This is a genomic window from Rossellomorea vietnamensis (assembly GCF_025398035.1).
Taxonomy (GTDB): Bacteria; Bacillota; Bacilli; order Bacillales; family Bacillaceae_B; genus Rossellomorea; species Rossellomorea vietnamensis_B.
The window spans coordinates 2,747,501-2,830,000 of sequence record NZ_CP104558.1 but is presented as its reverse complement, the minus strand read 5'-3'; the positions used below and the strand labels follow the sequence as shown (position 1 = coordinate 2,830,000).

Below are 82,500 nucleotides of genomic sequence, written 5' to 3'. Positions count from 1 at the left end.
AAACGGGATATAGCCCAAACCAAGAGGCTTGCCTCTTGGGGTTGTAGGACACTCTATACGGAGTTACAAAGGAATGAAGTAGACGAAGAAGTCTGGAAAGGCTCGTCAAAGAAGGTAACAACCCTGTAGTTGAAACTTCATTCCCTCTTGAGTGGATCCTGAGTACGGCGGGACACGTGAAATCCCGTCGGAAGCTGGGAGGACCATCTCCCAAGGCTAAATACTCCCTAGTGACCGATAGTGAACCAGTACCGTGAGGGAAAGGTGAAAAGCACCCCGGAAGGGGAGTGAAATAGAACCTGAAACCGTGTGCCTACAAGTAGTCAGAGCCCGTTAACGGGTGATGGCGTGCCTTTTGTAGAATGAACCGGCGAGTTACGATCCCATGCAAGGTTAAGTTGATAAGACGGAGCCGCAGCGAAAGCGAGTCTGAATAGGGCGATTTGAGTATGTGGTCGTAGACCCGAAACCAGGTGATCTACCCATGTCCAGGATGAAGTTCAGGTAACACTGAATGGAGGTCCGAACCCACGCACGTTGAAAAGTGCGGGGATGAGGTGTGGGTAGCGGAGAAATTCCAATCGAACTTGGAGATAGCTGGTTCTCTCCGAAATAGCTTTAGGGCTAGCCTCATGTGTAAGAGTCTTGGAGGTAGAGCACTGTTTGGACTAGGGGCCCTCATCGGGTTACCGAATTCAGACAAACTCCGAATGCCAAAGACTTATCCATGGGAGTCAGACTGCGAGTGATAAGATCCGTAGTCGAAAGGGAAACAGCCCAGACCACCAGCTAAGGTCCCAAAGTATACGTTAAGTGGAAAAGGATGTGGAGTTGCTTAGACAACCAGGATGTTGGCTTAGAAGCAGCCACCATTTAAAGAGTGCGTAATAGCTCACTGGTCGAGTGACTCTGCGCCGAAAATGTACCGGGGCTAAACGTATCACCGAAGCTGTGGATTGACACCTCTAGGTGTCAGTGGTAGGAGAGCGTTCTAAGGACTGCGAAGCTAGACCGTAAGGACTGGTGGAGTGCTTAGAAGTGAGAATGCCGGTATGAGTAGCGAAAGATGGGTGAGAATCCCATCCACCGAATGCCTAAGGTTTCCTGAGGAAGGCTCGTCCGCTCAGGGTTAGTCGGGACCTAAGTCGAGGCCGATAGGCGTAGACGATGGACAACAGGTTGATATTCCTGTACCACCTCTTTTCCGTTTGAGCAATGGGGGGACGCAGGAGGATAGGGTAAGCGCACTGCTGGATATGTGCGTCTAAGCAGTTAGGCTGATGATGAGGCAAATCCCGTCATCGCGAAGGCTGAGCTGTGACAGCGAGCGAATTATAGTAGCGAAGTTCCTGATTCCACACTGCCGAGAAAAGCCTCTAGCGAGGAAAAAGGTGCCCGTACCGCAAACCGACACAGGTAGGCGAGGAGAGAATCCTAAGGTGAGCGAGAGAACTCTCGTTAAGGAACTCGGCAAAATGACCCCGTAACTTCGGGAGAAGGGGTGCTCTGGTAGGGTGCAAGCCCGAGAGAGCCGCAGTGAATAGGCCCAGGCGACTGTTTAGCAAAAACACAGGTCTCTGCGAAGCCGTAAGGCGAAGTATAGGGGCTGACGCCTGCCCGGTGCTGGAAGGTTAAGAGGAGTGCTTAGCGCAAGCGAAGGTGCGAATCGAAGCCCCAGTAAACGGCGGCCGTAACTATAACGGTCCTAAGGTAGCGAAATTCCTTGTCGGGTAAGTTCCGACCCGCACGAAAGGCGTAACGATCTGGGCACTGTCTCAACGAGAGACTCGGTGAAATTATAGTACCTGTGAAGATGCAGGTTACCCGCGACAGGACGGAAAGACCCCGTGGAGCTTTACTGTAGCCTGATATTGAATTTTGGTACAGCTTGTACAGGATAGGTAGGAGCCTTGGAAACCGGAGCGCCAGCTTCGGTGGAGGCATCGGTGGGATACTACCCTGGCTGTATTGAAATTCTAACCCGCGCCCCTTATCGGGGTGGGAGACAGTGTCAGGTGGGCAGTTTGACTGGGGCGGTCGCCTCCTAAAGAGTAACGGAGGCGCCCAAAGGTTCCCTCAGAATGGTTGGAAATCATTCGCAGAGTGTAAAGGCACAAGGGAGCTTGACTGCGAGACCTACAAGTCGAGCAGGGACGAAAGTCGGGCTTAGTGATCCGGTGGTTCCGCATGGAAGGGCCATCGCTCAACGGATAAAAGCTACCCCGGGGATAACAGGCTTATCTCCCCCAAGAGTCCACATCGACGGGGAGGTTTGGCACCTCGATGTCGGCTCATCGCATCCTGGGGCTGTAGTCGGTCCCAAGGGTTGGGCTGTTCGCCCATTAAAGCGGTACGCGAGCTGGGTTCAGAACGTCGTGAGACAGTTCGGTCCCTATCCGTCGTGGGCGCAGGAAATTTGAGAGGAGCTGTCCTTAGTACGAGAGGACCGGGATGGACGCACCGCTGGTGTACCAGTTGTCTTGCCAAAGGCATCGCTGGGTAGCTATGTGCGGAAGGGATAAGTGCTGAAAGCATCTAAGCATGAAGCCCCCCTCGAGATGAGATTTCCCATCACGTATGTGAGTAAGATCCCTAGAAGATGACTAGGTAGATAGGTCAGAGATGGAAGCATGGCGACATGTGGAGTTGACTGATACTAATCGATCGAGGACTTAACCACAAAGAGTCATTATTTTAATGAACAACAATTGGTCGATATTCGGCTTTCTTGACATCAATTCTTTATCTAGTTTTGAAGGAATAATCCTTCAATTGAATATTCGTCTGGTGATAATGGCGAAGAGGTCACACCCGTTCCCATGCCGAACACGGAAGTTAAGCTCTTCAGCGCCGATGGTAGTTGGGGGATCTCCCCCTGTGAGAGTAGGACGTCGCCAGGCAAATGTGAAGAAAGAGTAGCTCTTAGGGGTTACTCTTTTTTTGTATTAGTTTGAAGTTCGAAGAACATTGTGAGAGAGACGCTGTTTTAGGGACAGAGTGTCTGCCTGTTGACGAAGAAGGGAATGGGATGATGCATGAGTGAACTGGTAAGGACTCCATAAAGAAAATTCGACAAGCTGGCACGATTATTTGAAATGCCGCATGATAAATCACAACGTCGCATGAAAAACTCATACCCCGCACGATTATTATCGCTCCGGCATGAATCCCCTCAAAACCCGCATGATTCCTTCTTAATTATTGGAATAAAAAGGAAAAATACGCATAAAAGAAAAAAATGACGCAATCCCTTTCAAAAATGACGCAATTAACTTACCTTCCCTTTCTCGTCGTAACGAGATCCCTGAAGAAAGGCTAGTAATCTCCCAATTTTAAGCTTTTAATTAATCGAGGACACATTTTTAGGTTCTTTTTGCTCTAAATCATAGTGTTTTTCAAGATACTAAGGAATAATAAAACTTCCTCACTACTGACCACCCAATTTATATAGAAATATGAGATCGGATATCAGTCATCTGACAACCCGCCAATCACCCCCCCATTCAACCCACTTACCCAACCCACACAACCACCTATTCAATCCACATATCTCATCCATCAACACCACCCACTCAAAATTGCTATCCCCCAACCTCCTAACGTATTATTTAAGTAAGAGTATACACAAGGAGAGAAAAAAATGACGACAATTTATGATTTCACTGTTAAGAGAGCGAATGGATCTGTGACGTCGCTGGACGAGTACCGGGGGAAGGTCATGCTGATTGTGAACACAGCAAGTAAGTGTGGCTTTACGCCCCAATTTGAGGAGCTACAGGGCCTGTATGAAGAGTATAAAGAAGAAGGGCTTGTCGTACTGGGTTTTCCGTGTGATCAATTCATGAACCAGGAGTTCGATAATCAGGATGATATCATGGAGTTCTGTCAGGTGAATTACGGAGTATCATTTCCGATGTTTGCGAAGGTGGACGTAAAGGGGAAGGAAGCTCACCCATTGTTCACATTCTTAACCCGGGAGAAAAAAGGTGTCCTTCTTTCCAATATTAAGTGGAACTTCACTAAGTTTCTGGTTGGAAAAAATGGTGAAGTATTCGACCGGTATTCGCCACAAACCAATCCTCGTAAAATTGAGGATGATATTAAGAAGTTGCTCCATGCTGAATAGGGAAAGAGGAAAGGCTCGACCTTTCTCTTTCTCCTATGTTTTATCCTTAAGGATCTTGAGTAATAGATAGGGCGACTTTTCTGTCGTAACGTTAAGAAAAGTCGTAATGATTGGATAATCTTCATTCGTCCGGTTTTTTAATAATTCCACCCACCATTCGGTTTCGTACCGGGCAATCATGCTTAAGTTATACAGAATGGCATAGTGGATGAGCACTTCAGGTATGCCTGATGCCTCGTTTCGAATTCCTGGCAGTGCCAACCGGTTTTTGTTTAAATGCCATCTGACAGGTAGTAGTTCTTCAGCGCTGGTTGCGTGCAGCGTGTCCTCTGTAATAGAGAGTGAATTCCCCGTCATTTTTTCGTTCAAGTATTGTTTAAATAAAGACCCGGACATATGAAAGTGGGAGAGTAAAGACTCGTCGATCGTCAGTTTGTTCTGATTGGTGAACCAGAACATGGTTTTCTTTTTGAGCAGAATGAGAAATGCTTCTTCGAGTTCAGGTATTTGGACGAGAAGATCTTCCATTTTGTATTTTTCTCCGATGATATGTTTCACGTGGAACACGAGGTCTGAGAAATGTGAGAAGAGCCCGTTTTTCTGAACCTTTACCTCATCCTGTAGAAACCTGTATTGCTGCTTCTTTCTTTTTCTTGAGGTAATCCCATGAGCAAGAACGGTAGTCGTTTCAGGGTATTCCGGATCTTCTGTCAGGACAATCGCTTTAATGAAATGAATGTATCCATAAAAAAGCAATATGGGCTTTAGTGAAAATGGAGACTTCATGGCTTGTTTATAATAAAGTTCTCCTTGTTCCAGATAATACATGAATGGATAACAGTTGTCATAACTCTTTACTTCAGCTTGAATGGAACCCAGTTTTTCGTAACATTTTTTTAGAAACTTCTGGGAGTATTCGGCTGATTGAAAATAGTGAATGAAGTCCCAGTGCTGACGTATTTCGTTCAAGAGATCACCTTCTAATTATTCTGAAAAGTTAAATTAATCCTATTCTTCTTGACAGTATTTTAACCAATTGATAACCTACTAATAATATTTTGGGACTAGGGAGGCCGAAAACATGTGGGATTCTAAATTTGCTAAAGAAGGTTTAACGTTTGACGATGTGTTATTATTACCAGCTAAATCAGAGGTGCTACCAAAGGATGTCAACATCTCTGTTGAATTAACGGAATCAATTAAGCTGAATGTTCCGATCATCAGTGCAGGGATGGATACCGTAACCGAAGCTGAAATGGCGATTGCAATGGCTCGAACAGGTGGACTCGGTATCATCCACAAGAATATGAGTATTGAACAGCAAGCTGAACAGGTCGATAAAGTAAAACGTTCCGAAAGTGGAGTTATCTCTGATCCATTCTTTTTAACTCCGGATCATCAAGTCTTTTCTGCAGAGCACTTGATGGGCAAATATAGAATTTCCGGTGTTCCGATTGTGAACAACGAGCAAGAACAGAAGCTTGTCGGGATTTTAACGAATCGCGACCTTCGTTTCATCCAGGATTACTCGATCCAGATTTCGGATGTCATGACGAAGGAGAATCTTGTAACGGCTCCAGTCGGCACTACCCTAGAAGAAGCGGAAAAAATTCTTCAGCAATATAAAATTGAAAAGCTGCCTTTGATCGATCAAGAAGGAACACTTAAAGGATTGATCACGATCAAGGATATTGAGAAAGTCATCGAGTTCCCGAATTCGGCTAAAGACGCTCAAGGGCGTTTATTAGTAGGAGCAGCCGTTGGCATTTCCAAGGACACATTAACCCGTGTAGAGCATTTGGTTAAAGCCCATGTGGATGTCATCGTGATCGATACGGCTCATGGTCATTCCGCTGGAGTCCTTTCTATTGTTCGTGAAATACGTGAAGCTTATCCAACGTTAAATATCGTTGCAGGTAATGTAGCCACGGCTGAAGCGACTAGAGAATTGATTGAAGCAGGTGCAGATGTGGTCAAAGTGGGAATCGGACCTGGTTCGATCTGTACAACCCGCGTGGTTGCAGGTGTGGGTGTTCCACAAATTACCGCTGTGTATGATTGTGCAACGGAAGCAAGAAAGCATGGGAAGAGCATCATCGCCGATGGAGGCATCAAATACTCCGGTGATATCGTAAAAGCCCTGGCAGCCGGAGGACATGCCGTCATGCTAGGAAGCTTATTGGCAGGTACATCTGAAAGCCCTGGTGAAACGGAAATCTTCCAAGGTCGCCGCTTTAAAGTATACAGAGGGATGGGTTCTGTCAGCTCCATGGAAAAAGGATCAAAGGACCGCTATTTCCAAGAAGAAGCGAAAAAGTTTGTTCCAGAAGGCATCGAAGGGCGCATTCCTTATAAAGGACCTCTTGCCGATACATTGTATCAGCTGGTCGGAGGATTGCGTTCGGGTATGGGGTATTGTGGAACAAAAGACTTATTCGACTTAAGAGAAAAGGCGCAATTCATTAAAATGACGGGTGCCGGCCTTCGTGAAAGTCATCCCCATGATGTTCAGATTACGAAAGAAGCACCAAATTACTCTTTATAAGAAAATAATGAAAAAAGCTGATCAGAATTTCCTGGTCAGCTTTTTTTAATGTGAAAGAAAGGTTATTCTCCGCCTTTTTTTAGAGGCCGCAAGTCCCTTGACCTATGCCAAAACTAGTCATATTCTCTGTCTATTCTTACCTTTGGAACTATGTTAAAATAACGAAGGTGTACATAAAATCTTGGAGGGCTAACAGTGAAAAGAAGTTGGATTCAAAAATCTTTTGTTTGTATGATGGTTTTTATGATGGCAATGAGTATGGTGCAGAAACCTGCCAATGCTCAAGGTGACTTGGACGTAAACGCAAAAGCTGCGATTTTAGTAGAAGCAAGTACAGGTAAGATTCTGTATGAGAAGAATTCCGATACTGCTCAAGGAATTGCAAGTATGACGAAGATGATGACTGAGTACGTGTTACTTGAAGCGGTTAAAGAAGGTAAAGTGAAATGGGATCAGACATACACAGTTCCGACAAAAATTTCGAATATGTCCCATAATGATAATCTGAGTAATGTTCCATTAAGAGAAGAGGGTACATACAAAATCAAAGATTTGTATGAGGCAATGGCAATTGAATCTGCAAATGCTGCAGCGATGGCCATCGCTGAAACTGTAGCCGGTTCTCAAGAAAAGTTTGTTCAAATGATGAATGATAAAGCCAAAGAACTGGGCTTGGAAAACTATAAATTTGTCAATGTGACTGGATTAAATAATAAAGATTTAGCTCCCTATGTTGATCAAGTGGTAGGCGGAGCGGATGAAGAAAATGTAATGTCTGCGAAAGATACCGCAACACTTGCTTATCGATTGATGAAAGATTTCCCTGAAATCCTTGATACATCAAAAATCGCGAAGAAAACATTCGCAGAAGGCACTGAAGATGCTTTCCCTATGAAAAACTGGAACTGGATGCTGCCTGGATTGATTCGTGAATACGAGGGCATGGACGGTTTGAAAACCGGTACGACTGATTTTGCGGGTGGATGTTTTACAGGAACAGCTGAAAGAGATGGAATGCGTTATATTACAGTGGTGATGAACGTGGATATCAGCTCTGGTGAAAATTCTTATGACGCACGTTTTAATGAAACAAGAAAAATGTTAGATTACGCCTTTACTAATTTCACAATGGAAGAAGTCCTTCCTGCCGACTACAAAGTAAAAGGACATAAAACACTTCCAGTTCAAAAAGGAAAAGAAAAAGAAGTTCAAATCAAAACCGATTCTCCATTAAGCATGGTGGTTAAGAACGGTGAAGAAGATCAATACAAGCCTAAGTTTGTATTGGATAAGAAAAAGTTGAATGAAGATGGCGAACTGACGGCTCCTATTAAAGAAGGAGAGAAGGTCGGGTATGTCATGCTGGAAGCTAAAGGTAAAAAAGATTTAGGTTATCTTACGGATAAAGGGACAAACGCTTCAAAAGCATCTGTTGTAACAGTGGATGGTGTCGAGAAAGCGAACTGGTTCGTCCTTTCCATGAGAGCCGTCGGTGGTTTCTTCGGAGATATCTGGGATTCCATTACTTCTACGGTTAAAGGCTGGTTCTAATTTATAATAAACACCAAGGCTCAAGTTGATGAGTCCTGGTGTTTTTTTATACTTGAAATATTGGAGGGGTCTCTATATGGAAGGTATATCTTATTTCCATGAAATGCTTGTCGCCCCAGAACGAGCCCCTTCCGCTTTTCGTCTTGACATAAGCCCATTTTTATTGTTTATTTAGCAGTAGGGTTACATAATCATTCCGATTGTTTTAGTCACGTTTTCTTCCTTTTTTGGGAAGTTGTGGGGCAGGCAAGGGATAAATATAAGGGGGATATAGATATGAAGACTGGTACAGATCGTGTAAAAAGAGGAATGGCTGAAATGCAAAAAGGCGGCGTCATCATGGACGTTGTCAATGCAGAGCAGGCAAAAGTTGCCGAAGCTGCAGGTGCAGTGGCGGTAATGGCTTTAGAACGTGTTCCAGCAGACATCCGTGCTGCAGGTGGAGTGGCAAGAATGGCAGATCCTCGTATTATTGAAGAAGTGATGGGTGCCGTGTCGATTCCGGTAATGGCGAAGGCTCGTATCGGCCATATCGTTGAGGCTAGGGTCCTTGAATCAATGGGTGTTGATTATCTTGATGAAAGTGAAGTATTGACGCCGGCTGATGAAGAGTACCATTTAAATAAAAGAGATTTCACGGTTCCTTTCGTATGCGGATGCCGTGATTTAGGTGAAGCTGCCCGCCGTATCGGTGAAGGGGCATCTATGCTTCGTACAAAGGGTGAGCCTGGAACAGGTAACATCGTTGAAGCGGTTCGTCATATGCGTAAAGTGAATGCTCAAGTACGTAAGCTAGTGAGCATGAATGAAGATGAGATCATGACAGAAGCGAAGTTACTGGGAGCTCCATACGAATTATTGTTAGAAATTAAAGAAAACGGTCGTTTACCTGTTGTAAACTTTGCTGCAGGCGGAATTGCTACACCAGCTGATGCGGCTCTTATGATGGAATTAGGGGCTGACGGAGTATTCGTAGGCTCAGGTATCTTCAAGTCAGAGAACCCTGAGAAATTCGCAAGAGCGATTGTAGAAGCGACTACTCACTACCAGGATTACAAGTTGATTGCAGAGCTTTCAAAAGAGCTTGGTGTAGCGATGAAGGGTGTAGAAATTGCTTCTATCCTTCCTGAAAACCGTATGCAAGACCGTGGATGGTAAGGTGTGATTTTATGTTGAACATCGGTGTATTAGGACTTCAAGGTGCCGTCAGGGAGCATGTACGTTCCATTGAAGCCTCAGGTGCCAACGCGATTGTCATTAAGCGTGTAGAGCAACTGGAAGAGATTCAGGGGCTCATCATGCCAGGCGGGGAAAGTACGACGATGAGAAGGCTGATTGACCGCTATGGCTTCATGGAGCCGTTAAGGCAATTCGCAGAAGCAGGAAAGCCGATCTTTGGAACATGTGCCGGTTTGATTCTGTTAGCTAAGCATGTTGTCGGTTACGAAGAACCTCATCTTGGAGTGATGGATGTGACGGTGGAGCGTAATTCATTCGGCCGTCAGAAGGAAAGCTTCGAAGCGGACCTTTCCATTGCCCATGTAGGAGAAGGATTCAATGCCGTCTTTATCCGTGCGCCTCATATCGTGGAAGCGGGAGAAGATGTTGAAATCCTGGCGAAGCATAACGAGCGTATCGTGCTTGCCCGCCACGGACAGTTCCTCGGCTGTTCTTTCCATCCCGAATTGACGGATGATCATCGTTTGACCGCTTTCTTCGTTGAAATGGTGAAGGAAAGCATGGAGAAAACAATCGCATAATTCTATTGCAAAATGGAAAACATTGTAGTAGATTATGAAATAACCAATAAAAATTTAAATCGTTGATAGGAAATAGTAGTAAAGAAAGCTTGCTAAAGAGAGTCGGTGGCCGGTGAGAATCGATGCAGGAGCTTTACGAATCCATCCTTGAGTGAAGTACTGAATGAAGTAGGTATTTTCGGTGATTCCGTTACCATCTCTTAAGAGGAAGATGCGAGAGCGTCTTCAATTAGGGTGGCAACGCGGAAACCTCCGTCCCTTTTACCAGGGATGGGGGTTTTTTATTTTTTTATAAAAAGGAGAGAAACTGCATGTTAGACATTAAGTATTTACGTAACAATCTGGAAGATGTAAAAGCCCGACTTCAGCACCGCGGTGAGAACCTGGAGGACTTCGGTAAGTTTGAAGAGCTTGATAAGAGAAGAAGAGAGCTCCTTGTGGAAAGTGAAGATTTAAAGAGCAAGCGTAATGAAGTATCTCAACAAATTGCCGAGCTGAAAAAAGAGAAAAAAGATGCTCAGAATATGATTTTGGAGATGCGTGAAGTAGGGGCCATGGTGAAAAAATTGGATGATGAATTAAGAGGCATCGAAGAAGAGCTTGAGCGCATCCTTCTTTCTATTCCAAATATCCCTCATGACACGGTACCTGTCGGGGAAACAGAAGATGATAATATCGAAGCGCGTAAATGGGGAGAGGTCCGGGAATTTGATTTCGAAGCACAGCCTCACTGGGATGTAGCAACAAATCTTGGGATCCTTGATTTCGAACGGGCCGGGAAAGTGACGGGAAGCCGTTTCGTTTTCTATAAAGGCCTTGGGGCAAGACTTGAAAGAGCCCTTATCAACTTCATGATGGACCTTCATATGGATGAGCATGGCTATACGGAAATGATTCCTCCATTCCTAGTGAATCGTGCGAGCATGACAGGGACAGGTCAACTTCCGAAGTTTGAAGAGGATGCTTTCAGAATCGAGAGCGAGGACTACTTCCTAGTTCCGACGGCAGAAGTGCCTGTGACGAATTATCATCGCGATGAAATCCTGAAGGCTGACGAGCTGCCTGTAAGCTATGTGGCATATAGTGCTAACTTCCGCTCTGAAGCTGGATCTGCAGGACGTGATACAAGAGGCTTAATCCGTCAGCATCAGTTCAACAAAGTAGAGCTTGTCCGCTTTGTGAAGCCGGAAGATTCTTATGCTGCACTAGAGGAATTAACGGGTCATGCCGAAAAAGTCCTTCAATTACTTGGCCTTCCATACCGCGTATTATCTATGTGTACCGCGGACCTTGGCTTCACTGCAGCCAAGAAGTACGACATTGAAGTCTGGATTCCGAGTTACGGTACGTACCGTGAGATTTCTTCTTGCAGTAACTTTGAGAGCTTCCAGGCGAGACGTGCGAACATCCGCTTCAGAAGAGAGCCGAACGCGAAGCCTGAACATGTGCATACGTTAAATGGTTCTGGATTAGCGATCGGACGCACAGTAGCCGCCATCCTGGAAAACTACCAGCAGGAGGATGGCAGTGTCATCGTACCAGAAGCCCTTCGTCCATATATGGGTGGAGTGGAAGTCATTAAATAATACGTTTTTGTCAGCAAAAAGAAGTCTCGCATTGATCCGTGAGACTTCTTTTAAAATTTTTATGAAATATCCTTGACTCCATATATCCAACATGTTATTATAATTCTTGTCGATACGGAGGAATACCCAAGTCCGGCTGAAGGGATCGGTCTTGAAAACCGACAGGGGTGTAACAGCCCGCGGGGGTTCGAATCCCCCTTCCTCCTCCATTGATTTTTTTATAACCATCGCGCATAAACTTTGGAGATAGAATTCGTTACATTTCATGTAACGAATTTTTTTATTTTATCCCCATGTCGAAGGACCTGGTACCTCTTACTTAAGGTTCTCTATATCTTCTCTTACATGGTGATCGGACGTGTTTTCGAGTACACCGATCGCTGTGATATGACTGCGTGCTTCTTCATCCCCGAGCAGATAGATCTTCGCATAAATATCCCTCATGGATTGATCATAATGATTATCTTCTGGTGAATTATGATACTGGCGGAAAGGAACCTGGGCGCGCCTCATGGTCGACATGTCATCATCATAGTTATCGTTAAAGAGCATTTTAAGCTCGTTCACCTCTGTAGGGGTTGCGAATATCCGAAAGCTTGGACTGGCGTTTTGATTCGGATCCTGCAGAATATCCCCGCTGCTGATATCAACAAAATAAGTTTGTTTCGATTCCATCATCTCTACATCTCCTTCATCGATTGTTTGTTACTACCTATACCTCTATTCGAATGGAAATAAACGGATGGGTGCTTCCTAGTTTCGTTGTTCGGCATTTTGTGGAGAGTATAAAAAAAGACTACATCTGCCGTTTACGACAGAGTAGTCTTTTTTTTAGCTTTTTAACATTCTCGTCTGTTCTATGAAGTAACCGATTCTTTCAACGATTGGTTCGATGGAGTTTTGGTCGTTGACGAGATCGTATTCGCTGATGTCGAGTCTTAAGACGGGACAGGCGTTAAAGGAATTGATCCAGTTTTCGTAGCGTTCGTGCATTTCCTCCCAGTAGGCAACAGGCGTTTGCTGTTCCATCGGGCGACCCCGCTCACGGATACGGTCCACAATATGATCAATGGATCCTTCAAGGTAAATCAACAGATCAGGGTGAGGGAAGTATGGCGTCATGACCATGGCATCGAATAGGCTTGTATAGGTTTCATAGTCGATTTCACTCATATTCCCTTTTTCATAATGCATGCGTGCGAATATGCCTGTATCCTCGTAGATCGAGCGGTCTTGAATGAAACCGCCGCCGTATTCAAAGATTTTCTTCTGTTCTTTAAAGCGTTCAGCCAGGAAGTAGACTTGAAGGTGGAAGCTCCAGCTTTTAAAGTCCTGATAAAATTTATCAAGATATGGATTGGTATCCACTTTTTCAAATGACGTCCGGAAGCCCAAAGCGTTGGCTAATCCGTTTGTCATCGTGGATTTCCCGACACCGACCGTTCCGGCAATGGTAATCACCGCATTGTTCGGGATCCCGTATTTAGTGCGAAGGTTCATGATAGTGAACTCCTTTTTTTAGTGTAGTTTCTAATTGAGTAAGAATATGATCCAGATCCTCTTTGTTTTGAACAAAGTCTACGTGGTCGCCATTAAAGCGAAGAACAGGGATATCCGGGTGTGTTTCCTCGAATGTATTCATATATTCCTCATAATCAAGGGATAGCTGCTTTAAATACAGAGGGCTGATTTTCTTTTCAAAATCCCTTCCTCTTTTTTCGATTCGCTTAAGTAGCGTATCCAAGCTTGCGTTCAAGTAAATGACCACATTGGGTCTCGGCATGTCTGAAGTCAGAATGTCATAGATGTTGAGGTATTTCTTGAATTGTTGTTCATCCTTCAATGTGCGTTTTGCGAAGATGATGTTTTTAAGAATATGATAATCTGCAACGACAGATTTGTTCTGAGATAAGTAGTGTTTCTCGATATCTTCTAATTGTTTATATCGATTGCATAAGAAAAACATCTCTGTTTGAAAGCTCCACTCTTCAATGTCATCATAAAACTTATCTAAGAATGGGTTTTCATCTACGATTTCTTTAAGCAGGTGAAATTGAAAATGATCGGAAATCGCTTTTGCAAGAGAGGTTTTTCCTATTCCAATCGGGCCTTCAACGGTAATGAAAGGAATGCGCCCCATTAATTGTCCTCCTCATATTACTCTCGAATATAGTGTGAAAAATTACGACAGGAATTATTGTAACACAATATATGGATGGTTTGTTCAGGATATTTCCTGTATAGAGAAAACATATCACCTTCATTATATCGGCTTCCTGTAAGGGAATTTTATGAAGACGCACATAAAAAGCTGATGAATAGGTGTTTATAGATTTACCCATCCATCAGCTTCTATTAATTATCTTTTTACAACGTTGAAATTGTCGGAAATTAACAGCCAGTTTTGAGGGAAAGAGAGGCCGAGCTTCCAATAGCTCATCCCCCTCAATTTCAATTCTTTCATAAGGTCGAATTTGGCCTGGATGCTTCGTGCATCTTCAAACCAAACTTCATGATCTTTTCCGGTGCCTGCATCACGGTACTTGAAGAATGGTGCCTGCGCTTTTTGATCATACTCGATTTTGACATTGTTATCAGCCGCTATCTGGATTGCCTGTTGAGGACTGATGGCTTTCGCTGTACTTCCCTGAACGAAGGGGAGTGTCCAGTCATAACCATATAAATTCTGCCCCATAAGAATCTTGGATGGAGGCATTTCGGAAACAGCATACTCAAGAACATCCCTCACCGGTCCGATAGGGGATACGGCCATGGCGGGGCCGCCGCTGTAACCCCACTCATACGTCATGATCACTACGAAGTCGACAATTTCACCATGGGCTTTATAATCATGTGCTTCATACCATTTCCCTTTTTGATCCGCGCTGGTCTTTGGAGCAAGGGCGGTTGAGAGCAGCCACCCTTCCTGATTGAAGCGTGCCTTCGCCTTTCGTAGAAATTGGTTGTAGGCTTCTTTGTCCTGTGGACGTAAGTACTCAAAGTCGAAGTGAATATCCCTGAACCCATATTTCTTAGCGGTTTGGACAACATTATCGAGGAACTTATTCTGGATGTTCTGGTCGGTTAATAGAATTCTGCCCAGTTCATCACTGAATGTCCCTTCCTCCTGGTTGGTGATGGCCATCATCATGACATTATTATTGTCTTTCCCGGTTTGAATGAGGTTTCCGAGGGGAGGTTCTTTCAAAGTGCCATCCCGCTTCGCCTGAAAACTGAATGGAGCGAGATACGTGAGGTAGGGGGCAGCTTCCTTGGCGCTTTGTTCAAGATTCGGGGCCACTTCCTTACCGTATGGCTCAACATAGCCATTAAACTCCGCTTTCACCTTGGGCTTCTGTGGGATGTATAAACGAGTCCCCACCTGTAGAGGCTGATTAGGAGAAATCCCGTTCACCCTTGCAAGTTCCTGGTAAGGGACGCCCGTCTTTTGACTGATGCCCCAAAGGCTATCCCCGGGTTGAACAAAATAAAAACTTCCTATTATCGGGATGACCAGTGATTGGCCGATCACTAAATTATTGGGGTTCGGCAATTGATTGGCGTCCACTATATCATTAACTGTTGATCCATACGCTTGAGCGATACCAAATAAAGATTGGTTCGGCTGGACAACATGTATCTGCATAAACAAACCCTCCTCTAATTCATTCACTATAATCAGCGTATGAGAAGGGAGGTTTGAATATGTTTTCTGCCGGAAATTTTATAAAATCCCGCCGGTAGGATCAATCTTTGCTTTTAAGACATTTTTCATCATCGTCAAAGCGTAGTGATTATCTTCTTCACTTACAGAAGCGATGGCGTCGCCGGGCACCATCAGGTTAAACTCTCTCATATAGGCATCATTGGCTGTGAAGAGTACACATATATTACCGGCAATCCCTGTGATGATCAGGTTCTTGACAGATAAGTGGTGAAGAAGCGTGTTTAATGCCGTACCATAAAAGGCAGAATGCTTCGGCTTAATAAGAAAGTAATCGTCTTCCATCGGTTGGAGAGGAGTCATGATCGGGTCGCTCGTCTTATTATGACATTTCTTATAGATCTCTTTGTAATCTGCTTTCCAAAGCTCGTAATGGTCGTTAATATAGATGGTAGGAAGCTGATGTTTCATGCAATAGCGACGCAGGGAGTTAATGGGATCGACAATCTTTGAGGTGTGTTGCGCCAACGTTTCCCCGTGTTTGAAGTCAAATGGATTCATAATATCGATGACCAGAAGAGCAGTATCGTTAGGTATCATGTGAAAGCCCCTTTCCACTATAGTTTGGTGTGAATCGGGATATTTTATAAAGGATTGAGAAATAAATTTACAGGAGTACACAATGGGTATAAGAGAAGAACAGTTTATGAAAGAAGCACTGATAGAAGCAGAGAAAGCCGGCGCCATCCAGGAAGTTCCGATTGGCGCCGTGATTGTGATGGATGACGAGATCATCGCCCGGGCCCATAATCTGAGGGAAACCAGCCAAAACGCCATCACCCATGCCGAAACATTGGCGATCCAAGAGGCGTGTGAGAAGCTTGGCACTTGGCGTCTTGAAGGAGCGGAGCTTTATGTCACCCTTGAACCATGTCCCATGTGCAGCGGTGCCATCATCCTATCACGAATCGAGAAAGTCGTTTATGGGGCAAAGGATCCGAAAGCGGGTTGTGCCGGGACGCTGATGAATCTACTTGAGGATGATCGGTTTAATCACCAGTGTGAAGTATTGCCTGGAGTGTTGTCAGAAGAGTGTGGTGGAATCCTTTCCCGATTTTTTAAAGGGTTAAGGGATCGGAAGAAAAGTGAGAAGAAAAAGAGGATGGATAGTCTGTAAATAACTTACAGCATTCCATCATTGCTTTTTACCGTAAATCCTAGTATACTTAATTTTGCGTCGCACTAATGACGCAACTAAATATGGTATCAATTTTGCCGTGCTAGGTGGGGAGGTAGCGGTGCCCTGTACTCGCAATCCGCTCTAGCGAGACCGAATTCCTTTCCGAGGCTCGCACTCTGTAGGGCCTGCCTCAAGTAAGTGGTGTTGACGCCTGGGTCCTGCGCAATGGGAATCCATGAACCATGTCAGGTCCGGAAGGAAGCAGCATTAAGTGGAAGCTCCCATGTGCCGCAGGGTTGCCTGGGCCGAGCTAACTGCTTGAGTAACGCCTATGGATGCTTGTCGACGAAAGGTGCACGGCAGTTTAACTTATATACAACAACTCATCCATTTCCGGGTGAGTTTTTTGTTTGTGCAAAGGTTTAAAATGATCTCCGGTTTTCTTTGTAAAAGGGATTTACATTACGTTATAATAGAGACACTATAGTACATAAAAAGAGGGGGGAGTATTTTGGCATATCAAGCTTTATATCGTGTGTGGCGTCCTCAGTCATTTATTGATGTAGTGGGACAGCAGCATGTAACGAAAACGTTGCAAAATGCCCTCCTTCATCAAAAGATTTCCCATGCCTATTTATTCTCGGGACCAAGAGGGACAGGGAAGACGAGTGCAGCGAAGATCCTGGCAAAAGCCGTTAACTGTGAGCGTTCACCTGTAGTGGAACCTTGTAATGAGTGCGATGCATGTATAGGGATCACGGACGGTTCGATCCCTGATGTCATTGAAATCGATGCCGCCTCCAATAACGGGGTGGAGGAGATCCGGGACATCCGGGATAAAGTCAAATATTCTCCAAACGTTGTCGAGTATAAAGTCTACATCATCGATGAAGTTCATATGCTGTCCATCGGGGCATTCAATGCGCTTCTGAAAACATTGGAGGAGCCGCCTAAGCATGTCATATTCATCCTGGCGACGACCGAACCCCATAAGATTCCCCTGACCATCATTTCGCGCTGTCAGCGATTTGACTTCAAACGGATCACCGCCATGGATATCGTGGGAAGAATGAGTCATATTGCCACAGAATCCGGCGTGAATTTTGAAGAAAATGCCTTGACGATCATCGCAAGGGCTGCCGAGGGCGGGATGCGGGATGCTCTCAGCCTTCTCGATCAGGCGATCTCCTTCAGTCAGGACCGGGTCACGGTCGACGATGCCCTGACGGTAACGGGAGCCGTGTCTCAAGGTTACTTGAATACCCTGGCAAAGGCCATTCTGGAACGAGATGTTACAACTGGTTTAGGGGCATTGGAAGAGCTCTTGTTTCAAGGGAAGGATCCGGCGAGGTTCGCAGAGGACTTCATCCTTTATTTCCGGGACATGCTGTTATACCAGACCGCACCGAACCTGGAGGAATCACTGGAACGGGTCATGCTCGACGATGATTTTAAAGAATTGGCAGAGCGTACCCAGCCTGGACAGATCTATCAGTACATTGACGTACTGAATCAGGCCGGTCAGGAAATGAAATTTACGAACCATGCCCGGATTTATCTGGAGGTTTCCATTGTGAAGCTTTGTCAGATGGAAGCGCCCGTATCGGCTTCTTCACCGGAAGTAAATGACTTGATGAAAAAGATCAACCTTCTTGAAAAAGAGGTCGAACAGCTGAAGGCAAATGGAGTCAAGGTCCAAGCGGAGCCCGCTGCACAAGCTGCGAAAAAACCGATCAGGGCGAAGAAAGGATTCCGTGCCCCTACCGGTAAGATTCAGGAAGTGCTCCGAACGGCCACGAAAGAAGATCTGAATCTGATCAAGAGCCGTTGGGGAGACATGGTGGAAACCCTTAATCAGCGTCAGATGCGTTCGCAGTCTGCATTATTAAATGATGCTGAACCTGTAGCAGCAACAAACGGCTCATTTGTGTTAAAATTCAAATATGACATCCATTGTCAGATGGCAATGGAGAATCAAGCTTTTACTTCCGCGATTGCTTCCATCTTGGAAGAATTAACGGGAAATAGCTATGCGGCTATTGGAATTCCCGAGGATCAGTGGATGTCCATAAGGGAAGACTTCATCCGGAATTCGAAAACAGAGGACGGGGATTCATCCAGCGGGGATCAAGAGGAAGATTCTCTCTTAACGGAAGCTGAAAAGCTGGTCGGTATGGATTTAATAGAACTTAACGATTAATATTTTCAATAATAAACTGGAGGTAATGATGATGATGCGTGGAAATGGAAATATGCAAAACATGATGAAACAGATGCAAAAAATGCAAAAGAAGATGGCGGAAGCTCAGGAAGAACTGGGTGAAAAGCAAATCGAAGGAACAGCAGGCGGCGGTATGGTAACAGTTATTGTGTCCGGCCACAAACAAGTCATTGACGTGAAAATCAACGAAGAAGCGGTTGATCCGGATGATGTAGAAATGTTACAAGACTTAGTTCTTGCAGCAACGAACGATGCACTGAAGAAAGCGGACGAACTAACGAACTCAACCATGGGTCAGTTCACTAAAGGAATGAATCTACCGGGAATGTTCTAGGAGGCAAACATATGCATTATCCTGAGCCTATATCAAAGCTGATCGACAGCTTTATGAAACTGCCGGGAATCGGGCCGAAAACTGCGGCCCGCCTGGCTTTTTTTGTTCTTAGTATGAAAGAGGATACCGTATTGGACTTTGCGAAAGCGCTGGTCAATGCAAAACGTAACTTGAGTTACTGCTCCGTCTGCGGCCACATAACGGATCAAGATCCCTGTTATATCTGTGAGGATCAAAGGCGTGATCGCAGCATCATCTGTGTCGTACAGGATCCCAAGGATGTCATCGCTATGGAGAAGATGAAAGAATATAACGGACAATATCATGTGCTTCATGGAGCGATCTCCCCAATGGATGGGATCGGACCTGAAGACATTAATGTACCTGACCTCATCAAACGTCTTCAAAGTGATGAAGTCCAGGAAGTCATCCTGGCAACCAACCCCAATATCGAAGGGGAAGCGACAGCCATGTACATCTCCCGACTCGTCAAACCATCGGGTATTAGGATCACAAGGATCGCCCACGGACTTCCTGTAGGCGGAGACTTGGAGTACGCAGACGAAGTAACGTTATCGAAGGCCCTGGAAGGAAGAAGAGACGTTTAACGAAGGAGAGGATACCTATGTTTTTCAGGAAAAAAGGAAAGCTGAAAAAAGAGTATGACCAATCCTTACTTCACGTTTTAGACGAAACAAAGGATCAGTGGAATCAGCAGCGTTCCATAGAAGAGATGAGTGTGGATTATAATCTGAACATCCACTGTCATTCGAAAATTGCAGAAGCCAAATATTTTTTTCTTTTTAGGGAAGCGAAACATAGAAAGATCGTCATAAAAAGGTAGACAACCATCATATCCTTTCAATAAGAGACTATATATGTTCTTTGTTGAGAGGAGAGAAGGGTATGAGCCCAGTTATCGTCATAGCGGTGATCAGCGGACTGATTGTACTGCTGTTAGCGACGGGGACGCCCATCAAGCCACTTCGGTTTGTTGGACAAGTCGCCATGAAGGTCATGATCGGAGCACTATTTTTATTTTTCCTGAACGCTTTTGGTAGTCAGTACGGAATTCATGTTCCGATTAACGTCGCCACCTCATCTATTTCAGGGATATTGGGTATTCCGGGGGTAGTGGGACTTACGGTGATTCAAATGTGGATATTATAATCATCAGTAATAGCCGATTGGTAAAGCAGTCAAGATCCAGGTGAAGGTTACCCGGGTCTTGACTGCTTTTTATTTGACGAATGTTTTTGGCATCACTACCGCTACTACTTCTCCCCGTGCACATAGACTCCCCTCTGCAAACACTTCTGTTTCCACTCTGAACTTCTTAGGATGAACCTCGTGAACCGTTCCTACTGCTTTTAATGGAATATTGTGTGGAGTCGGTTTCATGAAATCAACTTGTAAGGAAGCCGTCACGAAGCGGGGAGGTTCCTGACCGTCCCCGATCTCCCCCCCATTTTTCCGGTGAAGGGCGATTGCCGCTGAACCGGTGCCGTGACAATCGATTAAAGATGCAATCAATCCGCCATACACAAAGCCCGGTAAAGCAGTGTGTTCCAGCTTTGGAGTATAAATGGTGACGGTTTGATCCCCTTCAACTCCCGTGCGGAAATGATGCCCCTCTTTATTTAGTCGGCCACACCCGTAACACCACGAAAAATCATCGGGGTAGTCATCCTGTATTGCACGAACAACTTCTTTCACATCTCATTCTCCTCTCAACCATTCAACTTTCTCTATCATACTCTTCTATAATCCCCCTCCGATCCCCTTTAAATTGGAAGCGATTCATTCTTACCTTTACGAATTGGCTGTATTCTATTAAAATTGAATTATAAATGATAATGAATATCAGTATCGATTTAAATATATGAGGTGATACACCATGAACCTAAGTCAGATCCAAAGGAATGAATCGTTTCAAATAGTAGACTTAACAGAGCTTCACCCATTTGTTAAGCGTCGATTAAAGGATATGGGAGTGTGTGAGGGCAGTGAGGTCAAGGTCATCCGTTATTGCCTGTTTGGCGGCCCGTGTCTGTTGGAATGCTCAGGTCAGCGTGTGGGGATCCGGAGAAAAGATACAAATTGCATCAAAGGAGCACGGATATAATGGAAACGGCACTCTTGGGAAATCCGAACACCGGTAAAACATCCTTGTTTAATCAGATTACCGGCTCCTATGAATATGTCGGCAACTGGAGTGGAGTGACGGTAGAGAAAAAGGTTGGTCGGATCAAGGATTCTGTTCAATCGTTAATTGACTTACCCGGTGTATATTCACTCAACCCCCTGTCTCATGATGAACGGGTGGCATCGATGGCACTATTGCAGGAAGAAGCCGGGCAAATCCTTAATATCGTGAATGCCAATCAGCTGGAACGCAGTTTGTATTTAACAATCGAATTACTGGAGACGAATCTTCCGACTGCGATTGTCCTTAATATGATGGACCTCGCGGAAAAGCGTGGGATCAAGGTGGATGTGCAGCTTCTGGGAGAGCTTTTAGGGGTGAAGAGTTATTCTGCCATCGCCCGAAAAGGCAAAGGCTGCGATGAAATCATTCAGCTCTTCCGGGAACGGCCCCTTGAACCGGCTTCTCTATTTACCCTTGATTATGGTCCTGTGGTGGAAGCAGCCATTTCGAAGCTTCTCAATTTAATGGGAAAAGAAGGAGATCCGAAGAAACGCTGGGTGGCGATTCAGTATCTTATCGGGAATGAGCTGGTTCAGCAGACGTTGAACGAATCGTATCCCGGTATGGAGGCGGTGAAAGAGGAGACTGAAGCCATTCTTTTAAAAGAGGCTGGACATTCCCTGGAGGAATCTCTTTATGCCACCCGGAAGTCGTTTATTCAAAAAATCGTCGTTCAAGTAACAAAAGAAGAAAAAAAGCAAGAGAGTCTTCCACTGACTGCCTGGCTCGATCATATTGCTACACACCCGATATTTGGAATCCCATTCTTTCTATTAGTCTTACTTGTCGTCTTTCAATTGACATTCGGTTGGCTGGGAACACCGATCTCAGATGCCCTTGATTCCTTTTTTGCCGGGCCGTTGACAGCCGGTGCCCGATATCTACTGGATCAAGTGAATGCCTTGCCATTCATCAAGGCTGTCATCCTGGAGGGAATCATCGCCGGTGTTGGTGGAGTCCTTGTGTTCGTTCCGCAAATCTTTATCCTGTTCTTCTTTATTTCTTTATTGGAGGACTCTGGGTATATGGCCCGTGTCGCTGTGGTGATGGACAGACTGATGGAATTCATAGGACTAAATGGGAAAGCATTCATTCCACTGATTATTGGATTTGGATGCAACGTACCTTCCATCATGGCAGCGCGTACGATTGAGCAGCCTAAAGAGAGACTTCTGACCATCCTTATTTCACCATTTATGTCTTGTTCGGCAAGATTGTCTGTGTATGCTCTGTTTGTTGCAGCATTCTTTAGTGAGCATCAAGCCATTATCGTGTTATCCCTCTACGTGTTAGGGATCGTTGTAGCCATTTTGGTAGCCAAGGTCTTTTCTTTCTTTTTAAAAAATGAGAAATCATACTTTGTTATGGAGCTTCCTCCATATAATGTCCCGCAACCTTTACATTTAATAAGGAGTACGTGGGATAAGGGAAAAGGGTTTGTACGTAAAGCGGGTACCTTTATCTTTGGGGGAACGGTATTTATCTGGCTCTTTTCCTATTTAGGACCGAATGGAGCGGGTGTGCCGATTGACGAAAGCTTCATGGCGATCGTCAGTGGAGTATTTGCGCCTGTCTTTGCACCGCTCGGCTTTGCTTCATGGCAAGCGGTATCTGCATTATTCACAGGTTTCTTAGCGAAGGAAGTCGTTGTTTCGACCATGAATATTCTATATCATGTACCGGCAGGGGAGACATTGGCTCATCTACTTCCTCAATTCTACACTCCGCTCGCTGCCTATACATTCTTAGTCTTTATTTTGTTGTATACACCATGTTTAGCAACGGTTGCCATCATGAAGAAAGAAACAGGGAGTATGAAGTTGACCCTGTTATCGATTGTCTATTCGTTTATAGTCGCCTATATTGTAGCTTTCATCGTATACAGAGTAGGTCAGTTCATTTTTTGATAGGAGGTTCTATCATGATTTTCAGTATAATTGTCGGACTTCTCATCTTTGGATATGCCACTTGGATGGTCTTATCCTTCTTTAAGAAAAGCCGCCAAGGCAAATGCGGTACATGTGCTTTAAACAAAACATGTAAATCAGGATGCGGGACAGTAAGCAGGGATGAGCGACAGAGTGTATTGGAAAGCATATCGAAATGAGTGGTAGAAGGTGTGGCATTCTTATAAGAATGCCACACCTTCTTTTAAAATAAAGGGTGAAACCCGTTAACCATTTCATTAAGCGCCTCCTTTTAATAGAGTGGATCGGGCAGAAAGGAAAGCATATTCTGAAATAATTAGTAAAAGATGCAAAAATAGTATTGACGCTCATTAGTATAAGATGCTATTATATTCCTTGTCGCCAAAACAAGGCGAGAAACAAATTCCAAAAAAAGCTTGACGCTTCATATCGAAAAATGTTATATTTAAGAGGTGCTCAAGAGAGCCCAACAAAACATTGAACCTTGAAAACTGAACAAAACAAGACAATACGTCAACGTTAATTCTAGATTTATTTTTAAAGAGCTATTCAAACTTTTATCGGAGAGTTTGATCCTGGCTCAGGACGAACGCTGGCGGCGTGCCTAATACATGCAAGTCGAGCGGATTGATGGGAGCTTGCTCCCTGATATCAGCGGCGGACGGGTGAGTAACACGTGGGTAACCTGCCTGTAAGACTGGGATAACTCCGGGAAACCGGGGCTAATACCGGATAACTCATTTCCTCGCATGAGGAAATGTTGAAAGGTGGCTTCGGCTACCACTTACAGATGGACCCGCGGCGCATTAGCTAGTTGGTGAGGTAACGGCTCACCAAGGCAACGATGCGTAGCCGACCTGAGAGGGTGATCGGCCACACTGGGACTGAGACACGGCCCAGACTCCTACGGGAGGCAGCAGTAGGGAATCTTCCGCAATGGACGAAAGTCTGACGGAGCAACGCCGCGTGAGTGATGAAGGTTTTCGGATCGTAAAGCTCTGTTGTTAGGGAAGAACAAGTGCCGTTCAAATAGGGCGGCACCTTGACGGTACCTAACCAGAAAGCCACGGCTAACTACGTGCCAGCAGCCGCGGTAATACGTAGGTGGCAAGCGTTGTCCGGAATTATTGGGCGTAAAGCGCGCGCAGGTGGTTCCTTAAGTCTGATGTGAAAGCCCACGGCTCAACCGTGGAGGGTCATTGGAAACTGGGGAACTTGAGTGCAGAAGAGGAAAGTGGAATTCCAAGTGTAGCGGTGAAATGCGTAGATATTTGGAGGAACACCAGTGGCGAAGGCGACTTTCTGGTCTGTAACTGACACTGAGGCGCGAAAGCGTGGGGAGCAAACAGGATTAGATACCCTGGTAGTCCACGCCGTAAACGATGAGTGCTAAGTGTTAGGGGGTTTCCGCCCCTTAGTGCTGCAGCTAACGCATTAAGCACTCCGCCTGGGGAGTACGGTCGCAAGACTGAAACTCAAAGGAATTGACGGGGGCCCGCACAAGCGGTGGAGCATGTGGTTTAATTCGAAGCAACGCGAAGAACCTTACCAGGTCTTGACATCCTCTGACAACCCTAGAGATAGGGCTTTCCCCTTCGGGGGACAGAGTGACAGGTGGTGCATGGTTGTCGTCAGCTCGTGTCGTGAGATGTTGGGTTAAGTCCCGCAACGAGCGCAACCCTTGATCTTAGTTGCCAGCATTCAGTTGGGCACTCTAAGATGACTGCCGGTGACAAACCGGAGGAAGGTGGGGATGACGTCAAATCATCATGCCCCTTATGACCTGGGCTACACACGTGCTACAATGGACGGTACAAAGGGCAGCGAGACCGCGAGGTTTAGCCAATCCCATAAAACCGTTCTCAGTTCGGATTGTAGGCTGCAACTCGCCTACATGAAGCTGGAATCGCTAGTAATCGCGGATCAGCATGCCGCGGTGAATACGTTCCCGGGCCTTGTACACACCGCCCGTCACACCACGAGAGTTTGTAACACCCGAAGTCGGTGAGGTAACCTTTTGGAGCCAGCCGCCTAAGGTGGGACAGATGATTGGGGTGAAGTCGTAACAAGGTAGCCGTATCGGAAGGTGCGGCTGGATCACCTCCTTTCTAAGGAAGATTTACTAAAACGTTTGACGCGTCGAAGTTTTGTTCAGTTTTGATGGTTCAATCATCAAACAAACAATGGTAAGCATTGCTTATCATTCATTTTTATGGAATATGGGCCTATAGCTCAGCTGGTTAGAGCGCACGCCTGATAAGCGTGAGGTCGGTGGTTCGAGTCCACTTAGGCCCACCATATTCTCATTAAACGGGGCCTTAGCTCAGCTGGGAGAGCGCCTGCTTTGCACGCAGGAGGTCAGCGGTTCGATCCCGCTAGGCTCCACCAAAGATTTTTGCGTCAGCAAAATATCTAACCATACGATCTCTTCCGAGATCCATGATTGTTCTTTGAAAACTAGATAAAGATAAATTGATAGTCAAGAAATTACCGAGTATCGCCATTTTAGGTTTTAAACCTGATGTAACAACCAATTCGGTTAAGTTATGAAGGGCGCACGGTGGATGCCTTGGCACTAGGAGCCGACGAAGGACGGGACTAACACCGATATGCTTTGGGGAGCTGTAAGTGAGCTTTGATCCAGAGATTTCCGAATGGGGGAACCCATTGTTCGTAATGGAACAATATCCTTACTTGAATACATAGAGTATGGAAGGCAGACCCAGGGAACTGAAACATCTAAGTACCTGGAGGAAGAGAAAGCAATTGCGATTCCCTGAGTAGCGGCGAGCGAAACGGGATATAGCCCAAACCAAGAGGCTTGCCTCTTGGGGTTGTAGGACACTCTATACGGAGTTACAAAGGAATGGAGTAGACGAAGAAGTCTGGAAAGGCTCGTCAAAGAAGGTAACAACCCTGTAGTTGAAACTTCATTCCCTCTTGAGTGGATCCTGAGTACGGCGGGACACGTGAAATCCCGTCGGAAGCTGGGAGGACCATCTCCCAAGGCTAAATACTCCCTAGTGACCGATAGTGAACCAGTACCGTGAGGGAAAGGTGAAAAGCACCCCGGAAGGGGAGTGAAATAGAACCTGAAACCGTGTGCCTACAAGTAGTCAGAGCCCGTTAACGGGTGATGGCGTGCCTTTTGTAGAATGAACCGGCGAGTTACGATCCCATGCAAGGTTAAGTTGATAAGACGGAGCCGCAGCGAAAGCGAGTCTGAATAGGGCGATTTGAGTATGTGGTCGTAGACCCGAAACCAGGTGATCTACCCATGTCCAGGATGAAGTTCAGGTAACACTGAATGGAGGTCCGAACCCACGCACGTTGAAAAGTGCGGGGATGAGGTGTGGGTAGCGGAGAAATTCCAATCGAACTTGGAGATAGCTGGTTCTCTCCGAAATAGCTTTAGGGCTAGCCTCATGTGTAAGAGTCTTGGAGGTAGAGCACTGTTTGGACTAGGGGCCCTCATCGGGTTACCGAATTCAGACAAACTCCGAATGCCAAAGACTTATCCATGGGAGTCAGACTGCGAGTGATAAGATCCGTAGTCGAAAGGGAAACAGCCCAGACCACCAGCTAAGGTCCCAAAGTATACGTTAAGTGGAAAAGGATGTGGAGTTGCTTAGACAACCAGGATGTTGGCTTAGAAGCAGCCACCATTTAAAGAGTGCGTAATAGCTCACTGGTCGAGTGACTCTGCGCCGAAAATGTACCGGGGCTAAACGTATCACCGAAGCTGTGGATTGACACCTCTAGGTGTCAGTGGTAGGAGAGCGTTCTAAGGACTGCGAAGCTAGACCGTAAGGACTGGTGGAGTGCTTAGAAGTGAGAATGCCGGTATGAGTAGCGAAAGATGGGTGAGAATCCCATCCACCGAATGCCTAAGGTTTCCTGAGGAAGGCTCGTCCGCTCAGGGTTAGTCGGGACCTAAGTCGAGGCCGATAGGCGTAGACGATGGACAACAGGTTGATATTCCTGTACCACCTCTTTTCCGTTTGAGCAATGGGGGGACGCAGGAGGATAGGGTAAGCGCACTGCTGGATATGTGCGTCTAAGCAGTTAGGCTGATGATGAGGCAAATCCCATCATCGTGAAGGCTGAGCTGTGACAGCGAGCGAATTATAGTAGCGAAGTTCCTGATTCCACACTGCCAAGAAAAGCCTCTAGCGAGGAAAAAGGTGCCCGTACCGCAAACCGACACAGGTAGGCGAGGAGAGAATCCTAAGGTGAGCGAGAGAACTCTCGTTAAGGAACTCGGCAAAATGACCCCGTAACTTCGGGAGAAGGGGTGCTCTGGTAGGGTGCAAGCCCGAGAGAGCCGCAGTGAATAGGCCCAGGCGACTGTTTAGCAAAAACACAGGTCTCTGCGAAGCCGTAAGGCGAAGTATAGGGGCTGACGCCTGCCCGGTGCTGGAAGGTTAAGAGGAGTGCTTAGCGCAAGCGAAGGTGCGAATCGAAGCCCCAGTAAACGGCGGCCGTAACTATAACGGTCCTAAGGTAGCGAAATTCCTTGTCGGGTAAGTTCCGACCCGCACGAAAGGCGTAACGATCTGGGCACTGTCTCAACGAGAGACTCGGTGAAATTATAGTACCTGTGAAGATGCAGGTTACCCGCGACAGGACGGAAAGACCCCGTGGAGCTTTACTGTAGCCTGATATTGAATTTTGGTACAGCTTGTACAGGATAGGTAGGAGCCTTGGAAACCGGAGCGCCAGCTTCGGTGGAGGCATCGGTGGGATACTACCCTGGCTGTATTGAAATTCTAACCCGCGCCCCTTATCGGGGTGGGAGACAGTGTCAGGTGGGCAGTTTGACTGGGGCGGTCGCCTCCTAAAGAGTAACGGAGGCGCCCAAAGGTTCCCTCAGAATGGTTGGAAATCATTCGCAGAGTGTAAAGGCACAAGGGAGCTTGACTGCGAGACCTACAAGTCGAGCAGGGACGAAAGTCGGGCTTAGTGATCCGGTGGTTCCGCATGGAAGGGCCATCGCTCAACGGATAAAAGCTACCCCGGGGATAACAGGCTTATCTCCCCCAAGAGTCCACATCGACGGGGAGGTTTGGCACCTCGATGTCGGCTCATCGCATCCTGGGGCTGTAGTCGGTCCCAAGGGTTGGGCTGTTCGCCCATTAAAGCGGTACGCGAGCTGGGTTCAGAACGTCGTGAGACAGTTCGGTCCCTATCCGTCGTGGGCGCAGGAAATTTGAGAGGAGCTGTCCTTAGTACGAGAGGACCGGGATGGACGCACCGCTGGTGTACCAGTTGTCTTGCCAAAGGCATCGCTGGGTAGCTATGTGCGGAAGGGATAAGTGCTGAAAGCATCTAAGCATGAAGCCCCCCTCGAGATGAGATTTCCCATCACGTATGTGAGTAAGATCCCTAGAAGATGACTAGGTAGATAGGTCAGAGATGGAAGCATGGCGACATGTGGAGTTGACTGATACTAATCGATCGAGGACTTAACCACAAAGAGTCATATTTATATGAAACATTGGTCGATACTCGGCTTTCTTGACATCAATCCTTTATCTAGTTTTGAAGGAACAACCCTTCAATTGAATATTCGTCTGGTGATAATGGCGAAGAGGTCACACCCGTTCCCATGCCGAACACGGAAGTTAAGCTCTTCAGCGCCGATGGTAGTTGGGGGATCTCCCCCTGTGAGAGTAGGACGTCGCCAGGCAAATAGGAAAAAGAGTAGCTCTTAGGAGTTGCTCTTTTTTGGTTTGATTTGAAGTTCGAAGAACATGATTGTTTTATTAGATCTCTCCTAGACCGCAGTGCGAGGGTAGGGAGGAGCAAGAAGGTCGAGGACGCGAGGGAGAGAAGACCGGAGTGTGGCTCCCACACGAGGATCTGAACGAGTGAAGCGGACGAAGAGATTCGCCGCTCTTCACTAGCCGCAGCTTTCAGTGCCGATGGTCGTTGGGGGCTCCCCCTGTGAGAGTAGGACGTCGCCAGGCAAATGTGAAGAAAGAGTAGCTCTTAGGGGTTGCTCTTTTTTTGGTTTTGATTAAATTTGTTCGAAAAACCTCTCCATCTCTCAACCTAATACACTTATAATCTCCAGTCACCAGTATACCAACATCTTTTCACAATCTTTTTTATAGAGACATACACAGACTCGCTAACGGCAACATAAGATTAGAGTACACTTGATTATTCTGTCAGTTGAAATGTTTATAATTATGTATACAATTAGTGGTTTTGAGGCAGAATAGATTGTATGGAGGTGGAGGGCCCGATGTTAAATCAGGAACGTAAGGCGGCTTTGGAAGAGTGCATCGTTTGTCACGTTGAGAAGAAGGTTGGAATCCATCTATACACATCGTTTATCTGCACAGATTGTGAAAAGGAAATGGTTCACACAGAAACGAATGATCCTTTGTACAAAACGTTTATACAAAGGCTGAAAAAAGTGAATACTCCTCAAATCTACTCATAACCAGAAGGTATACATGGTTATGATTTTTTTTTGATGTCAGCGTTTTAATGGTTTATGAGTTTCGTTGATTCACCTTCATCTAAATACAATTTGCAATCTCCGAAGCATGGGACCGCATGGGTATGATACGATATGGATGGATATTTTACTTTAAGGAGATAGATGGAATGAAGCGAGATCATACAAGAACCCCGCTGATTGAGGCGATCGAGAGGCACCGGTCCACACAACCGATTTCATTTCATGTGCCGGGGCATAAGAACGGTTTATTGGTTCAGGATCAGCCATTTTATCAGTCGGATCTTACAGAATTAAGTGGTTTGGATGATTTACATGATTCCCATGAGGCGATTCGGGAAGCGGAGGAATTGCTTGGGGATGTATATGGGTCTTTAGTGAGTCATTTTCTGGTGAATGGAAGTACGGTAGGGAATATTGCGGCGATCCTTGCTTCCTGTGAACCTGGGGATACGGTATTCGTTCAGCGGAACTGTCATAAGTCGGTGCTGAACGGTATCAGGCTTGCCAAGGCTGTTCCGGTTTTCATTGAAACAGAGTGGGATGACATGGGGACCGCCCTTGGGATACGGTTGGATGATATAAAGGAAGCGATGAGCGTATTCCCTCATGTGAAAGCTTGTGTACTCACATATCCGACTTATTATGGGTTTACATACAATCTTAAAGAAATCATAGATGAGTGTCATAAGCATGATGTCGTCTGTATCATTGATGAGGCTCATGGTGCTCATTTTACAATAGGTCCGCCGTTTCCCGAATCCTCCATGGAGTGCGGGGCGGATATTGCTGTTCATTCCGCTCATAAGATGCTTCCGGCCATGACGATGGGATCGTATTTACATATTGGAAGTACCCGGGTGGATGCCTATAAGGTAAAAGACTATTTAACTATGCTACAATCAAGTAGTCCTTCGTATCCGATTATGGCATCCCTTGATTATGCGAGATCCTATGTCGGGACGTTTTTAAAAGAGGACTTGGATCAAACACTGGAGCAGGTTCGCGAATTTATAGATGGGATTGAACGGATCCATCCTCAGCTCATTGTTCAACAGGCACATGATCCATTAAAGTTGATCATGAAGTTTGAAGGGCGGACGGGTTATGTTTTAAAGGAGCTGTTAGAATCTGTAGGTGTCTACGCTGAACTTGCTGATCCGAATCAGGTACTGCTGATTCTTCCTTTAGTAAAGAAAGGTTTTTCGTTTCCGTATACGGAAGCGATCACCAGGATAAACAAGGCGCTTGAGAATGAGCCTGTGGTGGAAGTCACTCCTATGGAGCGGATAGCTGGCTCGAGAAGGCACCCCCCTTTTTCCAGCTTGGCATTAACCGTGGAGGAAATGGATGGGAAAGTGGAAGTGTTGATTTCCCTGGACAATGCAGAAGGAGAAGTTTCCGCTGGAATGGTGACGCCTTATCCACCGGGTATCCCCTTACTGGTGCCGGGAGAACGCATCACTGCCGATGTAATCCGGCGTTTGAACGAATATATAAGGAATAAGGCAAACATACAGGGGCATCACCGATTGGCTGACCATTGTGTGTATGTGTATCGATAAAGCGGAGGGAAACAAATGACAAGAGGATTGTTCATTACCGTTGAAGGTCCCGAGGGAGCCGGGAAGTCAACGATATTATCAGAGTTATATCAACAACTGCTGCAGGATGGCCTGGATGTTGTCCAGACGAGGGAGCCTGGTGGTATTTCCATAGCTGAGCAGATCAGGGAAGTCATATTAAATACTAAGAACACAGAAATGGATAAACGGACGGAAGCACTGTTATATGCAGCTGCGAGACGTCAGCATCTGGTGGAGAAAGTGATTCCGGCACTTAAAGCAGGCAGGATCGTCATTTGTGACCGGTTTATTGACAGTTCCCTCGCCTATCAGGGGAATGCCCGTGGCATCGGGATGAAAGAAGTCATGGATATCAATCAATTTGCGATTGAAGATAAGATGCCGGATCTCACGTTGTATTTTGACATTGATCCCGAAGAGGGATTAAAGAGAATTGCAAAGCATAACGGCAGGGAAGTGAATCGCTTGGATCTCGAATCGGTTGAATTTCATACTCGCGTCCGGGAGGGGTATCAGAAGTTGATCGAACAATATCCTGATCGTATTCAAGTCATCGATGCAAGTAAGAGTAAGGAAGCGGTATTTGCTGATGCGTACGAAATCGTGACGGGTTATTTAAACAGATGAAACTAGTAGAAGAGACGGACGGCCGGGCAAAAATTCGTTGCTCGGCCATCCGTCTCTTTTTTAGATGAAGCATTGGAGTCTTTTCAATGATATAATAGAAGGAAGTAAATGGCTTTATAACGGAGGAATTCATTCATGAAGGTAATTATGGCAGTTGTACAGGATAAGGATAGCAATCGTTTGTCTAATGCCCTGATGGAACATAATTTTCGTTCGACAAAATTAGCGAGCACCGGCGGCTTTTTGAAGTCAGGAAATACGACGTTCATTATTGGTACTGAGGATATTCGTGTGGAGAAAGCATTACAGGTTATTAAGGAAAACTGTCAGTCACGTGATCAAATGGTGGCACCGGTGTCCCCTATGGGTGGAAATGCAGATTCCTATGTGCCTTATCCCGTAGAAGTGGCCGTAGGCGGGGCAACGGTATTCGTTCTCCCGGTAGAACAATTCCATCAGTTTTAAAGTGAGGTTGAATCACTATGAAAATTAATCAGGACCACCGTGTGTCCTTGGATAGTGTTGCGAAAGAACAGAGAACGGGCAGTACCGGTCAAGTGAAGTTCGGTCAGCTCGTTCAGAAACATGATCAGAAAATGCAGATGGACCAGCTTAATAAGCTTCTTGGCACGATAGAGGACGCCGGCACCCGTTTAGCCCAGTCAAGGACATTCAAAGATCTTGCCAAATATAAAACATTGGTCAAGAAGTTTGTACGGGAAGCAGTCGACTTCGGAATGGACCTGAAGCAGTCCCATACCTGGAATCAATATGGGGAGGGACGAAAGCTGAATATCGTCGAAACGGTGGACCAGCATCTTGTCGGTTTAACGGAGGATGTATTGGATAAAGAAAAGAAGTCCATTGATATATTAGGGAAAATCGGGGAAATAAAAGGTCTGCTTATTAATCTTTATATGTAAGAGAGTGATGTTAAGACATGTTGTTTGAAGAGATACAACCATTTCAGCCAGTCGTCCTTCAGATGCTGCAGAATAGTATATTGAAGGATCGTGTCGCTCATGCTTATTTATTCGAGGGTGAAAAAGGGACACGAAAGAAAGAAATGAGCATGCTGTTCGCCAAGGCATTATTATGCCTGAACCGGGTAGACGGAAAGCCATGTGAAGACTGCTCCAACTGCAGAAGGATCAATCACGGGAATCACCCGGATCTGCATGTGGTGGAGCCGGATGGTCTATCTATCAAGAAGGATCAGATTAAAAGTCTGCAAGAAGAATTTTCGAAGACGGGTGTAGAATCCAAGAAGAAGATCTATATCATCGTTCACGGAGATAAGATGACGGCGAATGCGGCAAACAGCCTATTAAAGTTTCTGGAAGAGCCGCTCGCGGATACAACCGCGATTCTCATCACAGAAAATATTCATCGGATCCTGCCGACCATTCTTTCCAGGTGCCAGACGGTTTCATTTAAACCGTTACCGAAAGAACAGCTGACCAAACAGTTATTGGAAGAGGGAATCCCGCCTCACTTTGCCACTCTTGCAGCCAACTTGACGAACCATTATGAGGAAGCTGTAGAAATATGTCAAAATGAGTGGTTTGCACAAGCAAGAATAATAGTGTTAAAATTATATGAAGTCCTCCAGAAAAGTCCCTTCCAAGCAATGGTCAAAATACAAGAGGATTTTGTACAGCACTTCAAAGAAAAAGATCAAGTCGATCGAGCATTGGATCTTTTACTTCTAATATATAAAGACTTACTTCATATCCAGTTAGGAAAAGAAGAACAGCTCGTGTACCCGGACCAAAAGGAAAACTGGAAATCCAACGCACTTCAAGTATCAACCAATCGTCTTTCTACTAATATGACGGTGATCCTTGAAGCAAAACGCAAATTAAACGCCAATATGAATTCGCAGCTGCTAGTAGAACAGCTTATGCTAAAACTGCAGGGGTGATGGTCCTTTGTACGATGTTGTAGGAGTTCGCTTTAAAAAAGCGGGTAAAATCTATTATTTCGATCCGGGTGAATTGGACATTCAAAAAGATTGTTATGTAATCGTTGAAACGGTCCGCGGAGTCGAATTTGGAAAAGTAGTCGTAGAGAGAAAGCAAGTCGGAGAAAATGATGTAGTGCTTCCATTGAAAAAAGTGATTCGGATCGCCGATCAAAAAGACCGGTTGATCGTGGACGAGAACAAGTCGTCTGCAACGGAAGCCTATAACGTATGTTGTGATAAAATTAATCAGCATCAATTGGATATGAAATTGGTGGATGTAGAATATACATTCGATCGTAATAAAGTCATATTCTATTTTACGGCTGATGGACGTGTTGATTTCCGGGAGCTGGTGAAAGACCTGGCCTCCATTTTCCGTACGCGCATTGAACTTCGTCAGATTGGCGTTCGAGACGAAGCAAAAATGCTTGGTGGTATCGGTCCTTGTGGCCGCATGCTGTGTTGTTCAACCTTTTTAGGGGATTTTGAACCTGTGTCCATCAAAATGGCGAAGGATCAAAATCTATCCCTTAATCCCACGAAGATTTCAGGTTTATGCGGACGTTTGATGTGCTGTCTGAAATACGAGAATGATGAGTATGAAGCAGCAAAAGAAGAATTACCTGATATCGGAGAAGTGATTAAGACACCTCATGGAAAAGGTAAAGTGGTAGGTCTTAATATTCTGGAACGTATTCTTCAGGTGGAAATCAAAGAAGAAGAGCGGGTTCTGGAATTCACATTAGATGAAATTATGAACGAAGGTGCCGTATCATTCCAAGCCACAGAGTAACGGGGTGTAGTGTCGTGGATAAGAAAGAGTTCTTTGATTCAGTCAGTAACATGGAACAACAAATTGGTGACTTGTATCATCAATTAGGTGAGCTCAAACAATGTCTAGCTGAAATGTTAGAGGAAAATAATTCTCTAAAGTTAGAAAATGAACATTTGCGCCGTAGACTGGAACAAACAGAGAACTCACCAAAAAAGGTACAAACAAACAGCGATGCGGGTACGACGAGTGAGTCAGACTTAGAAGATAAAACACTGGATATCGGAGAAGGCTATGACAACCTTGCTCGATTATACCAGGAAGGATTTCATATTTGTAACATACATTTCGGAAGTCCCCGGAAGGATGAAGACTGCTTATTCTGCCTTTCCTTCTTAAATAAGAAATAAAGGACACTTCATTCTTCTGAACAGAATACAAATAAAAAGGACTGATCCACGTATAGTGGGATTGGTCCTTTTTAGTGATTTACTCCGTAACCAGTTATAATAGAAGAAAAAAATGGAGGAAGCCTATGGTCGAGTTAAAAGAAGATGAGCGTTTAGATTATCTATTAGCTGAAAACATGAGGATCATTCAAAGCCCTTCTGTGTTTTCCTTTTCAACAGATGCGGTCCTTTTGGCCCACTTCAGCTATTTGCCGATCCAAAAGGGTAAGGTCGTTGATTTATGTTCAGGGAACGGCATCATCCCCTTATTGCTTAGTGCAAGAACCAATGTCCACATAACAGGTGTGGAAATCCAAGAGCGTCTATTTGATATGGCCCAGCGGAGTGTCGAGTATAATGACCGTCAACATCAGATCACGATGAAAAAAGGAGATGTAAAGGAGATTGACCAACTCCTCCATCATTCTCACTATGATGTGGTTACCTGCAATCCTCCCTATTTCAATACGCCGCCAGGAGATAAACGAAATGTGAACGAGCACTATGCGATTGCCCGTCACGAAATTTTATGCACCCTTGAAGATACCATCCAGGCGTCCAGCTATTTGCTGAAACAGGGAGGCAAGGCTTCCTTCGTTCACCGCCCCGGCCGTTTGATGGATATTCTCTCATTGATGAGAAAACATCGTCTCGAGCCCAAGCGATTGCGCTTTGTGTATCCAAAGCCCGGGAGAGAGGCCAATACGATATTAATAGAAGGAATAAAAGATGGGAAACCGGACCTAAAGATCCTTCCACCTTTATATGTGTACGATGAGCAGAATGAGTACACTAAAGAAGTACATGATATGCTATATGGAAATCATAAATCGGACCACCAAACATGATCCAGGAGGTGATAATCACCATGAACCAACAGAAAAGTTTTCAGGACAGTGAAAAAGGAAGCCTGTATCTTGTCCCCACACCGATCGGAAATCTCGAGGATATGACGTTCCGTGCCATCCGAATGATGAAGGAAGCGACGGTGATTGCAGCGGAGGATACGAGGAATACCAAGAAACTGTGCAATTACTTTGAAATTGATACACCAATCATCAGTTACCATGAACATAATAAAGAAACGAGCGGACAGAAATTGATTGAGCGAATGGAGAGGGGAGAGCTCGTGGCCCTTGTCAGTGATGCAGGAATGCCATCGATCTCAGATCCTGGTTATGAATTGGTGAAAGAAGCAATCGAACACAACATTGCCGTCATTCCACTGCCCGGGGCAAATGCCGCCCTTACGGCTCTCATCGCTTCAGGTTTAGCTCCTCAGCCATTTTATTTCCACGGTTTTCTGCATAGAGGAAAAAAAGACAAAAGAGCTGAGCTTGAAACACTTAAGTCGTTGGAAGATACCTTTATCCTTTACGAATCGCCACACAGATTAAAAGAAACATTAAAAGAATTATATGCGGCTTTAGGAAATAGACAAATCGTCATCTGCCGGGAGCTTACGAAGAAGTTCGAGGAGTTCATTCGAGGTTCAATCGGGGAAGTGATCGAATGGGCGAATGAAGGAGAAGTGCGGGGTGAATTCTGCTTATTGATCGAAGGAGCAGGCCCACAAGAGAAAGAGGAGGAAGACGCTTGGTGGAGCAGCTACTCCCTGCAAGATCATGTCCAGCACTATGTAGATGAAGAAAGCATGTCTTCAAAGGAAGCCATCAAACAAGTCTCCAAAGAGAGATCTCTCCCTAAACGGGAAGTCTACCAGGCTTACCATGTGGAATGACGGCACAACAAAAAGGCCTGAGTCGAATGGACTCAGGCCTGTCATATAGCAAAGAATTATTTTGATTGTAAAGATTCCTGAATTTCTTTCAGTAACTGATCTGCACCTTCACGGCTAAGAACTAATTTACCATTCGCAAGCTTGATGTTGTCATCAGAAACTTCACCAGTAATTTGGCAAGTCATGCTTGGCTTATATTTCTTCAAGATGATTCTTTCGTCATCCACATAAATTTCCAAAGCATCTTTCTCAGCGATACCTAATGTACGACGTAGTTCGATTGGAATAACGACACGGCCAAGTTCATCAACTTTTCTTACAATACCTGTAGACTTCATTTGAGAATCTCCTCCAAATAAATATTATTATTTATCTCTATCTGTTTCGTCAATATTCGACAAATTTCATTAACTGATACTATCATACCAACGATTAGGAATCTCGTCAATAATTAAATCTGTAAATTATTAATAATAAATGGATGTTCAAGTCTTGTTATAATAAGCTTTACGCTTTGTTGTAAATAAATGTATTACCAATTGAATATTATTGTAATGAAAGTAATATATAATGAGATTGTCGAATTTTCTTTATCTAATACGTAAGTTCGACAATGTTCGACAAAACCCAATGTCCTATTCGACAAAACTTACAATCAACATTGTTTAGTTGCAGAAACCCTTTATTTTAGGTATATTTTGATGAGATAAGAGGTTAAGATGATAGGTAAGGTCAAGGATGGATGTATATAACAGACCTGCCACTATAAACCATACGGAGTCTGATTTGGGTTTATGGGGGTAAGTGAAAAAATGAGGAGGAACAGGAAGTGGAAGAAAAGTTGAACACCTTCTATATTACAACGCCGATTTATTATCCAAGTGGAAATTTACATATTGGACATGCATACACCACGGTTGCCGGTGATGCCATGGCCCGTTATAAGAGAATGCGTGGATTCGATGTCATGTACCTTACAGGGACGGACGAGCATGGCCAGAAGATCCAAAGAAAAGCCGAGGAAGAAGGGATCACACCTCAGGCATATGTTGACGGAATTGTAAGCGGCATTAAAGACTTGTGGGAGAAGTTGGATATATCCTATGATGACTTTATCCGGACAACGGAGAAGCGTCATAAGGATATCGTGGAAAAAATCTTCAATCAGCTTGTCCAGCAGGGCGATATTTATCTGGATCAGTATGAAGGATGGTACTGTACACCATGTGAATCCTTCTTTACGGAAAGACAATTAGAAAATGGGAATTGCCCTGATTGTGGACGCCCGGTTGAAAAAGTAAAAGAAGAGTCGTATTTCTTCAAGATGAGTAAATACGTCGATCGCCTACTTGCTTATTATGAAGAGAATCCTGAGTTCATTCAACCAGAATCCCGAAAGAATGAGATGGTGAATAACTTCATTAAACCAGGTTTGGAAGACCTTGCTGTTTCACGTACTACTTTTGATTGGGGAGTGAAAGTACCTGGTGATCCGAAGCACGTTATTTATGTTTGGATCGATGCCCTTTCCAACTACATCACGGCTTTAGGGTATGGCAGCGAACAAGACGCAAACTACTTGAAATATTGGCCGGCCGATGTGCATCTGGTAGGAAAGGAAATTGTCCGTTTCCATACGATCTATTGGCCGATCATGCTGATGGCTTTGGATCTTCCGCTTCCCAAGAAAGTCTTTGCTCATGGATGGCTACTGATGAAAGACGGGAAAATGTCCAAGTCCAAAGGGAATGTCGTGGATCCTGTTACCCTTATTGATCGATATGGTCTTGATTCTCTACGCTACTATTTATTAAGAGAAGTGCCATTCGGATCGGATGGTGTCTTTACGCCGGAAGGATTCGTAGAGAGAATTAATTTTGACCTGGCCAATGACCTGGGGAACTTATTGAATCGGACCGTGGCGATGATCAATAAATACTTCGATGGAGTCATTCCGACGTATGTTGATTCTGAAGGTGAATTTGATCAAGCACTCCTGGATATGAACAATGAGACGGTGAAGAAATATGAAGAAGCCATGGAAAATATGGAGTTTTCAGTTGCCCTGTCCAGCCTTTGGCAGTTAATCAGCCGTACGAATAAATACATCGATGAAACGCAGCCATGGACCCTGGCGAAAGATGAGAGTAAAAAGGAAGAACTGGGAAGTGTAATGAGTCACTTGGCTGAATCATTGAGAAGAGTGGCAGTCCTCTTACAGCCTTTCTTGACAAGAACACCTAAGAAAGTCTTCGAGCAGCTGAATCTGCATGATGAAAACATGCACACATGGGAAAGCCTGGAGCGATTCGGAGCCATTCCGGCAGGCACCGAAGTAGTCAAAAAAGGTGAGCCTATCTTCCCGCGTCTTGAACTTCAGGAAGAGGTAGCCTTTATTAAAGAGAAAATGCAGGGATCAGCTCCTGTTGAGGAAGAGAAGAAGGAAGTTTCCGCACCGGAAGCCTCAGATGAAATCGGAATTGACGATTTCATGAAAGTCGAGCTTCGGGTAGCCGAAGTGATTGGAGCGGAACCGGTTAAAAAAGCCGATAAGCTACTAAAGCTGCAATTGGATCTCGGCTTTGAAAAACGTCAAGTTGTGTCGGGAATTGCGAAATTTTATCAGCCGGACGAGCTCGTTGGGAAAAAAGTGATCTGCGTAACGAACTTGAAGCCGGTAAAACTTCGTGGGGAACTTTCCCAAGGAATGATCCTTGCGGGAGAAGAAAATGGAACGTTATCTCTTGCTTCCATCGATCAGTCCTTACCAAATGGAACAAAAGTTAAATAAATGATTCTTTGTGATCAATCAATAAAGGGATGTTCCACGTGGAACATCCCTTTATTATATTTATATAATGAATAAAATGAAATGGGGTTGTTGATAAAATAAATTAACTATATCAATATAGTTAATAGAGAGAGATAAACAGATAATTTTGGTTCTGTCACTAAAATAGATAAAATGGAGTGTGACTGTAATTAGAACTCCGTAAATAAAAAATATCCAAAGAAACCATAATATGTAATGTGAATGTTACATGAATGTGATGCTTGTCATGCGTTTTTATATTAAACTTATCTTTATTACAAGGAGTGTCTTATATGCTATTTGATACACATGTTCATTTGAATGCTGAACAATTTGACGAAGATCTGGAGGAGGTATTGTCAAGGGCAAGAGAAGCTGGAGTCGAAAAAATGGTGGTTGTCGGTTTTGATCGCCCGACCATTAATCGGGCCATGGAACTCATTGATCAATATGATTTTCTATATGCTGCAATCGGGTGGCATCCAGTGGATGCAATTGATATGAATGATGAGGATTTAGTTTGGATAGAAGAACTTTCACAGCACCCTAAAGTAGTGGCAATAGGGGAAATGGGGCTTGACTATCATTGGGACAAATCCCCCAAGGATGTTCAAAAAGAAGTATTCCGAAAACAGATTCAACTAGCTAAGAAAGTAAAACTCCCGATCGTCATACACAACCGTGAAGCCACACAGGATATCGTGGATATTCTCAGGGAAGAAGGGGCGGAGGAAGTCGGAGGGATCATGCACTGCTTCAGTGGAAGTCCTGAAATCGCTCAAGAATGTGTAGAAATGAATTTCTATATTTCCCTTGGAGGTCCCGTAACGTTTAAAAATGCCAAGAAACCAAAAGATGTGGCTAGAGAAATCCCGCTTGAGAAGCTTCTGATTGAAACCGATTGTCCTTATCTCGCCCCTCATCCATATAGAGGGAAGAGGAATGAACCGGCTTACGTGAAGCTTGTAGCGGAACAAATCGCTGAACTGAAAGAAGTATCTTTGGAGGAAGTAGAAAAAATCACAACAGAAAATGCAATAAAATTATTCAACATAAACTGACATCAGATATTGTCGAGAATTGAGAGAGCTTGTCCAAATAGTTAAATAAAACAAAAAGTTCTACATAGGAATCGTGTTTCATAGGATAAACGTGTCGATAACTCTCTCTTTTCTTTTTCTTGCATTTTCTGCATAATATGTTTTGTGTTACCCGGGTTGTAATATTTTGCTAGATTAGGTTAGAAGAAGTAAGGGTTGACAGTCACTGGATAACTCTATATAATCACTCCGAGAAAAGGAGGCGTTTTTCATGAACTTTAAAGCCATGAAAAGCCTGTTTTCCAAGTCTTTGAGTCGAAGGAAATGGATTGTTACAATCGGAACCATCGTAACATCGGCAGCTGTATTCGGAATTCTTTTTTATGAAGGATCCAAGAACACTGTAGCATTGACCTTAGACGGCGAGCAAAAAGAGATTAGGACGCATGCAAACACGATTCAAGATATATTAGAAGAATTAGAGATTTCACCCCGCTCAGAAGACTATTTGTACCCCTCGGGGAATACGAAGGTTTCAAATAACATGAATATCGTTTGGGAACCGGCAAAACAGGTAGGGATAGCAGTAGGTGGCCAGGAGAAAAAAATCTGGACGACTGCCGAAACAGTAAAAGAGTTACTCTCTGAAAATGAAATTCAAGTAGGAGAACATGATAAGGTCCAACCCGGCTTATCAGAAAAAGTAACAGGGAAGATGAAAGTAAAGATTGACCCCGCATTTTCACTTAAGCTTGTAAACGGTGGAAAAGAACAAAAGGTATGGTCTACTTCGACTACGGTCGCTGACTTTTTAAAGCAACAAGGAATTACACTAAAAGATTCAGACCGTGTTGAACCAAGTTTAGACAAAGTTGTTAAAGCAAATGATGTCGTAAATGTCGTTCGAGTTGAAAAAGTCACCGATGTAGTGGAAGAGACAAAGAATTTCACCGTTATTTCCAAGAAGGACTCCGACCTTTCAAAAGGAAAAGAGAAAGTCGTTCAAGAAGGCAAAAACGGAAAAGTTGAAAAGAAGTATGAAATCGTAAAAGAGAATGGTAAAGAGGTTTCCAGAAAATTAGTGAGTGAAAGAGTCGTGGAAGAAAGTCAGGATAAAATCGTCAATGTCGGAACAAAGGTTTTAGTGGCCCAGGTTTCACGTGGACGTTCTTCATCCTCATCATCCAGTGCAGAAGCATCAGCCGCTCCTAGTGGCGGACGGGAATTCTATGTCAGTTCTACTGCGTACACAGCTTCATGTAATGGATGCTCCGGCCATACGGCTACAGGCATCAATCTGAAATCGAATCCTAACGTTAAGGTGATCGCAGTCGATCCTTCCGTTATTCCTTTAGGTTCAAAGGTCTATGTGGAAGGCTATGGATATGCTGTTGCGGCAGATACAGGCGGAGCGATCAAAGGGAATAAAATCGATGTATTCTTCGCATCCAAATCAGACGCTTATCGTTGGGGAAGAAAAACAATCAAAGTGAAAATATTGAACTAGGAGCAGGGTGTTTTCCTGCTTTTTTTTATTTCTCGGTTAAAACCGTTATAATAGCTTTAGGTCTTCATTTATTAGACGAATTGAAGTGCAAAAATGTTTCAACTTTTTTGGAGGAATTATGAAAATCAAAGAAATCATTGTAGTGGAAGGTAAGGATGATACGGTAGCCATTCAGCGTGCCGTCAACGCAGATACGATCGAAACGAATGGTTCTGCGGTGTCTCCTGCTACTATAGAGAAAATCAAGCACGCCCAGGAAAAAAGGGGCGTTATCATATTTACGGATCCCGATTATCCGGGGGAGCGAATTCGAAAGATCGTGAGTGAAGCGGTACCTGGATGCAAGCATGCTTTTGTACATAAGAAAGACGCGCTGCCGAAATCAGGCAGGGGGATAGGTGTCGAACATGCAAGCCCGGACGTTATAAGGGAGTCCTTGAAGGAAGCTCATTTGTTGGATGTCGATCAGGCAGAAATCATTTCAAAGGAAGATTTGATCGATGCCGGTTTAATCGGGAGCCCGCAGTCGAAGGACAGGAGAATAGCCCTTGGTGAGAAGCTTAGAATCGGATACACTAATGGAAAACAGCTGCAGAAACGTTTACGGATGTTTAATATTCAAAAAGAAGAATTTAAAAACGCGTTAATGGAAATCATTCAGGAGGAAGAACATGCATAAAGATATTGCAACCCCGATACGAACGAAGGAAATCCTTTCAAAGTACGGATTTTCGTTTAAGAAGAGCCTTGGCCAGAATTTTTTAATTGATCCCAATATTTTAAGGAACATAACGGAATATGCAGGACTATCCGAGAAAACAGCGGCCATTGAAATCGGACCTGGAATCGGAGCCCTGACAGAACACCTTGCCCGTACTTCGGGAAAGGTTGTAGCCTTTGAGATCGATCAGCGACTGATCCCGATCCTGGATGACACCCTGTCTCCTTATGATAATGTGAAAATTATAAATGAAGATATCCTGGAAGCGGATGTTGAAGCGATCATAAACAGGGAATTTGAAGGATTCGACGATATCATGGTGGTAGCCAATCTTCCGTATTACGTCACCACGCCCATCATCCTGAAATTGTTGATGGAGCGTCTCCCGATCAGGGGAATATGTGTCATGCTCCAAAAGGAAGTGGGGGACCGTATTTCAGCTCAGCCGGGAACAAAGGCATATGGATCACTTTCCATCGCCATTCAGTATTATACAGAGGCAGAGATGGTCATGACTGTCCCTAAAACGGTCTTTATGCCCCAGCCGAATGTAGACTCTGCCGTCATCCGCCTGACGAAGCGTGAGAAGCCTCCTGTAGACGTCATCAGTGAAGACTTCCTCTTTACCGTTACACGCTCGTCCTTCGCTCAAAGAAGAAAGACGATTTTAAATAACTTAACGAGTCAACTCCCTCAAGGGAAGGAAAAGAAAGAGCTGATCCTGGAGGCATTATCCCAAGCTGGCGTCGAACCTACCCGCAGGGGGGAGACACTGACGATACAGGAATTCGGCCGCTTAAGCGATGAGTTGTACCCGAATTTCAACTAAAGCATGCATAAATGGCTAAACGCGAAGGAGCGTTTAGCCATTTTTTTGTATATGTTAACTGATCAGTCCACTCCCATTTTATTGACACGGAATATTCCGGGAGTGCATAGGTTATCACAGGGAATATTTACTTAATGGATGATAAGGAAGGGCTTTGAGAAGGGCAGGCGGATGCAGACCCTCCTCGGCTTGTTGATTTCCTATTTTGTTTTATCAACCAATGTTTAGCCCATGGGAGTGACTGATGTGAATATCGAAATCAATGATGTCGTAGGTCGCCTTTCATATCGATGTGATATTTTATTCAGGGTAATAGATATCCGCATGATAGATGGTCATAAAACGGCAGTACTGTATGGTGAAGATTTTCGATTAATAGCGGATGCTCCTTTTCATGATTTGAAGAAGATGGACCCTAGAGAACAGGACCGGATTACACAGGAATTTCGTTCGAAAGAAGAACAATCCCTGGATCTGTTCCGACAGGATATAGAGCTTCTCAAGTATAAGCAGGAATACAGGGTAACGAATGCTTATCGAGACGATTATAACTATTTCCAAGTCCCGGGGAAAGTGCTTCATCTTGATGGAGATCCCAGCTATTTAAGAAAATGCCTAGATCTTTATGAGAAAATCGGTGTCCCGGTAAAAGGCGTCCACTGCAGCGAAACAGAGATGCCTAACCAAATCGGATCCCTTATCGATAAATATAGACCGAATATTATTGTATTAACTGGCCACGATGCCTACTCCAAATCAAAAGGGGCCAAGGCTGATATCAACGCCTACCGCCATTCGAAGTATTTTGTTCAGGCAGTAAGAGAGGCACGCAGCAAATCTCCCCACCTGGATCAGCTTGTGATCTTCGCCGGCGCCTGTCAATCCCACTTTGAATCCCTGATCCATGCAGGTGCCAACTTCGCGAGTTCCCCGTCAAGAGTCAATATCCATGCCTTGGATCCCGTTTATATCGTCGCAAAGATCTGTTTCACGGGGTTTAAAGATTCGGTGAATGTCTGGGATGTCATCCGCAATACACTGACAGGAGATAAAGGATTGGGTGGAATCGAGACGAAAGGTGTTCTTCGGACGGGAATGCCATATAAAATCACTGAAGAAGAATAGGGAAGGTTCGACAAAACCTTCTAAGACCTTACAATTACTTGTAGGGTCTATTTCCTTTTAAGGTGACATATACTGGTTGAGTGGTGATTTTTTAACCTTGTCGGGACTTGTCAAGCCGCCTCCACTTTTATTGTTTACATAATTTTTCATTCATTGGGGAATGTTAGGGTTGTAGAAAAAACGTACTTTTTGTTGAATAAAATATATTGACAGGTGTTCGTGATTCTTGTTAAAATAATAAATTTATTTGACTAAAATTACATAATGTGTTATATTTAATTACAGTGAGGTGGAAGCGAAATGCCAAAAACATTAGCCGACATTAAAAGATCCCTTGATTCTAATCTGGGGAAACGTTTAATGCTTAAAGCAAACGGTGGACGTCGAAAAACAATTGAGCGTTCAGGTGTTCTAGCCGAAACGTATCCTTCTGTATTCGTGGTTCAGCTGGATCAAGAAGAGAATGCGTTCGAACGAGTTTCTTACAGCTATGCAGATGTTCTCACTGAGACAGTTCAATTAACATTTTATGATGAAGCAACAGGAAATATCATCTTTAGCCAGCAGTAGACAATTGTTTGCTGCTTTTTTATTTGTTTAAAAATACATGTTTTACATATGAGCTTTCAACATTATTTGACCTCTACGTACACATACTAACGATGTGGTGCAACTAAAGGAGGTAGACAATGAGTAGAAGAAGAGGGATCATGTCTGACCAATTAAAAGAGGAAATCGCTCAGGAATTAGGGTTTTATGACGTTGTTCAGAAGGATGGCTGGGGCGGGATCACGTCCCGGGACGCAGGGAATATGGTAAAGCGTGCAGTCGAGCGAGCAAGCAGGCAGCTGTCCGAACACCATCCGCACTAACTCTTTTACACATATGGATTACATCTTTTATCAGTACCATATTCAAAAGGTCGCCTAAAAAGTGTCATGCTTTTTCCGGCGACCTTTGTTTATAAAGGCAACGCCATCTTTCCTATCAGTACTTTACGTGATAAAATAACATACTTATATGAGTATGTTTAGAAGTTAACACTCTCTATAATAAGTGTATGATACAATATAACAAAGAGTATTGGTAAGAAGGTGATGATATGAGGTTATTAGTAAAGGCGCCGGCAAAAATTAACCTATCACTTGATGTTTTACATAAACGTTCAGATGGTTACCATGAAGTTGAGATGGTTATGACGACAATCGATTTAGCGGATAGAATTGAACTGACGAATCTTTCAGACGATACGATCAAAATTCTTTCCCACAATCGATTTGTGCCGGATGATGGAAGAAACCTTGCCTATCAGGCTGCACATCTGTTGAAAGAGAAATTGAACATCAAGAAGGGTGTAGCCATTTCCATCGATAAAGTGATCCCTGTAGCGGCAGGGTTGGCAGGGGGAAGCAGTGATGCAGCAGCGACTTTGAAAGGGCTGAATCGCTTATGGGATTTAGGTCTGAGTATGGACGAACTGGCAGAGCTTGGTGCTGAAATCGGTTCTGATGTATCCTTTTGTGTTTATGGAGGGACAGCCTTGGCGTCGGGAAGAGGAGAGAAGATCAAACATCTTCCCGCTCCCCCGAACTGCTGGGTGATCCTGGCAAAACCGACGATAGGCGTTTCAACAGCGGATGTGTATAAAAATCTGGACTTGAAAAACATACAGCATCCGGATACCAGCGCAATGGTATCAGCTTTAGAACATGGGAATTATCGTGATATTTGCTCCAATCTTGGGAATGTACTCGAATCGGTTACATTGGATATGCATCCGGAAGTTTCCCAGATAAAAGATCAAATGGAGCGGTTCGGTGCCGATGCCGTTCTGATGAGCGGAAGCGGACCGACAGTATATGGATTGGTGCAATATGAATCAAGACTTCATCGAATCTACAATGGTTTAAGAGGGTTTTGTGATCAAGTTTTCGCAGTGCGCATGCTTGGAGATTAAGAGCTCTTGCCGAAATCCGTATATTAATGATATATTTACATTATAATATTCGGATTTAGGAGGTTTCTTTGGTGAAGTTTAAGCGCAGCGAACGATTGATTGATATGACGCACTATTTATTAGAACGGCCCCACCAACTTGTGCCCTTGACTTTTTTCTCTGAACGGTACGGTTCTGCCAAGTCTTCCATCAGTGAAGACTTGACGATTGTAAAGGAAACATTTGAGGGACGGGGTGTCGGGACGGTACAGACGGTTCCCGGGGCAGCAGGTGGAGTGAAATATGTACCAAAGGTAAATAGTCAGGAAGCGAAGGCTATGATTGAAGAGCTTTGTATCCACCTGGAAAGCTCCGATCGCCTATTACCGGGCGGATACCTTTATATGACCGACCTGCTTGGTAACCCGCAGCTCATGAAGAGTGTCGGCAAATTACTGGCATCCGCATTTGCTGAAAAAGATATAGACGTCATTATGACGGTCGCAACGAAGGGAATTCCGATTGCCAATGCGATTGCCTCATATTTGAATGTGCCGGTGGTCATTGTCAGAAGGGACAGCCGTGTAACCGAAGGATCGACAGTGAGCATCAATTATGTGTCCGGTTCATCGAAGAGAATTCAATCCATGGTACTTTCTAAAAGGAGTTTGAAGGAAGGGTCCAAAGTATTGGTTGTCGATGATTTCATGAAAGCTGGCGGGACCATCAATGGAATGAAAAACCTGTTGGAAGAGTTTTCAGCCACCTTGTCGGGGATCGGGGTTCTGGTTGAATCCAATAGCATGGACGGACGATTGGTGGATGATTATGTTTCATTGTTGAAATTGTCTGATGTAAACGAAAAGGATAAACAGATTTCCTTAACGGAAGGAAATTACTTTCAATCCAATCTAACATTTTTACCATAAGGGGAGGCATCTACTATGCGTGTAGTTTCTACTAAGGAAGCACCGGCAGCAATCGGGCCATATTCACAAGGGATTGTCGTCAATAATTTGTTCTACAGTTCAGGACAGATTCCTTTGACGGCTGAGGGTTCAATGATCGAAGGAGATGTAGTGGAGCAGACGCATCAAGTGTTCCGCAATCTTCAAGCTGTATTATCGGAAGCTGGGGCTTCCATCGAAACAGTGGTCAAAGCAACGGTCTTCATCAAGGATATGAATGATTTCGGGGCGATCAATGAAGTGTATGGGGAATATTTCAGCAACCACAAGCCGGCCCGTTCTTGTGTGGAAGTAGCCCGCTTACCTAAAGATGCCCTGGTTGAAATTGAAGTAATCGCACTCGTGAAGTAATCTTCACGGGTGTTTTTTTGTATCAAAAAAGAAGTGTAGTTCAAATGGAATGGTTGAATGAATGGAAAAAATAAAACTTTTCAAAAAATTTTACAATTTAAGAAGGAATATCTAAATAATTCGTTGAATACATAGAGTAGATTTCATCTAGGGAAAAAGGTGGTGAACAGAATGGAAGTAACAGACGTAAGATTACGCCGAGTAAACACCGATGGTCGCATGAGAGCTATCGCATCTATTACGCTGGATAATGAATTTGTTGTTCATGACATTCGCGTGATTGATGGGAACAATGGCTTATTTGTAGCGATGCCAAGTAAGCGGACTCCGGATGGAGAATTCCGTGATATTGCTCATCCAATCAATTCGGGTACCCGCGGCAAGATTCAAGACGCCGTTTTAGCTGAATACCATCGTTTAGGAGAGCTGGAAGAAGTTGAGTTAGAAGAAGCTGGGGCTTCCTAATAGGATCTATAGCATCAAGAGCCTACTTTTTGTAAGGCTCTTTTTTTTTGTCTTTTGGAGCCCCTTATTAAAATGCGCTGGTTCTTACGTTTTTTGTATACCCAGGCTTTAAGAAATTCGAAACCTCTAAATAAACAATTTTTTGTTTTTTGTGGTAAAGAAAATTCGACATGGGGGTCTGCTTTTCGAATTGAAGGCAAAGAATGCCTTTCCTGGTTACTCGTCTTATGCTTGTCGGGCCTGAGCGAGCCGCCTCCGCTTTTCTGTTTGTCAAATATATGTACTTTTATATGAATCCTTGAAATGGTAGAGTTTTTAGGATATATTCGTTATGGATAAAAAGGTTATTGGAGGACCAAAAATGACAAATCGATATGCCGTTATATTAGCTGCTGGACAAGGTACGAGAATGAAGTCGAAGCTTTATAAAGTTCTTCATCCTGTGTGTGGCAAGCCGATGGTGGAACATGTGGTCGACCAAATTTCAACACTACATATAGAGAAGACTGTCACAATCATCGGTCATGGTGCCGAGCTTGTGAAGTCGCATTTAGAAGGCAAGAGTGATTTCGCTCTTCAGGCTGAGCAGTTAGGGACAGCTCATGCTGTGATGCAGTCTGAGGATGTCCTGGGTGACTTGGAAGGAACGACTTTAGTGGTATGTGGCGATACGCCGCTCATTAAAGGAGAGACGATGGAAGCACTGGTGCAGCATCATGAAGGACAGGGTGCCAAAGCGACCATATTGACGGGCCATACGGAATCCCCTGATGGATATGGACGGATCATCCGTAACCAGGATGGATTAGTGGAACGCATTGTGGAACATAAGGATGCAAGTGAAGAAGAACGAAGCGTGAAAGAAATTAATACCGGAACGTATTGTTTTGATAATAAAGCGTTATTCGATGCCCTGAAGAAGGTTTCGAATGATAACGTGCAAGGGGAATATTATTTGCCGGATGTCATTGAGATCCTTCAATCGGAAGGTGAAATCGTCAGTGCATACCAGACAAGTGACTTTGATGAGACGCTTGGTGTCAATGATCGTGTGGCCCTTTCTCAAGCAGAGATCACAATGAAAAAGCGCATCAATGAATTCCATATGCGCAATGGTGTAACGATCAAAGATCCAAACAATACGTATATCGATGCAGATGTGACGATCGGAAGAGATACCGTGATCCTGCCTGGCACAGTGCTTCAAGGCAGCACATCGATCGGTGAAGATGCGATGATCGGACCGAACTCCGAGGTGAAGGATTGTCAGATCGGGGACCGTACAGTCTTGAAGCAGTCTGTGGCTCATGACAGTTCGATCGGCGCGGATGTTCAAATCGGGCCATTTGCTCATATCCGCCCTGCATCTACCATTGAAGATGAAGTGAAGATCGGTAACTTTGTAGAAATCAAGAAAGCAACATTCGGTAAAGCGAGTAAGGCCTCACATTTAAGCTATATTGGTGATGCTGAAGTGGGACGTGACGTCAACATCGGGTGTGGATCGATCACAGTGAACTATGATGGGAAGAATAAGCACCTGACAAAGATTGAAGACGGTGTATTTGTAGGCTGCAATTCTAATCTGGTTGCCCCTGTCAGCGTAGGGAAAGGTGCCTACATTGCCGCTGGTTCTACCATTACTGAGGATGTTCCCGGTGAGTCTCTTTCCATTGCAAGAGCTCGCCAAGTAAATAAAGAAAATTATGTTCAAAATCTAAATCATAAGAAATAATGGGAGGTCCACAATGCCAAACTCTTATATTAATTCCAAGTTGAAAATCTTCTCTCTTAATTCTAACTACCATCTTGCAAAGGAAATTGCTGATGAAGTAGGTGTGGAATTAGGTAAATCGTCCGTGAAACGTTTTAGTGACGGTGAAATCCAAATTAACATCGAAGAAAGTATCCGTGGTTGTGACGTATTTGTCATCCAATCCACTTGTCAGCCGGTAAATGAAAACCTGATGGAGCTTCTGATCATGGTGGATGCCCTGAAACGTGCTTCTGCCAAGACGATTAATATCGTGATGCCTTATTATGGTTATGCCCGCCAAGACCGTAAAGCGAGAGCACGTGAGCCGATCACTGCTAAATTAGTGGCGAACCTTTTAGAAACAGCCGGTGCTACACGTGTCATCACACTGGATCTGCATGCTCCTCAAATTCAAGGTTTCTTCGATATCCTGATCGATCACCTCATGGGTGTTCCGATCTTAGCGGATTACTTTGAAGAAAGAGGATTCAATACGGAAGATCTTGTTATCGTTTCTCCGGACCATGGAGGGGTGACGAGAGCACGTAAGCTTGCAGAACGCTTGAAAGCGCCTATCGCCATCATTGATAAGCGTCGTCCGAAGCCGAATGTAGCAGAGGTTATGAACATCGTCGGTAATATCGACGGGAAAATCGCGATCTTGATCGATGATATCATAGACACTGCCGGTACGATTACACTGGCAGCCAATGCATTGGTTGAAAACGGAGCGAAAGAAGTCTTTGCCTGCTGTACGCACCCGGTTCTTTCTGGTCCTGCCATCGAGCGCATCGAAAACTCCAATATTAAAGAACTGGTTGTGACGAACTCCATCCCATTGGGTGAAGAGAAAATGATCGGTAAAGTGAAGTCCCTGTCAGTAGCTCCTTTGATCAGCGAAGCGATCATCCGCATCTACGAGCAACAATCTGTCAGCACGCTTTTTGACTAAGAATTAATATATGTAGTTTGTGCATAGAAAGAAGAGCTTGTCCTTTTAATCTTGGGACCAGCTCTTCTTTTTTCGTGTTCCGGCTCCTGTCGGAAGGGCTTGAGACCCTTATCTGTCAACATCCTCGAAGCACTCTTCTTATAATGAATTGAACTTTCTATGTTTATTTCAAATCACATTAGGGTAATTACTATATATAGAACTTTAACTAACATAAAAGATTAGGGAAGGTGTTGGATTAGACATGGCAACAGAATTAAAAGCAAATACCAGGAAAGATTTTAAACGATCTTCATTAACAAAGCTGAGACATGAAGGGAATATCCCGGGAGTCGTGTACGGCTACAAAGCAGATAATACACCTATTATGGTAGACGCCATTACATTCATTAAAACCATCCGTGAAGTAGGAAGAAACGGCATCATTTCTTTAAATGTAGATGGCAATAAACAAAACGTCATTTTAAGTGATTACCAGCAGGATCATCTGAAGGATGCTGTCACGCATGTTGATTTCCTTGCTGTGAATATGTCAGAAGAAATCGATGCGGATGTTCGTATCGAGCTTGTAGGAGAAGCAGCCGGCGTGAAAGACGGTGGTGTGATGCAGCAACCTCTGCATGAGGTATCTGTAACAGCGAAACCGAATGATATTCCGGAATCCATCGAAGTGGACGTAACCGAGCTCCAAGTAGGAGAAACGGTAACAATCAGTGATATTCGTGATAAGTACAGCGTTACTCTCAATGAAGAGGATGACCGCACCATTGCTTCCATCCTTGCTCCAAGACAGGAAGAAGAAATCGACAGTGGTGAAGAGCAGGAAGCTGGCACACCTGAGAATGAAGAAGGAAGAGAATCGGAAGCCAGTGATGAAAGCGAATCGAAGGAAGAGTAAAAAATCAATATTTTTTGGCGTAACCTTTTGCAGGTTGCGCTTTTTACGTTATTCTAGAGGTATAAGGTCAGAAGAGGTGTGAGAAATGAAATTAATCGTTGGGCTCGGGAACCCGGGATCACAATATGAGAAAACGAGACATAATATCGGTTTCATTATTATAGATGCATTAGCCGATCGACTGGGCGTTTCGTTGAACCAGTCCAAGTTTAAAGGGGTTTACGGCACCTATCATCATAAGGGTGAAAAGGTCGTACTGTTAAAGCCGCTTACGTATATGAATTTGTCAGGGGAAAGCATTGTCCCCCTGATGGATTATTTTGAAATTGAAGATGAGGATTTACTTGTCATTTATGATGATCTGGACTTGCCTGTAGGAAAATTAAGATTAAGGCAAAAGGGGAGTGCCGGGGGGCATAATGGCATTAAATCGACCATTGCCCATTTAGGTTCCCAGCAGTTTAATCGTCTGCGGGTGGGCATCGACCGTCCGACTAACGGAATGAGCGTGCCGGATTACGTTCTGGGCAAATTTTCGAAAGAAGAGCAGCCTGAACTGGATAAAGCCATTTCTTCAAGCGTGGAAGCGTGTGAAACCTGGTTGGATAAACCATTCCTTGAGGTCATGAATAAATTCAACTGACCGTGTCATATACTGAATTTCCAGGGTCCCTTTATCGTCAATCCTTTATCGGGGCTGAATAACTCCCTTCTAACAGGTTCATACTAACAGTATAAATGTGTATGGAGGGAAAGATATGGCGATCCATTATCAGTGTCGGCATTGCGGAACGAATGTCGGGACTCTTTCAAATGTATCCGTTCATTCCGAGCAGCTCGGGATTCATATGCTGACGGAGGAAGAGCGGTTACATATGGTTCACTATCAGGACAACGGGGACATCCAGGTGAAAACAATCTGTGAGGATTGTCAGGAAAGCCTGGAGAGAAATCCGGACTACCATGAGTTAGATCATATCATTCAGTAAGAACGCTTTGGTGAAGAGCCAAAGCATTTTTCTGTTTATACTTTTAGGTTATTTATAGAAAGAACCACAGGGGAGGAGCGTACACTTGAAAGGTATTTTAAAGCAGGTTCACCAAAGTGAAGAACTACAGTCCATCATCGCTGGAGTGGAGGAGCGGCTGTCTGAACAACTTGTGGCAGGATTGTCCGGCTCATCCCGGACAGCTTATATAGCAGATGTCTATTTACAAACGAATAAATCCACCGTAGTGGTGACCCATAATTTGTTTCAGGCACAGAAGGTCTATGACGATCTCATTCAATTTTTGTCTGAGGACGAAGTATATTTATATTCTGCTAATGAGCTGATCGCAGCTGAACTAAGTGTGGCAAGTCCCGAATTGAGAGCACAACGGATCGAAGTATTGAATAAGCTTTCCAATCATCAGCAGGGTGTCTATATTGTACCTGTTGCCGGATTGCGAAAAATCCTTCCACCTCCATCGATGTGGGCAACGAATCAGATCCGTTTTCAAATGGGTGAAGATATCGACTTGGATGAAGTGTTAAATCAACTGGTGCAAATGGGCTATCAACGGACAGGGATGGTCAGCACGCCTGGTGAATTCAGCCTTCGCGGGGGGATTGTCGACATTTTCCCATTAACCACTCAGAACCCTGTCCGGATCGAGTTATTCGACACGGAAATTGATTCGATCCGCCTTTTTTCGGTTGAAGATCAGCGTTCGATTGATAAACTCAATGAGATTGAAATAGGCCCTGCCACAGAGGTCTTATTGAAGTATGAAAATATGGAGAGGCTTATTCATGAAATTAACGCAGGTCTTTCCACAAGCTTGAAGAAGGTCAAATCGGCGGCCGTAAAAGAGAAGATGACAGAGTACATAGGGTATGAGGTGAGTCAGCTCGAAAATGGGCAGGTTCCTGAGCAAATCTTTAAGTACCTGTCCCTCGCATATGAAAAGCCTAGTAGTTTGCTAGATTATTTACCAGATGACGGGGTTCTATTCTTTGATGAATACAGTCGCGTCCAGGAAATGAGTGAATCCCTGGAGAAAGAGGAAGCGGAATGGTATACCTCCCTGCTTCAGGAAGGACAGATCATTCAAGACGTTCCTGTGTCCCACACGTTTTCTTCATTAGTTAGTAAAACGAAGCTGCCAAAGGTCTATTTCTCATTGTTCCTGCGCCATATTCCGAATACCAGTCCACAAAACATCTTCAATGTTTCAACAAAGCCCATGCAGAATTTCCATGGGCAGATGAACGTATTGAAGGCAGAGTTGGACAGGTGGAAAAAAGGAAGATATACAGTTGTCTTGTTAGGACCGGATGAAGAACGCGTAAAGAAGCTTCAAAGGGTACTGGACGATTATAAGATTGAGATTGCCTTTGTGGAAGATGGAGATAAGCTCCTGCCGGGAACCATCCAGATGATCAATGGAAGCCTGACAAGCGGATTTGAGCTCCCCCTTCAGAAACTTGCGGTTATTACTGAAGAGGAATTATTCAATAAGAAAACCCAAAAGAAACCGAGAAGGCAGAAACTTTCAAACGCAGAGAGGATCAAAAGTTACTCTGAGCTGAAGGTCGGGGACCATGTGGTTCATGTGAATCACGGGATCGGTAAATTCCTTGGAATCGAAACATTGGAGATCAACGGGGTCCACAAAGATTATCTCCATGTGAAGTACCAGGGGAATGACAAACTGTATGTACCGGTCGATCAAATTGAACTGGTCCAGAAATATGTCGCCTCGGAAAATAAGGATCCTAAACTTTATAAACTGGGTGGAAGTGAATGGAAGAAGGTCAAGTCGAAAGTTCAATCTTCCGTTCAGGATATAGCCGATGACCTGATCAAGCTTTATGCGGAAAGGGAAGCGGCAAAAGGCTATGCCTTCTCTCCCGATGGGGACATGCAGAGAGAATTTGAAATGGCTTTCCCTTATGAAGAAACGGATGATCAACTGCGCTCTGTCAGTGAAATCAAGCACGATATGGAAAGAGAACGTCCGATGGACCGCCTGTTGTGTGGGGACGTAGGATATGGAAAGACCGAGGTTGCAATCAGGGCTGCTTTCAAGGCGATTGCAGACGGGAAACAGGTGGCCATCCTCGTGCCCACCACCATCCTTGCTCAACAGCATTATGAAACCATCAAAGAGCGTTTTCAGGACTTCCCTGTGGAAATCGGTTTATTAAGCCGTTTCCGAACGAGGAAGCAGCAGCAGGAGACAACGAAGGGGCTCAAGAATGGAACGGTGGATATTGTAGTGGGAACCCACCGACTTCTCTCAAAAGACATTCAATACCGTGATATAGGACTCTTGATCATCGATGAAGAACAAAGGTTCGGTGTCACGCATAAAGAGAAGATCAAACAATTAAAAACGAATATCGACGTTCTGACCTTAACGGCCACGCCGATTCCCCGTACCCTTCATATGTCGATGCTCGGTGTAAGGGATTTATCGGTTATTGAAACGCCGCCTGAAAACAGGTTCCCGGTTCAGACCTATGTAATGGAGTACAACGGTGCCCTGATTAAAGAAGCGATTGAAAGGGAAATGGCAAGGAATGGCCAAGTGTATTTCCTCTATAATCGTGTAGAAGACATTGAAAGAAAAGCAGATGAGATCTCCATGCTTGTACCGGATGCCCGCATTGCCTATGCTCACGGTCAAATGAGCGAGAATGAGCTCGAAGCCGTCATACTAAGCTTCCTTGCAGGAGAATACGATGTACTGGTCACGACGACGATTATAGAAACGGGTGTCGACATCCCGAACGTCAATACGTTGATTGTGTTTGATGCCGACCGGATGGGCTTATCCCAGCTTTATCAGCTAAGGGGACGTGTCGGGCGCTCAAACCGGGTGGCTTATGCCTATTTCACTTATAGGAAAGATAAGGTGCTGACAGAAGTGGCGGAAAAACGATTGCAGGCGATCAAAGAATTCACGGAACTGGGATCCGGGTTCAAAATTGCCATGCGTGACTTGACGATCCGTGGAGCGGGTAACCTCCTCGGGGCGCAGCAGCACGGATTCATCGATTCTGTCGGATTCGACCTGTACTCCCAGATGCTGAAAGAAGCCATCGAAGAGCGAAAAGGGGACCTTCCGAAGCAGCCTGAATCAAGCTTTGAAGTGGACATCGAAATCGACGCTTATATTCCGGATGATTATATTAAAGATGGTCATCAAAAGATCGAAATGTATAAACGGTTCCGATCCCTTTCTTCCCTTCCTGAAATCGAGGAGCTCGAAGAAGAGATCCTGGACCGGTTCGGTGAATATCCGGAAGAGGTGGGTTACCTATTCCTCATCTCTGAAATGAAGATCTATGCGAAGAATACAAAGCTCGAATCCATCAAGCAGGATAAGAAAACGGTGAATATCTTTATGTCGCCGGAAGGAACGGCACAGATCGACGGTTCCAAAGTATTCAATCTTTGCAATAAACACGGCCGTGCAGTCGGACTTGGAATGGAAGGCTCCAAGCTCAAAATCTCGATTAACACAACACGCCTGGAAGCGTCCAAATGGTTTAACATGGCCTATGACATCATCAAACATCTGGATGAAGCGGTAAAAATAGAAGAAAACGTGTGATCATTTCATCAATTCGACACAAACCAGTGGCATTTCTTCCCTTCGTTATAATAATGTAACCAAAATGTAAACGCGTGGATTGTTTCACTCTACTATGATAAGGGTATTAGTATTTATGCAGCTGCCAACAATGGAAAAAGATACCTGCATTAGAATTTTAGTGAAATTACAGAAAAAATAACTGAATGTGTATAGAACTTCTAAGTTGTAAGATACTAAACTCAACAATGGTAAAGTATTCAACAAGGATGCATTGCCAAAATAAAAATCATCTGATGAAAGTGAGGCAACTATAGATGAAAGCAACTGGTATTGTTCGTCGTATTGATGATTTAGGACGTGTCGTCATTCCGAAAGAAATTCGCAGGACATTAAGGATTCGCGAGGGAGATCCCCTGGAAATCTTCGTTGATCGTGACGGAGAAGTCATCTTAAAGAAATATTCCCCAATCAGTGAACTTGGTGACTTTGCTAAGGAGTATGGCGAAGCATTGTACGACAGTTTGGGAAGTGCCGTGTTAATTTGTGATCGGGATGCTGTCATTGCCATCTCCGGCGCTTCAAAGAAAGAGTATTTAAATAAGAACATCAGTGAACTCATCGAGAAGGTAATGGATGACCGCACGTCTCTATTACACACTCAACAGGGACAAGCTGAGCTTGTTGAAGGACACGGTGAGGATCTTGCTTCCTATACGATCGCTCCGATTGTCGCAAATGGAGACCCGATTGGTGCCGTTGCGATTTTCTCAAAGGACCGTACAGTAGGCGAAGTGGAACAAAAGGCAGTAGAAACGGCAGCTGGCTTTTTAGCAAGACAAATGGAGTCATAACGTAAAGGAGTGGCAAATTGCCGCTCTTCTTTTTTTTGCCGTCATCCCCATTCGAGAAAACACACAACCCTTTATGGTAAAATGACCAGTATATAAAAGATTTTTTCTTCGGTCTGTCAAGACTTGAAGTAAGAGGTACAGAAAGGCAGGAAAACGGGTTGAGTCAGAAGTACTCCTCCAGCCGATTCTTGAAAGGGGCCATGGTATTAACGGTTGCGGCATTGGTAACCAAAATATTAAGTGCTGTTTATCGGATCCCTTTTCAAAATATTGTTGGAGATATCGGGTTTTATATATATCAGCAGGTGTATCCGTTTTACGGGATTGCCATCGCTCTATCCACCTATGGATTCCCTGTCATCATTTCAAAAATGGTTGCAGAGAAATTAGAAGGAGAGGATGAAGAAGGTGCAAAGAGAGTGGCCGTCACCTCCTTTTTATTCCTTTGTTTCGTTGGTTTTTCCTGGTTTCTGCTTGTCTACTTCGGTTCCGGATTGATCGCACGTTGGATGGGAGATCCCCTTCTAAAGCCGTTACTTCAAGTGATTTCTTTATCGTTCCTATTATTAGCCCCCCTCTCTGTCATCAGGGGGTATTATCAAGGGAAAGAAGATATGGTGCCGACGGCTGTTTCTCAAGTGACGGAACAAACGATCAGGGTGGCGACGATCCTGATCTTTTCGACGATCCTTGTAACCCAAGGATACTCCTTATATATGACAGGTAAAGGAGCTCTGTTCGGGTCGATTACCGGTGGTCTGGGCGGACTTCTTGTTCTTCTTACTTTCCTTACTGCACGGAGGGAAAAGCTGTTTTCACGGAAATACCTTTCCCTTCCTGCCGATTACGTACAGATCTGGTCCCGGTTATTCAAGAATGGAACAGCTATCTGTGTAAGTGCCATGTTGCTCGTGTTACTTCAATTTGTTGATTCACTAAATGTATACTCCCTTCTTCTGTCATCAGGGATGGAAGCGGAAAGCGCGAAAACGTGGAAGGGGATTTATGACCGGGGACAACCCTTTGTCCAGCTCGGGACGGTAGTGGCTACATCCATCTCACTGACCATCGTTCCATTGGTGACAAATGCCTATCTCAAAAGAAGAGAATCTTTAGTAAGGGAGTACAGTCAGCTTTCCCTTAAGATCAGCATTACCATTGGTTTCGCGGCTACACTTGGAATCATCAATATCATGGTGCCGACCAATACGATGCTATTTGAAAATGCCCTCGGTTCCAAGGTTATTGCGGTCTTCTGCCTATCGATTTTCTTCAGCTGCCTCATTTTGACGTTTGCAGGCATTTTTCAGGGAATCGGGAGGATTTATTACCCGGCATTCTGTATCGTGATGGGGATTTTAGTGAAATACCTCGGGAATGCCTGTCTCATCCCAGTGATGGGAGTCATGGGGGCATCGATCTCGACGGTTGGCTCTCTAAGTATCATTGCCATCATGATGGTGATAAAGCTTAGAAAATGGTTTCCGATCCGTTTCTTTACGTTCTCTTTTTATAAGACATTGCTGCTGAGCGGAGCGGCCATGACGATTGGATTACAGGGGCTGTTGTGGATATATGATACACTTTTGGAGAATGGAATGCCCGGGCGTCCGCTTTCCGTCTTTTTTTCATTAGGAGGCGTTTGTATCGGCGGCATCCTTTTTTTGATCGTGTTTTTAAGAGGGAATGTCCTTTCAAGAGAAGACATCAGTTTCTTGCCCTTTGGGAGTAAATGGGTATGGTTGATGAATAAAGTTCAGCCGAATAATAAGTAGTGAGGAGATTAACATGAATACGATAACGATCGTCGGGTTAGGCGCAGGAGATATAGAACAGTTGCCATTGGGAGTATACAGGAGGATTAAGAACAGTTCACACCTTTACTTGAGGACGGATCAACATCCCGTCGTAAAGGATTTAGCAGCAGAAGGGATCACCTATCATTCTTTCGATGCTGTCTATGAAAAACATGATCAGTTCGATCTCGTATATGAAGAGATTGTTCAAAACCTGATCACGGCATCAGAAGAGCATTCCCTTGTCTATGCCGTTCCGGGTCACCCATTGGTTGCAGAAAAGGCTGTCCAAATGCTGTTGGACCTGCATAAAGAAGGAAAGATCCACGTTGAGATCGGCGGTGGACAGAGCTTTATCGATGCCCTGTTTGCTTCTGTGGGAGCGGATCCGATTGATGGATTCCAGCTCCTTGATGGTACCAGCTTAAAGCTTCATGATATCCATATGAACCAGCAGCTCATCATCGGGCAGGTGTATGATGCCTTCATCGCTTCTGAAGTGAAGCTCACCCTGATGGAGCTTTATCCTTATGATTATGAGGTCTCCCTTGTAACGGCTGCCGGCAGCACGGAAGAAAAGGTGGAGCGGATCCCGCTGGTGGAGCTTGACCGGGTTGCGGGTCTCAGTAATTTGACAAGCCTCTATGTTCCGGCTGTCGAAGAGATGGAGTCCTCCTTTAAGCAATATGCGACATTAAGGGAAATCATTTCGACGCTCCGCGGACCTAATGGCTGCCCATGGGACAAAGAACAAACCCACCATTCACTCAAGAAATATCTCCTCGAGGAAACATATGAGCTGCTGGAAGCCATCGAGGAAGAAGATATTGATCATATGATCGAAGAGATGGGGGATGTCCTCCTTCAAATCATGCTCCATGCACAAATAGGCGAAGATGAGGGCATGTTCACCATGGAAGAAGTAATCGAAGGACTGGCGTCCAAGATGGTCCGGAGACATCCTCATGTATTTGGAACCGTTCAAGTGGAAAACTCGGAACAGGTGAAAGCAAACTGGGAGGAAATCAAAAGCCGTGAAAAAGAGAGCGGGACGGAGCCGATGCTCAAAAACGTGGCTAAAGGCATGCCTGCTCTCATGAAGGCATATGAATACCAGAAAAAAGCCGCGAAATCAGGCTTTGACTGGGCAGATCCTCAAGGAGCATGGGAAAAAGTATGGGAAGAATTAAAGGAATTCGAAAGAGAAGTCGAGAATAATAGTGAACACGACATGAAAAAAGAATTTGGAGATGTGTTATTCGCTCTGATCAATGTGGCCAGATTTTATAAAATTTTCCCTGAGGAAGCGTTAGCCATGACGAACACGAAATTTTACCGCAGGTTTTCCTATGTGGAAGAACAAGTAATGAAATCGGGTAAGAGTTTTGAAGATTATACATTGGAAGAGTTGGACCAATTTTGGAACGAAGCGAAAGAGATGAATATCGAATAAGGGGAAATGTACAATGGTATCCATGAGATTAGATAAATTTTTAAAAGTATCCAGGCTCATTAAAAGAAGAACCCTGGCGAAAGAGATTGCCGACCAGGGACGTATCACTGTGAACGGACAGCAGGCCAAAGCAAGCTCCAATGTAAAAGTCGGGGATGAATTAAGCGTAAGGTTTGGCCAGAGGATTATGAGGGTAAAGATTGAAAGGCTTCTTGAAACAACGAAAAAAGAAGAAGCGAGCGGGCTTTATTCCGTCCTTTCAGAGGAAAGGATCGAAGAAACGGAGTAAGGGATACATAGCGTTCGGTCTGTTATTTGGTTCTATTTTTCCCCCATACACATAAACATAGTTACAAAGCTTGTACTATGGGAATGTGAGGGATGGATATGAATCAATATGATGGAAACAAAGATAAAACCTTTCAGGAACATGACGTGATGATGAGGGGCCGCAAGCTCCTCGATATTACAGGAGTGAAGCAAGTGGAAAGCTTCGATAACGAAGAGTTCCTCCTTGAAACCGTCATGGGATTCCTCTCCGTCAGGGGCCAGAATCTTCAAATGAAAAATCTGGATGTGGATAAAGGCATCGTCTCTATAAAAGGAAAGGTGTTCGATCTCGTCTACCTGGATGAACAAAACGGGGAGAAGGCTAAAGGCTTCTTTAGCAAGCTGTTTCGATGACCCTCTCGACCCAGTTCTATACCATGCTCTCCATGATCGGCATGGGGGCACTATTTGGTATGACGTTGGACACGTATTCCCGGTTCTTACACCGGTCCGAGAGAAAACGGTGGCTTGTATTCATCAATGACATCATGTTTTGGGTTTTGCAGGCGCTTTCGATTTTTTATATTTTATTCGTCGTGAATTTCGGTGAGATCCGTTTTTATATTTTCATTGCGCTATTATGCGGTTTTGCCGCTTACCAGGCGTTGATCAAGCAGCATTATTTGGCGTTCCTTGAACGCCTGATATTGTTTTTTATCTCCCTGTATAATTTCGGAGTGAAAATGGTGAAAAGATTGATTTATTCACCGATAAAATGGATGATTGTGCTTCTGATCACGATTGTTTTATCTATAGGAAAAGGGCTCTTATCCGTCATATTATTCCTTTTAAAGGTGATCATGAAAGTGATGCAATGGGCGATTAAGCTCGTAATCACACCGATATGGTGGATATTGAAGGGTATTTGGAATTTATTGCCGAAAAATCTTACAAAAAGAGTCGAGAAGTTATATAATAAAGTGGCAGGAATTTTTAAAGCGTATATCAAAAAAGTATATAGAGTGGTAGAAAAGTTCAAGAAGAAACCTAAAGATAAAGAATAGGGCTTAAGGCTTTGCCACTCCATATTGTAAAGGAGGTTTGGGAATGAGAAAAAACGTGACACCAATGGAAAATGAATATGTCCGCCATCAGGAGCATATGCATAAATCTTCTTCTAAGAGAAAAAAGCGTTTGGTCCGTCGATTAGCAGTTTTCTTTGTTTTAGTGTTGGCAATTAGTGGATTTTTAATCTCGACCCTCATTTCCAGAGCCCAGGTTTTAGAAGATAAACAAACGGAAAAAGCACAATTGGAAAAAAAGTTAGAAGACCTGAAAGATAAGCAATCAGCCTTGGAAGAAGAGATTGTGAAGCTTAACGATGATGAATATATAGCCAAACTGGCGCGCCGGGATTACTTTTTATCAGATGAAGGTGAGATTATTTTCAACATACCTGAGCCAGATAAAGAGAAAGAAGAAGAGGTGTCTTATTGACACTCTTTTTTTTAATTGGCTATAATATATAGTAAGGTTTATCTTTTATAATTTTAAGGAGGAGCATTTCTTTTATGTCAATCGAAGTAGGCAGCAAGTTACAGGGTAAGGTAACAGGTATTACAAATTTTGGAGCGTTCGTGGAATTATCGGAAGGTTCAACAGGATTAGTTCACATTAGTGAAGTTGCAGACAACTATGTTAAGGATATTAATGAACACCTTAAAGTCGGCGACGAAGTAACGGTTAAAGTTATTAATGTTGAGAAAGATGGAAAGATCGGTTTATCCATCCGTAAAGCGAAAGATCAACCACAACGCCCGCAGCGCCCTCAGCGTCCTCAGCGCCCGCGTAGTAATAATAAACCGAACGACACTCGCACGAAAGAAAGTTTCGAACAAAAGATGGCACGTTTCTTGAAAGACAGTGAAGATCGTTTATCATCTTTAAAGAAAAATACTGAGTCTCGTCGTGGTGGAAAAGGGGCGAAAAAAGGTTAACTTGCTGTCTATTAACCCATATAGCAGTTTGTGAACGGAAAACAGGCATACCCATTCTGATGGGTATGCCTGTTTTTTTTATATTATTGATAGACATCAACACAGGAAAATCCCCTGCTCCTATCGAATAGGTAGAGATAAATAACGTGAGTGGGGGCAGAATGGATGAAATACGAACAGATTATCGATCATTATGAGTCATTTAAGATGTGGTTGGAGGAATTGAAGCTGCTAAGTGAAGCTGAATGGTTTAAGCCTATGGAGGAAGATAAATGGTCGATCGCTGCCAATATAGCCCACATCATTAAATGGGATCAATATTCTTTACAGGAGATTCTCCCGTATATTGGAGAAGGAGCAGAACTCCCGCCCTTTCCTGATTTTCAGAAATTTAATGGAGAAGCGGAAGACTATGCCCATCGTGTAGTGAACCAGGGAGATTTGATCGAAGAAGGAATCAGAACAAGGGATCTGATGATCACTTTTGTAAAAAACGCACCGGAAGATGATTTCGGGCAATCGTTCAAAGTCGGCGATCAAAGCTTCACCATGGAAGAATTTTTTGAAGACTTCATCGGTCACGATAAGCACCACCAAGAGCAGATCGAAGAATTGGTATCTGCCGAAAAGGTTTGACGGGAAAATAGAATAAACAAAAAAGACTATCATCATGATAGTCTTTTTTCTATGACCCGTACGGGATTCGAACCCGTGTTACCGCCGTGAAAGGGCGGTGTCTTAACCGCTTGACCAACGGGCCGACACAATATGGTAGCGGCGGAGGGGATCGAACCCCCGACCTCACGGGTATGAACCGTACGCTCTAGCCAGCTGAGCTACACCGCCATATGGATATGCGCCTTTTTGGCACAAAAACTATGATACCGAGAAAGGGTTTGCTTGTCAATATACAATCGTAAAGAAATTGTCAAAATTCCCTTAAGCAACGATACGTAAGGAATGGGAAAGAAAAAACACGGGAATAAACGGGAATGCCTCGTGAATATTCTGAATATTTTACCGGAAACCATAGAAAGACGTCGAAACATTCTTGGAATGCATTCCCTCATTTTGACAAAGTTTTGAGCTTGTACCCTTTATACTGAACAAAAAAGAAATGGGGAGTGTTTCATACATGGGGAAAGTCGATCAGTCGATCATCGAACCAGTTCAGAACGTAGACATTGAACACACGAGGGTGGAACTGTCCAAGGGGATCCGGTCCATTTATTCAAAGCTTGAGTGGTTATTCGTAGAAAAGGGGGTTGCTCTATTCGTCATCGGGTTTCTCCTCGGAAGAGCTTTAATCCTTTCACATCTGACACCTTTTGCTCTGCCATTCTTTGCATCGGTTTATATCATACGGAGAGAGAAGTCACCGATTGCACTCATGGGATTGCTGGCAGGAGCGCTCACCTTATCCATTCCTAGTATCAGTTATACGTTTGTCAGTGCGGTATTATTCCTGTTAACGTATCGATTATCGCAAAAATATCACAAGAATAATGTAAGGGTTGTCGCCTTCTATGTGTTCTTTACAGTGATGGCTGCAAAGCTTGGGTTCGATTATATCCAACAGGGACAGGCCTTGACGATCTATAACGGGGTCATGGCGGTCATTGAAGCAAGCCTCGCGTTTCTCTTAACGTATATCTTCATCCAGAGCGTCCCCCTTGTCACGGTACAGCGCAGAAGGAAATCACTGAAAACAGAAGAGGTGGTGAGCTTGATCATCCTCCTGGCCTCGATCATGACGGGAACGATCGGATGGTCAGTATATAATCTGTCTGTAGAACATGTGTTATCAAGATATCTGGTACTGCTGTTTTCCTTTATTGCAGGGGCCACAGTGGGATCGACGGTAGGGGTCGTGACCGGTCTCGTCTTCAGTTTAGCCAACGTTTCAAGCTTTTATCAAATGAGCTTGCTTGCTTTTTCCGGACTTCTGGGCGGACTCATGAAAGAAGGGAAGAAATTCGGAGCGGCAATCGGTTTGTTAATCGCTACATTGCTGATGGGCATGTACGGGGATACGGATACAGTCATAACGAAAACCCTTTATGAATCGGGGGTAGCGATATTACTCCTGTTTCTCACCCCTCAAAGTTTAACGTCTAAAATTGCGAGGCATATACCGGGTACAGCTGAATATCAGCAGGACCAACAGGGGTATATGCGCCGGGTGAGGGATGTGACCGCCAACCGGGTCACCCAATTCTCGTCAGTGTTCCAGGCTCTTTCGAACAGCTTTCAACAAATAGAAGACCGGTTTGAAGAGGAGGAAGATAAAGAATTTGACTATTTTCTCAGCAATGTCACGGAGAAGACCTGCCAAACCTGCTTTAAGAAGGATCAGTGCTGGGCGCGGAATTTTGATAAAACCTATAATCTCATGAAAGAAGTGATGACTGAGTATGATCAGGGAAGGGTCCCCCTTTCCCCGAGACTTGCAAGAGAAGTAGAGAAGCATTGTACGAGAGAGAAGAAGCTGAAGGATACGATCTATCAGGAGCTCACTTTCTATCAGGCCAATCTGAAATTGAAGAAACAGGTCCAGGAAAGTAGGAAGCTTGTGGCTGACCAGTTGCTTGGTGTGTCCGAAGTCATGGGGAATTTTGCGAAAGAAATCCAGAGAGAAAGGGAGAATCATCATATTCAGGAAGAACAGATCCTGGCGAGTATCGGAGAGTTCGGAATCGAGATCGAAAATATAGAAATCTATAATCTGGAGCAAGGGAATGTCGATATCGATATGACCATGCCTTATTGCGGGGGTCACGGACAGGGGGAAAAGCTCATCGCACCCATGTTATCGGATATTCTAGGGGAAAACATCGTCGTACAAAAGGAGGAGTGCGCTCAATTTCCGAACGGTCAGTGTCACGTAACCTTTCAATCTGCCAAGAAATTTGTCGTCGATACAGGGGCATCCCATGCAGCGAAAGGAGGCGGACTGGTTTCGGGAGACAGTTACTCCATGATTGAATTGGGAAGGGGGAAGTATGCCGTTGCGATCAGTGACGGGATGGGGAACGGTGAACGGGCCCATTATGAAAGCAATGAAACACTGAGGCTATTGAAAAAGATCCTGGAGTCGGGGATCGAAGAACAGGTGGCGATCAAGTCCATCAATTCGATTCTTTCCCTCAGAACGAATGATGAAATTTTCTCCACACTGGATTTAGCCATGATCGATCTTCAGAATGCGTCTTCGAGGTTCTTAAAAATAGGTTCGACCCCAAGCTTCATTAAGCGTGGGGATAAAATCCTCAAGGTGGAAGCCAGTAACCTGCCGATGGGGATGCTTCAGCAGGACTTTGATGTCGATGTCGTCTCGGAGCAGTTGAAAGCGGGAGATCTTCTCATCATGATGAGTGACGGTGCCTTTGAGGGACCGAAGCATGTAGAAAATTATGACCTGTGGATGAAGCGAAAGATAAAGGAACTCGAAACCGATGATCCACAGGAAGTGGCAGATATATTAATGGAGGAGGTCATCCGGTCGAGCTCTGGATTAATAGAGGATGATATGACGATTGTGGTATCGAAAATCAAACATAACATACCGAAGTGGTCATCCATCCCCATGCAAAAATCAAAGACGAAAGATAAAATTTCCTAGGGTCCGCACCCTTTAAAATAGTTAACTAGAGTATAAATCCCTCCTTATCCGGCGAAGATGATAACAACTTTAGAATGAGGAGGGGAGTCTGATGAAGCCAGGTACACTTCGTCAAATTCTTTTAATTACGGATGGTTGCTCGAACCAAGGAGAAGATCCAATTGCGATGGCGGCCCTTGCCAAGGAGCAGGGAATTTCGGTCAATGTAATTGGTGTGATGGACAATGATGTAATAGATGATAATGGAATGCAGGAAATCGAAGGGATTGCTCTATCGGGGGGTGGGGTGAGCCAGATCGTATATGCACAACAGCTTTCACAAACGGTACAGATGGTTACGCGTAAAGCCATGACCCAGACCTTGCAGGGAGTTGTGAATAAAGAGTTGAAACAAATCCTCGGGAAATCTGCCTCCATGGAAGACCTTCCACCAGAACAGCGTGGAGAGGTTATGGAAGTCGTGGATGAACTCGGTGAGTCCGTCGATATGGAAGTGTTGATTCTTGTCGATACGTCAGCAAGCATGAAGCACAAGCTTCCGACGGTCAAAGAAGCCTTACTGGATCTGTCATTGAGCTTAAATGCACGTATGGGAGATAACAAGTTTTCTGTGTTTGTATTTCCCGGGAAACGACAAGATGTCGAAAAATTGCTGGATTGGACACCAAGACTTGAAACACTGACGAGTATTTTCTCTAAATTGTCTCCAGGCGGTATCACTCCAACCGGGCCGGCGATCTCAGAGGCCATCACACACTTTAAGAAAAAACGTTCATTAAGGGGATTGCTCTCTCGTGGCGATGATGAACAATACTTCGAAGAAACCATTTAGTTTTCCCCCTGGAACAGTTATAAGAGGCAAGTGGTATAAACATATCTATACGATTGTAAAAGAATTGGGGTATGGGGCGAACGGGATTGTCTATCTTGTGCAAGGGTCCTCAGGTTACCAGGCGTTGAAAATGAGTGACAGCAATGTATCGATTACATCTGAAGTCAATGTATTAAAAGCTTTCTCAAAGGTCCAAGGTTCCCCCCTTGGGCCCAAGCTTCTTGATGTGGATGATTGGGAGGTAAGGGGTCAAAAAATCCATTTCTACGTGATGGAATATATACAGGGAACCGATCTCCTGTCGTTTGTTCAATCAAAGGGATTCTCCTGGACGGGTGTCCTCGTCGCCCAGCTCCTGACAGACCTGGAGCGGATTCATAAGGAAGGATGGGTCTTTGGGGATTTAAAGCCTGAAAACTTAATTGTGACGGGTCCTCCTTACAGAATTCGCTGCATAGACGTCGGGGGGACGACCATTAATGGCCGGGCGATCAAGGAGTTTACGGAGTTTTTTGATAGAGGATATTGGATCGGGGGATCCAGAAGGGCAGAACCTTCTTATGATCTTTTCTCAGTAGGGATGATCCTTATCAATTTGGCCTATCCAACGCGTTTCACCAAGACCGGTGAAGGGAATATAAAACAACTGAGGCAGGCTGTGGATTCCAAGGACCAGCTGAAAAAGTTTGCAGGGACGATCCTTGCTTCCCTCGAAGGCAAATTTCAATCTGCCAATGAAATGAGAGAGAGTCTTTTACATGGACTTTCTAATGCCCAGCCGGTGCAGCAGCCGAAACCTAAACCAAAGGCCCAAAGATCTGTTCCGCAAAGCTCTACTGTAAGAGCATCTTCCCCCCACCCAAGCAGATATCAAAATCAGCGGAATAAAAATTCTAGTCACTTTCTGGAGACTGTTCTTGTAGTGATCATAGTATCGCTCCTGTACGTTTTGTATATTTATGGAGAATTGCTGTAGCGTAACGGTGTGAGAAACCAGTAGAAATTGATACAATGGGGAAAATGGTTTTAGGAAGAGGAAGCACAATGTTAGAGCATACGACAAAACGATTCATTCAAGATCACCGGCTCATTCAAAAGGGCGACCGCATTCTGGTAGCAGTATCAGGCGGTCCTGATTCCCTCGCTCTGCTGCACTTTCTTGACTCGAACAAAGGAGAGTTAGGGGTGGAAGTGGCGGCGGCCCATCTGGATCATATGTTCAGGGGGGACGAATCCTTTCAGGAGTTTCAGTTCGTCCGGGATTTCTGTCATCAGCGGAATATCCCCTTTTACGGAGAAAGAGTGGATGTTTCAAAGGAAATCGAAGCGGTAAATGGAAGCATGCAGGATATGGCCCGAAAGATTCGTTATGGGTTTCTTGAAGGTGTCATGAGAGAGATGTCTGCCACTAAGCTTGCCCTGGGTCATCACGGGGATGATCAAGTCGAAACCATCCTGATGAAATTGACAAGAGGGGCATCGGGGGCGAGTAGAGCCGGCATACCTCTGAAACGATCATTTGCTGATGGTGACATTATCCGGCCGTTCCTGACTGTGACGAAACTGGAGATCGAGAACTATTGTGAAAGACATGATCTTGAGCCGCGAAGAGATCCCAGTAACCAGAAGGAAGTTTATACAAGGAATCGGTTTAGAAAGAGAATCCTTCCATTCTTAAAACAGGAAAACCCTCATGTTCATCTTCAATTCCAACGTTTTAGTGAAGAATTGGCAGAAGATGAGGCATATTTAGAGGAATTAACTAAGGAAAAGTTGAATAAGGTATGGAATAACACCGGGGATCACTCCTCCATACATATCGATGGTTTTCTTGCAATGGCTCAGCCTTTACAAAGAAGAGGGATTAATCTAATATTAAACTATCTTTACAAACTAAGACCATCTTCCTTATCGTCTATACATATTTACGATGTATTGGGTATTTTAAAAGGAAAAGCGCCGAATGCCAGCATAGACTTACCAAAGGGGCTTAAGGTAACACGTGCGTATCATACATGCTATTTTCACTTTGGAGAATTAGCCTTAACCGAGGTTCCCTATTGTTATGAGCTGCAGGTTGACAAGGGGCTGGACATTCAAGGTGAATATCAGTTTCATCTCTATTCTTCCCCGCACACCCCGGACTGTACCAGTGATGTGATCTATCTTGATCCACGCGCTGTGTCCCTTCCTCTTTACGTGCGAACGAGAAGAAAAGAGGATAGAATGAAAGTGAAGGGGATGGAAGGCTCCAAGAAGCTGAAAAACCTCTTTATCGATCATAAACTTCCCGCTCACCTTCGTGAGGAGTGGCCGGTTGTAGTGGACGCTGAACAACATATACTGTGGGTTCCGGGCATGAAGAAGTCTATTTACGATTTGGGAGAAGAGCAGGAAAATAGTTTAGTACTACAATTTACAAGCAATCATCTTCTAGGAGGCAGTTGAACATTGTTAAACCAAGATATTGAGAAAGTGTTAATTTCAGAAGAAGAACTTCAAGAAAAGATCAAAGCGTTAGGTGCACAATTAACAGAGGAATATCAAGATCGTTTTCCTTTGGCGATTGGCGTTTTAAAAGGTGCGATGCCCTTTATGGCTGACCTTTGCAAGCGCATGGATACCCATATGGAAATGGATTTCATGGATGTATCCAGCTACGGGAACTCTACTGTCTCTTCCGGAGAAGTAAAGATTGTGAAAGATTTAGATACCAAGGTGGAAGGCCGGGATATCCTCATCATTGAAGATATCATCGACAGCGGGTTGACATTAAGCTACTTGGTGGAGCTTTTCCGCTATCGTAAGGCAAAATCCATCAGCATTGTGACTCTGCTTGACAAGCCGACAGGTCGTAAAGCAGATATCAAAGCGGACTATGTGGGCTTTATTGTTCCTGACGAGTTCGTGGTCGGATATGGTCTCGATTACGCGGAAAGATATCGTAATCTGCCGTATATCGGTGTTTTAAAACCAAGAGTGTATACAACGGGAGAATAAGTATATTCTAAAGAGGAATCTTGCAAGTGCAATTTGTTGTAATGCCATGATTTTCTATGATACTATTTTACTTAGTTTGTTTACCCGTGGGAGGAGGTAAGGGATGAACCGGATCTTTCGAAACACCATATTCTATTTACTAGTCTTTTTAGTGATTATAGGTGTGGTGAGTTATTTCAGCAACAACAACGAGCCAACCAAAAATATTGAGTACAGTACATTTATTAATAACCTTGAAGACGGAGATGTTTCTTCTTTTTCAATTCAGCCTGGCAGAGGTGTTTATGAAGTAAAAGGACAAATGGAAGGGGCTAAAGAAGGAGAGTACTTCTTGACCTATGTCCTTACCACAGATGGAAAGCTGATGGATAAGATCAATACTGCGGCATCGGAGCAAGGCATCGATGTGGAAGTATTACAGGCCAAGGAAACAAGCGGCTGGGTATCTTTCTTCACAACCATCATTCCGTTTGTCATCATCTTCATTCTGTTCTTCTTCTTACTTAACCAAGCTCAAGGCGGCGGAAGCCGTGTCATGAACTTCGGTAAGAGTAAGGCAAAGCTTTACAGTGAAGAGAAGAAGAAAGTCCGCTTTAAAGATGTAGCGGGCGCAGATGAAGAAAAGCAGGAGCTTGTAGAGGTAGTGGAATTCTTAAAGGATCCACGCAAGTTCTCTGAAGTGGGTGCCCGCATTCCGAAGGGTGTCCTTCTAGTGGGACCTCCGGGTACAGGTAAAACCTTACTTGCACGAGCGGTAGCTGGAGAAGCGGGAGTTCCATTCTTCTCAATCAGTGGTTCCGACTTCGTTGAGATGTTTGTCGGTGTCGGTGCATCTCGTGTACGTGACTTATTCGAAAACGCGAAGAAGAACGCGCCTTGTATCATCTTCATTGATGAGATTGATGCAGTCGGTCGTCAGCGTGGAGCAGGCTTGGGCGGAGGTCACGATGAGCGTGAGCAAACCCTGAACCAGTTACTTGTTGAGATGGATGGTTTCGGAGCGAACGAAGGAATCATCATCGTCGCTGCAACGAACAGACCAGACATTCTGGATCCGGCATTATTGCGTCCAGGACGTTTCGACCGTCAAATCACAGTAGATCGTCCAGACTTAAAAGGTCGTGAAGCTGTCCTTAAAGTACATTCTCATAATAAACCGCTTGATGATTCAGTCGATCTAAAAGCGATTGCCATGAGAACACCAGGTTTCTCCGGAGCCGATTTGGAAAACCTTCTGAACGAAGCGGCACTTGTTGCGGCCCGTGAGGACAAAAAGAAAATCGATATGCGTGATATCGACGAAGCAACCGACCGTGTCATTGCAGGTCCTGCGAAGAAGAGCCGCGTCATATCTGAAAAAGAACGTAAAATCGTGGCATTCCATGAAGCGGGTCATACCGTGATCGGATTAGTCCTTGATGAAGCTGACATGGTACATAAAGTAACCATCGTTCCTCGTGGGCAGGCTGGCGGCTACGCTGTCATGCTTCCTAAAGAAGATCGTTACTTCATGACGAAGCCTGAGCTTCTTGATAAGATTACCGGGTTACTTGGTGGTCGTGTGGCAGAGGAAATCATCTTCGGAGATGTATCCACCGGTGCACACAATGACTTCCAACGTGCCACTGGAATCGCCCGTAAAATGGTCACTGAATATGGTATGAGTGACAAGCTCGGACCACTTCAGTTCGGTCAATCCCAAGGTGGTCAAGTATTCCTTGGACGTGACATCAATAGTGAACAAAACTATTCTGATGCCATCGCGTATGAAATTGACTTAGAAATGCAGCGTCTGATTAAAGACAGCTATGAGAGAGCGAAGCAGATTCTTACTGAGAACCGTGACAAGCTTGAACTCATTGCCAAAACTTTATTAGATGTAGAAACATTAGACGCAGCGCAAATCAAGTCTCTAATGGATCACGGCAAATTGCCTGAACGCACGTATGAATCCGATCAGGACAACAGTGACGTGAAGGTGAACATCCAGAAGAAAAATGAAGAAACTGCGATCGTAGAAGACACGACTTCCAAAGAAGACGACTCTAACTCAGATCGCACGTAAATAAAGAAGGATGCATCCATTCGTGGGTGCATTCTTTTTTGATTACTAAATCAAAATGGTACCAAAAGGCAATTAATAACTAGGAAGTCACAGTCAAAATGGAGAAGCACAGAGTGGATTGTAGCGGAAGGCACTTGACTCCAGCGGGAAAAAGAGGAAAGGTCGAGACCCCGCAGGGCGAAGCCCGAGGAGGCTCGACTTCCTCCCCGTGGAAAGCAAGTGCCTGGAGCGGAAAGGAACGGTCAAAGTTTTCCCGCTGTCACTTATGGAAGTGGATTTTTTGGAATTTATACAAAATAAATGGACCTAACCAAGCAGATTGCGCTTTTATACCTATTTAAAATAAATTATGGTATGATGTTGGCAGTGTGAAAACAATTGGCTTAGTAGGTGAGGATATTGATTTTTGTAATGGATGTAGGGAATACCAATATTGTGTTTGGTGTGTATGAAAATGACCATTTAAAATATCATTGGAGAGCTGAAACGAATCGACATAAGACGGAAGATGAGTTTGGCATGCTTGTAAAGAATCTATTTGAGCATGTGAATCTGACGTTTGAGGAAATTGACGGGATCATCATTTCTTCCGTTGTCCCTCCAATCATGTTCAGTTTGGAACGCATGTGCGAGAAGTATTTTCATATTACTCCGCTTGTCGTTGGACCCGGGATTAAGACAGGCTTGAACATCAAGTACGAAAATCCCAGGGAAGTCGGAGCGGACCGGATCGTAAATGCAGTCGCTGGCATTCACGAGTACGGCGGCCCGCTGATCATCGTTGACTTCGGTACAGCGACGACGTATTGCTATATCAATGAGGAACGACAATATATGGGTGGTGCGATCGCCCCGGGAATAGGGATATCAACGGAGGCCCTGTACTCGAAGGCGGCCAAACTGCCAAGGATCGAAATCGCCCGTCCGGAACAGATCATCGGGAAGAATACCGTCACAGCTATGCAGGCGGGTATCCTTTATGGATATGTCGGACAAGTCGAAGGTATCGTTCAAAGAATGAAAGCACAAAGTAAGAAGGAGCCGACGGTCATTGCAACGGGAGGATTGGCCACGCTGATTTCGAAAGAATCCAACAGCATTGACGTAGTAGATCCATTCTTGACGTTGAAAGGGCTAAAATTAATCTATAAGAGAAACATGAACTAGAGTGAAAGGAGCTACAACCATGAGTGACTATTTAGTAAAGGCGTTAGCCTATGACGGGCAAGTACGTGCGTATGCTGTCAAAAGTACGGATACGGTAGGAGAAGCACAAAGAAGACATGGCACATGGCCGACTGCATCTGCAGCACTTGGTCGAAGCATCAGTGCCGGTGTGATGATGGGGGCTATGCTCAAAGGTGAAAATAAATTGACAATCAAAGTAGAAGGCGGCGGTCCGATTGGAGCCATCCTTGTAGACAGCAATGCAAAAGGTGAGGTCAGAGGATACGTGACCAATCCTCATGTCCACTTTGATTTGAATGAGCACGGAAAGCTTGATGTCCGCCGTGCGGTCGGTACGGAAGGTACGTTATCGGTTGTGAAAGATATCGGTATGAGAGACCATTTCTCTGGTCAGGTTCCGATTGTATCAGGAGAACTAGGGGAAGACTTCACTTATTATTTCGTCACGTCAGAACAAGTGCCTTCTTCTGTCGGGGTCGGAGTGCTGGTCAATCCAGACAACTCGATTCTTGCTGCAGGAGGATTCATCCTTCAGCTTATGCCGGGTACAGAGGATGAGACGATTACAAAGATTGAGGAACGTCTGGCGAAAATCCCTCCAATCTCTAAATTGATTGAAAAAGGCCTAAGTCCAGAAGAGGTATTGGAAGAAGTACTTGGAAAAGGGGAAGTCAAAGTACTTGAGACGCTTCCAGTAGCATTCAAGTGCCAATGCAATAAAGAGCGTTTCTCGAATGCCATCATCAGCCTAGGGGAACAGGAAATTCAAGAGATGATCGATGAAGACGGCAGTGCTGAAGCAAGCTGTCATTTCTGTAATGAAACCTATATATTTTCTAAAGAAGAATTAGAAGAACTGAAAGCAAGCGCTAAGGAATAAATTACATTCAGGGAGAATGGGAGAAATGAGAATTAAACGGTCTGTACTCATGGTGATCATCGGGGTACTGCTTGTCACGAATCTGATCACACTTGTGTGGAACTGGTCCTCGGGGAAAGTCGGTACCCCTGAAGTGGTGGCATCGGTTGGCGGGGAATCCGTGACCCGGGAGGATTGGTTATACGCACTGGAGCAGCAACATGGTAAAGAAGAACTGAGGGCTATGGTCAATCAAAAAGTGATCGACCACCTGGCGAAGAAATACGATATTTCTGTTTCAAATAAAGAAGTGGAACAGGAATACTACCTTATTCAATCCGTTTATAATGCCTATGATGAAGAGAATCTTGAAGATGAAGATACGCTGAAAAAGCAGATCAAATCTGAATTATTATTAGAGGAGCTCATCACGAAGGACGTTCAGGTTCCCGAAAAAGAGATGAAGAAATTCTATGCTCAGAATGAGGAGCAGTATTCAATCCCTAAAATGTATAAGCTGAAGCAATTGAAGGTAGCGGATCAAACAGAAGCGGATCAGGTTCTGAAGGAACTCGATGGCGGATCTAACTTTGAAGCATTGGCCATGGAACGGTCTACCGATGAGCAAAGCGCACATTTAGGAGGGGACATTGGGTATGTTCCCATTGATGGGGATATTCTTTCTCCGGAAGCGAAATCGGAGGTAGAACCCTTATCGCAGGGTGAATGGACATCACCGATTCAACAGGATTCAGACTATGTGATTTATTACGTAGACGGTATTCTGAAGGAGAGGGATTTTTCGTTTAAGGAAGTAAAATCACAAATTCGCAGACAGATTGCTTTAGAACAGGTCGAAACACCGCTTAAGCCTGAATCCTTTTGGGATGAAGTGGACGTCGAGTGGTTTTATGGCAAGCAAGAGTAATGAAGGAGCTGACTTTCGGTCAGCTCCTTTTACATAGTTCGAACCCTTTCAACGTAACATAGGATAAGTGTAAGGTGCATATACATGTAGGTGAGTGAAGAGGGTGTGCCATCGGTGTATGCCGTATAGCAGTGCCCGGAAAAGAAAAGCAATATCGTTGACAAATATATTGAATATTGTTACATTTTATTAAAACCAACAAATTTACTTGGAATTAGGAGTGATGAACGAATGGTGAGAGTAGCCAATTCAATTTCAGAATTAATAGGTCAGACTCCAGTGGTAAAACTGAATCGATTAGTGGATGAGAATAGTGCGGATGTTTATTTGAAATTAGAATACATGAACCCGGGCAGTTCCGTGAAGGACCGGATCGCCCTGGCCATGATTGAAGCAGGGGAAGCTGCAGGTACGATCAAACCTGGGGATACGATCGTTGAGCCGACAAGCGGCAACACGGGTATCGGCCTTGCCATGGTCGCTGCCGCTAAAGGATACCGTTCTTTGCTCGTCATGCCTGATACGATGAGTATGGAAAGGCGCAACCTGTTACGAGCTTACGGTGCTGAACTTGTATTGACGCCGGGTTCTGAAGGGATGAATGGCGCCATTCGCAAAGCGGAAGAGCTGTCGAAAGAAAAAGGTTTCTTCATGCCGCAGCAATTTAAAAACGAAGCAAATCCCAAGGTTCATCGTGAAACGACCGGACCGGAAATCGTGGAACAGATGGGTGATCAGCTCGATGCCTTCATCGCAGGTATCGGTACTGGCGGAACGATTACAGGCGTTGGTGAAGTGTTGAAAAAGCATTATCCATCGGTTGAATTATACGCAGTCGAGCCTTCGGATTCCCCTGTCTTATCAGGAGGAAAGCCGGGTCCTCATAAAATTCAGGGAATCGGAGCCGGATTCATCCCTGAGATTTTAGATACAGATGTATATGACCATGTCATACAGGTAGATAAGGATTCAGCTTTTGAGTATGCAAGAAGAGCGGCAAAAGAAGAAGGGATCTTAGGCGGGATTTCCTCCGGAGCAGCCATCTATGCAGCCCTTGAAGTAGCGAAGAAGTTAGGAAAGGGCAAAAAAGTGCTCGCCATCATCCCTAGTAACGGGGAACGCTATTTAAGCACCCCTCTTTACCAATTTGATGAAGAATAGAAACGGATGCCGGATCCTGAAGTGCACGTTGCTTCAGGATCCATTTTTTTATGTTTAAAAAAACCTCTCAGCCCTGCATAATTTCAATTTTTTAACGATGAAACCTTCCTGAAGTTCATGTATCATGAAAGGAGATAAACATTAGGAGTGTGAGGGGTCCGTGCAGCACCTGTATTTTCATAAAAACCATGCAACCAAAGAACATTTTTTCGCAGCATACGAACAGCTCAGTGAGCATCAAACACATCATATTTTGTTAGAAAGCGGACGGGGTGGACGATATAGTGTGGCTGGACTCCAACCTGACGTCGTTTTACAAAGTATTCCGGAAGGTTTGAGAATACAAGACTCTACTGGAGTTGAAGTGATGCATGGAGATCCATTGATTCAATTGGAAAAATGGATGACCCTCCATCGAACGGAAAGAAGAGAGGATCTCCCTGACTTCCAGGGAGGAGTGATCGGTTTTCTTAGTTATGACTATGCAAGAAAGATCGAGAAACTTCCTTCGCTGGGACGTGATGATCTGGAGATTCCCGACCTTTATTTTTACTACCTGAAAGAGTGGGCGGTCTTCGATCATCAGGAGGATTGTTTATGGACAATGATGTTATCCGAGCAAGATCCGGAATCAGCAGAGGCGAAGCTTTCACAGTGGACTGCCTCCTGGGATAATGCCCTGTCATCCATGAATGAAACGAAGAAGGTTCCTGATGACGACATGGCGGATATTGAAGTGTCGATGGATGAGGAAGAATTCTCAGAGGCAGTGAAAAGAATTCAAGCGTATATCTCACAGGGGGATGTCTTTCAGGTGAATTTATCTGTCCGGCAGTCTCAACAGCTGAGAACAGAGCCGTATGAGGTTTATAAAAAGCTTCGGGAATTAAATCCCTCTCCTTATATGAGTTATATCCACAGCCCGGATTTCCAGATTGTTTCCGGGTCACCTGAACTGCTCGTGAAGAAAAAAGGAATGGAAGTAAGCACGAGGCCGATTGCCGGTACCCGCTCACGTGGGAAAGATGCGGAGGAGGATGAAAGACTTGCCCTGGAACTGATCCATAATGAAAAAGAGAGAGCCGAGCATGTGATGCTTGTAGATTTGGAGCGGAATGACCTGGGGAAGGTGTGCGAATACGGGACAGTCGAAGTCAATGAGTTCATGGTGATCGAAAAATATTCCCACGTCATGCACATCGTATCCAATGTCAGGGGCAAACTGGATGAAACCAAGACGGGGGCGGACGTTATTCGATCTGTTTTTCCCGGGGGAACGATTACCGGGGCGCCCAAAGTCAGGACCATGGAGATCATTGAAGAGCTTGAACCGGTCAGGCGGGGCATTTACACAGGCTCCATTGGCTGGATCGGTCTCAATGGAGATATGGAATTGAACATCGTTATACGGACGATGTTTGTCAAAGAAGGAAAAGGTCATATCCAAGCAGGGGCGGGAGTGGTGATCGATTCCAATCCGGCCTACGAATACAAGGAATCCCTCAAAAAAGCGAAAGCCCTCTGGGTCGCGAAGGCAATGGCGGAAGGAGAAAACCTATGATTCTCATGATTGATAACTATGATTCATTCACCTATAATCTTGTGCAATTTTTAGGGGAGCTCGGGGAGGAACTGATCGTGAAGCGAAACGATGAGGTCACCCTCGATGAAATTGAAGCTTTGTCCCCGGATTATTTGATGATTTCTCCGGGTCCGTGCAGCCCGAACGAAGCGGGTGTAAGCCTTGAGGCGATCCGGGCATTTGCCGGGAAGATTCCGATCTTCGGCGTCTGTCTCGGACATCAGTCAATCGCCCAGGTTTTCGGAGGAGATGTCATTCGTGCCGAACGGTTGATGCACGGAAAGGTCTCCCCGATGATCCATGACGGGAAAACTGTGTTTGAAGGGATGCCGAATCCTTTCAATGCAACGAGGTATCATTCACTGATCGTGAAACGGGAGACCCTTCCGGATTGCTTCGACATTTCAGCGGAAACCGCACAGGGAGAGATCATGGCGATCAGACACAAATACCTTCCCGTGGAGGGAGTGCAGTTCCATCCTGAATCCATCATGACGGAGCAGGGGAAGCGGCTGCTCCTTAACTTCCTGAACGCGTATAAAAAAGTGGGGATGGTCTGACCCATGTATCTATATCTAAACGGGGACATCGTACACCAGTCAGAAGCGGTCATTTCTCCATTCGATCACGGTTACTTGTACGGCATGGGAGTATTTGAAACCTTTCGTACCTATGACGGTCATCCCTTTTTACTGAAGGATCATCTGAACAGACTGTCACTTGGGTTAAAGGAATTGAATATTGAAGCCGACCTGGATGAGGAAAGGATCAGGTGGACCATCTCGGAGCTGTTAAAGAAAAACGACCTTAAGGATGCGTATTGCCGGTTCAATGTGTCAGGTGGACCAGGGGAAATCGGCTTGAAGACGACTCCTTATGAGGAGCCAACCGTCATTCTTTTTCAAAAGGAGTTACCGCCTTCCGCCCCATTAAAGGAAAAGGAAGGGGTGGTCCTGAAGCTTAGGAGAAACACTCCGGAAACGGGGGAACGTCTTAAATCCCATCACTACCTGAACAATATGGCGGCAAAAAGGGAACTCGGAGCAGCCGTGGATAAAGAAGGGATCTTTCTGACAAAAGAAGGGTTCCTCTGTGAAGGGATCACCTCCAACCTCTTCTGGGTAAAGGACGGGAGATTATATACGCCGTCGGTGGAAACCGGACTGTTAAACGGGATCACCAGGCAGTTCATCCTGGCTCTTGCCGATCGATTGAATATACCGGTACAGGTCGGGATGTTTGAAAAAGTGGACATGCTTGAAGCGGACGAAGTGTTTTTCACGAATTCCGTTCAAGAGATCATACCGGTAAACAAAATGGATTCTTTACGATTACCGGGACGACATGGAAAGTACGTAGGGCTCTTTCATGAGCAGTACACGAAATATACACGACACTTGAATTCAATACAGGAAATGAAGCGAGGGGGATGACGCATTGAAGTGCGGAACATACGAACTTGATTTTACAGGGAAGACCCTTATCATGGGGATACTGAATATCACTCCCGATTCATTCTCGGACGGCGGGTCTTTCAATGAGTTGGACCGGGCTGTGGATCGGGCGAAAGAAATGGTGGAGATGGGTGCTGATATCATTGATATAGGTGGTGAGTCGACCCGGCCAGGCCATGAGGTCGTTCCTGCCGAAGAAGAGATTTCCAGGGTTGTGCCGATTATTGAAGCGATCTCCCGGGAAGTGAACGTACCAATCTCCATTGACACGAATAAGGCTGCGACGGCAAGAAAAGCGATTGAAGCGGGCGCAAGTATCATTAACGATGTATGGGGTGCGAAAAAGGACCCTGAAATGGCACGGGTAGCAGCAGATACCGGTGCCCCGATCATTCTCATGCATAACCGGGATAATCGGGAATACAGCCACTTCGTCCGGGATGCGATTCAAGATTTGCAGGAGAGCATCTTCATCGCCAAGGGGTCAGGTGTAAAAGATGAACAGATCATCCTCGATCCTGGCATTGGTTTTGCCAAAACAGTAAAATTGAACATAGAAATGATGAGGCAACTGGATGCCATCGTCTCCCTTGGCTATCCGGTCCTGCTCGGAACATCACGGAAATCCATCATCGGACATGTCCTTGATCTCCCTGTTGAGGAGAGGATGGAGGGGACGGGGGCGACAGTTTGCTACGGTATTCAAAAAGGCTGCCACATCGTACGTGTTCATGATGTAAAGGAAATGGCACGCATGGCAAAAATGATGGATGTTCTCGTTGGAAAGGAGAAAAGGTATGGATAAAATTCTATTGAACGAAATGGAGTTTTACGGCTATCACGGTGTATTCCAGGAGGAGAACAAACTTGGACAACGTTTTCGTGTTAGTGTAGAGTTGCATTTGGATTTAAGGAAGTCCGGTCAAAGCGATCAGCTTGAAGACTCCGTAAACTATGCGGAGATCTATTCCATCACCAAAAGTGTTGTGGAAGGAGAACCGAGGAATCTGGTCGAAGCTGTGGCTGAAGACATCTCTTCCCGGATCCTGGAAACATTCAACGCTGTCAAGAGCTGCAAAATCACACTAATCAAGCCTGATCCACCCATTCCTGGTCATTACCGGTCGGTGGCGGTGGAGATTAATAGGAGTCGATAGGATGAATACTGCATATATTTCCCTTGGTTCCAATATGGGAGACAGGGCGGGTTATTTAGAAAAAGCCATAAACATCTTAAGCAGTCATGGTAAGATAGAGGTAACGAAACGATCCTCTCTGTATGAAACAGACCCGGTAGGATTTACAGAACAAGATCAATTTTTGAACATGGTCATCGAAATTCGTACCAGTTTAAGTCCAGAAACTCTATTACATCAGTGCTTGCAGGTGGAAATCGACCTTGGAAGGGAAAGGGAGTTCAAATGGGGTCCGAGGATAATCGACCTCGATATCTTACTCTTTAATCACGAAACGATCGAAGCAGAGAATCTTCTCATCCCTCATCCAAGAATGCAAGAAAGAGCATTTGTATTAATCCCGTTATTAGAGGTGGCTCCGAGTATCGAGCACCCGTCTTTTAATGCCCCGTTGGCTGAATTTCTGGACGAAATACCTGACAAAGAAGGAGTTCGGTTATGGAAACAGATAAATGGGGAAGACGCATACGTGCATTCAGAAAGCTAAAAGGATTTACTCAGGAAAGTTTGGCCAAGGAACTTTCCATCTCCGTTTCGGTCCTTGGAGAAGTGGAAAGAGGGAGTCGGATACCGAAAGAGGATTTCTTGGAGAACGTTGCGGAAGTGCTGGACATTCCATTGAACGATCTGATGCCTCAAGAAGAATCTGACCGTAGTGAGTAAAAGCCGCTTGATTCACCTGTATTCCTTTTTATGTTATTCTAGATAAGGCTGTAACCAATATGTGACCCTGTCACCCAATTGGATCGGCCTTTTTTAGATTTTTTCAATAGGTTTTCGGGCACCTCGACGTACGTTTCTGAAATTACTCATACTTTAGGGGTGTTACAAACATAGATATTGTGTAAAATAGTATGGTATATAACCGTATTAGTCTACTAAAGCAAGCAGATAGAATAGGAGTGAAACACATGAGTCACGAAGAAATCAATGACCAGCTTCGCGTCAGACGCGAAAAGATGGAAGCCATCCGTGAAAAGGGACAGGATCCATTCGGTAAACGATATGATCGCACACACAGTTCATCGGATATCAAATCTCAATTCGATGAGTTTTCTAAAGAGGAACTGGAAGAGAAAGATATCACTGTCACGATCGCAGGCCGTATCATGACGAAGCGTGGAAAAGGTAAAGCGGGATTCGCCCATCTTCAGGATCTGGCTGGACAAGTTCAAATCTATGTTCGTAAAGATGCCATCGGTGAAGAAGCATATGAGGTTTTCAATACAGCAGACCTTGGTGATATCGTAGGGATCACGGGTACTGTATTCAAAACAAAGGTAGGGGAGCTTTCTGTTAAAGCGAAAGAATTCCACCTGCTGACGAAAGCACTTCGCCCGCTTCCTGAAAAATTCCACGGTTTAAAGGACGTTGAACAACGTTATCGTCAACGTTATCTGGACCTGATTACAAGTCAGGAAAGCAAAGAAACGTTCATCGCGCGCAGCCGCATCATTCAATCTATGAGAAGGTACCTTGACAATAACGGTTACCTGGAAGTAGAAACACCAATGATGCACGCAATCGCAGGCGGGGCTTCTGCCCGTCCATTCAATACACACCATAACGCTCTTGATATGCCTCT

78 protein-coding genes, 5 tRNA genes, 5 rRNA genes, 1 other RNA gene and 1 other annotated feature (2 of these 90 only partly in view) are annotated in these 82,500 nt (G+C 44.7%); of the genes, 79 read left to right on the top strand and 10 right to left on the bottom strand.

Annotation, left to right across the window (positions count from 1 at the left end; translation table 11 throughout):
• The 3 genes from N5C46_RS14655 to N5C46_RS14645 form a co-directional block, all read left to right on the top strand.
• Nucleotides 1-2,680: ribosomal RNA gene (locus N5C46_RS14655) — 23S ribosomal RNA — on the top strand; it begins 256 nt to the left of the window's first position.
• Between the two features lie 103 nt (nucleotides 2,681-2,783).
• Nucleotides 2,784-2,900: ribosomal RNA gene (rrf, locus tag N5C46_RS14650) — 5S ribosomal RNA — on the top strand.
• Between the two features lie 740 nt (nucleotides 2,901-3,640).
• Entirely contained in the window at nucleotides 3,641-4,126 is a 486-nt protein-coding gene (locus N5C46_RS14645; protein WP_261749161.1) for a glutathione peroxidase, read from the top strand.
• A 33-nt stretch (nucleotides 4,127-4,159) separates the two neighbouring features.
• On the opposite strand, the gene N5C46_RS14640 is transcribed toward N5C46_RS14645, so the two are convergent.
• Nucleotides 4,160-5,095, bottom strand: coding sequence for a YaaC family protein (locus N5C46_RS14640; RefSeq protein WP_261749160.1), 936 nt, complete (start codon nucleotides 5,093-5,095; stop codon nucleotides 4,160-4,162).
• Between the two features lie 112 nt (nucleotides 5,096-5,207).
• Here N5C46_RS14640 and guaB point away from each other — a divergent pair, with 112 nt between their 5' ends.
• The 6 genes from guaB to N5C46_RS14610 all read left to right on the top strand — a co-directional run bounded on the left by guaB (nucleotide 5,208) and on the right by N5C46_RS14610 (nucleotide 11,777).
• Nucleotides 5,208-6,671 carry an IMP dehydrogenase gene (gene guaB / locus N5C46_RS14635; protein WP_034766096.1) on the top strand — a complete coding sequence of 488 codons (1,464 nt, stop codon included), beginning with the start codon at nucleotides 5,208-5,210 and terminating at the stop codon, nucleotides 6,669-6,671.
• A gap of 231 nt (nucleotides 6,672-6,902) precedes the next feature.
• On the top strand, nucleotides 6,903-8,222 hold the full coding sequence (locus N5C46_RS14630) for a serine hydrolase (protein WP_420720462.1): 1,320 nt from the start codon (nucleotides 6,903-6,905) through the stop codon (nucleotides 8,220-8,222).
• Between the two features lie 276 nt (nucleotides 8,223-8,498).
• Nucleotides 8,499-9,380: a pyridoxal 5'-phosphate synthase lyase subunit PdxS gene (gene pdxS, locus N5C46_RS14625; protein WP_060675063.1), complete on the top strand. Its 882-nt coding sequence runs from the start codon at nucleotides 8,499-8,501 to the stop codon at nucleotides 9,378-9,380.
• A gap of 11 nt (nucleotides 9,381-9,391) precedes the next feature.
• Entirely contained in the window at nucleotides 9,392-9,982 is a 591-nt protein-coding gene (gene pdxT / locus N5C46_RS14620; RefSeq protein ID WP_261749158.1) for a pyridoxal 5'-phosphate synthase glutaminase subunit PdxT, read from the top strand.
• A 53-nt stretch (nucleotides 9,983-10,035) separates the two neighbouring features.
• Nucleotides 10,036-10,245: a binding site (T-box leader), on the top strand.
• Nucleotides 10,246-10,293: 48 nt separating this feature from the next.
• A complete protein-coding gene (gene serS / locus N5C46_RS14615) occupies nucleotides 10,294-11,568 on the top strand; it encodes a serine--tRNA ligase (RefSeq protein WP_261749157.1) in 1,275 nt (424 codons plus the stop codon).
• Nucleotides 11,569-11,684: 116 nt separating this feature from the next.
• Nucleotides 11,685-11,777, top strand: a tRNA-Ser gene (locus N5C46_RS14610).
• Between the two features lie 106 nt (nucleotides 11,778-11,883).
• On the opposite strand, the gene N5C46_RS14605 is transcribed toward N5C46_RS14610, so the two are convergent.
• From N5C46_RS14605 to N5C46_RS14585, 5 genes are all read right to left on the bottom strand, one after another.
• Complete coding sequence (locus tag N5C46_RS14605) at nucleotides 11,884-12,243, bottom strand: hydrolase (protein ID WP_261749156.1); 360 nt, start codon at nucleotides 12,241-12,243, stop codon at nucleotides 11,884-11,886.
• A 156-nt stretch (nucleotides 12,244-12,399) separates the two neighbouring features.
• Nucleotides 12,400-13,068, bottom strand: a complete 669-nt coding sequence (locus tag N5C46_RS14600) for a deoxynucleoside kinase (RefSeq protein WP_261749155.1) — start codon at nucleotides 13,066-13,068, stop codon at nucleotides 12,400-12,402.
• The gene (locus N5C46_RS14595) at nucleotides 13,052-13,708 is read right to left on the bottom strand and encodes a deoxynucleoside kinase (protein ID WP_261749154.1); all 657 of its coding nucleotides are present in this window, start codon (nucleotides 13,706-13,708) and stop codon (nucleotides 13,052-13,054) included. Before N5C46_RS14595 ends, N5C46_RS14600 begins: the two co-directional genes overlap by 17 nt.
• Before the next feature lie 219 nt (nucleotides 13,709-13,927).
• Nucleotides 13,928-15,214: a glycoside hydrolase family 18 protein gene (locus N5C46_RS14590; RefSeq protein WP_261749153.1), complete on the bottom strand. Its 1,287-nt coding sequence runs from the start codon at nucleotides 15,212-15,214 to the stop codon at nucleotides 13,928-13,930.
• Between the two features lie 78 nt (nucleotides 15,215-15,292).
• Nucleotides 15,293-15,832: a cysteine hydrolase family protein gene (locus tag N5C46_RS14585; protein ID WP_034766112.1), complete on the bottom strand. Its 540-nt coding sequence runs from the start codon at nucleotides 15,830-15,832 to the stop codon at nucleotides 15,293-15,295.
• A gap of 82 nt (nucleotides 15,833-15,914) precedes the next feature.
• Between N5C46_RS14585 and tadA the strand changes: the two genes are divergently transcribed.
• The 7 genes from tadA to N5C46_RS14550 all read left to right on the top strand — a co-directional run bounded on the left by tadA (nucleotide 15,915) and on the right by N5C46_RS14550 (nucleotide 20,137).
• Complete coding sequence (tadA, locus tag N5C46_RS14580; RefSeq protein ID WP_261749152.1) at nucleotides 15,915-16,409, top strand: tRNA adenosine(34) deaminase TadA; 495 nt, start codon at nucleotides 15,915-15,917, stop codon at nucleotides 16,407-16,409.
• 98 nt (nucleotides 16,410-16,507) lie between these two features.
• Nucleotides 16,508-16,772: signal recognition particle sRNA large type (gene ffs, locus N5C46_RS14575), an RNA gene on the top strand.
• Between the two features lie 151 nt (nucleotides 16,773-16,923).
• Nucleotides 16,924-18,612, top strand: coding sequence for a DNA polymerase III subunit gamma/tau (gene dnaX, locus N5C46_RS14570; RefSeq protein WP_261749151.1), 1,689 nt, complete (start codon nucleotides 16,924-16,926; stop codon nucleotides 18,610-18,612).
• Between the two features lie 28 nt (nucleotides 18,613-18,640).
• Entirely contained in the window at nucleotides 18,641-18,967 is a 327-nt protein-coding gene (locus tag N5C46_RS14565; RefSeq protein WP_375162873.1) for a YbaB/EbfC family nucleoid-associated protein, read from the top strand.
• An 11-nt stretch (nucleotides 18,968-18,978) separates the two neighbouring features.
• Complete coding sequence (gene recR / locus N5C46_RS14560) at nucleotides 18,979-19,575, top strand: recombination mediator RecR (protein WP_034766119.1); 597 nt, start codon at nucleotides 18,979-18,981, stop codon at nucleotides 19,573-19,575.
• A gap of 17 nt (nucleotides 19,576-19,592) precedes the next feature.
• A complete protein-coding gene (locus N5C46_RS14555) occupies nucleotides 19,593-19,811 on the top strand; it encodes a YaaL family protein (RefSeq protein WP_261749150.1) in 219 nt (72 codons plus the stop codon).
• A gap of 62 nt (nucleotides 19,812-19,873) precedes the next feature.
• A complete protein-coding gene (locus tag N5C46_RS14550; RefSeq protein WP_034766123.1) occupies nucleotides 19,874-20,137 on the top strand; it encodes a pro-sigmaK processing inhibitor BofA family protein in 264 nt (87 codons plus the stop codon).
• A gap of 69 nt (nucleotides 20,138-20,206) precedes the next feature.
• On the opposite strand, the gene N5C46_RS14545 is transcribed toward N5C46_RS14550, so the two are convergent.
• Nucleotides 20,207-20,683, bottom strand: coding sequence for a PaaI family thioesterase (locus tag N5C46_RS14545; RefSeq protein ID WP_261749149.1), 477 nt, complete (start codon nucleotides 20,681-20,683; stop codon nucleotides 20,207-20,209).
• 181 nt (nucleotides 20,684-20,864) lie between these two features.
• Here N5C46_RS14545 and N5C46_RS14540 point away from each other — a divergent pair, with 181 nt between their 5' ends.
• The 18 genes from N5C46_RS14540 to rsmI all read left to right on the top strand — a co-directional run bounded on the left by N5C46_RS14540 (nucleotide 20,865) and on the right by rsmI (nucleotide 36,714).
• Nucleotides 20,865-21,092: a FeoA family protein gene (locus tag N5C46_RS14540; RefSeq protein ID WP_261749148.1), complete on the top strand. Its 228-nt coding sequence runs from the start codon at nucleotides 20,865-20,867 to the stop codon at nucleotides 21,090-21,092.
• Entirely contained in the window at nucleotides 21,092-23,083 is a 1,992-nt protein-coding gene (gene feoB / locus N5C46_RS14535; RefSeq protein WP_261749147.1) for a ferrous iron transport protein B, read from the top strand. Before N5C46_RS14540 ends, feoB begins: the two co-directional genes overlap by 1 nt.
• Before the next feature lie 14 nt (nucleotides 23,084-23,097).
• On the top strand, nucleotides 23,098-23,283 hold the full coding sequence (locus N5C46_RS14530) for a FeoB-associated Cys-rich membrane protein (protein WP_229597404.1): 186 nt from the start codon (nucleotides 23,098-23,100) through the stop codon (nucleotides 23,281-23,283).
• A gap of 378 nt (nucleotides 23,284-23,661) precedes the next feature.
• Nucleotides 23,662-25,212: ribosomal RNA gene (locus tag N5C46_RS14525) — 16S ribosomal RNA — on the top strand.
• Between the two features lie 113 nt (nucleotides 25,213-25,325).
• Nucleotides 25,326-25,402, top strand: a tRNA-Ile gene (locus N5C46_RS14520).
• Between the two features lie 14 nt (nucleotides 25,403-25,416).
• Nucleotides 25,417-25,492, top strand: a tRNA-Ala gene (locus N5C46_RS14515).
• A gap of 149 nt (nucleotides 25,493-25,641) precedes the next feature.
• Nucleotides 25,642-28,577 (top strand): 23S ribosomal RNA (locus tag N5C46_RS14510).
• A 99-nt stretch (nucleotides 28,578-28,676) separates the two neighbouring features.
• Nucleotides 28,677-28,793, top strand: a 5S ribosomal RNA gene (gene rrf / locus N5C46_RS14505).
• Together the 16S, 23S and 5S rRNA genes with 2 tRNA genes alongside form the textbook arrangement of a ribosomal RNA operon.
• A gap of 561 nt (nucleotides 28,794-29,354) precedes the next feature.
• Complete coding sequence (locus N5C46_RS14500) at nucleotides 29,355-29,555, top strand: sigma factor G inhibitor Gin (RefSeq protein ID WP_034762928.1); 201 nt, start codon at nucleotides 29,355-29,357, stop codon at nucleotides 29,553-29,555.
• Nucleotides 29,556-29,722: 167 nt separating this feature from the next.
• Nucleotides 29,723-31,138 (top strand): aminotransferase class I/II-fold pyridoxal phosphate-dependent enzyme, encoded by a 1,416-nt coding sequence (locus N5C46_RS14495; protein ID WP_261749146.1) that lies wholly within the window; start codon nucleotides 29,723-29,725, stop codon nucleotides 31,136-31,138.
• A 15-nt stretch (nucleotides 31,139-31,153) separates the two neighbouring features.
• Nucleotides 31,154-31,786: a dTMP kinase gene (tmk, locus tag N5C46_RS14490; protein WP_261749145.1), complete on the top strand. Its 633-nt coding sequence runs from the start codon at nucleotides 31,154-31,156 to the stop codon at nucleotides 31,784-31,786.
• 135 nt (nucleotides 31,787-31,921) lie between these two features.
• Nucleotides 31,922-32,251 carry a cyclic di-AMP receptor DarA gene (locus N5C46_RS14485; RefSeq protein ID WP_034762933.1) on the top strand — a complete coding sequence of 110 codons (330 nt, stop codon included), beginning with the start codon at nucleotides 31,922-31,924 and terminating at the stop codon, nucleotides 32,249-32,251.
• Nucleotides 32,252-32,268: 17 nt separating this feature from the next.
• Nucleotides 32,269-32,709 carry a YaaR family protein gene (locus N5C46_RS14480; protein ID WP_261749144.1) on the top strand — a complete coding sequence of 147 codons (441 nt, stop codon included), beginning with the start codon at nucleotides 32,269-32,271 and terminating at the stop codon, nucleotides 32,707-32,709.
• A 17-nt stretch (nucleotides 32,710-32,726) separates the two neighbouring features.
• Nucleotides 32,727-33,710, top strand: coding sequence for a DNA polymerase III subunit delta' (gene holB, locus N5C46_RS14475; protein ID WP_261749143.1), 984 nt, complete (start codon nucleotides 32,727-32,729; stop codon nucleotides 33,708-33,710).
• Nucleotides 33,711-33,717: 7 nt separating this feature from the next.
• Nucleotides 33,718-34,545, top strand: coding sequence for a PSP1 domain-containing protein (locus N5C46_RS14470; RefSeq protein ID WP_061810607.1), 828 nt, complete (start codon nucleotides 33,718-33,720; stop codon nucleotides 34,543-34,545).
• A gap of 14 nt (nucleotides 34,546-34,559) precedes the next feature.
• Nucleotides 34,560-34,934 carry a DNA replication initiation control protein YabA gene (gene yabA, locus N5C46_RS14465; RefSeq protein WP_034762941.1) on the top strand — a complete coding sequence of 125 codons (375 nt, stop codon included), beginning with the start codon at nucleotides 34,560-34,562 and terminating at the stop codon, nucleotides 34,932-34,934.
• A gap of 125 nt (nucleotides 34,935-35,059) precedes the next feature.
• Nucleotides 35,060-35,821 carry a tRNA1(Val) (adenine(37)-N6)-methyltransferase gene (locus N5C46_RS14460; RefSeq protein WP_034762943.1) on the top strand — a complete coding sequence of 254 codons (762 nt, stop codon included), beginning with the start codon at nucleotides 35,060-35,062 and terminating at the stop codon, nucleotides 35,819-35,821.
• A gap of 20 nt (nucleotides 35,822-35,841) precedes the next feature.
• On the top strand, nucleotides 35,842-36,714 hold the full coding sequence (gene rsmI, locus N5C46_RS14455) for a 16S rRNA (cytidine(1402)-2'-O)-methyltransferase (protein ID WP_261749142.1): 873 nt from the start codon (nucleotides 35,842-35,844) through the stop codon (nucleotides 36,712-36,714).
• Between the two features lie 56 nt (nucleotides 36,715-36,770).
• Here the strand turns inward: rsmI and N5C46_RS14450 are convergent, their stop codons facing one another.
• On the bottom strand, nucleotides 36,771-37,052 hold the full coding sequence (locus tag N5C46_RS14450) for a transition state genes transcriptional regulator AbrB (protein ID WP_034762946.1): 282 nt from the start codon (nucleotides 37,050-37,052) through the stop codon (nucleotides 36,771-36,773).
• A 491-nt stretch (nucleotides 37,053-37,543) separates the two neighbouring features.
• Between N5C46_RS14450 and metG the strand changes: the two genes are divergently transcribed.
• The 27 genes from metG to N5C46_RS14315 all read left to right on the top strand — a co-directional run bounded on the left by metG (nucleotide 37,544) and on the right by N5C46_RS14315 (nucleotide 63,664).
• The gene (metG, locus tag N5C46_RS14445) at nucleotides 37,544-39,505 is read left to right on the top strand and encodes a methionine--tRNA ligase (protein WP_261749141.1); all 1,962 of its coding nucleotides are present in this window, start codon (nucleotides 37,544-37,546) and stop codon (nucleotides 39,503-39,505) included.
• A 314-nt stretch (nucleotides 39,506-39,819) separates the two neighbouring features.
• On the top strand, nucleotides 39,820-40,587 hold the full coding sequence (locus N5C46_RS14440; protein ID WP_034762950.1) for a TatD family hydrolase: 768 nt from the start codon (nucleotides 39,820-39,822) through the stop codon (nucleotides 40,585-40,587).
• A gap of 250 nt (nucleotides 40,588-40,837) precedes the next feature.
• Nucleotides 40,838-42,073 (top strand): G5 and 3D domain-containing protein, encoded by a 1,236-nt coding sequence (locus tag N5C46_RS14435; RefSeq protein WP_261749140.1) that lies wholly within the window; start codon nucleotides 40,838-40,840, stop codon nucleotides 42,071-42,073.
• 118 nt (nucleotides 42,074-42,191) lie between these two features.
• The gene (rnmV, locus tag N5C46_RS14430) at nucleotides 42,192-42,752 is read left to right on the top strand and encodes a ribonuclease M5 (protein WP_261749139.1); all 561 of its coding nucleotides are present in this window, start codon (nucleotides 42,192-42,194) and stop codon (nucleotides 42,750-42,752) included.
• Complete coding sequence (rsmA, locus tag N5C46_RS14425; protein ID WP_261749138.1) at nucleotides 42,745-43,623, top strand: 16S rRNA (adenine(1518)-N(6)/adenine(1519)-N(6))-dimethyltransferase RsmA; 879 nt, start codon at nucleotides 42,745-42,747, stop codon at nucleotides 43,621-43,623. Before rnmV ends, rsmA begins: the two co-directional genes overlap by 8 nt.
• 231 nt (nucleotides 43,624-43,854) lie before the next feature.
• Nucleotides 43,855-44,748 carry a sporulation peptidase YabG gene (gene yabG / locus N5C46_RS14420; RefSeq protein ID WP_034762956.1) on the top strand — a complete coding sequence of 298 codons (894 nt, stop codon included), beginning with the start codon at nucleotides 43,855-43,857 and terminating at the stop codon, nucleotides 44,746-44,748.
• A gap of 300 nt (nucleotides 44,749-45,048) precedes the next feature.
• Nucleotides 45,049-45,318 carry a biofilm formation stimulator Veg gene (gene veg / locus N5C46_RS14415; protein WP_032085220.1) on the top strand — a complete coding sequence of 90 codons (270 nt, stop codon included), beginning with the start codon at nucleotides 45,049-45,051 and terminating at the stop codon, nucleotides 45,316-45,318.
• A gap of 119 nt (nucleotides 45,319-45,437) precedes the next feature.
• Nucleotides 45,438-45,620, top strand: a complete 183-nt coding sequence (locus N5C46_RS14410) for an alpha/beta-type small acid-soluble spore protein (protein ID WP_098438557.1) — start codon at nucleotides 45,438-45,440, stop codon at nucleotides 45,618-45,620.
• Nucleotides 45,621-45,850: 230 nt separating this feature from the next.
• Nucleotides 45,851-46,705 (top strand): 4-(cytidine 5'-diphospho)-2-C-methyl-D-erythritol kinase, encoded by an 855-nt coding sequence (ispE, locus tag N5C46_RS14405; protein WP_034762961.1) that lies wholly within the window; start codon nucleotides 45,851-45,853, stop codon nucleotides 46,703-46,705.
• 71 nt (nucleotides 46,706-46,776) lie between these two features.
• Nucleotides 46,777-47,613: a pur operon repressor gene (purR, locus tag N5C46_RS14400; RefSeq protein ID WP_261749137.1), complete on the top strand. Its 837-nt coding sequence runs from the start codon at nucleotides 46,777-46,779 to the stop codon at nucleotides 47,611-47,613.
• A gap of 15 nt (nucleotides 47,614-47,628) precedes the next feature.
• Complete coding sequence (locus tag N5C46_RS14395) at nucleotides 47,629-48,003, top strand: RidA family protein (RefSeq protein ID WP_261749136.1); 375 nt, start codon at nucleotides 47,629-47,631, stop codon at nucleotides 48,001-48,003.
• A gap of 171 nt (nucleotides 48,004-48,174) precedes the next feature.
• The gene (gene spoVG, locus N5C46_RS14390; RefSeq protein WP_032085215.1) at nucleotides 48,175-48,468 is read left to right on the top strand and encodes a septation regulator SpoVG; all 294 of its coding nucleotides are present in this window, start codon (nucleotides 48,175-48,177) and stop codon (nucleotides 48,466-48,468) included.
• Between the two features lie 361 nt (nucleotides 48,469-48,829).
• Complete coding sequence (gene glmU / locus N5C46_RS14385; protein ID WP_261749135.1) at nucleotides 48,830-50,203, top strand: bifunctional UDP-N-acetylglucosamine diphosphorylase/glucosamine-1-phosphate N-acetyltransferase GlmU; 1,374 nt, start codon at nucleotides 48,830-48,832, stop codon at nucleotides 50,201-50,203.
• A gap of 13 nt (nucleotides 50,204-50,216) precedes the next feature.
• A complete protein-coding gene (locus tag N5C46_RS14380) occupies nucleotides 50,217-51,176 on the top strand; it encodes a ribose-phosphate diphosphokinase (RefSeq protein ID WP_034762970.1) in 960 nt (319 codons plus the stop codon).
• Nucleotides 51,177-51,420: 244 nt separating this feature from the next.
• Complete coding sequence (locus N5C46_RS14375) at nucleotides 51,421-52,074, top strand: 50S ribosomal protein L25/general stress protein Ctc (protein ID WP_034762972.1); 654 nt, start codon at nucleotides 51,421-51,423, stop codon at nucleotides 52,072-52,074.
• Nucleotides 52,075-52,159: 85 nt separating this feature from the next.
• Nucleotides 52,160-52,717, top strand: a complete 558-nt coding sequence (gene pth, locus N5C46_RS14370; protein ID WP_261749134.1) for an aminoacyl-tRNA hydrolase — start codon at nucleotides 52,160-52,162, stop codon at nucleotides 52,715-52,717.
• Between the two features lie 115 nt (nucleotides 52,718-52,832).
• Complete coding sequence (locus tag N5C46_RS14365; RefSeq protein WP_261749133.1) at nucleotides 52,833-53,063, top strand: anti-sigma-F factor Fin; 231 nt, start codon at nucleotides 52,833-52,835, stop codon at nucleotides 53,061-53,063.
• Nucleotides 53,064-53,148: 85 nt separating this feature from the next.
• A complete protein-coding gene (mfd, locus tag N5C46_RS14360; RefSeq protein WP_261749132.1) occupies nucleotides 53,149-56,679 on the top strand; it encodes a transcription-repair coupling factor in 3,531 nt (1,176 codons plus the stop codon).
• A gap of 296 nt (nucleotides 56,680-56,975) precedes the next feature.
• Nucleotides 56,976-57,512 carry a stage V sporulation protein T gene (spoVT, locus tag N5C46_RS14355; protein WP_034762981.1) on the top strand — a complete coding sequence of 179 codons (537 nt, stop codon included), beginning with the start codon at nucleotides 56,976-56,978 and terminating at the stop codon, nucleotides 57,510-57,512.
• A gap of 158 nt (nucleotides 57,513-57,670) precedes the next feature.
• Entirely contained in the window at nucleotides 57,671-59,287 is a 1,617-nt protein-coding gene (locus N5C46_RS14350; protein ID WP_261749131.1) for a putative polysaccharide biosynthesis protein, read from the top strand.
• A gap of 13 nt (nucleotides 59,288-59,300) precedes the next feature.
• The gene (gene mazG / locus N5C46_RS14345; RefSeq protein WP_261749130.1) at nucleotides 59,301-60,761 is read left to right on the top strand and encodes a bifunctional methyltransferase/pyrophosphohydrolase YabN; all 1,461 of its coding nucleotides are present in this window, start codon (nucleotides 59,301-59,303) and stop codon (nucleotides 60,759-60,761) included.
• Nucleotides 60,762-60,783: 22 nt separating this feature from the next.
• A complete protein-coding gene (locus N5C46_RS14340; protein WP_159363168.1) occupies nucleotides 60,784-61,050 on the top strand; it encodes an RNA-binding S4 domain-containing protein in 267 nt (88 codons plus the stop codon).
• A gap of 98 nt (nucleotides 61,051-61,148) precedes the next feature.
• Entirely contained in the window at nucleotides 61,149-61,445 is a 297-nt protein-coding gene (yabP, locus tag N5C46_RS14335) for a sporulation protein YabP (RefSeq protein WP_034763030.1), read from the top strand.
• Nucleotides 61,442-62,095, top strand: coding sequence for a spore cortex biosynthesis protein YabQ (yabQ, locus tag N5C46_RS14330; RefSeq protein WP_261749129.1), 654 nt, complete (start codon nucleotides 61,442-61,444; stop codon nucleotides 62,093-62,095). The genes yabP and yabQ overlap by 4 nt, the downstream gene beginning before the upstream one ends.
• 43 nt (nucleotides 62,096-62,138) lie before the next feature.
• Nucleotides 62,139-62,528 carry an FtsB family cell division protein gene (locus tag N5C46_RS14325; protein WP_060674209.1) on the top strand — a complete coding sequence of 130 codons (390 nt, stop codon included), beginning with the start codon at nucleotides 62,139-62,141 and terminating at the stop codon, nucleotides 62,526-62,528.
• A gap of 74 nt (nucleotides 62,529-62,602) precedes the next feature.
• Nucleotides 62,603-63,028 (top strand): S1 domain-containing RNA-binding protein, encoded by a 426-nt coding sequence (locus N5C46_RS14320; protein ID WP_098353691.1) that lies wholly within the window; start codon nucleotides 62,603-62,605, stop codon nucleotides 63,026-63,028.
• Nucleotides 63,029-63,193: 165 nt separating this feature from the next.
• Entirely contained in the window at nucleotides 63,194-63,664 is a 471-nt protein-coding gene (locus N5C46_RS14315) for a DinB family protein (RefSeq protein WP_261749128.1), read from the top strand.
• Between the two features lie 52 nt (nucleotides 63,665-63,716).
• Here N5C46_RS14315 and N5C46_RS14310 read toward each other — a convergent pair.
• Both N5C46_RS14310 and N5C46_RS14305 read right to left on the bottom strand, forming a co-directional pair.
• Nucleotides 63,717-63,788: transfer RNA gene (locus N5C46_RS14310), tRNA-Glu, on the bottom strand.
• Between the two features lie 9 nt (nucleotides 63,789-63,797).
• Nucleotides 63,798-63,874 (bottom strand) — tRNA-Met (locus tag N5C46_RS14305).
• 289 nt (nucleotides 63,875-64,163) lie between these two features.
• On the opposite strand from N5C46_RS14305, the gene spoIIE reads away from it, so the two are divergent.
• The 18 genes from spoIIE to lysS all read left to right on the top strand — a co-directional run.
• Entirely contained in the window at nucleotides 64,164-66,650 is a 2,487-nt protein-coding gene (spoIIE, locus tag N5C46_RS14300) for a stage II sporulation protein E (RefSeq protein ID WP_034762993.1), read from the top strand.
• A gap of 91 nt (nucleotides 66,651-66,741) precedes the next feature.
• Nucleotides 66,742-67,482, top strand: coding sequence for a VWA domain-containing protein (locus N5C46_RS14295; RefSeq protein ID WP_261749127.1), 741 nt, complete (start codon nucleotides 66,742-66,744; stop codon nucleotides 67,480-67,482).
• Nucleotides 67,451-68,458 carry a serine/threonine-protein kinase gene (locus N5C46_RS14290; protein ID WP_261752358.1) on the top strand — a complete coding sequence of 336 codons (1,008 nt, stop codon included), beginning with the start codon at nucleotides 67,451-67,453 and terminating at the stop codon, nucleotides 68,456-68,458. The genes N5C46_RS14295 and N5C46_RS14290 overlap by 32 nt, the downstream gene beginning before the upstream one ends.
• Nucleotides 68,459-68,526: 68 nt before the next feature.
• Complete coding sequence (gene tilS, locus N5C46_RS14285; RefSeq protein ID WP_261749126.1) at nucleotides 68,527-69,930, top strand: tRNA lysidine(34) synthetase TilS; 1,404 nt, start codon at nucleotides 68,527-68,529, stop codon at nucleotides 69,928-69,930.
• Nucleotides 69,931-69,933: 3 nt separating this feature from the next.
• On the top strand, nucleotides 69,934-70,482 hold the full coding sequence (gene hpt / locus N5C46_RS14280) for a hypoxanthine phosphoribosyltransferase (RefSeq protein ID WP_034762998.1): 549 nt from the start codon (nucleotides 69,934-69,936) through the stop codon (nucleotides 70,480-70,482).
• A gap of 103 nt (nucleotides 70,483-70,585) precedes the next feature.
• Complete coding sequence (gene ftsH, locus N5C46_RS14275) at nucleotides 70,586-72,547, top strand: ATP-dependent zinc metalloprotease FtsH (RefSeq protein ID WP_261749125.1); 1,962 nt, start codon at nucleotides 70,586-70,588, stop codon at nucleotides 72,545-72,547.
• A 399-nt stretch (nucleotides 72,548-72,946) separates the two neighbouring features.
• Nucleotides 72,947-73,714: a type III pantothenate kinase gene (locus N5C46_RS14270; protein WP_179126166.1), complete on the top strand. Its 768-nt coding sequence runs from the start codon at nucleotides 72,947-72,949 to the stop codon at nucleotides 73,712-73,714.
• A gap of 19 nt (nucleotides 73,715-73,733) precedes the next feature.
• Nucleotides 73,734-74,615, top strand: coding sequence for an Hsp33 family molecular chaperone HslO (hslO, locus tag N5C46_RS14265; RefSeq protein WP_261749124.1), 882 nt, complete (start codon nucleotides 73,734-73,736; stop codon nucleotides 74,613-74,615).
• Between the two features lie 25 nt (nucleotides 74,616-74,640).
• Nucleotides 74,641-75,522, top strand: coding sequence for a peptidyl-prolyl cis-trans isomerase (locus N5C46_RS14260; RefSeq protein ID WP_229597153.1), 882 nt, complete (start codon nucleotides 74,641-74,643; stop codon nucleotides 75,520-75,522).
• A 231-nt stretch (nucleotides 75,523-75,753) separates the two neighbouring features.
• Entirely contained in the window at nucleotides 75,754-76,683 is a 930-nt protein-coding gene (gene cysK / locus N5C46_RS14255; protein ID WP_261749123.1) for a cysteine synthase A, read from the top strand.
• A 160-nt stretch (nucleotides 76,684-76,843) separates the two neighbouring features.
• On the top strand, nucleotides 76,844-78,244 hold the full coding sequence (pabB, locus tag N5C46_RS14250) for an aminodeoxychorismate synthase, component I (protein ID WP_420720415.1): 1,401 nt from the start codon (nucleotides 76,844-76,846) through the stop codon (nucleotides 78,242-78,244).
• Nucleotides 78,241-78,825 (top strand): aminodeoxychorismate/anthranilate synthase component II, encoded by a 585-nt coding sequence (gene pabA, locus N5C46_RS14245; protein WP_261749122.1) that lies wholly within the window; start codon nucleotides 78,241-78,243, stop codon nucleotides 78,823-78,825. The genes pabB and pabA overlap by 4 nt, the downstream gene beginning before the upstream one ends.
• A 3-nt stretch (nucleotides 78,826-78,828) precedes the next feature.
• Nucleotides 78,829-79,698, top strand: coding sequence for an aminodeoxychorismate lyase (gene pabC / locus N5C46_RS14240; protein ID WP_261749121.1), 870 nt, complete (start codon nucleotides 78,829-78,831; stop codon nucleotides 79,696-79,698).
• A gap of 52 nt (nucleotides 79,699-79,750) precedes the next feature.
• On the top strand, nucleotides 79,751-80,524 hold the full coding sequence (gene folP, locus N5C46_RS14235) for a dihydropteroate synthase (RefSeq protein WP_261752356.1): 774 nt from the start codon (nucleotides 79,751-79,753) through the stop codon (nucleotides 80,522-80,524).
• The gene (gene folB / locus N5C46_RS14230; RefSeq protein WP_034763016.1) at nucleotides 80,517-80,876 is read left to right on the top strand and encodes a dihydroneopterin aldolase; all 360 of its coding nucleotides are present in this window, start codon (nucleotides 80,517-80,519) and stop codon (nucleotides 80,874-80,876) included. Before folP ends, folB begins: the two co-directional genes overlap by 8 nt.
• 1 nt (nucleotide 80,877) lies before the next feature.
• Entirely contained in the window at nucleotides 80,878-81,402 is a 525-nt protein-coding gene (folK, locus tag N5C46_RS14225) for a 2-amino-4-hydroxy-6-hydroxymethyldihydropteridine diphosphokinase (protein ID WP_261749120.1), read from the top strand.
• Nucleotides 81,354-81,578, top strand: a complete 225-nt coding sequence (locus N5C46_RS14220; protein ID WP_261749119.1) for a helix-turn-helix domain-containing protein — start codon at nucleotides 81,354-81,356, stop codon at nucleotides 81,576-81,578. Before folK ends, N5C46_RS14220 begins: the two co-directional genes overlap by 49 nt.
• A 239-nt stretch (nucleotides 81,579-81,817) precedes the next feature.
• Nucleotides 81,818-82,500 carry the 5' end (the start) of a lysine--tRNA ligase gene (lysS, locus tag N5C46_RS14215; RefSeq protein WP_229597157.1) on the top strand. It continues 814 nt past the right edge of the window, so only the first 683 of its 1,497 coding nucleotides appear in the window; the start codon lies at nucleotides 81,818-81,820; the stop codon falls past the right edge of the window.

Excerpts from the sequence above, each read along its gene's own strand:
- N5C46_RS14260 (WP_229597153.1), top strand. The coding sequence starts at position 74,641 with ATGAGAATTAAACGGTCTGTACTCATGGTGATCATCGGGGTACTGCTT.
- veg (WP_032085220.1), top strand. The coding sequence starts at position 45,049 with ATGCCAAAAACATTAGCCGACATTAAAAGATCCCTTGATTCTAATCTG.
- N5C46_RS14325 (WP_060674209.1), top strand. The coding sequence starts at position 62,139 with ATGAGAAAAAACGTGACACCAATGGAAAATGAATATGTCCGCCATCAG.
- tadA (WP_261749152.1), top strand. The coding sequence starts at position 15,915 with ATGGGTATAAGAGAAGAACAGTTTATGAAAGAAGCACTGATAGAAGCA.
- N5C46_RS14530 (WP_229597404.1), top strand. The coding sequence starts at position 23,098 with ATGATTTTCAGTATAATTGTCGGACTTCTCATCTTTGGATATGCCACT.
- N5C46_RS14395 (WP_261749136.1), top strand. The coding sequence starts at position 47,629 with ATGCGTGTAGTTTCTACTAAGGAAGCACCGGCAGCAATCGGGCCATAT.
- pdxS (WP_060675063.1), top strand. The coding sequence starts at position 8,499 with ATGAAGACTGGTACAGATCGTGTAAAAAGAGGAATGGCTGAAATGCAA.
- N5C46_RS14440 (WP_034762950.1), top strand. The coding sequence starts at position 39,820 with ATGCTATTTGATACACATGTTCATTTGAATGCTGAACAATTTGACGAA.
- N5C46_RS14340 (WP_159363168.1), top strand. The coding sequence starts at position 60,784 with ATGAGATTAGATAAATTTTTAAAAGTATCCAGGCTCATTAAAAGAAGA.
- yabP (WP_034763030.1), top strand. The coding sequence starts at position 61,149 with ATGAATCAATATGATGGAAACAAAGATAAAACCTTTCAGGAACATGAC.
- N5C46_RS14410 (WP_098438557.1), top strand. The coding sequence starts at position 45,438 with ATGAGTAGAAGAAGAGGGATCATGTCTGACCAATTAAAAGAGGAAATC.
- N5C46_RS14485 (WP_034762933.1), top strand. The coding sequence starts at position 31,922 with ATGAAGGTAATTATGGCAGTTGTACAGGATAAGGATAGCAATCGTTTG.
- N5C46_RS14555 (WP_261749150.1), top strand. The coding sequence starts at position 19,593 with ATGTTTTTCAGGAAAAAAGGAAAGCTGAAAAAAGAGTATGACCAATCC.
- N5C46_RS14600 (WP_261749155.1), bottom strand. The coding sequence starts at position 13,068 with ATGAACCTTCGCACTAAATACGGGATCCCGAACAATGCGGTGATTACC.
- N5C46_RS14630 (WP_420720462.1), top strand. The coding sequence starts at position 6,903 with ATGATGGTTTTTATGATGGCAATGAGTATGGTGCAGAAACCTGCCAAT.
- folP (WP_261752356.1), top strand. The coding sequence starts at position 79,751 with ATGGGGATACTGAATATCACTCCCGATTCATTCTCGGACGGCGGGTCT.
- N5C46_RS14645 (WP_261749161.1), top strand. The coding sequence starts at position 3,641 with ATGACGACAATTTATGATTTCACTGTTAAGAGAGCGAATGGATCTGTG.
- N5C46_RS14315 (WP_261749128.1), top strand. The coding sequence starts at position 63,194 with ATGAAATACGAACAGATTATCGATCATTATGAGTCATTTAAGATGTGG.
- N5C46_RS14460 (WP_034762943.1), top strand. The coding sequence starts at position 35,060 with ATGGTCGAGTTAAAAGAAGATGAGCGTTTAGATTATCTATTAGCTGAA.
- N5C46_RS14540 (WP_261749148.1), top strand. The coding sequence starts at position 20,865 with ATGAACCTAAGTCAGATCCAAAGGAATGAATCGTTTCAAATAGTAGAC.
- N5C46_RS14595 (WP_261749154.1), bottom strand. The coding sequence starts at position 13,708 with ATGGGGCGCATTCCTTTCATTACCGTTGAAGGCCCGATTGGAATAGGA.
- N5C46_RS14605 (WP_261749156.1), bottom strand. The coding sequence starts at position 12,243 with ATGGAATCGAAACAAACTTATTTTGTTGATATCAGCAGCGGGGATATT.
- N5C46_RS14500 (WP_034762928.1), top strand. The coding sequence starts at position 29,355 with ATGTTAAATCAGGAACGTAAGGCGGCTTTGGAAGAGTGCATCGTTTGT.
- N5C46_RS14220 (WP_261749119.1), top strand. The coding sequence starts at position 81,354 with ATGGAAACAGATAAATGGGGAAGACGCATACGTGCATTCAGAAAGCTA.
- N5C46_RS14435 (WP_261749140.1), top strand. The coding sequence starts at position 40,838 with ATGAACTTTAAAGCCATGAAAAGCCTGTTTTCCAAGTCTTTGAGTCGA.
- mazG (WP_261749130.1), top strand. The coding sequence starts at position 59,301 with ATGAATACGATAACGATCGTCGGGTTAGGCGCAGGAGATATAGAACAG.
- N5C46_RS14480 (WP_261749144.1), top strand. The coding sequence starts at position 32,269 with ATGAAAATTAATCAGGACCACCGTGTGTCCTTGGATAGTGTTGCGAAA.
- cysK (WP_261749123.1), top strand. The coding sequence starts at position 75,754 with ATGGTGAGAGTAGCCAATTCAATTTCAGAATTAATAGGTCAGACTCCA.
- holB (WP_261749143.1), top strand. The coding sequence starts at position 32,727 with ATGTTGTTTGAAGAGATACAACCATTTCAGCCAGTCGTCCTTCAGATG.
- N5C46_RS14495 (WP_261749146.1), top strand. The coding sequence starts at position 29,723 with ATGAAGCGAGATCATACAAGAACCCCGCTGATTGAGGCGATCGAGAGG.
- yabQ (WP_261749129.1), top strand. The coding sequence starts at position 61,442 with ATGACCCTCTCGACCCAGTTCTATACCATGCTCTCCATGATCGGCATG.
- rnmV (WP_261749139.1), top strand. The coding sequence starts at position 42,192 with ATGAAAATCAAAGAAATCATTGTAGTGGAAGGTAAGGATGATACGGTA.
- N5C46_RS14590 (WP_261749153.1), bottom strand. The coding sequence starts at position 15,214 with ATGCAGATACATGTTGTCCAGCCGAACCAATCTTTATTTGGTATCGCT.
- pth (WP_261749134.1), top strand. The coding sequence starts at position 52,160 with ATGAAATTAATCGTTGGGCTCGGGAACCCGGGATCACAATATGAGAAA.
- guaB (WP_034766096.1), top strand. The coding sequence starts at position 5,208 with ATGTGGGATTCTAAATTTGCTAAAGAAGGTTTAACGTTTGACGATGTG.
- N5C46_RS14375 (WP_034762972.1), top strand. The coding sequence starts at position 51,421 with ATGGCAACAGAATTAAAAGCAAATACCAGGAAAGATTTTAAACGATCT.
- N5C46_RS14295 (WP_261749127.1), top strand. The coding sequence starts at position 66,742 with ATGAAGCCAGGTACACTTCGTCAAATTCTTTTAATTACGGATGGTTGC.
- hslO (WP_261749124.1), top strand. The coding sequence starts at position 73,734 with ATGAGTGACTATTTAGTAAAGGCGTTAGCCTATGACGGGCAAGTACGT.
- folB (WP_034763016.1), top strand. The coding sequence starts at position 80,517 with ATGGATAAAATTCTATTGAACGAAATGGAGTTTTACGGCTATCACGGT.
- spoVT (WP_034762981.1), top strand. The coding sequence starts at position 56,976 with ATGAAAGCAACTGGTATTGTTCGTCGTATTGATGATTTAGGACGTGTC.
- ftsH (WP_261749125.1), top strand. The coding sequence starts at position 70,586 with ATGAACCGGATCTTTCGAAACACCATATTCTATTTACTAGTCTTTTTA.
- serS (WP_261749157.1), top strand. The coding sequence starts at position 10,294 with ATGTTAGACATTAAGTATTTACGTAACAATCTGGAAGATGTAAAAGCC.
- tilS (WP_261749126.1), top strand. The coding sequence starts at position 68,527 with ATGTTAGAGCATACGACAAAACGATTCATTCAAGATCACCGGCTCATT.
- rsmI (WP_261749142.1), top strand. The coding sequence starts at position 35,842 with ATGAACCAACAGAAAAGTTTTCAGGACAGTGAAAAAGGAAGCCTGTAT.
- spoIIE (WP_034762993.1), top strand. The coding sequence starts at position 64,164 with ATGGGGAAAGTCGATCAGTCGATCATCGAACCAGTTCAGAACGTAGAC.
- folK (WP_261749120.1), top strand. The coding sequence starts at position 80,878 with ATGAATACTGCATATATTTCCCTTGGTTCCAATATGGGAGACAGGGCG.
- recR (WP_034766119.1), top strand. The coding sequence starts at position 18,979 with ATGCATTATCCTGAGCCTATATCAAAGCTGATCGACAGCTTTATGAAA.
- feoB (WP_261749147.1), top strand. The coding sequence starts at position 21,092 with ATGGAAACGGCACTCTTGGGAAATCCGAACACCGGTAAAACATCCTTG.
- glmU (WP_261749135.1), top strand. The coding sequence starts at position 48,830 with ATGACAAATCGATATGCCGTTATATTAGCTGCTGGACAAGGTACGAGA.
- ispE (WP_034762961.1), top strand. The coding sequence starts at position 45,851 with ATGAGGTTATTAGTAAAGGCGCCGGCAAAAATTAACCTATCACTTGAT.
- pabC (WP_261749121.1), top strand. The coding sequence starts at position 78,829 with ATGTATCTATATCTAAACGGGGACATCGTACACCAGTCAGAAGCGGTC.
- N5C46_RS14550 (WP_034766123.1), top strand. The coding sequence starts at position 19,874 with ATGAGCCCAGTTATCGTCATAGCGGTGATCAGCGGACTGATTGTACTG.
- tmk (WP_261749145.1), top strand. The coding sequence starts at position 31,154 with ATGACAAGAGGATTGTTCATTACCGTTGAAGGTCCCGAGGGAGCCGGG.
- yabG (WP_034762956.1), top strand. The coding sequence starts at position 43,855 with ATGGGAGTGACTGATGTGAATATCGAAATCAATGATGTCGTAGGTCGC.
- N5C46_RS14320 (WP_098353691.1), top strand. The coding sequence starts at position 62,603 with ATGTCAATCGAAGTAGGCAGCAAGTTACAGGGTAAGGTAACAGGTATT.
- pabA (WP_261749122.1), top strand. The coding sequence starts at position 78,241 with ATGATTCTCATGATTGATAACTATGATTCATTCACCTATAATCTTGTG.
- N5C46_RS14365 (WP_261749133.1), top strand. The coding sequence starts at position 52,833 with ATGGCGATCCATTATCAGTGTCGGCATTGCGGAACGAATGTCGGGACT.
- N5C46_RS14290 (WP_261752358.1), top strand. The coding sequence starts at position 67,451 with ATGATGAACAATACTTCGAAGAAACCATTTAGTTTTCCCCCTGGAACA.
- N5C46_RS14380 (WP_034762970.1), top strand. The coding sequence starts at position 50,217 with ATGCCAAACTCTTATATTAATTCCAAGTTGAAAATCTTCTCTCTTAAT.
- N5C46_RS14585 (WP_034766112.1), bottom strand. The coding sequence starts at position 15,832 with ATGATACCTAACGATACTGCTCTTCTGGTCATCGATATTATGAATCCA.
- rsmA (WP_261749138.1), top strand. The coding sequence starts at position 42,745 with ATGCATAAAGATATTGCAACCCCGATACGAACGAAGGAAATCCTTTCA.
- N5C46_RS14450 (WP_034762946.1), bottom strand. The coding sequence starts at position 37,052 with ATGAAGTCTACAGGTATTGTAAGAAAAGTTGATGAACTTGGCCGTGTC.
- pdxT (WP_261749158.1), top strand. The coding sequence starts at position 9,392 with ATGTTGAACATCGGTGTATTAGGACTTCAAGGTGCCGTCAGGGAGCAT.
- N5C46_RS14565 (WP_375162873.1), top strand. The coding sequence starts at position 18,641 with ATGATGATGCGTGGAAATGGAAATATGCAAAACATGATGAAACAGATG.
- spoVG (WP_032085215.1), top strand. The coding sequence starts at position 48,175 with ATGGAAGTAACAGACGTAAGATTACGCCGAGTAAACACCGATGGTCGC.